Annotated in this window: 100 protein-coding genes (1 of these 100 cut by a window edge); 69 read left to right on the top strand and 31 right to left on the bottom strand. The window is 55.4% G+C overall.

The features are described 5' to 3' along the window. Window positions 1-2,554: the 3' portion of an outer membrane beta-barrel family protein gene (locus LX66_RS20055; RefSeq protein ID WP_145716868.1), read on the top strand. The gene continues 269 nt to the left of window position 1, outside the view; 2,554 of the gene's 2,823 nt are visible here — the last part of the coding sequence; its start codon lies beyond the left edge, outside the window; its stop codon occupies window positions 2,552-2,554. Window positions 2,555-2,581: 27 nt separating this feature from the next. On the opposite strand, the gene LX66_RS20050 is transcribed toward LX66_RS20055, so the two are convergent. Beyond that, window positions 2,582-3,379 (bottom strand): GLPGLI family protein, encoded by a 798-nt coding sequence (locus LX66_RS20050; RefSeq protein ID WP_145716866.1) that lies wholly within the window; start codon window positions 3,377-3,379, stop codon window positions 2,582-2,584. A gap of 158 nt (window positions 3,380-3,537) precedes the next feature. On the opposite strand from LX66_RS20050, the gene LX66_RS20045 reads away from it, so the two are divergent. Further along, window positions 3,538-5,025 (top strand): sensor histidine kinase, encoded by a 1,488-nt coding sequence (locus LX66_RS20045; protein WP_145716864.1) that lies wholly within the window; start codon window positions 3,538-3,540, stop codon window positions 5,023-5,025. 23 nt (window positions 5,026-5,048) lie between these two features. Continuing rightward, entirely contained in the window at window positions 5,049-5,735 is a 687-nt protein-coding gene (locus LX66_RS20040; protein WP_145716862.1) for a response regulator transcription factor, read from the top strand. Here the strand turns inward: LX66_RS20040 and LX66_RS20035 are convergent. Continuing rightward, complete coding sequence (locus LX66_RS20035; RefSeq protein ID WP_145716860.1) at window positions 5,701-6,099, bottom strand: winged helix-turn-helix transcriptional regulator; 399 nt, start codon at window positions 6,097-6,099, stop codon at window positions 5,701-5,703. The two genes, LX66_RS20040 and LX66_RS20035, sit on opposite strands and share 35 nt — an antisense overlap. A 114-nt stretch (window positions 6,100-6,213) precedes the next feature. Between LX66_RS20035 and LX66_RS20030 the strand changes: the two genes are divergently transcribed. Then, window positions 6,214-6,813 (top strand): FMN-dependent NADH-azoreductase, encoded by a 600-nt coding sequence (locus tag LX66_RS20030; protein WP_145716858.1) that lies wholly within the window; start codon window positions 6,214-6,216, stop codon window positions 6,811-6,813. Window positions 6,814-6,927: 114 nt separating this feature from the next. After that, window positions 6,928-7,632, top strand: a complete 705-nt coding sequence (locus tag LX66_RS20025) for a hypothetical protein (RefSeq protein ID WP_145716857.1) — start codon at window positions 6,928-6,930, stop codon at window positions 7,630-7,632. Between the two features lie 23 nt (window positions 7,633-7,655). Here the strand turns inward: LX66_RS20025 and LX66_RS20020 are convergent, their stop codons facing one another. Both LX66_RS20020 and LX66_RS20015 read right to left on the bottom strand, forming a co-directional pair. Further along, window positions 7,656-8,396 carry a glycosyltransferase gene (locus LX66_RS20020; RefSeq protein ID WP_145716855.1) on the bottom strand — a complete coding sequence of 247 codons (741 nt, stop codon included), beginning with the start codon at window positions 8,394-8,396 and terminating at the stop codon, window positions 7,656-7,658. A gap of 190 nt (window positions 8,397-8,586) precedes the next feature. Then, a complete protein-coding gene (locus LX66_RS20015; protein WP_145716853.1) occupies window positions 8,587-9,864 on the bottom strand; it encodes a M57 family metalloprotease in 1,278 nt (425 codons plus the stop codon). A 202-nt stretch (window positions 9,865-10,066) separates the two neighbouring features. Between LX66_RS20015 and LX66_RS20010 the strand changes: the two genes are divergently transcribed. From LX66_RS20010 to LX66_RS19995, 4 genes are read left to right on the top strand one after another with little or no spacing between them, the layout of a single operon-like run. Then, complete coding sequence (locus LX66_RS20010) at window positions 10,067-10,891, top strand: DUF5672 family protein (protein WP_262713217.1); 825 nt, start codon at window positions 10,067-10,069, stop codon at window positions 10,889-10,891. An 11-nt stretch (window positions 10,892-10,902) separates the two neighbouring features. Next, window positions 10,903-11,856 carry a nucleotide-diphospho-sugar transferase gene (locus tag LX66_RS20005; protein ID WP_145716849.1) on the top strand — a complete coding sequence of 318 codons (954 nt, stop codon included), beginning with the start codon at window positions 10,903-10,905 and terminating at the stop codon, window positions 11,854-11,856. Window positions 11,857-11,861: 5 nt separating this feature from the next. Further along, window positions 11,862-12,857 (top strand): glycosyltransferase, encoded by a 996-nt coding sequence (locus tag LX66_RS20000; RefSeq protein ID WP_158642688.1) that lies wholly within the window; start codon window positions 11,862-11,864, stop codon window positions 12,855-12,857. 3 nt (window positions 12,858-12,860) lie between these two features. After that, the gene (locus tag LX66_RS19995; RefSeq protein ID WP_145716845.1) at window positions 12,861-13,850 is read left to right on the top strand and encodes a glycosyltransferase; all 990 of its coding nucleotides are present in this window, start codon (window positions 12,861-12,863) and stop codon (window positions 13,848-13,850) included. A 15-nt stretch (window positions 13,851-13,865) separates the two neighbouring features. On the opposite strand, the gene LX66_RS19990 is transcribed toward LX66_RS19995, so the two are convergent. Further along, complete coding sequence (locus tag LX66_RS19990; protein ID WP_145716843.1) at window positions 13,866-14,648, bottom strand: nuclear transport factor 2 family protein; 783 nt, start codon at window positions 14,646-14,648, stop codon at window positions 13,866-13,868. A 79-nt stretch (window positions 14,649-14,727) separates the two neighbouring features. After that, a complete protein-coding gene (locus tag LX66_RS19985; RefSeq protein ID WP_145716841.1) occupies window positions 14,728-15,801 on the bottom strand; it encodes a hypothetical protein in 1,074 nt (357 codons plus the stop codon). A gap of 141 nt (window positions 15,802-15,942) precedes the next feature. On the opposite strand from LX66_RS19985, the gene LX66_RS19980 reads away from it, so the two are divergent. Further along, a complete protein-coding gene (locus LX66_RS19980) occupies window positions 15,943-17,238 on the top strand; it encodes a hypothetical protein (RefSeq protein WP_145716840.1) in 1,296 nt (431 codons plus the stop codon). On the opposite strand, the gene LX66_RS19975 is transcribed toward LX66_RS19980, so the two are convergent. Together LX66_RS19975 and LX66_RS19970 are read right to left on the bottom strand one after the other, a co-directional pair. Continuing rightward, window positions 17,239-18,435 carry an MFS transporter gene (locus LX66_RS19975; RefSeq protein WP_145716838.1) on the bottom strand — a complete coding sequence of 399 codons (1,197 nt, stop codon included), beginning with the start codon at window positions 18,433-18,435 and terminating at the stop codon, window positions 17,239-17,241. Between the two features lie 83 nt (window positions 18,436-18,518). Then, a complete protein-coding gene (locus LX66_RS19970) occupies window positions 18,519-19,463 on the bottom strand; it encodes a helix-turn-helix domain-containing protein (protein ID WP_145716836.1) in 945 nt (314 codons plus the stop codon). A 160-nt stretch (window positions 19,464-19,623) separates the two neighbouring features. Here LX66_RS19970 and LX66_RS19965 point away from each other — a divergent pair, with 160 nt between their 5' ends. Then, the gene (locus tag LX66_RS19965) at window positions 19,624-20,712 is read left to right on the top strand and encodes an aldo/keto reductase (RefSeq protein WP_145716834.1); all 1,089 of its coding nucleotides are present in this window, start codon (window positions 19,624-19,626) and stop codon (window positions 20,710-20,712) included. Here the strand turns inward: LX66_RS19965 and LX66_RS19960 are convergent. Continuing rightward, window positions 20,709-21,341, bottom strand: a complete 633-nt coding sequence (locus LX66_RS19960; RefSeq protein ID WP_145716832.1) for a MarR family winged helix-turn-helix transcriptional regulator — start codon at window positions 21,339-21,341, stop codon at window positions 20,709-20,711. The two genes, LX66_RS19965 and LX66_RS19960, sit on opposite strands and share 4 nt — an antisense overlap. 125 nt (window positions 21,342-21,466) lie before the next feature. On the opposite strand from LX66_RS19960, the gene LX66_RS19955 reads away from it, so the two are divergent. Beyond that, window positions 21,467-21,946 carry a DUF2269 family protein gene (locus tag LX66_RS19955; protein ID WP_145716830.1) on the top strand — a complete coding sequence of 160 codons (480 nt, stop codon included), beginning with the start codon at window positions 21,467-21,469 and terminating at the stop codon, window positions 21,944-21,946. Between the two features lie 14 nt (window positions 21,947-21,960). After that, window positions 21,961-22,335 carry a DoxX family protein gene (locus LX66_RS19950; RefSeq protein ID WP_145716829.1) on the top strand — a complete coding sequence of 125 codons (375 nt, stop codon included), beginning with the start codon at window positions 21,961-21,963 and terminating at the stop codon, window positions 22,333-22,335. A 14-nt stretch (window positions 22,336-22,349) separates the two neighbouring features. On the opposite strand, the gene LX66_RS19945 is transcribed toward LX66_RS19950, so the two are convergent. The 3 genes from LX66_RS19945 to LX66_RS19935 all read right to left on the bottom strand — a co-directional run bounded on the left by LX66_RS19945 (window position 22,350) and on the right by LX66_RS19935 (window position 24,611). After that, window positions 22,350-23,138, bottom strand: coding sequence for a hypothetical protein (locus tag LX66_RS19945; protein WP_145716827.1), 789 nt, complete (start codon window positions 23,136-23,138; stop codon window positions 22,350-22,352). A 145-nt stretch (window positions 23,139-23,283) separates the two neighbouring features. Then, window positions 23,284-23,922 carry a chloramphenicol acetyltransferase gene (locus LX66_RS19940; RefSeq protein WP_145716825.1) on the bottom strand — a complete coding sequence of 213 codons (639 nt, stop codon included), beginning with the start codon at window positions 23,920-23,922 and terminating at the stop codon, window positions 23,284-23,286. Next, complete coding sequence (locus tag LX66_RS19935) at window positions 23,919-24,611, bottom strand: HAD family hydrolase (protein WP_145716822.1); 693 nt, start codon at window positions 24,609-24,611, stop codon at window positions 23,919-23,921. Before LX66_RS19935 ends, LX66_RS19940 begins: the two co-directional genes overlap by 4 nt. A gap of 112 nt (window positions 24,612-24,723) precedes the next feature. Here LX66_RS19935 and LX66_RS19930 point away from each other — a divergent pair, with 112 nt between their 5' ends. The 16 genes from LX66_RS19930 (at window position 24,724) to LX66_RS19855 (ending at window position 40,938) form a co-directional block, all read left to right on the top strand. After that, entirely contained in the window at window positions 24,724-25,332 is a 609-nt protein-coding gene (locus LX66_RS19930; protein ID WP_211366405.1) for a Crp/Fnr family transcriptional regulator, read from the top strand. Between the two features lie 364 nt (window positions 25,333-25,696). Then, window positions 25,697-26,887 carry a hypothetical protein gene (locus tag LX66_RS19925; RefSeq protein WP_145716819.1) on the top strand — a complete coding sequence of 397 codons (1,191 nt, stop codon included), beginning with the start codon at window positions 25,697-25,699 and terminating at the stop codon, window positions 26,885-26,887. A gap of 38 nt (window positions 26,888-26,925) precedes the next feature. After that, window positions 26,926-28,149: a hypothetical protein gene (locus LX66_RS19920; protein WP_145716817.1), complete on the top strand. Its 1,224-nt coding sequence runs from the start codon at window positions 26,926-26,928 to the stop codon at window positions 28,147-28,149. A gap of 67 nt (window positions 28,150-28,216) precedes the next feature. Next, on the top strand, window positions 28,217-28,975 hold the full coding sequence (locus LX66_RS19915) for a hypothetical protein (RefSeq protein WP_145716815.1): 759 nt from the start codon (window positions 28,217-28,219) through the stop codon (window positions 28,973-28,975). Next, window positions 28,941-29,858 (top strand): zinc-dependent alcohol dehydrogenase family protein, encoded by a 918-nt coding sequence (locus tag LX66_RS19910; protein WP_145716813.1) that lies wholly within the window; start codon window positions 28,941-28,943, stop codon window positions 29,856-29,858. Before LX66_RS19915 ends, LX66_RS19910 begins: the two co-directional genes overlap by 35 nt. Before the next feature lie 100 nt (window positions 29,859-29,958). Then, entirely contained in the window at window positions 29,959-30,162 is a 204-nt protein-coding gene (locus LX66_RS19905; protein WP_244620466.1) for a hypothetical protein, read from the top strand. A gap of 62 nt (window positions 30,163-30,224) precedes the next feature. Beyond that, entirely contained in the window at window positions 30,225-30,914 is a 690-nt protein-coding gene (locus LX66_RS19900; protein ID WP_145716811.1) for a DUF1295 domain-containing protein, read from the top strand. A gap of 105 nt (window positions 30,915-31,019) precedes the next feature. Beyond that, a complete protein-coding gene (locus LX66_RS19895) occupies window positions 31,020-31,430 on the top strand; it encodes a hypothetical protein (RefSeq protein ID WP_145716809.1) in 411 nt (136 codons plus the stop codon). Between the two features lie 238 nt (window positions 31,431-31,668). Beyond that, entirely contained in the window at window positions 31,669-32,301 is a 633-nt protein-coding gene (locus LX66_RS19890; protein ID WP_145716807.1) for an isochorismatase family protein, read from the top strand. Further along, on the top strand, window positions 32,276-33,691 hold the full coding sequence (locus LX66_RS19885) for an alginate export family protein (protein ID WP_244620465.1): 1,416 nt from the start codon (window positions 32,276-32,278) through the stop codon (window positions 33,689-33,691). The genes LX66_RS19890 and LX66_RS19885 overlap by 26 nt, the downstream gene beginning before the upstream one ends. A 54-nt stretch (window positions 33,692-33,745) precedes the next feature. Then, window positions 33,746-35,632, top strand: coding sequence for an amidohydrolase (locus LX66_RS19880; protein WP_244620464.1), 1,887 nt, complete (start codon window positions 33,746-33,748; stop codon window positions 35,630-35,632). A 10-nt stretch (window positions 35,633-35,642) separates the two neighbouring features. Further along, complete coding sequence (locus tag LX66_RS19875; RefSeq protein WP_145716804.1) at window positions 35,643-36,074, top strand: DoxX family protein; 432 nt, start codon at window positions 35,643-35,645, stop codon at window positions 36,072-36,074. A 4-nt stretch (window positions 36,075-36,078) separates the two neighbouring features. Next, window positions 36,079-36,555, top strand: a complete 477-nt coding sequence (locus LX66_RS19870; protein ID WP_244620463.1) for a Dps family protein — start codon at window positions 36,079-36,081, stop codon at window positions 36,553-36,555. 47 nt (window positions 36,556-36,602) lie between these two features. Beyond that, a complete protein-coding gene (locus LX66_RS19865; RefSeq protein ID WP_145716802.1) occupies window positions 36,603-37,313 on the top strand; it encodes a YoaK family protein in 711 nt (236 codons plus the stop codon). Further along, a complete protein-coding gene (locus LX66_RS19860) occupies window positions 37,297-39,570 on the top strand; it encodes a tetratricopeptide repeat-containing sensor histidine kinase (protein WP_145716800.1) in 2,274 nt (757 codons plus the stop codon). Before LX66_RS19865 ends, LX66_RS19860 begins: the two co-directional genes overlap by 17 nt. Then, window positions 39,571-40,938, top strand: a complete 1,368-nt coding sequence (locus LX66_RS19855; protein ID WP_145716798.1) for a sigma-54-dependent transcriptional regulator — start codon at window positions 39,571-39,573, stop codon at window positions 40,936-40,938. Window positions 40,939-40,954: 16 nt separating this feature from the next. On the opposite strand, the gene LX66_RS19850 is transcribed toward LX66_RS19855, so the two are convergent. Continuing rightward, complete coding sequence (locus LX66_RS19850) at window positions 40,955-42,604, bottom strand: sigma-54-dependent Fis family transcriptional regulator (RefSeq protein WP_145716796.1); 1,650 nt, start codon at window positions 42,602-42,604, stop codon at window positions 40,955-40,957. A 228-nt stretch (window positions 42,605-42,832) separates the two neighbouring features. On the opposite strand from LX66_RS19850, the gene LX66_RS19845 reads away from it, so the two are divergent. Both LX66_RS19845 and LX66_RS19840 read left to right on the top strand, forming a co-directional pair. Beyond that, complete coding sequence (locus LX66_RS19845; RefSeq protein WP_145716794.1) at window positions 42,833-43,825, top strand: alpha/beta hydrolase; 993 nt, start codon at window positions 42,833-42,835, stop codon at window positions 43,823-43,825. A 269-nt stretch (window positions 43,826-44,094) separates the two neighbouring features. Then, window positions 44,095-47,193: a carbohydrate-binding protein gene (locus LX66_RS19840; RefSeq protein ID WP_145716792.1), complete on the top strand. Its 3,099-nt coding sequence runs from the start codon at window positions 44,095-44,097 to the stop codon at window positions 47,191-47,193. A gap of 84 nt (window positions 47,194-47,277) precedes the next feature. Here LX66_RS19840 and LX66_RS19835 read toward each other — a convergent pair whose 3' ends face one another. Further along, window positions 47,278-47,703, bottom strand: a complete 426-nt coding sequence (locus LX66_RS19835) for an OsmC family protein (RefSeq protein ID WP_145716790.1) — start codon at window positions 47,701-47,703, stop codon at window positions 47,278-47,280. A gap of 184 nt (window positions 47,704-47,887) precedes the next feature. On the opposite strand from LX66_RS19835, the gene LX66_RS19830 reads away from it, so the two are divergent. Next, window positions 47,888-48,400, top strand: a complete 513-nt coding sequence (locus LX66_RS19830; RefSeq protein ID WP_145716788.1) for a hypothetical protein — start codon at window positions 47,888-47,890, stop codon at window positions 48,398-48,400. 105 nt (window positions 48,401-48,505) lie between these two features. Here the strand turns inward: LX66_RS19830 and LX66_RS19825 are convergent, their stop codons facing one another. After that, window positions 48,506-49,507, bottom strand: a complete 1,002-nt coding sequence (locus tag LX66_RS19825) for an MBL fold metallo-hydrolase (RefSeq protein WP_145716786.1) — start codon at window positions 49,505-49,507, stop codon at window positions 48,506-48,508. Window positions 49,508-49,678: 171 nt separating this feature from the next. On the opposite strand from LX66_RS19825, the gene LX66_RS19820 reads away from it, so the two are divergent. Together LX66_RS19820 and LX66_RS19815 are read left to right on the top strand one after the other, a co-directional pair. Continuing rightward, window positions 49,679-50,326 (top strand): START domain-containing protein, encoded by a 648-nt coding sequence (locus LX66_RS19820; RefSeq protein WP_145716784.1) that lies wholly within the window; start codon window positions 49,679-49,681, stop codon window positions 50,324-50,326. A gap of 196 nt (window positions 50,327-50,522) precedes the next feature. Next, window positions 50,523-51,305 carry a phytanoyl-CoA dioxygenase family protein gene (locus tag LX66_RS19815; protein ID WP_145716782.1) on the top strand — a complete coding sequence of 261 codons (783 nt, stop codon included), beginning with the start codon at window positions 50,523-50,525 and terminating at the stop codon, window positions 51,303-51,305. A 16-nt stretch (window positions 51,306-51,321) separates the two neighbouring features. On the opposite strand, the gene LX66_RS19810 is transcribed toward LX66_RS19815, so the two are convergent. Further along, window positions 51,322-51,825, bottom strand: a complete 504-nt coding sequence (locus LX66_RS19810; RefSeq protein WP_145716780.1) for an anthrone oxygenase family protein — start codon at window positions 51,823-51,825, stop codon at window positions 51,322-51,324. 35 nt (window positions 51,826-51,860) lie between these two features. Next, window positions 51,861-52,679, bottom strand: a complete 819-nt coding sequence (locus LX66_RS19805) for a helix-turn-helix domain-containing protein (RefSeq protein WP_145716778.1) — start codon at window positions 52,677-52,679, stop codon at window positions 51,861-51,863. A gap of 136 nt (window positions 52,680-52,815) precedes the next feature. Between LX66_RS19805 and LX66_RS19800 the strand changes: the two genes are divergently transcribed. The 15 genes from LX66_RS19800 to LX66_RS19730 all read left to right on the top strand — a co-directional run bounded on the left by LX66_RS19800 (window position 52,816) and on the right by LX66_RS19730 (window position 72,227). Continuing rightward, the gene (locus tag LX66_RS19800) at window positions 52,816-53,697 is read left to right on the top strand and encodes a glycosyltransferase family protein (RefSeq protein ID WP_145716776.1); all 882 of its coding nucleotides are present in this window, start codon (window positions 52,816-52,818) and stop codon (window positions 53,695-53,697) included. A 103-nt stretch (window positions 53,698-53,800) separates the two neighbouring features. Then, complete coding sequence (locus tag LX66_RS19795; protein ID WP_145716775.1) at window positions 53,801-56,146, top strand: TonB-dependent receptor; 2,346 nt, start codon at window positions 53,801-53,803, stop codon at window positions 56,144-56,146. Between the two features lie 291 nt (window positions 56,147-56,437). After that, the gene (locus LX66_RS19790) at window positions 56,438-57,589 is read left to right on the top strand and encodes a Fe(II)-2OG oxygenase family protein (RefSeq protein WP_145716773.1); all 1,152 of its coding nucleotides are present in this window, start codon (window positions 56,438-56,440) and stop codon (window positions 57,587-57,589) included. 20 nt (window positions 57,590-57,609) lie between these two features. Next, window positions 57,610-59,145: a pyridoxal phosphate-dependent decarboxylase family protein gene (locus LX66_RS19785; RefSeq protein WP_145716771.1), complete on the top strand. Its 1,536-nt coding sequence runs from the start codon at window positions 57,610-57,612 to the stop codon at window positions 59,143-59,145. A 5-nt stretch (window positions 59,146-59,150) separates the two neighbouring features. Then, complete coding sequence (locus LX66_RS19780; RefSeq protein WP_145716769.1) at window positions 59,151-61,004, top strand: IucA/IucC family protein; 1,854 nt, start codon at window positions 59,151-59,153, stop codon at window positions 61,002-61,004. Further along, the gene (locus LX66_RS19775; protein WP_145716767.1) at window positions 60,991-62,820 is read left to right on the top strand and encodes an IucA/IucC family protein; all 1,830 of its coding nucleotides are present in this window, start codon (window positions 60,991-60,993) and stop codon (window positions 62,818-62,820) included. The genes LX66_RS19780 and LX66_RS19775 overlap by 14 nt, the downstream gene beginning before the upstream one ends. A gap of 8 nt (window positions 62,821-62,828) precedes the next feature. After that, window positions 62,829-63,656 (top strand): creatininase family protein, encoded by an 828-nt coding sequence (locus LX66_RS19770; protein ID WP_145716765.1) that lies wholly within the window; start codon window positions 62,829-62,831, stop codon window positions 63,654-63,656. Beyond that, complete coding sequence (locus LX66_RS19765) at window positions 63,653-65,089, top strand: GNAT family N-acetyltransferase (RefSeq protein ID WP_145716763.1); 1,437 nt, start codon at window positions 63,653-63,655, stop codon at window positions 65,087-65,089. The genes LX66_RS19770 and LX66_RS19765 overlap by 4 nt, the downstream gene beginning before the upstream one ends. A 2-nt stretch (window positions 65,090-65,091) precedes the next feature. Next, entirely contained in the window at window positions 65,092-66,429 is a 1,338-nt protein-coding gene (locus tag LX66_RS19760) for a lysine N(6)-hydroxylase/L-ornithine N(5)-oxygenase family protein (RefSeq protein WP_145716761.1), read from the top strand. Between the two features lie 56 nt (window positions 66,430-66,485). Then, window positions 66,486-67,880, top strand: a complete 1,395-nt coding sequence (locus LX66_RS19755; RefSeq protein ID WP_145716759.1) for an MATE family efflux transporter — start codon at window positions 66,486-66,488, stop codon at window positions 67,878-67,880. A gap of 18 nt (window positions 67,881-67,898) precedes the next feature. Further along, entirely contained in the window at window positions 67,899-68,141 is a 243-nt protein-coding gene (locus LX66_RS19750) for an acyl carrier protein (RefSeq protein ID WP_145716757.1), read from the top strand. A gap of 5 nt (window positions 68,142-68,146) precedes the next feature. Further along, entirely contained in the window at window positions 68,147-69,514 is a 1,368-nt protein-coding gene (locus LX66_RS19745; RefSeq protein ID WP_145716755.1) for an AMP-binding protein, read from the top strand. A 172-nt stretch (window positions 69,515-69,686) separates the two neighbouring features. Then, entirely contained in the window at window positions 69,687-70,769 is a 1,083-nt protein-coding gene (locus LX66_RS19740) for a DUF2652 domain-containing protein (RefSeq protein ID WP_145716753.1), read from the top strand. A 36-nt stretch (window positions 70,770-70,805) separates the two neighbouring features. Then, entirely contained in the window at window positions 70,806-71,576 is a 771-nt protein-coding gene (gene xth / locus LX66_RS19735; protein ID WP_145716752.1) for an exodeoxyribonuclease III, read from the top strand. 30 nt (window positions 71,577-71,606) lie between these two features. Then, on the top strand, window positions 71,607-72,227 hold the full coding sequence (locus LX66_RS19730; protein ID WP_211366399.1) for a DUF421 domain-containing protein: 621 nt from the start codon (window positions 71,607-71,609) through the stop codon (window positions 72,225-72,227). Window positions 72,228-72,232: 5 nt separating this feature from the next. Here LX66_RS19730 and LX66_RS19725 read toward each other — a convergent pair whose 3' ends face one another. From LX66_RS19725 to LX66_RS19710, 4 genes are all read right to left on the bottom strand, one after another. Next, window positions 72,233-73,228: an MlaD family protein gene (locus LX66_RS19725; RefSeq protein WP_145716750.1), complete on the bottom strand. Its 996-nt coding sequence runs from the start codon at window positions 73,226-73,228 to the stop codon at window positions 72,233-72,235. Window positions 73,229-73,231: 3 nt separating this feature from the next. Continuing rightward, entirely contained in the window at window positions 73,232-74,005 is a 774-nt protein-coding gene (locus LX66_RS19720; RefSeq protein ID WP_145716748.1) for an ABC transporter ATP-binding protein, read from the bottom strand. Continuing rightward, the gene (locus LX66_RS19715; protein WP_145716746.1) at window positions 74,002-74,793 is read right to left on the bottom strand and encodes an MlaE family ABC transporter permease; all 792 of its coding nucleotides are present in this window, start codon (window positions 74,791-74,793) and stop codon (window positions 74,002-74,004) included. The genes LX66_RS19720 and LX66_RS19715 overlap by 4 nt, the downstream gene beginning before the upstream one ends. A gap of 142 nt (window positions 74,794-74,935) precedes the next feature. Then, window positions 74,936-75,451 carry a DinB family protein gene (locus LX66_RS19710; protein ID WP_145716744.1) on the bottom strand — a complete coding sequence of 172 codons (516 nt, stop codon included), beginning with the start codon at window positions 75,449-75,451 and terminating at the stop codon, window positions 74,936-74,938. 157 nt (window positions 75,452-75,608) lie between these two features. On the opposite strand from LX66_RS19710, the gene LX66_RS19705 reads away from it, so the two are divergent. The 4 genes from LX66_RS19705 (at window position 75,609) to LX66_RS19690 (ending at window position 79,178) form a co-directional block, all read left to right on the top strand. After that, window positions 75,609-76,802, top strand: a complete 1,194-nt coding sequence (locus LX66_RS19705; RefSeq protein WP_145716742.1) for a glycosyltransferase family 87 protein — start codon at window positions 75,609-75,611, stop codon at window positions 76,800-76,802. A gap of 218 nt (window positions 76,803-77,020) precedes the next feature. Further along, entirely contained in the window at window positions 77,021-77,728 is a 708-nt protein-coding gene (locus LX66_RS19700) for a pectate lyase (RefSeq protein WP_211366395.1), read from the top strand. Window positions 77,729-78,135: 407 nt separating this feature from the next. Continuing rightward, on the top strand, window positions 78,136-78,573 hold the full coding sequence (locus LX66_RS19695; protein ID WP_145716740.1) for a MauE/DoxX family redox-associated membrane protein: 438 nt from the start codon (window positions 78,136-78,138) through the stop codon (window positions 78,571-78,573). A gap of 149 nt (window positions 78,574-78,722) precedes the next feature. Beyond that, entirely contained in the window at window positions 78,723-79,178 is a 456-nt protein-coding gene (locus LX66_RS19690) for a YhcH/YjgK/YiaL family protein (RefSeq protein ID WP_145716738.1), read from the top strand. Here the strand turns inward: LX66_RS19690 and LX66_RS19685 are convergent. Together LX66_RS19685 and LX66_RS19680 are read right to left on the bottom strand one after the other, a co-directional pair. Next, window positions 79,165-79,521, bottom strand: coding sequence for a hypothetical protein (locus tag LX66_RS19685; RefSeq protein ID WP_145716736.1), 357 nt, complete (start codon window positions 79,519-79,521; stop codon window positions 79,165-79,167). The two genes, LX66_RS19690 and LX66_RS19685, sit on opposite strands and share 14 nt — an antisense overlap. Further along, a complete protein-coding gene (locus LX66_RS19680) occupies window positions 79,491-80,309 on the bottom strand; it encodes a DUF899 domain-containing protein (protein ID WP_145716734.1) in 819 nt (272 codons plus the stop codon). The genes LX66_RS19685 and LX66_RS19680 overlap by 31 nt, the downstream gene beginning before the upstream one ends. 394 nt (window positions 80,310-80,703) lie before the next feature. On the opposite strand from LX66_RS19680, the gene LX66_RS19675 reads away from it, so the two are divergent. The 13 genes from LX66_RS19675 (at window position 80,704) to LX66_RS19615 (ending at window position 102,381) form a co-directional block, all read left to right on the top strand. Beyond that, entirely contained in the window at window positions 80,704-81,270 is a 567-nt protein-coding gene (locus LX66_RS19675) for a phage tail protein (protein ID WP_244620462.1), read from the top strand. 45 nt (window positions 81,271-81,315) lie between these two features. After that, a complete protein-coding gene (locus LX66_RS19670) occupies window positions 81,316-82,479 on the top strand; it encodes an ABC transporter substrate-binding protein (protein WP_145716730.1) in 1,164 nt (387 codons plus the stop codon). 14 nt (window positions 82,480-82,493) lie between these two features. Next, the gene (locus tag LX66_RS19665; RefSeq protein ID WP_145716728.1) at window positions 82,494-89,318 is read left to right on the top strand and encodes an Ig-like domain-containing protein; all 6,825 of its coding nucleotides are present in this window, start codon (window positions 82,494-82,496) and stop codon (window positions 89,316-89,318) included. 19 nt (window positions 89,319-89,337) lie between these two features. Further along, the gene (locus LX66_RS19660; protein ID WP_145716726.1) at window positions 89,338-90,267 is read left to right on the top strand and encodes a PorP/SprF family type IX secretion system membrane protein; all 930 of its coding nucleotides are present in this window, start codon (window positions 89,338-89,340) and stop codon (window positions 90,265-90,267) included. A 51-nt stretch (window positions 90,268-90,318) separates the two neighbouring features. After that, window positions 90,319-91,101, top strand: coding sequence for a helix-turn-helix transcriptional regulator (locus LX66_RS19655; protein ID WP_145716724.1), 783 nt, complete (start codon window positions 90,319-90,321; stop codon window positions 91,099-91,101). 77 nt (window positions 91,102-91,178) lie between these two features. Then, window positions 91,179-92,150: a S41 family peptidase gene (locus LX66_RS19650; RefSeq protein ID WP_158642687.1), complete on the top strand. Its 972-nt coding sequence runs from the start codon at window positions 91,179-91,181 to the stop codon at window positions 92,148-92,150. A gap of 67 nt (window positions 92,151-92,217) precedes the next feature. Beyond that, window positions 92,218-93,279 carry an AraC family transcriptional regulator gene (locus LX66_RS19645; RefSeq protein WP_158642686.1) on the top strand — a complete coding sequence of 354 codons (1,062 nt, stop codon included), beginning with the start codon at window positions 92,218-92,220 and terminating at the stop codon, window positions 93,277-93,279. 74 nt (window positions 93,280-93,353) lie between these two features. After that, the gene (locus LX66_RS19640; protein WP_145716717.1) at window positions 93,354-94,802 is read left to right on the top strand and encodes a serine hydrolase domain-containing protein; all 1,449 of its coding nucleotides are present in this window, start codon (window positions 93,354-93,356) and stop codon (window positions 94,800-94,802) included. A gap of 89 nt (window positions 94,803-94,891) precedes the next feature. Next, the gene (locus LX66_RS19635) at window positions 94,892-95,473 is read left to right on the top strand and encodes an RNA polymerase sigma factor (RefSeq protein ID WP_158642685.1); all 582 of its coding nucleotides are present in this window, start codon (window positions 94,892-94,894) and stop codon (window positions 95,471-95,473) included. 81 nt (window positions 95,474-95,554) lie between these two features. After that, window positions 95,555-96,520 carry a FecR family protein gene (locus tag LX66_RS19630; protein WP_145716712.1) on the top strand — a complete coding sequence of 322 codons (966 nt, stop codon included), beginning with the start codon at window positions 95,555-95,557 and terminating at the stop codon, window positions 96,518-96,520. A gap of 171 nt (window positions 96,521-96,691) precedes the next feature. Then, a complete protein-coding gene (locus LX66_RS19625) occupies window positions 96,692-99,943 on the top strand; it encodes a TonB-dependent receptor (RefSeq protein ID WP_145716710.1) in 3,252 nt (1,083 codons plus the stop codon). A 21-nt stretch (window positions 99,944-99,964) separates the two neighbouring features. Continuing rightward, complete coding sequence (locus tag LX66_RS19620; protein ID WP_145716708.1) at window positions 99,965-101,500, top strand: RagB/SusD family nutrient uptake outer membrane protein; 1,536 nt, start codon at window positions 99,965-99,967, stop codon at window positions 101,498-101,500. 20 nt (window positions 101,501-101,520) lie between these two features. Further along, window positions 101,521-102,381, top strand: coding sequence for a glycerophosphodiester phosphodiesterase family protein (locus LX66_RS19615; protein WP_145716706.1), 861 nt, complete (start codon window positions 101,521-101,523; stop codon window positions 102,379-102,381). A gap of 1 nt (window position 102,382) precedes the next feature. On the opposite strand, the gene LX66_RS19610 is transcribed toward LX66_RS19615, so the two are convergent. Continuing rightward, complete coding sequence (locus tag LX66_RS19610; RefSeq protein WP_145716704.1) at window positions 102,383-104,110, bottom strand: GMC oxidoreductase; 1,728 nt, start codon at window positions 104,108-104,110, stop codon at window positions 102,383-102,385. 286 nt (window positions 104,111-104,396) lie between these two features. After that, complete coding sequence (locus LX66_RS19605; RefSeq protein WP_145716702.1) at window positions 104,397-105,467, bottom strand: CapA family protein; 1,071 nt, start codon at window positions 105,465-105,467, stop codon at window positions 104,397-104,399. Window positions 105,468-105,700: 233 nt separating this feature from the next. Here LX66_RS19605 and LX66_RS19600 point away from each other — a divergent pair, with 233 nt between their 5' ends. Beyond that, window positions 105,701-106,849: a putative sensor domain DACNV-containing protein gene (locus tag LX66_RS19600; protein ID WP_211366391.1), complete on the top strand. Its 1,149-nt coding sequence runs from the start codon at window positions 105,701-105,703 to the stop codon at window positions 106,847-106,849. Window positions 106,850-106,905: 56 nt separating this feature from the next. Continuing rightward, window positions 106,906-107,661 (top strand): SDR family NAD(P)-dependent oxidoreductase, encoded by a 756-nt coding sequence (locus LX66_RS19595; protein WP_211366388.1) that lies wholly within the window; start codon window positions 106,906-106,908, stop codon window positions 107,659-107,661. On the opposite strand, the gene LX66_RS19590 is transcribed toward LX66_RS19595, so the two are convergent. The 5 genes from LX66_RS19590 to LX66_RS19570 all read right to left on the bottom strand — a co-directional run bounded on the left by LX66_RS19590 (window position 107,633) and on the right by LX66_RS19570 (window position 112,703). Next, window positions 107,633-108,661, bottom strand: coding sequence for a beta-ketoacyl-ACP synthase III (locus tag LX66_RS19590; protein WP_145716700.1), 1,029 nt, complete (start codon window positions 108,659-108,661; stop codon window positions 107,633-107,635). The genes LX66_RS19595 and LX66_RS19590 overlap by 29 nt on opposite strands. A 25-nt stretch (window positions 108,662-108,686) precedes the next feature. After that, on the bottom strand, window positions 108,687-109,676 hold the full coding sequence (locus tag LX66_RS19585) for a beta-ketoacyl-ACP synthase III (protein ID WP_145716698.1): 990 nt from the start codon (window positions 109,674-109,676) through the stop codon (window positions 108,687-108,689). A 46-nt stretch (window positions 109,677-109,722) separates the two neighbouring features. Beyond that, a complete protein-coding gene (locus LX66_RS19580; RefSeq protein ID WP_145716696.1) occupies window positions 109,723-110,589 on the bottom strand; it encodes a hypothetical protein in 867 nt (288 codons plus the stop codon). Between the two features lie 64 nt (window positions 110,590-110,653). Beyond that, window positions 110,654-112,102 carry an acyl-CoA dehydrogenase family protein gene (locus LX66_RS19575; protein ID WP_145716694.1) on the bottom strand — a complete coding sequence of 483 codons (1,449 nt, stop codon included), beginning with the start codon at window positions 112,100-112,102 and terminating at the stop codon, window positions 110,654-110,656. Between the two features lie 64 nt (window positions 112,103-112,166). Further along, entirely contained in the window at window positions 112,167-112,703 is a 537-nt protein-coding gene (locus LX66_RS19570; protein ID WP_145716692.1) for a DinB family protein, read from the bottom strand. Between the two features lie 87 nt (window positions 112,704-112,790). On the opposite strand from LX66_RS19570, the gene LX66_RS19565 reads away from it, so the two are divergent. Next, the gene (locus tag LX66_RS19565; RefSeq protein WP_145716690.1) at window positions 112,791-113,627 is read left to right on the top strand and encodes a CvfB family protein; all 837 of its coding nucleotides are present in this window, start codon (window positions 112,791-112,793) and stop codon (window positions 113,625-113,627) included. Window positions 113,628-113,714: 87 nt separating this feature from the next. On the opposite strand, the gene LX66_RS19560 is transcribed toward LX66_RS19565, so the two are convergent. After that, complete coding sequence (locus LX66_RS19560) at window positions 113,715-114,989, bottom strand: DEAD/DEAH box helicase (protein WP_145716688.1); 1,275 nt, start codon at window positions 114,987-114,989, stop codon at window positions 113,715-113,717. Between the last annotated feature and the right edge of the window lie 354 nt (window positions 114,990-115,343).

Raw genomic sequence — 115,343 nt, 5'->3', positions numbered from 1 at the left:
CGTTACCATCAGCGCAGCGCAGCCGCATGTCAACCTGGACAGGATCCTGTTGTATGACCTGAGCCGGACCCTGGGCGAAGTAGTCGTGACCGGCGAAGCGCCGCCCGTCACGCTGCTGGGCGATACCGTCCAGTACAATGCCGGCTCGTTCAGGACCCCGCCCAATGCCAGCGTGGAGCAACTGCTGAAAAAGCTGCCCGGCGTGCAGGTGGAGAAAGATGGCACTGTAAAAGCGCAGGGACAGGAGGTAAAACGCGTGCTGGTGGATGGCAAGGAATTTTTCGGTACAGATCCCAAAGTGGCCACCAAGAACCTGCCAGCAGACGCCATAGACAAGGTGCAGGTATACGAACGCCTGAGCGATGCCGCCCAACTGACCGGCTTTGACGATGGCAACAGCGAAAAGACCATCAACCTCAAGCTCAAGGAAGACAAGAAGAAAGGCATGTTCGGAAAGGCCATGGCCGGCGCCGGTACGGATGACCGCTATGAGGGACGTTTTAACCTCAATTCCTTCAAAGGCGCCCGGCAGTTTTCCGCCATCGGCCTGGCCAATAATACCAATGCCGAAGGCTTTTCCTTTATGGACCTGATGAGCTTCAGCGGGGAGATGAACCGCATGCGGCAGGGCGGGGGCGGCAACGCCAGCTTTGCCATGAATGCGAACGATCCCATGGCGGCCCTGCTGGGCAACAACAGCAGCAACGGGATCAGGACCGTTTGGGCCGGTGGCGTTAACTACAATAACATCATCGGTAAAAAGACCGATTTCAGCGGCAGCTACTTTTACAATCACTATAATCCTTACCTGGAAAGCACCATCCAACGGGAATATTTTCTGCCCGATTCATCCTATTTCTATAAACAGCAGTCCACCAGCGATAATATCAATGACGGCCACCGCCTGAATCTTACCGCGGATATTCAACTGGACTCCTTTCACTCCATTAAGATCACTTCTTCCGCCGGCTACCAGGAAACGCGTAAGAACGAGTACAGGAACTACCAGACGCTTTCCGGCGATCTGCAGCCGGCCAATGAAGGCTTCAGCGATAACCAGTCCTCCGGCAGCGGCCGCAATTTCCGGAACGATCTGCTGTTCCGCAAGAAGTTCCCGCGACAAGGCCGCACCCTCTCGCTGAGCCTGCAAACCAGCTTCAATAGCACCGAAAGTGAAGGCAGCCTCTTGTCTGTCAATCATTTTTACAACCGGGGCGCTTCCCTGCCGGAATATGATTCCATCCACCAGCGGAACTCCACCTCCGGCAGTCTTAACAGCTACAATGCCCGCGCCGTATATACGGAGCCGTTATTCAAACATTCCCTGCTGGAATTCAGCGTGAGCCGCAGCAATACCAGCAGCAGCTCCGACAAGATCACGTACGACTATAACTGGCAGAACGGCAAGTTTGACCAGTTGAACGAGCAGTTGACCAATAATTTCGAGAATACCTATGCGTATACCAATGCCGGGCTGCGCCTGCGCTCCCAGTATAAAAAGCTCAGCCTCGCGGCGGGGCTGAACTGGCAGCAGGCCGCCCTGGAAGGCAAGGTGATTGCCGGCACGCAGGACTCCGTGATCCGCGAAACCTTCACCAACCTGCTGCCAACCTTCCGCTTCAAATATGATTTTTCCCGGTACCGCCATCTCAACATCAACTACGCCGCTATTACCACCCAGCCGGAAATAGCGCAGTTGCAGCCGGTGCCCGATATCAGCGATCCGCTCAATATCCGGGAAGGCAACCCGGACCTGCAGCCGGAGCTCACACATGCGGTGCAGTTGAGCTATGTTGCCGTGGACCCTTTCCGCAACAAGCACCTGTTCGCCTTTTTCAATCTCCGTCAAACGCAGAACAAGATCGTGGACTATGATATCGTAGACAGCCTGGGTGTGAAACGTACCCGCCCGGTAAACGTGGACGGCATCTACAGCATTACCGGCAATATCCATTGGGGCCTGCCGCTGCGCCCCCTGAACGGCTCAGTGAACTTCAGCAGCAATATGGGGTACAGTAAAACCAAACAGTTCATCAATACGGTGGCCAATACCATCCGCACTTTTACCCTGGGCCCTGCCGTACGCTTTGACCTCAGCCCTTCGGACAAGCTGGACCTCTCGCTGGGCGCGGGCCTGAATTATAACAGCAGCACCTATTCCCTGCAGGCCGCCTATAATACCCGCTATTTTTCCCAGCAGTATGATGCGGATATCAATTGGCAGTTGCCCGCTAACTTTTATTTCAGCACCAGCTTTTCCTACACCGTCAATAACCAGCGGGCGGAAGGCTTTGATGCCGCAGTTCCTTTATGGACGGCCTCCTGCAGCCGCCAGTTCCTGCGCTTTAACAGGGGAGAGCTGAAGCTCAGCGTATTTGATATCCTGGACAGGAACCTGGGCATCAGCCGTACCAGCAACCAGAATTATGTAGAGGATAGCCGGGTGAACAACCTGCAGCGTTTCTTCCAGTTGAGCTTTACCTACAGCCTGAGCAAAACGGGACTGCCGGCAGGTGGGGAGGAAAAGGGAGGCGGGATAAGGATCATGCGATAAAAAAGGGGCGAAAAGCCCCTTTTTCCTTTATCCTCCAATCCGGATGGTATTACCCCTTCCGCCTTTGCGCTGCATTTCCTTCATCAGCTTTTCCCGTTCTTCTGCAAATTCGGCTGCCGTTATTTTCTTTCCTTTGGAGGGCGCCTTGATATCCGACAGGTCCACTGCTTCCGTTATTTCCACCGCCCGGTACACAACCCGGCTGTCGCTGATATCCATGCCCAGTATCATGCCCGGCAGTTGTCCCTGGTATTCGGGGCCTGCGGGTACCGGTATGGCAGGGGTAAACCAGGCAACGATCTGCGAGGTGTCTGCTATCTCCCGGGTTTTCAGTTCACCGTTCTCCATGGTGGTTTCATTACGTTTGCCGATGCGCCGGGCCACCGCCTGCTGGCAGGGGTAGTTGAGAATGGTCATGGTTTCCCCGGTCAGTTTCCATTGCAGCTTTTGAATGCTGTCTGTAACAATATAGTTTTTCGTGCCCAGCTCGCGCTGCTCTGTCATGCGCCCTGCTGAAAAGTCCAGGTAGGTAATGTCATTCGCGCCGGCCACCATGATATTCACGCGCATGCCGCCGCGCTCTTCCCCGGCAAATGCTTCCGGCCTTTCATCCGCTACGGCGCGGCGCAGGGAGCGGTTGTTGCCGAACAGCACTTCCAACTGGTCCGTGCGGGAGCGGGGCAGCATTGGTTGTTCCGCGCCGCCGCCCATCATGTGCATCCGCATCTGTACCGTGCGCTCATATAATACCCTGCCTTGCTTTTGCTGGGCGCTGGCGGTAAACAGTACCAGGCCCATGCCAAACGTAAAGATGATCTTCTTCATGTGATGTGTTTTAGGGAGATAAAGCTATTTCCTTCGCCCCGGAAGGCAGGTTAACGTGGCTTGATTTAATGTTAATTTAGGTTAATACCTGTGCCGCAGCGGCCGGGAAATGCCAGATTTGCGCTAGTATTGCCCTTACAAACCAAACCTTCAGCCTGGTGCGATATAAACTTTCCATACGGGTCACTGTTTTCCTGATCATGTTCACCATCCTGGTCATTACCCTGTTCCAGGCATACTGGCTGCGCAAGAACTACCGGGAGGAAAAAAGACTGTTCAGCGTGCGCGCCGGCATGCTGTTCCGGGAAACGGTGTTCCGCCTGGAAGCCGCCAAGCTGAAAATGGATTCCAACATCAATATACGCGTGCATGAACGGGAGGGGCTGATCAGCATCTCCAATGTGCTGCAGGAAAGGCTGCAGGACTCTGCTCCCGCTATGCGGCCGGCGCGCGCCATGGTAGTGGCTTTTGATGATGCCCGCAGGCCTGGCAGGGACTCCTTCAATGTGGGGTTCCAGGTAACCCGCCGGCGCGCGCGCGAGGAAAGGGTGTTCAATTTTCTGGCAGGGGTGGATTCCCTGCGGGATACCATCACGGTAAAGGAGCTCTCCGGCCGCTACCGGCAGGCGCTGTTGCGGGAGGGTATCAACGTGCCTTTCAGCATACTGGCTACGCCGCTGGATACCAGCGCCCGGGCAGGTCAGCCGCCCTTCCCCGGCGCGTTCCCCGACAACCTGGAGGACTACATGGTAACCGTCGGGTTTACCAGGCCGGTCAGCTACCAGGTGCGGTTTGAGAACAATACCTGGTACCTGTTGCGGCGCATCAGCCAGCCGATCATGGTATCGGTGCTGCTGCTGGGTGTAACTGTTGTATCCTTTCTTTCGTTGTACAGGAACCTCCGGCAGCAGCGGAAGCTGGCGCAGCTCAAGAACGATTTTATCAGCAACATGACGCATGAGCTGAAAACGCCTATCGCCACGGTTACGGTAGCCATTGAAGCCCTGCGGAGCTTTGATGCGCTGGAAGACCCGCAGCGCACCAATGAGTACCTGGATATCTCCGCCAACGAGATGCAGCGGCTGGGGCTGCTGGTAGACAAGGTGCTGAAGCTGTCCATGTTCGAGAACCGGGAGATCGCCCTGAACAAGGAGCGTTTTGACCTGCGGGCCCTGGCCAGGAGCGTAATGGTATCCATGAAGCTGCAGTTTGAAAAGCAACATGCCACCACTACGCTGAAAGCAACCGGCAGCAATTTTATGGTTACAGCCGACAAGCTGCATATGACCAGCGTGCTGTATAACCTGCTGGACAACGCCCTCAAATACAGCAATAAGGACCCGGATATCCTGATCCATATCATTGATCACAAGCAATACCTGGAATTGCGTGTAACCGATAACGGTATAGGCATTGCCAAAGAATACGCGCAGCGTGTGTTCGAGAAATTTTTCCGGGTGCCCAGCGGCAACCGGCATAACATCAAAGGCTATGGCCTGGGCCTCAGTTATGTGTCGCATATTGTGCAGCGCCATATGGGCCGGATCGAAGTGGAGAGCGAGCCGGGTAAGGGCAGCACTTTTTCCGTAAAGCTGCCCTTTGCGGAAACCCCGGCCTTTGCCGCAGCAGCGGCTGCCGGAACGTAAAGGTTTAATAAAATATAGCAAGAATGAGCATTACAGTCCTCTATGTAGAAGACGAGCTATCACTGGGAAAGATCGTAAAGGAAAGCCTGCAGCGCAGGGGCTTTAACGTGATCATGGAGAGTGACGGCGCCCGGGCGCTGCAGCTCTTCAAAGAGACGCAGCCGGCCGTTTGCGTGCTGGACGTGATGTTGCCGAATAAGGACGGCTTCGAGATCGCAGAGGAGATACGCGCTCTTGACCGGGAGGTGCCCATTTTATTCCTGACCGCCAAAACCCAGACGGCCGACCTGGTAAAAGGGTTCACCCTGGGAGGCAATGACTATATCCGCAAGCCGTTCAGCATGGAGGAGCTGATCGTGCGTATTGACAATGTGCTGCGCAGAACAACGCAACGGCCCGCCGGCCCGCCGCTGGACCATGTCAGGATCGGTAAGTTCCGGTTTTATACAAAGAAGCAGGTACTGGCCAATGACCGGGAGGAACAAAAGCTTTCGTACCGGGAAAGCGAGCTGCTCCGGCTGCTGTACGAGCACCGCGATGGCATCATTGACCGTAAGAACATACTGGACCTGCTCTGGGGCCATGACTCCTTTTTCAACAGCCGCAACCTCGATGTATATATTACGCGCCTGCGGGTACGCCTGAAAGAAGATGAGAACCTGCAGATACTGACCATCAAGGGTGTAGGCTATCGCTTTGTGCTGGGCTGAGCTCCCGGCTTTTTTCCATCAGATATTCCCGGTGCTGCAGGCCCCAGTCCCCCAGCGATTTGGTAACCTGCTTCAGCGTGTCGCTGTAGGGCGTTAAAGCATAGGTGACGGTGGCCGGCGATGTATCGTACTCCCTGCGTTCTATAAATCCATTCAGTTCCAATTCCTTCAGCTCTTTGGACAGCACCCTGGGAGTCACATCCTCCAGCGCGCGCTGCAGCTCCTTAAAACGTAATGGTCCCTCAGACAATGCCACCACGATAGGTAGTTTCCATTTGCCGCTCACCGCATAAAGGGCGTCCCTGACGGCGGCAATGCGCTTCAGGCAGTTCTCTTTGGATAGACGTGTTTGCTCGTTTGTCATATTCCGCAATTTAGCTGCTATCCCGCAGGATACCGGTATCCTGCAGGATAGCAGGGTGATCTGCATGGCAAAGTTAGAGAACTTTGCGCCAACAAAAAGATAAACACATAAACCATGAAGAAGATACTGAATGTGATATCCAGTCCCAGGGGAGGGGAGTCCTACAGCATTAAGCTGGCAGACGCGTTGATCGAAAAGCTGCAGGCTGCTTACCCCGGCAGCACCGTACAGGTAAAGGACCTGACCAAAAAGGCGTTTCCCCACCTGGAGGAGGCGCAGATCGCGGCTTTCTTTACGCCGGAGGAGCATCTTACCCCGGAAAGCAAAGCCGCTATCCGGCATTCTGATGAAGCCATTGCCGAAATAATGGATGCGGACATCCTGGTGATCGGCGCACCCATGTACAATTTCAACATCCCGTCTACCCTGAAGGCCTGGCTGGACCATATTGCGCGCAGGGGCGTTACCTTTTCCTACAGCGAGCAGGGGCCGGAAGGACTGGTTAAGAACAAGAAAGCCTACATCGTTATTGCCAGCGGCGGCATCTATTCCGAAGGCATAATGCAGTCGTATGATTTTATAGTGCCTTACCTGAAGGGTATCCTGGGCTTTATCGGCATTACGGATGTAACGGTGCTGCGTGTGGAAGGCGTGGGGCTGCCCAATGTAAAGGATACGGCGTTGGAGAAGGCGGTGAGCAATATAGTGCTGTAACCGTACCGGAAGTAAAAAGAAAAAGCTGGTTGATGCGGATGCTCCCGCATTGACCAGCTTTTTGCTTTTCATAACTGACAGTAAATCAGTATATTTAAGAATAAAACCCGTTAAATGGCCATGTTATTGAACCGGCGAAAAAAGCAGGCTGCTGTTTTTAAGATATTCTCGTTTTATAACAGTAAGGTAAACAGGAAGGTGCCACGTTACCAGCGGAAGGTGTTCAGGAAATTCGGCTTTCATGTGTATCATGTGAAGGATGAAAATTTTAGTCACGGCGATTTTCTGAATCACATATGCCGCAATGTGAAAGACACGCGCTACCTCATCTTCTTTGACATTGACTGCGTGCCGGTAAGCAGGAAGTGGTTCAGCGCCCTGATGGAGGATCTGCAGCAACCCGATACCATTGTGGGCGCGGCACAGACAGCTAACCACCTGCGCGACGGGAAGAACCTGTATGTAGGACCTTTCTTCCTGGCCATCTCCACCGATTACCTGGCCCGGCTCAACTACCCTGATATGACCATGACGGAGGATATGGACGCGGCGCAAAACCTCACGGAGACCATTCGCCGGGAGGGCGGCCAGGTGCGGTTCTGGTGGCCCACGCAGGTGGAAGAGGAAAAATGGGACCTCTATCACCCCGAACATAAAAGATTTGGATTGGGTACCACGTACAATGGTATGGTGTACCACGCTTTCCTCTCGCGGTTTGACCTGGCGGACCGCTTCCTGGTCAGGTGCCGGGCGCTCATGAACTACCGGTATTTCCTGGGTATTCGTTTTCAATGGCCATTTGATAAGCGTGCTTCATGAGCGGCTCCTGAGAATGGGAATGTTTACCAGTCCGGCTCTCCCGCCAGCCTCTTCTTTAGCCGTTTGTACGAGAACCGGGCATACACCCACCAGCCCAGGTATTTTTTGACAAGCGCCGGTTTCTCTGCCTTGAAGGCCAGGTCCCTGGTCCTGGAGGAATATCCGTTCATGTTATAAAGGACGATATCCAGCGGGAGGTACTGCTTTCTGAACCTTGCGTCACCCCATAGCTGTATGTTCAGGGCGTAATCGGCAAATACCTTGTAACGCAGGTTATATGCATGATCCCGGAAAACGGCGGCCGGGTATAGTATAGCCTGATGATTAACACAGTACTTGGCAATGCGGTAGCAGTTGAACCTCCCACCGAGCAGGATGTAGTCAGGCTTCCCGCCGCCATAATACCATGGCTGGCTGTTGGCATAGTAAATAGTGGATGCGTCCTTCAGGCGATTGACCATCTTTTCGAAGCCGGGTAACAGCCGGTCGTCCGCACCTAAAAAGTGCACCCATTTTCCGCGGGCCATGCGGGCTCCTTTATTGAGCGCATCATAGATACCTTTGTCGCCTTCACTGATCCACCTGAGGTTGGGCCATTGCAGTTGTTGTAAAAAAGCCAGTGTGCCGTCAGTGCTGCCACCGTCGATGACTATCACCTCGAGTGATGCTATTTGCAGTTGCCGGATGGAGTCGAGACAGGCCGGCAGGTGCGCTCCCGGGTTATAGGTTGCGATTATGACAGACACCTTCGGGGTATCACTCATGCTCGGACAGATTTTTACTATATAACAAAATGCATCAGGAAAAGTTTGGCAGCCTGATCAGTGGTGTGTGATTGGATCTCGGCGGACGGAACGGACAGCGGGGCCAAAATAAGAAAGGGGGGCAAAGCCCCCCAAATATTTAAAGCCAGGACGGGAAAGAAAATTTAGCGGACAACCGGTTAAACAGCGCCTACTGGGCCGGCAGGCCATACCATGCTATACCTTCCTGTGTCCAGCCGGCATAATCCAGATGAATGCGTGGGTTGGATGTGAAGAGTGTAGATGATTCAGAGACGTTGTAGTACCGGTAAATGGGTATCGTTCCCGAAGTATTGGAAGAATAAACATAAAATGCGGGTCCTGCTCCTACCCGCTGCCAGCCCGGGAATGACAGAATATTAGGATCATTGGGATTAGAAGAAAAAGTATGATCTCCAACACTGTTATTTACATATTCATATATGGGAGTAGTTCCTGACGCCGGGTGTATAAAAGCCCGGAAGCTGAAACCAATATATGTCCAGCCTGAATAAAAAAGCTGGTAATTCGCATTTGTGGTTAACGCTCTGTCCTGCCTGGACCCGCTAAAGAATTCATAAATCGGTTGTGCCCTTGGTACATGGCTGGTGTTATATAGGTAAGCCAGGGCCAATACATCATTGGGGAGAAAAGACCTGCTTTGTCCGGTGGAAGAACATGCTAACATGAATGACTGTGCCTCTGCACCTGTTGGTGTGCCAGGTATATGGATAGCGCCCACCACGCTGGGACCTTCATTCGCATAGTCACCTCCGCAGCTATAGGATCTATCCATATAATCGGTATGCCTGAAACCAATGGCATGGCCCAGCTCATGCTGAATAACAGATGCCGTCCATGCAACATTTGCTGTTGACGTAAAATGGTAGGTGTTCAGGTTTATAAATGCGGCAGGATTTCCGGTGGAGGATGGAAACCCTGAGGCCACATCTGTACGTGAGCTTCCTGAATAGCCAAGCAGGCCGCTTACCTCATAAAAGCCCCTGAGCGTAATATCTGCTGTGCCGCTCACGCGGGTAAAAGTCAGGTCCAGCCGCAGGTTGTTATAGCGCATAATGGCTTCATCCAGGGCCTGTACAATATTAGCGGTCATGTTGGAAGCTGCGATAGTGATAGTACGTGGAAACCCCGTTACCAGGTTGGTAGTCCGGTACTGTTCGGTTTTTGCAACATTCAGGACGGGGCTTTTATCAAAATTCTTCTCCAGGTCCGCTTTGGCAATAAATATATCATGCTCTACAAGATACCCCTCGCCATAGGGTACAATTGATGATGTATCAAAGCCCATTTCCTTTATCTGGGCTGCTACGGACGTGGGAACAGGTTCGACTGGCTCTTCTTGCGGAGTCGACTCCTTTTTACAGGAAAACATAGAAAAGATCACGAGGCCTGTAATCCACGCGATTTTCATGAGGGGATTTTTGATCATGTGTGTTCGGTTTTACTTGGGTTAAACTAATCAGGGTTTTATTACTAATACTAAAATTGAGTTAACAGTAACTTCTATGAAGCGGTAAATTTAATAAAGAAAATCGATTCCTGTATTAAAATTTTATCACGACCGGATTTTCGCTTTTATACATTTTTACTTTATTTTTATTGATCTGAATTGAATAACCTCATCGGGCTTTATGTCGGCTGTTCATAAATTATGTGTGGTTATACCCGTTTACAAACCTACCTTATCCGCAGAAGAAAGCACCTCGCTGTGGGCCTGTTACCGCCATCTGAAAAGCTATGATTGTTTCCTTGTTTATCCGGAAGGCTTGTGCCCTGCTCCGTATACAGCCATTCATCCCGGGCTTATTTTAAAGCCTGTGCCGCCATGCTGGCTTGCTTCTATGCAAAGCTATAACAGGATGAAGGTGGATGAGCAGTTCTATGCCCTGTTCAAAGCTTATGAGTTCCTGATGACGTATGAACTGGACGCCTATATATTCAGCGCTGACATAGCGGGGCACAATGGATTTGCATATGATTTTATCGGTGCGCCCGTTTTTGAAGGATATATGGCCGCCGGGCCAGACGCCCCCTTCCTGGAAGCGCTTAATTCCGGGTTCTCTATACGGCGTGTTCAATCGTGCATATGGGTGCTGGAACGGTTAAGGAAATACAAGGTTCGCTGGAAACGATACAAGCTGCTCCTGGCAGCTATGCCTTTCCTGGAAAAGATCATAAAGAACGGCTGGCGGCAGGTGGCCTTTAACGACCACCTCCGGGGATATTTTACCAACGGTTATTTTAATGAGGATATGATCCTGACACAGGTGGTTCCGGCGCTCTTTCCGGTCTTTAAAGTGGCGCCACCCGAAGTGGCGGCAGCGTTTAGCTTTGAGGTGAACCCTGAACGGTTGTATAGGCTGAACCGGAACCGGCTACCCCTGGGCTGCCATGCATGGACTAAATTTTCTGCCTTCTGGCAGGAGCATATCAAACTAATCGACCATCCGCTATAAAAGCTGCGAATATGGCCCATTACACAGTACAGTCACCCGTTCTGCTGCTTGCATTTAACAGGCCGGACACCGCTTTACGCGTGTTTGAGCGGGTCAGGGAAGCCAGGCCCGGAAGACTGTACATAGCGGCAGATGGGCCTCGCCCCGGAGTGGAAAAGGATATAGCATTATGCCGGGAAACAAGAAGCATATACGACCAGGTAGACTGGGATTGTACGGTACACAAACTTTTCCCCGAGGAAAACAGGGGATGCAGGATAGCTGTGTCAGAAGCAATTACCTGGTTCTTCAGACAGGAGGAAGAAGGAATTATCCTTGAGGACGATTGTTTGCCGGTGAATGATTTTTTCTATTTCTGCGACGCCATGCTGGAACGGTACCGCTACGATACGCGCATGATGAATATAACCGGTACCAACCTGCAATTTGATCGTAAATGGGGACAGGCCAGCTACTACTTCTCACAGTATAGCCATATCTGGGGATGGGCCAGTTGGAGGCGGGCATGGGCATTATATGACGTAAACCTGTCTGGTTATCAACTGGCAGAGGCGGGCAGGCGCCTGAAGAATATTTTTACCGACGATTTCCTGGTGGAAGGCTGGATAGATATTTTCAAACGCCTGAAAGCAGGAGAAATTGATTCCTGGGATTATCAGTTCAACCTTATTACCTTTTTCCAGAACGGGCTATGTATCACGCCCAATGTAAATCTTATCAGCAACCTGGGATTCAGACCGGATGCCACGCATACCTACAACGTGCCGGATGATCATGCTAACCTGCCTGCAGGAAATCTTGAAAAGCCACTTGCGCATCCCCAATACTTTACACCTGAGAAAGCCGCCGATTATTTTTTCCTGGACAGGGATTTTGGGTTAACGGAAAAATGGCGGAATTTTAAAAAGGATCAATTGCCAAGAAGACGGTTTAAAAGATGGTTGCGCAATCTTTTTAAATCATGAGCCATATGGATTACTCGTTGGTAGTATGCGCCTATAACCCGGATGAAAGACTGCTAAAACGCTGCCTGGCGGCAATACAGCGGCTGGATAAGTCTGGTATGTCCACAGAGGTGATCCTGGTAGACAATAATAGCGAGGTTCCGCTGAAAAGCCGGCCTTATATACAGGAATATATGGAGCAGATAACGGGGATGCAACTCCTTATGGTGGCGGAACAAGGAGTAAGCTATGCCCGCATCGCAGCCATTGAAGCCGCCAAAGGAAAGTATATTGTTTATTTTGATCATGATAATGAACCAGAAGGGGATTATTTGCAGGAACTGAGAACGTTGCACGAGCAGCACCCGGAGGTAGCGGCCTGGGGCCCCGGCAAGGTGACGGTGGATTTTATCGACGGGATACGCAACGATATCAGGCAATTTGCATCAGGCGCTTTTCAGCAGAGGAACGACCAGGAAATAGCCTTTGCCAGTACGCCGGACTGGCAATCCTGCTATCCGTTTGGTACCGGTCTTTGCACGGAGGCGTTCCTGCTGAAAAAATATGTGCAACTGGCACAAAAGGGACATCTTTCACTTCCGGGCAGAAAGGGCAACAAGCTCAGCAGCGGGGAGGACACACAGATGGTATTGCTGTGTATCAGGGAAGGTTATGCAGCAGGCGTGTCCCCGTCCCTGCGGCTTACGCATATCATACCGGGAAGCCGTGCCAATGTCTCCTACCTGAAGCGCCTTATATATGGCACGTTCCTGTGTTATGGCGCTTCCTGGCTGCAGGTATTCCCGGAAAGGAAAACATACCTGCAGCATACAATAATGCCACGGCTGGAATTTTCCGGGCGTTCGTTGAAGAAACTGGTTAAAGCTAAATGGAGCCGCGACCCGCATAAGCTATTCAACCTGGTTGAATTTATTGCAACCAATGCAGGTACTTATGCAGCGCTGAATAAACCCGTTCCGGTATTGATAAAAGGGATTATTAAGTACCTTAAAGTTGTCTGAAGAATGCATCCAGCAACGAATGACAAAGGCGTTACAGTAATTATCTGCTGTTATAACAGCGCGGCCCGCTTACCATTGACATTGGCGCGTCTGAATGAACAGGTTGTTCCTGGCGATTTCTATTGGGAGATCATATTGGTGAATAACGCTTCCAGGGACGGGACGGTGGCTTGCGCGGAAGAGATATGGAGCCGGCGGCAGCCGGCAAATGCCATGTGCAGCATAGTGGACGAGCCTGAGCCAGGCCAGATGTATGCCCGGAAAAGGGGCGCAAGAGAAGCGAAATTTAACTGTTTGGTCTTTTGTGATGATGATAACCTGCTGGATAAAAATTATGTCTACTTATCCTGGCAGGTGATGACGAGGAATAAAATGATCGGTGCGGCAGGAGGGCAAAATTTCCCGGTAACAAATGTTGGCGCATATCCCGAATGGTTTGAGGAATATAAAGATAAATATGCCGTGGGAGTGCCCGCAGAGGAGTCGGGTGATGTCAGCCACAGAGGCTTTGTGCTGGGTGCAGGTCTTGTTACCCGGAAATCACTCTTCCTGCAGGTGTTTGATAACCGCTATCCCTCGCTTCTAAACGGAAGGAACGGCGAAAAGTTAACAACAGGGGATGATTTTGAATACTGTAAGCGGTTGTTGCTTTGGGGCTATACTTTATATTATGAAAAAGGATTAAAGCTGGATCATTTCATTCCCGCGGAAAGACTGACCATTGACTACAGGAACAAACTGATGGAAGGGATTATTGCGTCTCAAAAGGTGCTGCGTGAATATGACACCGCTTTAAGGTTATATCGCAAAAATAAACATAAAAGCAGGTGGCGGCTGCTTTTGTTAACGCCATTCAGAATACGTCTTGCACAACTGGGCTTGTCTAAAAGAGACATAGTAGATGAACAATTGGTGCTTTTTTATTTATCACCTTTCCACACGAAGGCAGACCCGGTCAGGACTTCTATAAAGCGGTTTTTAAATCGTAAATAGCCTGAGGAGGGCCCCTTATCGCTCCGCCACCAGCTCCTCCGCGATCTCGCCGCGTTCCCGCACGATCAGCCTGGTAACTGCCTGGCCGGTTTTAACAAATTCAAATGTGAGATCGCGCTCTTTTGAAAAGAAGAATCCTTCCTTTGCTGCATACAGTTTAAATGGATGGCCCCCGGCCAGCATGGTCAGTGATCCGTTATCCACCTGTATCTGCACGGTACCGCTTTGAGCGCCTTTGTAGGTACCGGCATAGGTTTGTAGCATGGTGTCTGGTAATGTCACCACCTGTCTTTTGTTAATATACGGGGCGGGACCATGATCATAGCTCAGCACCCGCGCCATTTTCCAGGCGCCGTTTTGCAGCAGCCACAGGTGAGTGAATGCCGCCTTCCCGTCCAGCCGTTCGGCCTTTCCTTTTTCCAGCACATAGAATACGTGTTCGCCACTGAGTATAGCGCCGTATACCGCATCATTTTTCATCAGCGGGAATACCTGTACGCTGCCTGTAACCGCCTCCCTTCTTAACCGGAAACTGCCGTCGCTATTACACATCCCTTTCTTTGTGGCGGCCAGTAGCGCAGGCAACCCGAAAGTGGCCCCACCCTTGTCATGATAGAATTCCACATCTTCTGTGAAGTAATCCGCCATCTTTTCCAGGTTGCAGGTATTGTAAGCCTGCCAGAAAAGGCTGTCCAGGTGCAGGATAGTGGTGGAGAGCTGCGGCCCGTTTTCCTGGGCGGAAAGGGGTGTGCACAGGCAGGAGAGTACCAGTAGCAGCAGAACCGCGATTTTTTGCATGGGGAAAGGGATTGATGAAGTGCCAATATAGAAGAAAATATTGAAACCAGGCCGCTGTCAACGGCCTGGCGGCAGCCGCTTATTCCAGCTTCGCCTTGATGCCCCATCCCCCGAAATTTTCTGAAACGGCTATCCACAGCTCATTGCGGCCTTTTTGCAGGTCCAGGTATACTGCGTCAAAATAACCTACGGTGCCCAGGAAGCGGTAATCCCTGGACATGAAATTATCCGCCCCTGCATACAACAGCCGGCCGTTGAGGTATACGCGTGCCCGGTCGGAAAAACCGAAGCTCAGCTTTTTAATGCCTGCCTGCTCCGCGTAGAGCACCTTGCGGGCAAACACGGTATTGCCGCTTTCCGAAACAACTGCCACCTGTGAAAGATCCGCCAGGCCGGTGGCATCAGCGGGCAGCTCCTGCCATTGCAGTGCGGCGGTGTCGGCAACGCCCAGCCAGTGATGGTCGTTCACCTGCTTTTCAGGGAAGGGGGTAGACACCTGCCAGGAACGAATGGCGCCGGCGGGCAGGGGCGGCGCGGGTGCGGGCTTGTTCTTCAGCGGCACCTTACCGGTTTTCGTATAGGCGAAATTGCTATACCAGGCGTTGGCCGGCCAGGGGTTGGACAGCGCGATCATACCGCTGGTCACCTCCCTTTTGAGCGGGTACACGGATAACACCGGCGTGTCTGCATGATCAAAATATATTTCCGCCTGCCTGCCGGATACCAGCATTTTAATATGCAGCCAGCGGTCAAAGGGCAGGGTCACCGCCCCGTTGAAGCCCGGGCCGTAATACAGTTGCCAGCCGGCCTGGCGGTTGTTGACCGGCGTATATTGCTGGGCATCCGGGTTGCCGGACTGGTGCGGGCGCAGGTAGTATTCCTCGAAATTGCGCTCGTCCTGCATGCGGAAATCAATGCCGGGGAAATAGCGGTCTTTTTCCAGGGCGATGTCAAATTCAATGATCCCGTCCTGGAAATCCGCGTCTTCCAGCAGGGCGGAGGCCTCTTTCAGGCGGAGGGCGGGTTGTCCCAGGTGGGTTTCCTGTACCGCTTCCTTCCCGGAAATTTTCCAGCGGGAAGAGCTGAATGGTACAGTGGTTTGTGCGGCGGCGGAAGCAGAGGCCAGTAAAAGGATAAACAAAGTGCGGTACATACAGAACCGGGTTTAGATGGTGAAAAATATTATTTTAGAAGTGCGAACGGACCGAAGGTATTATTTGCCCCAAAGGAGGGCTGTTCAAGGGGCATGCAAGCCTGTTCAATTTCATTCACGCATGTAAAGAGCTGATTTTCAATGATGGATACCAATGATCTCCTGCGTCGCTGTTGTGCGCTGATCGAGCAGCAGTTGGGCTGGGGCGGCAGTGATGACTGGCAGCAGCAGGATTTTGAGGCCTTAAGTGACCGCATTGCGGCGGAAACCGGGGTTGTGCTGAGCGTAAGCACGTTGAAAAGGGTGTGGGGAAAAGTGAAGTACGGCAACCTGCCTTCCACTACCACCCTTAATACGCTGGCGCGCTTTGCCGGCTACGCGCAATGGCGGGATTTCCGGCAGCAGCAGGCGGCATCCCTGAATGCTGCGGGCAAACAGCCACCGGCAACAACCACTCCCGCCATACCCGGTAAAACCGCCGGCCCCAGGTGGAGACGGGCCTGGTACATCGCGGCGGCCCTGCTGGTATTGCTGTTAACGGCGGGCTGGGCCTACCTGCGCACCACGAAGGATGCCGCTGCTGTAGACGCCCGCCGCTTCCGGTTCTCCAGCGAGCCGCTGGCCGGCGGCATTCCCAATTCCGTGGTCTTTCATTATGATGCCGCAGCCGCCGGCAGTGATTCCGTGTTCATCCAACAGTCCTGGGACCCGCGGCGCCGGTTCCGCGTGCCGGCTAACGGTCATACCTATACGTCCATGTATTATTATCCCGGCTTCTTCCGGGCCAGGTTGATAGTAGGGGACCGTATCGTGAAGGAGCATGACCTGCTCATTCCCTCCAACGGCTGGCTGACCGCGGTAGAGCAGGAGCCGGTGCCCGTGTATTTTTCCCGCGGGGAAACCATCCATGACGGTATGCTGTACCTGCCCCCGGCCCTCATGGAAAGCAGGAACATCCGGCTGCAGCCGCAAACGCCGGTTACCCGCTATCATCATATCGGCGACTTCAAAGGCCTGATGAATGACAACTTTATTTTTGAAACGGAGCTAAGAAGCGCCTACAGCCAGGGATCAGCCGTGTGCCAGCGGGTGACCCTGGTGCTCCACTGCGCCGGCAGCGCCTTTATGATCCCCCTGGGGATTCCCGGATGCGTGGCGGAGATGGGCCTGTTCGTGGCCGGTACGGAAGTTACCGCCAGGCATGCAGATCTCTCCGGCTTTGGCTGTAACATGAATGAATGGGTACAGTTACGCTGCGAGGCCCGCAACAAGCAGGTACAGATCTGGGTGAACGGCAAGAAAGCCTGGAGCGGCGCCTTTACCGCCAATGCCAGCAGGATCGTGGGCATCAGCTACCGCTTTGAAGGCACCGGCGCCGTAAACGCCGTGAAATTCGCACGGCTTGACGGCAGCACCGTGCTGGAGGATACCTTCTGATCAATGTTCCTGCTTCCACCTGGTAAACACGATCAGCAGCAAAGTGGCTGCCGCCAGCACCCCGTACCCCAGCCCCAGTAATGCCTGGCTGTCAACCTGCAGGGAGCCCACCAGGAAATAGCTGAAAATCGAGGTGAATATGCCGAAGCCGCCGCCGGTAAGCCCGCCGGACTTCCCGGCATGCTGCGGGAACAACATCAGGCAATAGGAAAAAAGATTGTTGAAAATAAAGCCCCCCAGTAAATGCAGCACCACTACATAAGCCAGCAACGTATACAGGTTGCTGTGATATAGTGTGAACAAGGCAATGCCGGCAGCGGCGATCAACTGGAGCAGGGCGGCCACCCGCAGCTTCTTTGCAAAGGGTCGCGTGATCAATGCCTTTGACAGCAGTCCGCCGCAGAGCACGGCTACGCCCGACAGCAGCGCGCAGTTGCCCGTTACCGTAGCGGGATAGTGCAGCAGGGTCTCTATCAGGAAGGGGCTGGCCATGTTGTACAGGAGCAGCATGGCATAGGCAAGGGCCAGCACCAGCAAACCGGCTATAAAATCGCGGGCCGTCAGCATGGAGCCGTAGATGCGGGCAATGGACGACAGGTGAAAAGGGTGGTAGCTTACCAGCGATTCCCGGTTGAACACCAGCTCCAGCACGAACATCACCATGGCAAAGATCCCCAGGAAATGAAAATTCGCCTGCCAGCCGGAATGCACCTGTAGAAATCCTCCCAGGAAAGGCGCCACAATGGGCGCAGTAGCCCAGATAATGGAAAAGAGGCTGGTATAATGCTTCAGTTGCGTGCCGGAAAAAGTATCCACAAAGTACGCCCGCTTGCCTACCACGATGGTGGCCACCGCCAGGCCCTGCAGGATGCGCATGGCGTAGATCAGGGTGATGTGGTGGGCGGTGGCGATGATAAAGCTGGATACGCCGAAACCGAACAAAGCAACAAGCCCGGGTATATAACGGCCATAGCTGTCCAGCAGGCTGCCGATGAACAACTGGCAGACGCCGTAGCTGATAATGAAGATGGGCAGCGTGAGCTGTATGGCCGCCGGCGTTACGCCCAGGTGAGCGGCCATATCGGGCAGCGAGGGAATATAAACATCCATTGCCAGTCCCGACAGGGGGAGCAGCGCAAATGCAAGTATAACACGAAGCGTTTGACCGGATGCCGGTGCTTTTCTGACTAATTCCATGGCGAAGAACAATTTTGTCGCCGCAAAGTTAGCCTGCCTGTCTTTGCAGCCGCATACCCGGAACAAAGGAATGCTTATACAAATCAAAGATATGCCCCTGCCGCCGTTTTATGCTGCAGCCGGAAGCCAACCGGTGTGACGCCGCTGCGCTGGCGGAAGAACTTGGTGAAATGCGAAGGGTATTCGAACCCCAGGCTGTAGGCAATTTCGGCGGCATCCCAGGAGGTATGCAGCAGGAGCTTCCGCGCTTCGTCCATCATCCGGTCCTGTATCACCTCCCGCGTGGTTTTGCCGGTGTTTTTCTTCACCATGGCATTCAGGTGGTTCACATGCACGTTCAGCAGCGTAGCGTATTGCGAGGGCGTTTTGAGGCGGAACGGGTTTTCCGGCGAGTCTACCGGGAACTGGCGCTCCAGCAGCTCCAGGAAGCTGGTCACCAGGCGGTCTGCGCCCGGCACGGCCCTCCGGGTGAAAGCCTGCGATATCCGCACCCCTTCGTGGATGAGCAGCAGCAGGATGTGCCGGATCATGTCGGACCTGTAGGGATAATCGCCAGCCAGCAGTTCTTCCATCCGGGTAAAGTACCAGGTGAAGCGGTCCACGTCCTTGTCGTCCAGCAATACCAGGGAAGGCGCTTCCGGGTTGAAGAGGGAGCTGCCGTATTTCAGCTCCGGCGGCAGGCTGCCGGGGATGAACGCGTTGTTGAACAGGCATACATACCCATCCTGCTTGTCTGTCAACGATTCCCAGGAAGCGGGTATGCCGGGGTTGGAGTAGATGATACAGGGCTGGTCAACGGGCGTTTCGCTGCCGTTCTCCCGGTAGATGCCCCTGATCCGCCTGCCCGCCTGCAGGTGCAGGCATATCTTGTAATAGTCCCGCCGGTTGTACGGCGTAACCCTGGTGGCGCAGAGCCTGCGTTTTACATTGAAATGGCTTACATGATCTCCCTGCTCCAGCTCGCCGGGCATCTCCTGCCGCGTGCGCTCATAAAACTGCCGGAGGGTTTCGGTATGCACGGTTGTCATATGCTGCGCTTATACAATTCAAAGGATAAAGGTACAATAGCCGGTGGATTAAACCATGCGTTCCTTTTCTTTGATTTTTGACAGTAATCCTTTCTTTCCTGTTATCAGGCAGCCCCGTTTCCAGCCGACCTTTGTTCCCGGAACTTAAAAACTAACCACCATGCAATTAACAGATTACAGGACACTTGGCAGGTCCGGCCTGCGCGTAAGCCCACTCGCGCTGGGCGCCATGACCTTTGGCGAAGACTGGGGCTGGGGCTCCACCCCGGCGGAAGCAGCGGCTATTATGTCGAAGTACATGGAGCAGGGCGGCAATATTATTGATACGGCCAACATCTACACCAAAGGGCATTCCGAGAAGATCATCGGCGACTATCTCAAGTCAACGGGCATACGAAGAGACCAACTGGTCATTTCCACCAAGTTCTTTTGCAACCTGCACCCCGGCGATCCCAATGCCGGTGGGGGCGGCCGGAAGAACATCATACAGTCACTGGAAAATTCCCTGCGGCGGCTGCAAACGGATTACATAGACCTTTACTGGCTGCATGCTTACGATCCGCATACGCCTATTGAGGAAACCATGGCGGCCCTGCACGACCTGGTGTCGGCCGGTAAGGTACGCTACATCGCCGTGTCCGATGTGCCGGCCTGGAAAGTAGCGCAGGCGCAACTGGTAGCGCAGTTTCGCGGCTGGCCGGCATTTGTGGCGCTGCAGTTGGAATATTCCCTGCTGGAAAGAACGGTGGAAGGAGAGATGATACCTATGGCGCAGGAACTGGGTCTGGGCGTCATGCCCTGGTCGCCTTTGAAAGGAGGGGTGCTGAGCGGCAAATATACCCGCGGGAATAAGGACGAAGCGCAAAGCGGCCGGAGCGCTTCCGGGCTGATCAACGGGCTGTCTGAAAGCACATACCAGGTAATAGACCGGTTGCAGGAGCTGGCGAAGGAAAAGGAAACAACGCCTGCCGGCGTAGCACTGGCCTGGGTGATCAGCAGGGCAGGGGTAACCTCCACCATCATCGGCGCGCGCACCATGCAGCAACTGGAGCAGAACCTGGCTGCATTGTCCGTATCGCTCACCCCGGGAGAGATCGCCTCGCTGGATGCGCTGTGTGTACCGGTGCTGGGCTTCCCGGCCACTTTTGCGCAAACGGCGTTGAATATGTCGCAGGCCGGCGCCACGGTGAATGGCATTTCGTCCCTGACGCCGCCGTTGATGCCGCAAAACAGCAATGAGGTATATTAGCGGCCCACCACTTCTTTATACACTTCGCTGAATTTTTTGCCCCGGTGCTTTTGCCACAGCGCCGAGAATTTTACTTCGATATTTTTAAGGAGCTGTATGCACAGCTCCTTATCATTTTCTGACAGTTCGTGCATCATCATGCCGGCCACTTTCCGGATCTTCGCATAGCAGGTCTCGATCTCCTTTTCGCCTTTGGCCGTTATTTCCAGTCTTTTGGAGCGTTTGTCCTCCAGGTCGTCGTATTCTTTGACCAGGCCCCTTTTTATTAACCGCGCCAGCATATCCGTACCGCTGGACAGCTCAAACAGGTTGGCATAGATCACCTCTGTTTTCTTGGGGTTCTTTTCCTGTTTGATGGTGAAGAGCATGCCGAATTCCTCGATCTGGTTGAGGTTCGTTTCCTTCAGGGCCATGTTGGCGTAGGACATGTTCAGCTTGGAAATGCGGCCGATGATCTTCATCAGCAGCCCATCCGCAAAGGGCGGCACTACACCGCCCACCAGGGGGCCTTGTTGCTTTTTCTCTTCCTGCCGGGCCAGGTAGTGCCGGCAAAAATCCTCGATGCTCCCGTCCGGGTGCTTTTGCTCAAATTGTCCCCATTCCACCACCAGTGCAACCGTCTTATTCATAATCAGTTGTTTCGGTTTTGATGTAAAACTACAAAAAAATACTTCGAAAACTTGGTAAATACTTCGTAATCGTCTTATTTTGTGTTGTAATATTTCGTTACCGAAATTAAATAAATGCTACAGTTATGACAACGATCTCACTCTATCACACGGCGCTCACCCTGCATATTGTGGCCCTGACCCTGATGGCAGGTACTACCCTGGCGGATTTCATTATGATCCGCCAGTTTTGGGCGCAGTATTCCGGCAGCCGGCAAAAAGGGCAGGCGGTGTATGAAGCCCTGTCCAGGTTCCGGGTATTTACCGGTATCGGTATGCTGCTGCTGATCATTTCAGGCGTATCCATGATGGCGCTTACCAGGGGCGCATATGGCGAGCAAACCTGGTTCCGGGTAAAGTTCGCCCTGGTGCTGGTTATCATCATCAGCGAACTGGCGGTCAGAAGGCGGCAGGGCGCCCTGCTGCAAAAGCGCCTGGGGCAGGAGGCGGACCTGGCCGGGCTGCCGGGTATCGGGAAAATTAAAACCAACATCGGCTGGTTTCACGCAATACAGATCGCCCTGTTCGTGACCATCTTTACTTTAAGCGTCTTCAAATTCAACTAAAAACACAACTCACCATGGAAAAGAACAGAAAGATCACGATCGGCATTACTATATTCCTGAGCGCCTTTATGTTGTTCACCGCGTTTTATTCCCTTTCGATGAAAGAAGCTTTCCGGGCGTTGGGTTTTCCCGATTATTTCAGGATAGAGCTGAACGTGCTGAAGATGATCGGCGCAGTGCTGCTGCTGTTCCCGCAAACGCCGGCCCGGGTACGGCAATGGGTATACGCCGGATTTGGTATTGTGCTGATCTCCGCTTCCACTGCGCACTTCTGCAGCGGCGATCCTTTTTACAGGGGGCTGTTCCCGCTGATAGACCTGGGCATTTACAGTACCTGCGTGTACCTGCTGTACCGGTTGAACAAGGGGCAGCAGAATAATTATGCGTAGGGTGTGCAATTACATCAGCCCACGGCCAGTATGCCTGCGGCGCCGGCACGCCTGGCCGGCCGGGTGAAGGCATCCGTTACAGGCATACCCATTTCAATGCCTGCGCATAGTACCAGGGTATCATCCGCTCCGGCCGGGGTGGAAAGCTGCAGTTCCAGGTTGGCGCCATCAAAGGGCTGTGCTGCCGCCTGCCAGGCTGTATGCTGTATGGCAAAGCCGGGTTGCCCGGGTGGCGGCTCCCGGTAGCCGTTACCGTTATATATCATATCGCCGGCCAGTCCCAGGGAGATAACAAAGCGGTACAAGGGATATGTCCAGGGCAATACCAGGTGCAGGCCCGGTATGAGTGCCGGTATTTCTACCTGCGCGGATGGCGTTGCCCGGTCCATGGCGTATGCCAGCGGGTACCGCAGTACGCTGTCAAACGGGTGCCGCTGGTTCAGTTTAAAGCCGGGCAGCAGGTGCCGGTGCTTTGAGAGGTATATGTTCCGTTGCCCCCGCTCGCTGTGCAGGTCCTGCTGCTGGATATTCCCACACAGCGCTATCAGCCAGGGCGTAAAGTTATAGTCTGCCAGGTGCTTAACCGGCGTCAGGGCCCGCCGTATAACTTTTGCCGCTTTGGCGCGGCCGGAAAATTCCATGTTATGCTCCCTGGTACGTTGGAAGGAGGGGTCTTGTTGAATGCGGGCTTTGGAAGCGCCGCCCTTCCTGCGCAAAATGATCTTGTCTGATCCCTTCATGCGGTAGGCGGATAAGGGGCCAACACTGCCGGTGAAATGAATGCCGTCGTCGAGAATTGCCATAAGATGGTTTTGGTGGTTGAGGTTAATGAATATCAGGAGGTAATTTACTGAAAATCATGAGTGAACGGTTACATAACTTAGAGATAATCTATATTATATTGGTATAGCTTATCTATAGCTCATATATAGGTCACATATAGGTTATCTATAGGTTATCCCGGCCCGCATCCATCCGCTCCTGGAAAGCCTGCACGAACTGCGCTACGTGGTAGCCATCCATAAGTGCATGATGCACATGTACGGATAGGGGCATGATCTTTCTACCGTGCTGCTCCTTTATTTTACCGAAGGATATTTTGGGGCAGCTATCCGGGAAGGAAAAGCTCCGGGCATGGGAAAGGCCGGTAAAGCTGAGCCAGGGCAGGGAAGAGTAATGGATCACGTTTTCGCCGGATACGGCGGGCACCAGGCCGGTGCTTTGGCGCACCCGTTCCATTTCCACGCGCGCGCCGGCCTCAAAAGTGCGGTAGTCCGCATGGTAATCCATATAGGAGAAGCCGAAGGTATTATCCGGGCGGTTGATGGTGGGAGAAGCGTTCACCTGGTCATAGATCCATACCTGGCCGTCGTGGATGCGGTAACGGAATGGCGGGGTATTATTGGCCGCTACCAGCGAGCCATGCAGGTAGTACAGGAAAAAGGAGGTATCCATGGCCTTGGCGTGTTGGTAGGCCATGGTACAGTCAATGTCCACACACACACCGAAGAACGGCTCTTCGAAGCGGCTGAAGAAATGAAAGTGATCCTTCCTTGACCAGGTGTGCATATCTAATAATTGCTTCATAACAAATGCGGCAATATTTCGGCAATGGTACTGATCTCGTAAAAGCGCTCATGTTCTACCTTATGGTCCACGTGCTCATGCTGCCAGGTGGTGTGATAGGGGATATGCACCGCATGTCCGCCGATGGCCAGCACGGGCAGCACATCGGAGCGCAGGGAATTGCCCAGCATGAGGAATTCTTCCGGCTGGCAGTCCAGGTGGCGGATCAGCTTGCGGAAATCCTTCTCCTGTTTGTCGCTCATGATCTCTATGTGGTGGAAATAGTGCGCCAGCCCTGACTTTTGCAGCTTGCGTTCCTGGTCCAGCAGGTCGCCTTTGGTGGCCACTACCAGGCGGTATTTGCCTTTGAGGGCCTCCAGCACGGTTTCCACGCCGTCCAGCAGCACGATAGGCTTCTGCAGCAGCTCCTGCCCGCACTGGATGGCTTTGTGCAGCAGTTCGGGAGGGGCGGTATTGTTAGTGACCCGCAGGATGGTCTCTATCATGCACAGCATGAAAGCCTTTACACCGTACCCGTACAGGGGCAGGTTGGCCAGCTCTGTTTTATACAGCTCCTGTGATACGCTGTGCCGGGGCAGGTAGTCTTCCAGCAGGCCGCAGAACTGCTGTTCTATTTCCTGGAAATAAGGTTCGTTGACCCAAAGGGTGTCGTCCGCGTCAAACGCGATCACTTTTACATGGCGAAGCATTTCAGTTTGTATATTTGACTGGCTGCGAAATTAAGGACAGCCTTTAAAATAAAACGGGACATTTGTCCCAAAGGTAACTATGCTGCGTACAAACGAACAACTTTTGTCCCATATGGAACGCCTGCTGGCCGGGGAGCAGGCCGGCGGTATTACCCTGGCCTCTTTTCCGCCCGGTGAGCGTTTTATCCGGCAGGGGGAAACGTCCCGGTATGTATATGTGATCCGCGACGGCATTACCAAATGCTATATCCGGGAAGATAACGGCAAGGATTATATTTTCGAGTTCCTGGGCAAGGGGGAGATCACGGGGGAACTGGAAGTGATCCGCAAAACGGTATGCCTTTGCAATATAGAAACCATTACGGCTGTAACGGCTTATGCCATCCCTACCGGTGAATTTGCGCTGCTGATGCGGGCGGATGCGGAGCTGAACGGCCTGCTGCTGGAGGAGCTGGCTACCCGTATCCAGCAAACCTGCGTACGCGCGTCCTACCAGCAGCTTTATCCCGTAGAATACGGCTTGCTGCGGCTGCTGAAGCTGCAGTCGGAAGCGAAGGTGCGCTTTTCCAAGAAAAATATGGCGGATTACCTGGCCATTACGGTACGGAGCTTTAACCGCACCATCCGGCAATTACGGGAGAAGAACGTGGTGAGCATGGAAGGGCTGCACCTGGATATGAGCCCGCAGGAATTGGAGGAGTTGCTGAGGAGGTGGGAGTGAGAGGGTGAAAAATTTTGCCCGGGTTTTTGAAAAATATTTTTACTTTTATCTCAACGCTATACCATGAAAGTTAAGTTGTTGCCCATAAAGAGATAACCCTGACTTTCCGTAGCTATTCCTGTCATACCTGTTACCAGTAGTATATGTGAATGTCCCTTTTGTGCCGTGAACTGTGTACTGTCATGACCCTGTAAACAAAGTACAATGCCCTGCCGTGGAAATTATTTGCCGACCCGCCGATGCCGGCCCAGTAGCCTGGGATGGCTGCCGGGCAACGGCGCATGTATTGTCCTTGCCCGGCCACTTCCGGGGGAATCGTTGCTATGATAAAATTTTCTGAGAATAGTTTAAAGCACTTTTTTATATGAAGAAGGTACATGTTTTTCTGATGGCCCTGGCAGTGAGCCTGGCTGCCGGTATGAGTCCTGTTCTTGCGCAGACCGGTGATTGGATACAAGTTGGGATTACGCAGGGGAGCGCGTCTCCCTATGACTTCTACTTCTATAAATTGCTGCAGGTAAATGCCAATACCCATCGTTACGCCACTATCATTGATGTGAGCGTGCAGGGAGACGCCAACTATTACAGTGCGCAGGGAACCTATCGGATCAGGGTGGATAAATATGAAAACACTACCGACAGGTTTGACGGATTGGAAATACAGTGTATCTCGGGCAATTGCGCTGCTGCTATCTTTTATATCTACAACAATGCATTGTGGGTCCGCTCTAATGCCAAATGGGGACATATCTACTACCGGACATTTGCCGCTTTTACCAGCAGCAGTCCCCTGAATGCTACACCTTTTGGTCAAACCACTACGGCCCCCACCGGGTATGCAACGACCGCAGTCAATGGCTCCATAAAATGTGATTTTGACAATAACCAGTATTATCACCTGCCCTCCCAGGATGTAAACGGAAACGCATTTTTTTATAAAAATGTCGGATTGGCGATGAATTCAGCTATAGGCATGGGATTTAATGACACTTTTACCTATGACAGTAAAACTCATCCTCATTATGGCCTGCAATGGACTATGGATAGCTGGAATGCATCGCCCAGTCTCTGGCTGAGCGCCTATGGAGGGCTCAAGTTTTTCACTGCCGGCACGCCTAAAATGGTGATAGCGCAAAATGGCAATGTAGGGATCGGCACTACGGCCCCAGGCGCCTACAAGCTGGCGGTAGAAGGCACCATTGGCGCCCGCAAGGTAAAAGTAACACAAGCTGCCTGGGCGGATTTTGTATTTGATCCCCGGTACCGGCTTCGCTCTTTGCCGGAGCTGGAAGCCTATATTCTAGCCCATCAGCATTTGCCGGATGTACCGGCGGAAAAAGAGGTGCTCAGCGATGGCCTGGACCTGGGAGACATGAATAAAAGGCTGCTCCAGAAGATCGAGGAGCTTACCTTATACCTGATAGAAGAACATAAAGAGAAGGAGGCGCAACTGGAAATGATCCGGTCCCTGAAAAAGGAAGTGGAAGAATTGAGGACGGAGGTGCGGCAGGAGCGGGAAGCAGACCGCCATGCGCCATTGCTCCAGGCGCCATGAGGCTGTTTATTCATTTTAATAAAATAAAATCCTGATAGATGAAAAAGATGTATAGTGTTCTTTCACTGGTTTGCCTGGTACAGTTGATCGTGGTTCTTGAGGGGAATGCCCAAAGCTCCCGCACGTATCACACTAACAAAGCAATATCCGGGCAGACGGAAGAGACACAGGGTGTCAATTATTTATTGCTGCATAAGGCATATGCGGGCACTTTAATGACCGATCATTACCTAATGGGAAAGATATCAGCCATCAGGGGGGCTGTCTGTTGCTGGAACCGCAAGTGGACGGTGGAAGTAAATACCGCCAGTGCCTATAACACTGACCGGGGAAGCATTATCACGTATAATGAACCGGCATCGCTGGTGAAGCTTACTTATAATGGCGAAAGGTACCTGGCAGTTTCTATAAACAATACTTCCAGCCTGAATTCCTTCTCCTTTACGGGGTACGCGCAGGGAGAAAGCCTGCTGCTGGTATATGACGACAATGTCAGCGATGTGGAAGCTTTTACCAATTACGACCCGGTGACCATACAAGGGAATGTGGGGATAGGTATTCCCGGCACTGCTGCAAGATTGCATGTTACCGCTCCCCAGGGCGCTACCCTGGCGAAGTTTACACAATCCGATATCGTGCATACGGATGCTTACCTGAGCGTAGATAATTCAACCACCGTTACCGGGCATTTCATTCCTGCTTTAAGGGGACGTAGTAAGGCGCCCGGCAGACCCTTTGGCATATCGCTGGTTGGCGAGGCGGATGATATTGTACCGCCGGGCGATGAGCTTTATGGCGGCGCGGTTATAATAGACGGCAGAAGTAAAAATGGAACCCCGCTGGTGAACAATAATGTGCTGATGGTAAACAGTTATGGCAAAAACCTGGTGGCGGTGAAGGCAAATGGGAGTATGGGGATAGGTGTTACAGACACAAAGGGGTATAAGCTGGCGGTAGCGGGGAGTATGATCGCGGAAAAGGTAAAAGTGAAGCTGCAGGGCAACTGGCCGGATTATGTGTTTGCGGAGGGATACGAGCTGCTTCCCATCCATGAACTGGCGTCTTACGTGCAATCTAATCAGCACTTACCGGATGTTCCTTCCGCAAAGGAAGTGGAAAAAGAGGGCCTCGATGTGGGAGAAATGAATAAGCAGCTACTGAAGAAGATCGAGGAGCTGACATTGTATGTAATACAGTTGAAACAGGAGAGTGAAGCCCAGCAGCAGATGATCAATGAGCTAAAGCAAATTATCAAAAAGTGAGGCGGCTGTGTGTAAATCAAATGCCGCTGATCTGATGAAGTATTAAGTATACAAAAGTGAACAATATATGAATAAGTTTGTCATAGCCTTAATGATTTCTGTTGCAACAACAGGCAGCATTCATGCCCAGGTAAGCGCGCCTCCTCCGGATCTGATAAGAGTAGGTACGGTTGCCCCGGAAGTGGCAAGCCTGGGAAAATTTGGCAATATACCTGTGAGCCCTTGTACGGGGATACCGGGTATCAGTATCCCGGTTTATAACATTAGTGTCGGGAAAATTACCTTGCCCATTTCACTGGATTATCATGCGGCGGGCATACGGGTAGATGAAACGGCTAGTTGTGTAGGTCTGGGATGGTCACTGAATGCCAATGGAATGATATACCGGACAATGGTCGGCAGGCCGGATGAAGAATCGGGGACCGGCTACATTGCCTCTCCGGATGCACATTCAGTGGTAATGTCAAAGGGAACATATGCTACCTATCTTTTTAAAATACATAAGGGATTGGCTGATGCAGAACCGGATATTTTCCAATATAATTTCAATGGACAAAGCGGTAAGTTCATTTTTAAACATGATGGATCCGTAATGGAGATACCGGCGTCTAACAATAAAATTGTTTATTCCGGTGGAAATTTTACCATTACCAATGACAATGGCGATGTCTATATTTTTGACGAAAAACAGTTGAGCCAGTCATCTGAGGTGACGACGCCTATATATACCAGTCATTGGCGGCTGACAAAAATAGTAGCAGCCAACACGACGGATACCATTTACTTTTCGTATGAATCCGGGTGCAGCAGCACTGGAGTTTCATGACCTGATCGTGGTGGAGAACAGGATATCCTTTGGCATTCCCCTTCCGCACATCCCTGTATCCGAAGGAGTGGGCGTTGTCGAAAGCGTGGGTAGTAAGGTGACCCGCTGGAAAAAAGGCGACCGGGTAATGATCCCGTTCATTAGCCGCTGGGAGGCCGGGCGTAATACGCCTTATCATGATCAGTGGAGAACGGGCTTTTCACGGCCCGGGCTTTTGGCGGAGTATACCGTACAGCCGGAAAATACGCTGGTCCGTACGCCGGGCAATCTTAGCGATGCGGCAGCAGCCCCCTTGCCGGTCGGCGGGCTCACGGTCTGGGCATGCCTGGTGGAACAGGCTGATATCCGGGCCGGACAGACGATCCTGGTGCAAGGGAGCGGCGGCGTATCCCTCTTCGCTCTGCAGATCGCTAAAATGTTCGGGTTAAAAGTGATCGCCACTACCGGCAGCCTGGAAAAAGCGCAGCGCCTGAGAGACCTTGGCGCGGACGAAGTGATCAATTACAGGGAGCTGCCGGAATGGAGCGGCGAAGTAAAACGCCTGAACGGTGGGACTGGGGTGGATGTAACGCTGGATGTAGCGGGAACGGACACGATTGAGCAAAGCATCCTGTCAGTAAAACAGCACGGCTTTTTGGGGCTGATCGGCCTGATGACGGGTACCCGGCTGAGCATAGACCTGATACCGCTTATTACGAACTATGTGCGGCTGCAGGCCTGTTCGGTAGGCCATGCGCAGGAACTGAACGATCTTGCCAACGCTGTTGAAAGGAATAACATCAGCCCGGTTATAGACAGTGTGTTTCCCATGGAGCAGGTGCAGGACGCCTTTTACAGGTTTAAATCGGGCAAGGCGTTTGGCAAGGTGGTGCTTACCTGGTGAGGGCTATGCTTTCCCCTTTCGTCTACACATTTCCCCCTGAAGTCTATTGCGCCCGTTTCCTTTTCCTCCTGTTGATAGCTTTGTACAAAAGCAAATGCATATGTACCTGAAAGCATCAACAGAAAGAAAGATCATCCGCTGGCTGCACATCCTGCTGAGCATTCCTATCCTGGGGTTTATTTATGGCCCCGTGTCCACCATGCCTGCCGCCGCCAATGCCGTGCGGTTTGTGTTCCTGCCGGTGGTGGTGCTCAGCGGGTTCTGGATGTGGAAGCGCCACTGGTTCCGGAAAAGGCGGAGATAGCAGGATATGGCATAATTGTGCCAGGATAAGACCTCCGGCATAAATATTGCGCGATAACGCCTATGGATATATACGCGCAAAAGGGCAAAAGCATTCCCCGGAAAACAATCGTTATTATCCTGGAGCTGCTGCTGATCTGGCTATCCTGTTGGATCATGTTCCAGCGCGGTGGCGATGTGATAGCCGGCTGGCTGGGCATTGCCAACAGCAGCGGCGCCACGGCCAGGAGAACCATCCTCTTCATCTTTTCCATCATTGTTTTCCTGCGCATGAGCTTCATGATGCTGGTGCTGCTGAAACGCAGGATGCCCTGGGCGGAGGTTATCAGCGTGCCGGTCGCTTTTGCAGTTTATTATGTAGGGTTTCCATTGCTGGCATTACCGGTGGATAGGCCCATTGACGGGGTCGATTACCTGGGTATCTTCATTTTTGCTGCGGGCTCTTTTATCAATACCTGCAGCGAGCTGCAAAGGCACTTCTGGAAAAAAGCCCCTGCGCACAAGGGCCGGTTGTACACGGAGGGACTGTTCAGGTATTCCATGCATATCAATTATTTCGGCGACCTGCTCTGGGTAAGCGGCTATGCCATACTGACCCGGAACTGGTATGCGGCCCTGATACCGGCGTTGCTGGCCGTCCTTTTCATTTTCTTCAATATTCCCCTACTGGATGCGCACCTGCGTTCAAAGTACAAGGCGGATTTCGATGCCTATGCAGGACGCACCCGGAAGTTCATTCCTTTCATCTACTGAACGGGCGCGCCTGGCAGTTCAGCGGGTATTTTGACAGCTTCACCGGTTGGCGCCGGATTTTGTTGCCTGCTGCGGGTCAAATTGCAGTACCAAAAATACCGTACAATGAAAAAGATCATGCAACCCGGTTTTTTTATGCTGTTCCTGGCAGCCGCCCTGGGCATAGCCGGCACCGCTGCCGCCCAGGCAGACACTACTGCCAAACAGGTTGTCCAGGCCAACAAGGCCAATCGTGAGGCTAAACGGCAAAGCAACCTGTCCGCCACCCAGGCTGCGCACGCGGAAGTAAAGGCCAACCGCAGCGCCACTTACCAGGAAAATAAAGCCAATGTGCAATCTGCCACTGCCGACGGCGCAGTTACAAAGGAGGAAGCGCAAAGCGTGCGTACCGCCAATCAGACCAACCGTAGTGAACGGAGAACGCAGAACGCGCAAGTGAAGCAGTCCCGCCACCAGTCCAACCAGGCAAACAGGAGAAGTACTTATCAGGCTAATAAAGCGAACAGAAGGCAGTAACGGGAACCATGACCGATGGTCATTGAAAAGACGCCCGGCGAGGTTGTGCAGCACCGGCTCACAGCTTCGCCGGGCGTCGCATTTACTGTATGCTGTTTGCAAAATCATGAACGGCTTCATAAAATTACGATATATCGTAACGGCTAATTTGGAGGCTTCAGTATAACTATATTATAATCAGTATGTTGCAAGGTGGCATTCTTATTGACTATTCTACGGCCTAACAAATTAATGATTCATGAAACCATCACCCAACTTATTGTCTCCCGACAACCATGCATTGGTACTAATTGACTTTGAAGGCCAGATGGGCTTTGCCACCAAAAGCATTCCCCTGAGCGAATTGAGGACCAATACCGCCATCATTGCAGGCGCATCAAAGATCTTCAATGTTCCTACCGTTGTCACTACTGTAGCGGAACAAACTTTTTCAGGCCCGGTATTTCCGGAGGTAGAGGTTTTTTACCCGCAGGCCACTTCCGGTTATATTGATCGCACGACTATGAACACCTGGGAAGATGAAGCCGCTTATAAAGCCATTGCCGGTAAAGGCAAAAAGAAACTGGTGATGGCCGGGCTCTGGACCGGCGTTTGTATTGTGGGACCGGCACTGTCTGCGCTGGAGGAAGGGTATACCGTGTATGTGATCACCGATGCCTGCGGCGATGTGAGCACGGAGGCGCATGAGCGCGCAGTACAGCGTATGGTGCATGCCGGCGTTATACCCATGACCTCCATCCAGTACCTGCTGGAGCTGCAGCGCGATTGGGCGCGGCAGGAAACCTATGCTGCGGTCACAGACCTGATGAAGCAGTATGGAGGCGCCTATGGCATCGGTATTCATTATGCGCACAACATGCTGCAGCACTAGGATGCGGGTGCTGTTCTCCAGGACCGGCAGGCGCATTGCTGCTATGCTGACTGTTTGCCTGGCCTGTAACCAGGCAAACAGTCAAAGCTTCGGGCTGATGCGGTTTGACGAGCATTATGAGCAATACCGGGATTCCACACGGACTTTTTATAACGGTATCAAGTATACGCCGCTGAACAGCAGGAAGACAGTATACGTGACCGCAGGCGGTGAGCTCCGGTGGGAGTATGTGGATTTTCGTAACGAGGACTGGGGGCGGCTGGGCCTTGGGCACAACAGCTTCTTGCTGCAACGATACAATCTCCACGCCGATCTCCACGCCGGGCCGCACTTCCGGCTCTTTGTACAGGTGAGGAGCGCCTGGGAGAACGGCCGTAAGAACGGGCCGCGCCCTATCGATGAAGACAAGCTGAATATCCAGAACCTTTTCGTAGATGCAGTGATCCTGCATAAGCCACACCGGACGCTGACCGCCCGGTTGGGGAAGCAGGAGCTGAACTATGGCAGCGGGAGGCTGATCTCTGTCCAGGAGGCGCCCAACCTCCGGCTGGCCTTTACCGGCGCCAAATTGATGTATGCTACACCGAACCTTGCCATAGACGGATTCCTGATGATGGCCGACTCGGTAAGAACGGGAGCATTCGACAACAAGCCTACCCGGGAGCTGAACTTCTGGGGCGTCTATACGAAGATCATCATCCCCCGGTTTCCCAACATCGACCTGTATTACCTGGGTTTCCGCAGGGACGGGTCTGAGTTTGAAGAGGGGCGCGAAAAGGAACGGCGTCATTCGCTGGGGGCCAGGATATGGCGGCACGGTGGCGGGTTTATCTATAACCTGGAATCCGTGATCCAGTTCGGCACATTCGGCGCGGGCCGCATCCGTGCCTGGACCGCCTCCGCCGACCTCGGTTACCACTTCCGGCACGCCTGGGGACAGCCTTCCATCAACCTCCGGAACGACTACATCTCAGGGGACCGGCAGCAGGGTGACGGGCATCTGCAAACGTTCAACCCGCTGTATCCCAAAGGGGGATATTTCGGGTTCAGCCCGCAGATAGGCCCGGTGAACCTGATAGACATCCATCCCTATGCAAACGTCCATATCGGTAAACAATTGCTGGCGCAGGCAGATGTGGTGATGAACTGGCGGTATTCCCTGCAGGACGGCGTATACCGGCCAAGTGGGGGCTTCAATTTCGGCGGGGCCGCTTCACGGGAAAGGTATATCGGTACGGCCTATCTGGCCAGCCTGGTGTATACTCCCAACCGGTTTGCATCACTTAACTGCGGCATCCAGTATTTCCGGGTGGGCGCTTTTGTAAAGGACCTGGTTGCTGCGCCGGAGAATGGCGTTTTTGTGAATGCCCGGCTGACCTTCAAATTTTAATAACCGTAAATAATGCAAGCCATGATTATGACAAGCATCATGACACAAGCAGATATGATCTTATTTAACGGCAGGATCCATACAGTGGACCCGCAAAACCCGTCGGCTACCGCGGTGGCTGTCAGGGACGGGAAATTCATTGCCGTAGGGGACGATGCGACCGTATTGAACCAGTACCGGTCGGAAACTACGCAGGTCATTGACCTGAAAGGCAAACGCACTATCCCGGGCCTGATCGATTCCCATATACACCTGATTCGCGGCGGGTTGAATTATAACCTGGAGCTGCGCTGGGACGGCGTGCCTTCACTGGCGGACGCCCTCCGCATGCTGAAGGACCAGGTGGCCGTTACGCCGTCGCCACAATGGGTGCGGGTGGTAGGCGGATGGACGGAGCACCAGTTTGCAGAAAAGCGCATGCCCACGCTCGATGAGATCAATGCGATCGCGCCGGACACGCCCGTTTTCATTATGCACCTGTATGACCGTGCTTTGTTGAACCGGGCTGCCATCCGCGCGGTGGGCTTTACCAGGGATACGCCGGCCCCCCCTGGTGGCCACATTGAAAAGGATGCCAGGGGCGAGCCGACCGGCCTGATACTGGCCAGTCCCAATGCCCTGATCTTGTATTCCACGCTGGCCAAGGGGCCTAAGCTGCCTTATGAACAGCAGGTGAACTCTACCCGTCATTTCATGACGGAACTGAACCGCTTCGGCATTACCAGCGTGATAGATGCCGGCGGCGGCTTCCAGAATTACCCGGACGATTACGAGGTTATCAACGAGCTGCATGAAAAGGAGCAACTGACCGTCAGGATTGCCTATAATCTCTTTACCCAGCGTCCGAAGCAGGAGCTGGAGGATTTCCGGCACTGGACGCAGTCAGTGAAGCTGTACCAGGGCTCGGATATGTACCGTCACAACGGCGCCGGTGAAATGCTGGTGTTCTCCGCCGCCGACTTCGAGGATTTCGTACAGCCACGACCGGAGCTCCCGGATGTAATGGAGGAAGAACTGGATCGGGTGGTGCGCCTGCTGGTAGCACAACGCTGGCCTTTCCGCCTGCACGCTACCTATAATGAAAGCATCAGCCGCTTCCTGGATGTTTTTGAAAAAGTGAACCGCGACATTCCTTTTGACGGGCTGCCCTGGATGTTTGACCACGCGGAAACGATTGACGAGCGCAATATAGACCGGGTGAAAGCCCTGGGCGGCGGGATCGCCATTCAAAGCCGCATGGCTTTCCAGGGTGAATATTTCACCGATCGCTATGGTGCTGCAACTGCGGCGCATACGCCGCCTGTAAAGCGAATGCTGCAGGCCGGTGTGCAGGTGGGAGCGGGTACAGACGCTACCCGTGTAAGCAGCTACAATCCCTGGGTGGCCCTTTACTGGCTGTCCGCAGGTAGAACTGTAGGCGGGCTGCAGCTTTACGGGGATGAGCAGCGGCTGAGCCGGGAAACGGCCCTGGAGCTGTATACCCGGGGCAGCGCCTGGTTCTCCAACGAACAGCAAAAGAAGGGCGCCATCAAAGCCGGTCAGTTGGCAGACCTGGCTGTACTGGATGCAGACTATTTCAGCGTGGAAGAGGATGGTGTCAAATCCATTGAATCGGTGCTGACCATGGTAGGCGGTAAGATCGTATACGCGAAAGATGAGTTTGCGGGTTATGCGCCGCCACCCATCCCTATCCTGCCCGACTGGTCGCCGGTAAGCCGGAACGGGGGATACTATGCTGCCGCAAGACCCGGCCGGCAGCGGCCGGCGGAGCGAAGTAACTTCGGCGGTGACGCAGCCGCAATTTCGGCCGCTGTCCATTGCTGCAGCGGCAGTTGTAATGTACATGGGCATGATCATGACCGCGCCCGGCGCAGTGCAGTGCCGGTCAACAACTACAGCGCTTTCTGGGGCGTATTGGGATGTTCTTGTTTCGCTTTTTAAAAATTCAGGTATGATCGAACTCATAAAACCACTCTTTTATTCGGACCTCGGTAGCGACCTGGCTAATGCAGCCCTGTTAGGTTTCCGGGTGCTGCTGGCTATTGAGCTGTTCCGCGTACATGGCATGAAGAAGTTCCGGGTGGAGAACGGGCAGCGGGAGCATGTGCCCAACCCGCTGCACCTGCCGGATAAGCTGAACGGGTGGATGGCCACCTTTGCGGATACCGTAGTGCCCTTCCTGGTCATACTGGGCGCAGGCACCCGGCTGGCCGTCATCCCTACCATCGGCGTAACGGCGGTTGGCTATTTCGTGGTGCACCGGCGTGACAGCCTGGAGGTGCGCGATGTTCCGTATATGTACACTATCGCGCTGCTCCTGCTCCTGTTCCTGGGAGCGGGCCGGTTTTCATTGGACACTATTTTCTATCATCTTTTAAACTAAATACATGATGCAGGTAAGGATTGGCATTAAACAGGAGTACCTGGCGGCAGTAGCACATTCGCTGGCAAAGATACTGGCGGATGAATTTGTTCTTTATACCAAAACCAGGAAAGCGCACTGGTGCGTGACCGGACCGGATTTTCACAGCAAACACCTGTTCTTCGAGGACCAGTACAAACAGTTGGAAGAGATCGTGGACGAGGTGGCGGAACGTATCCGCGCGCTGGGGCATTTTCCCCCCGCCACGTTGAAGGAATACCTGGCTCTCACACACCTCACGGAGCAATCGAGGGAAAAGAATAACTCGGCCGGCCATATCAGGGAATTGCTGGCGGATCACGAGAGCATCCTGGTGCATTTGCGGGAAAACATCAACGACTATGTAACGGCCTTTCATGATGCCGGCAGCAGCGACTATATCACCGGGCTGATGGAAACCCACGAAAAGATGGCGTGGATGTTAAGGGCGCACCTGGAGTAGTATGCAAAGGGGCGCCTGTTTTTATTACTTATTAAACAACCGAAGCGATGATAGCACAACGGCACAATATCAACCGTATTACTTTTTTGCTGGCCTGGGTGGCCGGGTTTTGTGACACCGCTACATTCGTTGCCGGCGATTCTATTTTCTCGGCGCATGTTACCGGTAACTTTATCGTGTTTGCCGCGCAGATCGTTGCCGGTGCGGACGGCGGTGAGTCCTGGATAAAGTTGCTCACTTTCCCGGTATTTGTAGTGGCGGTGATGACGGGCGGCTGGCTGGCGGAAAAGACGCCGCGTAATTATAAAATATTGCTGGCGGAAGGGATTATCTTGGTGGTTTGTGGCGTAGTTGCTATTTTACTGCCCTTCCTGGAAGGGATGGAGGAGACAATATCTGTTTACCTGATCGTCATGACTACAGTATTCGGCATGGGATTACAAAATGCTTTTGGAAAATTATTCGCGAAGGAAACGCATGGGCCCACTACCATGATGACCGGTAATGTGACCCAGGCCTCGCTGGACCTGGGGAGCCTGGTCCGCAAGGGGAATACCGGTGAAGTGCCGGCCCTGGCGAGTTTCAGGAAGCAATCCATTACTATTGGCGGCTTCCTGGCGGGTTGTGTAACGGGCGCCATATTGGCCAGGTGGCTGGGGTTGAGCGCGATCATTATACCAGGTGTGGCCATCGTGATCTGCTACCTGCAGGGGGAGACGGCTATATTTAAATCTGCCGGGGATGCAGCGGAAACGTAATATCATAACAGGGATGGCGGGGGGATGGCCGCTGGCATTGCTGTTGGCGATGTCCAGCCATCTTTTTGCACAATCCGCGCAGATAAAGATCAACCAGTTGATCCGGGAGAAAGGGGAAGACACGGCGGCGGTAAGGGCGCTGATGCAGTTGGGTGAGGCTTACCTGGACAGGCCGGAATCGCTGGAGGCGGATATGATGGCGGCATTTGCGGTCGCTGCCCGGATGGAATCGCTGAGCGGGCAATTGCATTACCAGAGAGGCCTGGGGCTCAGTCGGCTGCTGCAAGCCAAGGCCTTCCGGGAGTCCGGCCATGCGGACCGCGGGAGGCAAGCCAGCGGGGAGGCCGTACAGTTGCTGACCGCGCACGGAACGCCTGCAGAACGGGCACAGGCCATCCTGGAACTGGGAGGCACCTATTCCATTGAACCGCCCGATATCTCCCGGAAAATACAGTTGTACGAGCAGGGCGCCGACATTTATATGCGCGCAGGCAATGAACTGACTGCCGCTCAGCTTAAGGAGTTTATCGGCGACCTGTTGCAGGTGAACCAGCAATACGACCGCTCGCTGCAGGTGCTGCAGGAATGCCTGGCTATTTACCGGAAAACGGGCTACGAGCGTTTGCACGGCGTCTATTCCATTATGGCGGAGGCCTATCATGGAAAAAACAATTTCGTGGAATCGCTCCGGTACAACCTGCTGGCAGTGGAAACCGGCGAAAAGCTGGAGGAGAAAGGTCCGCTGATGGCCACCATCTATAACCGCGTGGGGCTGAACTATTACAGCGTAAAATATTTTGACCAGGCTATCGATTATTTCAATAAAGGGCTGGCGCAGGCGCGGGCAGGTAACGACAGCGCTTCCGCCAAAACACTTTTACTGAATATTGCCGATGCCCTGCGCAATAAGGGCGCATACCGGGCCAGCCTCGATTCGCTGGCAAGGGCCGCGGACTACGGGCATTCCGACAGGAAGGACGAAAGGGCGCAGATCGAGGTAGCTCACCTGAAGAATTATGTAGAGCTGCATGCTCCCGGCAAAGCAAAGGTCTATTACGGGCATTTGCTGCAGCTCTACCGGGAGCCGGGGGGCAGTGCTACCACCAACCAGTACTTGCGCATGGCCATTGCCTATTACCTGCAGTCCACCGGGGCGTTTGCAGAAACGGTTCCTTTCCTGGCAGCGTTTGAGAAGCAAAAGGAGAAAACGCATTTATCCCTCGTGAAAAGGGCGGAGGGCGAGTACCTTGCCTACCGGACCGATTCGGCGCTGGGCGACCTGAATGCCGCAATCAGGCACCTGCTGCTGTACAAAAAGTTGTCCGATTCACTGACCAGCACTAACCAGGCCAGGCAACTGGGCCTGCTGCGGCTGCAGTTTGAAACCGAGCGAAAAGACCAGGACATCAGGCTGCTGACACAGAAAAGCCAGCTCCAGGAGGCTTCTCTGCAAAAGGAAAAAGTATACCGCAACGTATTTATTGCCGGGGTGTGCATGCTGCTTATATTCCTGGCGATGCTGTACAACCGGTACCGGCTGAAACAGCAGGTCACGGCCCGGATGGAGCTGCAGCAGCGCGAGATCAATTCCCGGAATGAAGCGCTGAAGAAGCTGGTAGACGAGAAGGAGTGGCTGCTCAAGGAGATCCACCACCGGGTGAAGAACAACCTGCAGATAGTTATCAGCCTGCTGAACACCCAATCCGAATACCTGGATAATACGGACGCCATCATGGCCCTGCGGAACAGCCAGCGCCGCATGTACGCCATGTCGCTGATCCACCAAAGGCTATACCAGGCCGAAACGCTGGGCGAAATTGACATGAACTGGTATATCGATGAACTGATACGCTATATGAAGGAGTGCTTTGATACAGGCGGCAGGATCACATTTGAGGTGGACTATGATAAAATATCCCTGGATGTGGTGCAGGCAGTGCCCCTGGGCCTGGTGTTGAACGAAGCAGTGAGTAATTCCATCAAATATGCATTTCCCGGAAACAGGAAAGGGAAGATCAGGATCCGGTTTAAAAGAGTGGATGATTACCATTGCAGCCTTGCTATATCTGACAACGGGGTGGGCTTCGGCGACCATGCAGCCCCGGAGGGGACCGCATCGCTTGGCATGAGCCTGATGAGAGGGTTGGCAGACCAGTTGGGCGCGGATTATGAAATGGAAAGCAGCAATGCCGGCGTAGCCGTCACTATCCGCTTTCAAAGCCGGTCGTTCAGCGGTGAAGCACTAAATTATAATTAAATGAGCGGGAAGGAAAAGATACTGATCGTAGAGGATGAGTTCATCGTAGCCAACGATCTGCGGATCATGCTGGCGAAAGGCGGGTATAGCGTTTGCGGCATCGCCGCCTCGGCAGAACAGGCCCGGGCGCTCATCGCGCAGAAGCAACCGGACTGGGTATTGCTGGACATTATGCTGAAAACCGCTACCACTGGTATTGAACTGGCCAGGGAGCTGCTGCATGCCAGGATACCCTTCCTGTATATTTCCGCCAATACCAACCAGCGTACCCTGGAAGCGGCCAGGGCTACGCAGCCATACGGCTTCCTGGTGAAGCCTTTCCGGGAGCGCGACCTGTTCGTAATGCTCGATATCGCCCGGTACCGTTACGGTGTGGAGACCGGCATGATCCGGCCGGAGGTATTTGAAGAGCCCGCGGCGAACGGCATTGACCCGGATATTGTGGGCGAAAGCACGCCCATTGAGGACGCCATCCGGAAAGTGCGGGTGGTGGCGCCTACAGCCACCTCGGTGCTGTTGCTGGGCGAAAGCGGCACCGGTAAGGAGCGTTTTGCGCACGCTGTTCACAGGCTTTCCGCCAGGAGAAACAAGCCTTTTGTTACGGTGAACTGCGCAGCATTGCCGGTATCATTGCTGGAGTCGGAATTATTTGGCCACGAGCGCGGCGCCTTTACGGGGGCCAACCAGCGGAGGATCGGGAAGTTTGAGCTGGCGCATGGCGGCACCCTGTTCCTGGACGAGATCGGCGAGCTGCCGCTGGAAGCGCAGGTGAAACTATTGCGTGTGCTGCAGGAAAAGGAGATTGAAAGGCTGGGCGGGGACCGGCCCATCAGTGTGGATGTGCGCGTGATCGCCGCCACCAACCGGAACCTGGAACAGGAGGTAGCAGAGCAGCGGTTCCGGCTGGACCTGTATTACCGGCTGAACGTTTTCCCGGTGGAACTGCCTCCCCTGCGCGAGCGTAAAGAGGATATCGGCATACTGGCGAACTATTTCTTAAGGAAGTTTGAAACCTCCCTGGGCAGGAAGGGCCTGAAGATGAGCAGCGGGGCGCTCCGGCTGCTGGAGCAATACGACTGGCCCGGCAACATACGGGAGCTGGAGCACATGATCGAGCGGCAGATATTGCTGACGCCGGGCGACGAGATCACGGAGATCGCATTGCCTGCTACGGGAAACCAGCCGGACACGGTGGGCGGGCCGCTCCTCACCCTGGAGGAAATGGAGCGTATGCATATTATGAAGGCGCTGAAAACCAGTAATGGCCGGGTGTCAGGGAAAGGCGGCGCTGCCGAGCTGCTGGATATTCCCGCACAGACACTGTACTCGAAAATGAAAAAGCTGGGCATCCGTTCCGGTTACCAATAGGCGTTCCGGTTACACGTCACAGTACGCCGGTTTCCTGCCCGTCTATAAAATGTTCCTTCTTTATTCCCAGTTTCTGCATTTTGGAGATCAGCGTGGTGGCTGGCAACTGCAGCTTGAGGGCGGCGCCATTGGGGCCCGATATTCTGCCGCCGGATAGTTTCACCACCTTGAGGATGTAATCCCGTTCTACATCCGCCAGCGGGCGGACCTGCAGGTCCTTCATATTGGCGGTATGCAGCAGGTGGCTTCTTTCGGGAAGCTGGATATCCCGGATGGTAGTAGTATTGGTGAGCAGCACGGCGCGCTCTACGAGGTGCTCCAGCTCGCGGACGTTGCCGGGCCAGGAATAACCCATGAGTTTTTCAAGCGCCTTATGGGATATATTGTTTATTTTTTTTCCTGACTGCCTGGCAAAGCGTTCAATGAAATAGGAGACCAGCGCCGGTATGTCCTCTTTCCGCTTGCGCAAAGGTGGGAGATGGATAGGAAACACGTTGAGCCGGTAATAGAGATCGCTGCGGAACCGGTTGGCCGCTACTTCTGTCTCCAGTTGCTTGTTGGTGGCAGCGATGATGCGCACGTTCACTTTAATAGTGGTTTTCCCGCCTACCCGTTCAATCTCTTTTTCCTGCAGGGCGCGTAATAATTTCGACTGCAGCTCCTGGGGCAGCTCACCGATCTCGTCCAGGAAAATGGTGCTGTTGTTGGCGAGTTCAAACTTGCCGATGCGCCGGTCCAGCGCGCCGGTGAAGCTACCTTTCTCATGGCCGAACAGTTCGCTTTCTATCAGGCTGGCAGGTATCGCAGCGCAGTTGACCTTGATCATCAGCTTCTCCCTGCGGGGCGATGCTTCGTGGATGGCCCTGGCCACCAGCTCTTTGCCTGTGCCCGTTTCGCCGAGCAGCAGTACGGTAGCGCCGGAAGGGGCTACCTGTGAAACCAGGCGATATACCTTTTGTATCTCCTTCGACTCGCCTACCAGGTTGGAGAACCCACCGCCGGATCTTTGTTCTTCCAGCAGGTAGTGGTTCTCTTCTTCCAGTTGCTGTTTGTACCTTTCTATCTCTTCCATCTGCTGTTCGATCTGCTCGTTGGCCAGTACGTTGCACATACCGGTGCCCAGCAGGTCTGCGATGCCTGTCAGTAACCCCGACTGGCCCGTGTGAAAGGAGCTGGCCTTTTCGCCGTACAGGTACAGTACGCCTTTGTGCTCGTTGCGGTTTGCTATTTTTACTACCATCAGCGACCGGATGCCCATTTTATGCCAGTGCGGAATGTACGAGGGTTTATGCTTGCGGGCCATCAGGTCTGCCATACGGAAGATGAGGGGGCCGGGAGCCGCAAGGGCGGCATCAAAGATGCCATCGTTCACCGGGTGTTCCTTATGCAGGACGGGACTGATCTTTTTGCCCGCCTGTTGGCGGCTATACAGGAAAGGGGAGTGGGTCTGTTCCTCCTCGTGCAAAAGACAGAGCGTGTAGTATACGCCGTTGAAGAGGCCCAGTATATCTTCATTGATGATATTCCAGAGATCGTTGCGGTTCCGGGCGGTGGCAATGCGGGCGGCCACACAAAGCAGGATGGCCTGCTCATTTTCCTTCTGCCGTAACTGCGCCAGTACTTCCTTTGAACCGGTGGCGCGCGCTGATGATCCGTTTTTAGGCATTCCCGAAATTACGAAACAACGTAAATATTTACACCCGATCTACGAAATAACATAAAGCCGTCCTCCTTTCAGCAAACCGTAAATTTCTTAAAGCCCTTAATAATTTTACGATATAACGTAACACAGCAGCGGCGGCGTTTTGTGTAAGTTGTTGTTAATCATGTTATTGTGAGTAGGCATGCGCTTTGGTTAAGTAGGGCTACTTTATTAAACCTAAACAAAAGTTTTATGACTACAAGAACAACGCCCCCGGTACCGGCGCCCGTAGCCGGGGACCCGGCTATTTCTGCTGCAACAAAAGCATTCCTGGAAGCGCTGAATGCGCCCGGCGGCCCCGGGCTGGAAACCCTTACGCCGGCGCAGGCCCGCCAGGTGCTGGTAGATGTGCAGGCCGGGGTGGAAGTGGACTACTCCGGTATCGAGGAAAGTGAAAAGACCATTGAGCAGGACGGCTACCAGGTGAAGCTGAACATTGTAAGGCCCGCGGGCGCTACCGGGGCATTACCGGTATTTATCTTTATTCATGGCGGCGGCTGGGTGCTGGGAGACTATCCCACGCACAGGAGAATGGTGCGCGACCTGGTGGTGCTGTCGGGTGCCGCCGGGGTGTTCGTGAATTACACCCCTTCACCTGAAGCCCGTTACCCGCAGGCAATAAACGAGATCTATGCCGCCACCAAATGGGTAGCGGCCAACGGGCCGGAGATCAATGTGGACGGCAAAAAGCTGGCCATTGCAGGCAACAGTGTGGGCGGTAACATGACGGCTGTGACCACGCTGAAGGCGAAGGAGCAAAACGGGCCGGAGATCCGCCTGCAGATACTGTTCTGGCCGATCGTGGATGCGCGCTTCGATACGGAAAGCTACCAGCTTTACGGGAAGGACCGTTTCCTGACCGTTCCGCTGATGAAGTGGATGTACGACCAGTATACCACTGATCCTGCCGAGAGGGCGCAGATCTATGCTTCCCCGCTTAATGCCACGATAGAGCAATTGAAAGGGTTGCCGCCTGCGCTGATACAGGTGGCCGATGCCGATATTCTGCGTGATGAAGGAGAAGCCTATGGCCGCAAGCTGGATGAGGCCGGAGTACCTGTAACGACTATACGCTATAATGGCATGATCCATGATTTCGGGTTGCTGAACGCGCTGGCTGGTCTTCCCCAGACGAAGTCCCTGTTCCTGCACGCCGCAGCGGAACTGAAAAAATATCTTTTCTGATCGTTTACAGGTGCATTGAGGAAACCCCATAGGGGCAATCTTGTACTTTTCAAAGGGGTGTAAAGGGCACCGGAGCGGGCGCCCTTTACGCTGCCCTTTTATTTTATGGCATGCGCCCCGCTGTTGCAAAAGCTAATCCGGACAAAATAAAGGCGGCTCATCAATACCCGGCAATACTTATCTTTGCCGCCGGAACCTATTGCCTTTGAAAACCATAAAACCCTTAGTCCGATAACTGCAACCTTACTACGTCATTCAAAACTACCCATATGATGAAAAACCTACCCGTACCTATCCGGCTTTTAGCTGCCGGCTTACAGCAATTATGCTTTGCAACGCTGCTGTTGCTGGCCATCCCTCCGGGGGAGGCCTACAGCCAGCTCCCCGCCGGGTTTATCCAGCGGAAACTGACCGGCGACGTGATCAACGAAGCCACCTCCATGGCGCATGCGCCCGACGGCCGCATTTTCATGGCGGAACGCTCCGGCCATGTAAAGGTGTTCCTGAACGGTACCGTGGCCACGGTGCATACCGTAAGCACCACCACCGCCGCAGAACAGGGCCTGCTGGGCATCGCCCTGCACCCGCAGTTTGCGGCTAACGGCAAATGCTACATTTTTTACACCAACCCGGACATGACACGGCACTACCTGGACCTGGTCGTGATCAATGCCGCCAGCCAGGTGACTTCCGTTACCCGCGTGATGGAGTTTGACCCCATCATCAACGGCTTCCATAACGGCGGTGCGCTGCAGTTCAGGGACGGTTTCCTGTACATTGCGATCGGGGAGAGCAATGCTTCGGCAGAATCGCCCAAGCCGGACACCTACCGGGGAAAGATCCTGCGGCTGACGGAAGACGGGCAGCCCGCGCCCGGCAATCCCTATTACAACGAGCCCGGCGCATCCCGGCAAAAGCGCAGCATCTGGGCCAAGGGCATGCGCAATCCCTGGAAGATGAGCCTGGACCCGGTATCGCAAAAACTATTCGTGATCGATGTGGGTGGTAACTACGAGGAGATCAATGACGTGAGCAACCCGGACCCCGCCCGCAATTACAATTACGGTTGGGACCAGCGCGGGCGTTCCGGCCCGGAGCAGGCGGACACCACCATTCCGGCTGTTTTCTATTACCCGCACAGCGGCTGGGGATGCGCCATTACATCCGGTGTTTTCTTTACCCCCCCATCCACTAACTACCCGCCGCAGTACCGGAACCGGTTCTACTTTTCCGACTGGTGCTCCCCCTGGCTCAGGAGCGTGGACGCTACTAACCCCGGCGCAGGATGGGAGGAATTTGCTTCCGGCGGTTTCGGCTCCGTGCTGGGCACCAGCGTGGGCGCGGACGGCAATATCTACTACATCCGCTACAACAGCACCGGCAGCCTGTGGCGCATAGAATACGATAATAACCAGGCTCCCCTGGTAGTGAACCAGCCGGTCAGCGATACGGTGGTGGAAAGAGACCCGGCATCCTTTTTCGTGGAGGCTTCCGGGGCTACGCCGCTCAGCTACCGCTGGCAAAAGAACGGCGCAGATATACCCGGCGCTACCGCTGCCGCCTATACGATTGCGCAGGCGGCCATGGCTGATGCCGGCAGCTACCGCTGCATTGTGAGCAACGCAGTGGGCAGCGATACCAGTACGGCCGCCACCCTAACGGTTACTCCCTTTAATGCCCGTCCTGAACCGCATATACTCACGCCGTCTGCCACGCTGACCTGGGATGCCCTGGATACCGTGAGCTTCTCCGGCACCGCTACGGATGCAGAGGATGGCGTGCTGCCGGCATCCGCCTACCACTGGGAAGTGCGTTTTTTCCATAAGGACGATCCCACCAGCGAACACTGGCATCCCGGACCGGTCATCCCGGCCGGTATGACGGCGGGTACTTTCATAGCGGATAACGGCGGCGAGTCCTCGCCCAATATCTGGTTCCGTATACTCCTCACCGTTACCGACTCCGACGGGCGCACCGGTATAGATTCCGTGGACATCCAGCCCAACAAGGTGGTCCTGACGGCCGCGGCCAGTGTGCCGGGACTGCAACTGGTGCTGGGCACGCAGGGCACGGCGCCTTTCTCCAAAACCTTCGTGGTGAATACTCCTTTCACCCTGCAGGCTATCAGCCCGCAGGTGCTCCGTGATACTTCCTATGTATTCGCATCCTGGGAGCATGGCGGGGCGGAACTGCAATCCCTGCGCGCGCCGGCCGTGAATACCACTTACCTGGCGCAGTACCAGGCCAGCGCTTCCCTGCAGCAGCCTTATTCCGGTACGCCGGCAGCGCTGCCGGGTAAAATAGAGGCGGAGGATTTTGATACCGGCGGCGAAGGCATCGCCTACCATGATGCCAGCATAGGCAATGCCGGCAACCAGTACCGCACTGCTGCGGATGTGGACATTGAGGGCTGCTCCGAAGGCGGCTTCAACATTGGTTACGTAGCAGCCGGCGAGTGGCTGGAATATACGGTGAACGTAACTACCCCCGGCGTATATACGCTGGCCGCACGGGTGGCCACGCCTTACGACGGCAAAAGCTTCCACGTGGAGCTGGATGGGCAGGATATTACCGGCCCGGTGGCGGTGCCGCTTACCGGCGGTTTCCAGGCCTGGCAAACCGTGTACGTAACCACCCCGGCCCTTGCGGCAGGCGTGAAGGTGCTGCGCCTGGTGATGGAGGCGGCAGATTTTAATGTGAACTACCTGGCCTTTACCAATGGCACCGGCGGCACTACAGCCAATATACCCGGCCGCCTGGAGGCGGAGGCCTATGATGAAATGAACGGCATCGGAACGGAGGCCACCGCCGATGAGGGCGGCGGGCAGAATATAGGATGGGTGGCTGCCGGCGACTGGATGGACTATCACGTGAACGTAAGCACGGCCGGCGCCTATACAGTGGCCTTCCGCGTAGCCAGCGCCCCCGGCGGCGGACAACTGGAGCTGCGCAGCGGTACCGCCACCCTGGCATCGGTGAATATTGACGCTACCGGCGGCTGGCAGTCCTGGACAACGGTAACGGCTACTGTAAGCCTGCCGGCAGGTGAGCAGACCCTGCGTATTTATGCGGCAACCGGGGACTGGAACCTGAACTGGTTTGAGTTTACCCTGCCGGCAAACAACGGCAAGCTGCCGGAAGCCGGCGCCGCGCTGGTATACCCTAACCCCGCCAATAATATGCTGACGCTGCGCGGAATGACACAGAACGGGGTGGTAAATGTGATCAGCCTGTCTACCGGCCGCGCCGCCAGGTGGCAGGTCACTAACGGCACGCTGGACATCAGCGCATTAACGCCGGGCACCTATATTGTTGAGTTTTATGATGAAGCCGGTAAGCCCGTGCGGAAGAAGTTCGTCAAGCTGTAACCTTGCGTATTGCATATAAACAAAGCGGATGTCTCAATGTAATGAGACATCCGCTTTGCTTATGGATATAATGCGTTTTACCGCTTACTGGTAAGTTACTTCCAGGCTGATCGGCGTGGCGGCCAGTGCCTTGGAGATCGGGCAGTTTTCCTTGGCGCCGTTGGCGATAGTCTTAAACTGTTCTTCGGAAACGCCTTCAATCACAGACGCTTTCAGTTGCAGGGTGATACCGGCAATTTTCGGACCGGCAGCGGTGTCCAGCTCTACAGTAGCCTTTGTTTCCAGGTCGCCGGCAGTAAAGCCTGCCTGCGCCAATGCAGCGCTGAGGGCCATGGTGAAACACCCGGCATGGGAGGCGCCCAGCAGCTCTTCCGGGTTGGTGCCTACACCGTCTGCAAAGCGGGTGTTAAAGGAATATTGCGTTTGGTTCAGTACGGTGCTTTGTGTTGAGATCTCTCCCTGGCCTCCTTTAAGATCACCCTTCCAGTGGGCAGTGGCTGTTCTTTTCATTGCATTGGTTTTTATAATGTGAGAAATGGTATTTCGCTGTAAAATAGGGCATTTTTATGAACAATGATTTGGGGCAGTGTTAAATCGCTGTTGTATATATCATGGGAATTGTTGTACAAACCATTTGCCCGGGCGGGATATTCACGCTGCAATGATTACTATTGCCTGTCAAAACCATCATACCATGAACCTCCCTTTATCCACCCTTGGCATTTTTCACACAGTCGTTTCCGTTATTGCGCTGGTATTTGCCGCCATCTCCCTGGTGCGGGAGGGCGTGATCAACCCGCGCAGCAGAACGGGGCGGTACTACATGATCATTACGGTGATCGCCTGCGTTTCCGCTTTCGGGCTGTCCAGGGCCGGCGGCTTCAACCCCGGTCATGCGCTGGCATTGCTGATCCTGTTGCTGTTTGGCGTAGCGCTGCTGGCAGTACGTACACAGTTGTTCGGGCGCGCCTCCGCCTATGTGGAAGTATTTTGCATGTCTGCCACGCTGTTCTTTTCCCTGGTGCCGGGTATCAATGAAACTTTTTTGCGCCTGCCGCTTCGTAACCCGCTGTCTACGGACATTGATTCACCGGCTACGCAAAGGGCGCTGATGGTGCTGTTTGTGCTGTTCCTGGCCGGGGTGGGCTGGCAGTTGCTGAAAGTACGGGCAGCGGTACGGCAGCGGGCCGGCGGCATTATCCACTAAGCGCGCAACTTATTCCGACCGCAGGGACCTGGCCGGGTTGGCCAGCGCGGCCCGTATACCCTGGTAGCTCGCCGTCACTGCCTGTCCGCTTCCGGGCGAATGAAATTAAAACTCCCACCACTGTTGCTGCGGGTAGGAGTGGCCCAGCACCACCGGCTCCCCGATCAGCGGCGTGGTCACGGTAATGCCTGAACCACTGGCGGCGCTTGTCAGCCGCCGGATGGGCTCATTCCAGGGATGGTTGGCCAGTGCGAATTTGCCCCAATGCACGGGCAGCAGAGCTTTGGCCTGCAGGTCTTCGGCGGCCTGCAGCGTTTGTTCCGGGAACATGTGAATATAAGGCCAGGAAGCATTGTACTGCCCGCATTCCAGGATGGCGAGGTCAAAGGGGCCATATTTTTCGCCGATATCCCTGAAATGGGTATCGTAGCCGGAGTCGCCCCCGATAAAGATCGTATAGCCCGGCATTTGCAGCACATAGGATGCCCACAGCGAGGTGGCGCGCCGCAGGCCCCTGCCGGAGAAATGCCGTGCAGGCGTGGCCGTAAGCTGCATGTCCGGTGGCAATTGCACCGTTTCCCACCAGTCCATTTCCGTAATGCGCAGGTCCGTGGCGGCCGGGCTGCCAATATCCCTGCCCACGCCCAAAGGCACGTAACATGCGCCGGTGTGGGGCTGCAGGGCAGCGATGGTTTTCTTGTCCAGGTGATCGTAGTGGTTATGGGACAGTAGCAGATAGTCCAGCGGCGGCATATCCGTAACGCCATAGGTACCGGTGCCGGCAAAAGCCTTGATCATGCCGGGCAGGGGGGAGGCATGCCCGCTGAATACCGGGTCTACCAGGATGTTGGTGTCCCTGTAATGCAGCAGGTAAGAGGAATGGCCGAACCATACGATGACCGGCGCATCTCCCGGCAGCGCCCGCAGGTCGGTTTGCACGGAAGGAAGGGCATGGGAGGGCGTAATGCTGGAAGGCCGGCGGATATAATCAAACAGCAGCTTGCTGAAGGATACGCCTTCGGCCATTACCGGGGTGGCCGATAAATTCAGGAATTTATTACGCTGGTAGTGGGCGGAATCGCTGAGCGACCTCCATTTTTTCTTCATTATCATTAAAAATAGCTATTATCTGTAATTTAGAGGACGAATCAACAGACCGGAATATTGGATCAACAAGGTTATTTTTTTTATGAAACCGAGCATGACAACTTCGTTTCTCACACAGAGACATGTTAATGCGAGGTTCCATCTGACCGATGAAAAGACGGATATTAACAGATGAAAAAGCATGTAACCCTCTTTTGCCTGCTTGTGCTGGGATACACCTGGTGCAGGGGACAGGAAACCTGGAAGCTGAAGACGAACCGGGAAGGTATCGAGATCTACACAAAACAGTCCCGGCTAAATCCCGACCTGAAGGCCATCCGCGTGCGCTGCGTGCTGCCCGCTACGCTCTCCCAACTGGTAGCTATTGTGTTGGATGTGAACACCGGCGCGGAATGGGTATACAGCACCCGCTCCAGCGTATTGCTGAAGCAGGTGTCGCCGGCGGAGCTGTATTACTATTCGGAAGTGGAGCTGCCCTGGCCCTGCAGTAACCGCGATTTCATTGCCCACCTTACGGCCCGGCAGGACCCGCATACCAGAGTAGTGACCATTGACGGCCCTACGGTAGCAGGCTATGTGCCGGAGAAAAAGAACATTGTACGGGTAAACCGTTCTTTTGGTAAATGGGAGATCACGCCGCTTGGCCCGCAAAGCGTGCGCATAGATTATGTACTGGAAACCGATCCCGGCGGCTCCCTGCCGGCCTGGCTGGTAAACCTCTTTGTGACCAAGGGCCCGCTGGAAACGTTTAAAAAGTTAAAGCTGCAGGTACAGAAGCCCGCCTACCGCGGGGTGCGGCTGCCTTTCATCAGCGATTAGCCATGCCCGTACCAGTCCGCATAAGTTTTGATGGAACAGGTATTTGTAAAATGCGAAAGGTAATATAACTTTGCGTCCATGAGAATGGCACCAACACTTTAAGATACCTCCTTTATACTGCTCACACAGCGCCTTGTTGCAGGGCGCCGCCTATGTATTTCTTCACATAATACCATTCTTATTCAATCCTGTGATCATGGAGGAAGTTTTAAACCAACAACAGATCGCCCGATTTATCCATGAGGGCTTTGTACGTATAGACAATGCATTTCCCGCGGCGCTTGCGGCTGCTGCGCGCGATATTCTCTGGCAGGACCTGCCTGCAGACCCGGATGATCCGGCCACCTGGACCCAACCGGTGATCCGGCTGGGCATGTACACGCAGCCGCCCTTTGTAGCAGCCGCCAACACCCCCGTGCTGCACCGGGCCTTCGATCAACTGGCAGGGCCCGGCAAATGGATGCCCTGTAAAGCCATGGGTACTTTCCCGGTCCGTTTTCCCTCGCCGGATGATCCCGGTGATGCCGGCTGGCATGTAGATGTCAGCTTTGCCGGCGCAGATGCTCACAATTACCTGGAGTGGCGGGTGAACCGGTATTCAAAGGGCCGGGCATTGCTGATGCTGTTCCTGTTTTCCGATGTAGGGGAGCAGGACGCGCCTACCAGGATACGGCCGGGCTCTCACCTGGAGGTAGCCCGGGAACTAAGCGCGGAAGGAGAAGGGGGGCTTTCTCTCGGGGAGCTGGCCGCCAGGCTGGCGGAGCGCCCTGAAGGGAAGGTGACCCTGGCTACCGGTAAGGCAGGTACGGTGTACCTGTGCCATCCTTTCCTGGTGCATGCCGCCCAGCCGCATCATGGCAGGGAGCCGCGGTTCCTGGCGCAGCCGCCCCTGTTCTGGAAGGAAGGCCCCGGAGCCGGCGGTATAGATAATGAGGATACGCCCGTAGCGGCGGCGATACGCCTGGGATTGAACGGGTAGCAGCGCCATGGCACTGCTACGCCTGTTCTTCCGGGAGCAGGCAGGCGATGATGACCATTATTACGGACAAGGTGCCGGCGATGGCCCTTACCAGGTTCAGCCGGTTCCAGGGGCCTTCAAAACGGGCCCGCTGCGCGGCGATCTCCTGTGTGGAGGCGGAGGAGAGGTGGAAGGCGTCCAGCGCTTCGTTCAGGGGCACATTGCCCACTACCGTAACACCGAATACGCCGATCACGTACAGCAGGCTGGCGGCCAGCAGGCACCAGAAGCGGCCGGAAGCGGGAGCGGAGTATTGCAGGTAGGTGCTGAGCGGCAGCAACAGCAGCGTGCCGAAGAAACAGGTGAAAAAAGCGAAGTTCTGGATAGCCCGGTTCATGGCTTGCATGGAGGCGATGTACACCGTGTCCGGCACTTTGGCCAGGCCGATGGTCACGGAGCAGGACCAGGCATAGAAGAGGCCCGCCATCAGGGCGGTGGAAGTGGCTGCCAGTATCAGCAGGATGTTAGCAAGTTTAAGCATAACCGCAACAGTTTGTTTTCAGGAGGCAAGTTAGATCAGCGGCGTACTTCCGCCAGGTTCTCCACTACTTCGCTGGACCATTTCTGGTACTGGTTGGGAGAAAAGCCGGCAAATTCCTTAAATGCGCGGATGTAATGGGAATGGTCTGCATAGTCCAGCTCAAAGGCAATGTCCGAAAGCTTGTCAAAGCGGTTGTGCCGTAACTGCGCCAGGGAGGCCTGGAACTGGCAGATGCGGGCGAACAGCTTGGGCGGGATGCCTACCCATTGCTTGAACCTTCTTTCAAAGCTCCTTTCCGTGAGGAACAACTGTTCGCGCAGCTCCTTTACGGATACATGGCCCTTTGACTGTACGATCTGCGATACGGCATAGCGCATCGGCTCGTCTACCGGTATGTTGTGGGCCTGTACCTGGGTGACCAGGTAGGACGACAGCGCCCTGATGCGCTCCTGGATGGAAAGCGTGTTCAGCAACTGGTCGGAAAGGCTGATCACCTGGCTGGCGTTCAGGCTGTGCAGGTCCAGGCAATCGTCGGTGAGCTCATTGGCGTTGAGGCCGAAAACGGATTTCAGCGCATTGGGATAAAAATAAATACCGATGGTGCAGAGCTTCCCCGTTGCATACATATTCCGGGGTTTGGTGGTTTGCCCGTACAGGAACATACCCGGCAGGCGGTTGCGGTCTTCGTAGCAGAGCGTCCCGCAGTCGGTTTGCTGGAAGATCAGCCCGGGGCTGCCGTCCGCAATGGCCCGGAGGTTCCTGGGCAGACCGTCATCGCCATCATTTTCCAGCACCCAGAAATACCGGACATAATCCTGCAGGAAAGCGGGTGGCGGTATCTGTTTGTATTGCATAGCGGTGAACGGATTCGGGTGATCTATAAATGTACAACTTTCAGGCAAGGCGCGGTACAAATATAAAATTTTTATATTTTCACGCCCGTGCAGACCTGGCAGGTCGCAAAAACCTGCCAGGTTTAAAATAATATTGATGAAAGTAACCGGGTTTACCTTTGTACGCAACGCCATTAAACTGGACTATCCTGTAGTGGAGTCCATCTCCTCCATCCTGCCGCTGTGTGATGAAGTGATCGTGTGCGTGGGCAATTCAACAGACGATACGCTGCAACTGATCGAATCGATCGGGTCGCCCAAGATCCGTATCCTGCATTCCGTATGGGACGACTCCCTGAAGGAAGGGGGGCGGGTGCTGGCCGTGGAGACCAATAAAGCGCTGGACGAGGTGAGCGCAGACACTACCTGGGCTTTTTACATACAGGCCGATGAAGTAGTGCACGAGGACGACTACCCGGCTATCCGTGCGGCCATGGAACAGTACAAGGATGATACCCGGGTGGAGGGGCTGCTGTTCAAATACATCCACTTTTATGGCGGCTACGATTACGTGGGCGACTCCCGTATCTGGTATAACCACGAGATCCGCATTGTGCGCAACCAGCCAGGCCTGCGCTCCTATAAGGATGCCCAGGGTTTCCGGCTTCATGACCGCAAGCTGCAGGTGAAGCCGGTGCAGGCGCACATCTATCATTATGGCTGGGTAAAAGATCCCCTCGAGGCCGGCCTGAAGAAGTGGCAGAATACCGTGCAGCTATATCACGGGCATGACACTGAAAAAATAAGGCCGATCCTGGAAAGCCGGCATTTCGACTACTCCGGCATCGATTCCCTCCGGCGCTTTACCGGCCGGCACCCGGCATTCATGCAGGATCGCGTGGCCAGGCAGCACTGGCAGTTTGAATGGGATATCAGCAGGAAGAACTTCAAGAGCTTCCGCCGCCGGCTGCTGCACTGGATCGAGGAAAAAACCGGCAGGCGGCTGTTTGATTACAGGAATTACAGGTTGCTGAAGTAGGCCTTCTGCTTACGAACTTTCCCTTTTGCGTAAAAACTTTTCCCGATTTAGTAAATGTATCAGGTATTTATATTACACATTTGCCAAAATTTTTATAAATACCATGAGGCAAATTGTACCACTTTTACTTTTACTGTTACCCGTTCTGGGTTTTGCAAATGAAGAAGAGACCGACTACGGGACCATTAAGGGAAAAGTAACCACCAGCGACGACAGACCGGCACCATCCGTTAGCATTGTTTTAAAAGGCACCGGCAAGAACGCCATTACAGCCGAAGATGGCACTTTCACCATCAGCAGGGTACCTACCGGCAACTATGAGCTGGAAGTTTCGCTGGTGGGATATGAGAAGCTCGTACAACCGGTAACGGTGAAAAAGAACCAGACCGCTACCGTATCGCTGCAACTGCAGGTGTCCAATACCCAGTTGCAGGAGATCATTATTACCAGCGGCCAGAACAAGTTTGCCGACAAGGAAACGGAACAGGTGGCCCGCCTGCCTTTAAAGAACCTGGAAAACCCGCAGGTGTACCAGGTGGTAGGCAAGGCGCTGATGCAGGAGCAGGTGATCATTGAGCGTACAGACCTGTACCGCAATATTCCCGGCGCTGTGCCCAACTCACTGGCGGGCGGCTCCCAGGGTATGAGCCTGCGGGGCTTTGCCACTACCGTGGGCATGCGCAACGGCATGATGACCAGCGCTGTGGTGCCGCTGAACCCGGCCATCCTGGAAAGGGTGGAAGTGATCAAAGGCCCTTCCGGCACTTTATTTGGCGCCAACCGTAACGTGACCTTCGGCGGTGTATATAATTATATTACCAAAAAGCCGTACCAGGGCTTTGGCGGGGAAGTGAGCTTTACCGGCGGCAGCTTCCGCTTTTCCAGGATAGCGGCGGATATCAATACGCCTATCAACAAGGACAATACCGCCCTGTTCCGCCTCAACGTGGCCGGGCAAACGGAAACCTCCTTCCAGGACCAGGGATATGCGAAGAACTATACCTTTGCGCCCAGCTTCATCTACCAGGTGAACGACCGCCTGAAATTTACCATAGACGCGGACATTACCCGCAGTGCATATACCACCACCTCCTTCGCCATCGGCTCCCTGGCCAATGTAACGGCCCGCAGCTTCAAGGACCTGCCCCTGGGCTACAAGCAGTCACTGATCAATAACAGCGTGGATGTGAGCAACGGGATCAACAACCTGCAGGCGCAGATGGAGTACAAGTTCTCCGAGAAATGGAAATCACAGACCAATTTCCTGTTCTCTGAAGGCTTCTACAAACATTTCTACTGGACCACCCTGAGCCTGCTCACGGACTCCACCGTTCGCCGCTCCGTGCGGAACCAGACGCCGGAAACCTTCGGCAATATCCAGTTCCAGCAGAACTTCATCGGCGACTTCAACCTGGGATCATTGCGTAACCGCGTGGTAATAGGGCTGGACTACAATTATAACTATTATGATCTCTACCGTGCCTCCGTTACCTACGATGAGGTCAACCTCAACCAGCCCATACCGGATATGAACGTTGAAAAATTAAACGAGCTGTCATATGAAAAAGGCTTCAGCACCACCACCAACAAGTCCTACAGCTACGGCGCCTATGTTTCCGATGTGCTGAACATTACGCCGGCGTTGATGGCCATGCTGAGCCTGCGCGCGGACTATTTTACTACAGACGGCTCCTATAGCCCTGCTACGGGTAAATATACCGGCGGCTATAACCAGACCTCCCTGTCTCCCAAGTTCGGCCTGGTATACCAGGTGCTGCCGGAAAAATTATCCGTTTTTGGTAACTACATGAACGGCTTTGTAAACCTGGCGCCCGTAACGCAGCCGGACAACACCGTGCTGGAGCTGAAGCCGCAGCGCGGCGACCAGTGGGAAGCCGGCGTAAAGCTGGACCTGGTGGATAATAAGCTGAGCGGCTCCCTGAGCTATTATGATATTGCGGTGACCAACTCCACCCGGCCTGAAGTGGTGGATGGAGAAACCTTCACCCGTCAGGACGGCACCCAGCACAGCAAGGGCTACGAAGCAGAGCTGATCGCCAACCCCGTTCCGGGACTGAATATCGTAGCCGGCTACGGGCATAACGAAAACAAGTATGAAAAAGCATCCGCCGCGCTGGAAGGCAAGTATATCACCGCCAGCCCCAAAGATGTGGTGAACCTCTGGATCAGCTACTACATTACCCGTGGCAAAGTAAGAGGCCTGGGCTTTGGCGCCGGTGGCAACTATGTGGCCGATTCCTGGTTTGAGGCGACCAATACTTTTGTGCTGCCTTCCTACACCCTGCTGAACGTAGCCATCTTCTACGACCAGCCCAAATTCAGGCTGTCTGTAAAAGGCAATAACCTGCTGAACGAGGAATACTGGAACAGCAACGGTACGCCGCAGAAAAAGCTGAACTTCCTCGGAAGCGTGGCATTTAAATTCTAAGTTGCGTAAAGATGAACATATAGTTAAGATTAAAGACAGGCCCGGGTTTTAGCCCGGGCTTTTTTTGTCCGGAATAGTAATGTCCATTTGAAATTCCCTATCTCGTAAATTGTTTTCCGCATTTGATTAAGCCCTTGCTTTGCGAATGATGCAAATTTGTAACGAACAATATGTACATCGTTCCCTGAAGTAAAAGACTTTAGTAAGTAACCATTCACAGAACCATATTTTTTAATACCGGAAATTCTCTATGTCAAACGAACCCTAGTATTCACTTTTAAAACAATTGGAATGAAGACCCAGATAGAGCAGATTGCTCCCCTTCGCCCTGTGGGCGAAGAGCGCCCCGCTGCGCCCCAGGTTGCGCCCGCTCCGCCCATGAAGCCGCTGGTGGTGGAGATAACGCCTGAAGAGCGGCAGGCCATTACCACTATCAGTAAAACCTTGAAACAACGGTACCGGCACTACGAAGATCCCGAGTTCATTGCCATGCTCCACCTGAATGCTTACACACTGCTGCCGGAGCGCATTGCAAAGCTGCTGAGCCGTTTTGGCACTGATTTTTCCGCCACACAATACGGCGCGGTGGTGCTGCGCGGACTGCTGGAGGTATCGCAGGAAGCGCTGGGCCCCACACCGCCCAGTTGGCAGGAAACGGATTACGGCAAGCTGGTGGATTACGGATTTATTTCTGCCCTGCTGCATGGCGCCGTGCCTTCCAAGCCCGTGGAGTATTACGCGCAGCGCAAAGGCGGTGGCCTGCTGCACGCCATTATCCCCGACGAGCGCATGGTGTACACGCAAACCGGTTCCGGCTCCGGCACGGACCTCATGGTGCATACCGAGGACGCCTTTTTGCACAATGCGGCGGATTTCCTGAGCTTCCTGTACCTGCGCAATGAAGAGCGCGTACCGTCCATGCTGTATTCCATCCGTTCGCACGGCCGGCCGGAAGGTTTCATGAAGGAGCTGTTCCGCCCCATTTATAAATGCCCCAAGGATGCCAACTACGGCGAGGAGGAGGCCATTGGCGAAGCGCCCTGCACTTCCATCCTCTACGGCAGCGAGGCGGCCCCCTTTATGCGCTTCGACGCTGCAGAGCAGATCTATAATGAGCGCGCAGACCAGTCGCCGGAAGCGATGGAACACCTGCAACGTTTCTGGGAAGCCGCCAGGGGCCTGATCTACCAGGAATTTATTCCTGAATCGGGCGATATGATCTTTGTGAACAACCACCTCTGCGCGCATGGCCGCAGCGCCTTTATGGCCGGCTTCCGGGAGGAGAACGGCCGCCTGGTGAAATGCGAGCGCAGGCTGATGCTCCGCATGATGAGCAAGACCAGCCTGCTCAGCATCCGCTCCGTAACGCACCCGGACAACCCCTACCTCGTAATGGAAGAGCACTACGGTAAGGTGTTCAAAGCCGAATTTATGATCAACTAACTTTAAAAGCTATACGATTTATGAACAGCACCGCATATGCCGACCTGCAACAGCCGTTGCAGGATGTTTTGACGCACCCGCAAACCGCCTGCGGGGATATCTTTCACCAGGGCGCCGTCCCGGAATACACCCAAGCCATGGCCGGCGCTACCAACCTGGTGGTGAAATTCCTGCAGCGCAACCGCAAGCCTTTCAGCGGCGTGGCCTCCACAGACCTGAAGGCCGCTTTTGCCGCGCTGGATTTTGATACCCCGCTGCCGGATATGGAAAGCCTGCTGCAGGAAGTGGATGAGCTGTATGTGCAGCATGCCACCGCCTTTCACCTGCCGGCTTACATCGCCCACCTGAACTGCCCGGTAGTGATACCGGCTGTAGCGGCGGAAGTGCTGATCGCCGCCATCAATTCCTCCCAGGATACCTGGGACCAGAGCGCCGGCGGCACGCTGATGGAGCAAAAGCTGATCAACTGGACGGCCCGTGAAATCGGCTTCAGCCCGGCGGCAGACGGCGTGTTCACTGCCGGCGGCTCGCAGAGCAACCTCATGGGCCTGTTGCTGGCGCGCGACTATTATGCAGCCGAGTATGCCGGGCATAACATCAAGCAGGCGGGTCTGCCCGCAGATGCCGGCCGCTACCGCATCTTCCTGTCGGAAATGGCGCATTTCAGTAATCAGAAGAATGCCGCCCTGCTGGGCCTGGGAGAGCAGGCGCTGGTAAAGATCAAAACGGATAGCCGTTTCCGTATGGACGCGGCGGAGTTGGAAGCCGCCATTGAAAGAGAGCTGCGGGCAGGTAATATTCCCATCGCCGTAGTGGCTACCGCCGGCACTACCGATTTCGGGAACGTGGACCCCCTGGCGGACATTGCCCGCCTGGCCGCAAAGTACGGGCTGTGGTACCACATTGATGCGGCCTACGGCTGCGGCCTGCTGCTCACGGACAAATACCGCCACCTGCTGAACGGGATGGAACAGGCGCATTCCGTTACGGTCGATTACCATAAATCCTTTTTCCAGCCCATCAGCGGCAGCGCCTTTATTGTAAGGGATAAAAAGTTCCTGCAGTTGCTGCGCATGCATGTGGACTACCTGAACCCGAAGGATGAGGATTATGACGACCTGAACCAGATCAACAAGACCGTTACGCAAAGCACCCGCCGCTTTGACGCGCTGAAGCTGTGGTGCACGCTGCGCCTCATGGGCAGGCAGAAGTTGGGGGCGTATACGGAAACGATCATTGAGACCGCCGAAAAGGCGGCGGAGATGATCTCGCTGGACCCTGCGCTGGAACTGCTGAGCGATTCGGATATGGGCGTGCTGCTGTTCCGCTATGCGCCGGATCACCTGCCGCCTGCTGACCTGTGCGAGATCAACCGCGCGATAAAAAAGGCGCTGTTCAACAGCGGGGAAGTGCTGGTAGCGAGCACCAGGGTGAACGGCTCGTTCTACCTGAAGTTCACCATCCTGAACCCGCTCACTACTCCCGGCGACATCCGCCGCATCCTTGACATTATCAAACAACAGGGCGCTGCCTGCACCGCCGCGCCTGTAAAATAATCATTATGCCATCCACACCTGTTAAGATATCGCCCGAAGCGGCCGTGGCCCACCTGCAGCCGCAAACATGGGCCAGGGTAAACCGCCTGCATATACGAAAGATCATCGCGGAATTTGCCCACGAGCTGCTCATTACGCCCCGGCTGGAATACAGCCGCGGCGACTGGGGCCATTACCTCCTGGAGCCGGAAGGCGGGCGCGTGCAATACCGCTTCAAAGCCCGGCTGCTGGCCCTGGACCATTGGTACATAGATACGGCATCCATTGAAAAGACCGCAGACGGGCAGGCGGAGGAGCTGGACTCCGTGCGCTTTATCATGGAATTCAGCGGGCAACTGGAATTTGATCCCCTGCTGCTGCCCACTTACCTGGAAGAAGTGATCAGCACCCTGTACGGCAGCGCTTACATGCACACTTACAATACTGCCAGCGCGGAAGCGCTCACACAGGCCGGCTACCAGGAAGTGGAGCAGGCCATGATGGCCGGGCATCCCTGCTTTGTAGCCAATAACGGCCGCATTGGCTATGATGCGGACGATTACCGCCGCTACGCCCCTGAAGCCGCGCAACCCTTTGCCGTGGTCTGGCTGGCCGGCCGTAAAGACCGCACGGTGTTTACCGGCATCGCGCCACTGGATTATGAACAGGTGATGGCGCAGGAGCTGGACCCGGATACCCTGGACGCCTTCCATGCCACACTGCGGGAGCAGGGGCTGGCCCCGGAGGATTACCTGTATATGCCCGTGCATCCCTGGCAGTGGTATAACAAGCTGGCCAGCGCTTTTGCACCGGATATTGCAGCCCGGCACCTCGTATGCCTGGGATACGGGAAGGACGCCTACCTGCCCCAGCAATCCGTTCGTACCCTCTTTAACGTGAGCCGCCCGGAGCGCTGCTATGTAAAGTCCGCCCTCTCCATCCTGAACATGGGCTTTATGCGCGGCCTGTCGCCCCAGTACATGCGCAGCACGCCGCCCATCAACGAATGGCTGAGCCAACTGCTGGAAGGAGACGCCTGGCTGCAGGAGCGGGGCTTTACCATGCTGCGCGAAATAGCCACCATCGGCTATACGAACCATTATTTTGAGCAGGCCGTAAAAACGGAAAGCGCCTATAAGAAAATGTTGTCCATGCTGTGGCGGGAAAGCCCGGTGGCCAAACTGCAGCCCGGGCAGCGGCTCATGACCATGGCCGCCCTGCTGCACATTGATGCGGAGGGGAACGCCCTGCTGCCCGCGCTGATCCGTTCTTCCGGGCTGGACACCACGGCCTGGCTGCAGCAATACCTGCGCTGCTACCTCAGCCCGCTGCTGCACTGCTTCTATCAATATGACCTGCGCTTTATGCCCCATGGCGAGAACGTGATACTGGTGCTGGAGAACAATGTACCGGTAAAGGCCATCATGAAGGACATTGCAGAGGAAATAGCCATCGTGAACGGCGAAGCAGACCTGCCCGAAGCCGTGAAACGCATCATCATACCCGTGCCGGAAGAACGGAAGATCCTCTCCATCTTCACCCAGATATTCGACTGCTTCTTCCGCTTTCTATCGCATATCCTGGTGGAGCATGACCAGTACCCCGAAGCCCGTTTCTGGGAGCTGGCGGCAGCCTGCATACAGGAGTACCAGGAGGCGCACCCGGAGCTGGAGGACAAGTTCCGCCGCTGCGACCTGTTTGCGGAGGAGATTGTAAAGACCTGCCTGAACCGCCTGCAGATCCGCAACAACCAGCGCATGATAGAACCGAACAATCCTTTTAAAAGCCAGCAGTATGCCGGCACTTTCAGGAACCCGCTGGCAGCGTTTAAACCAAAGCGCAAGGCCATCACCAAATCATTCACCGATGCAAACATTTAACCCGGTATCCCCGCAGGAAGCCGTGGCGCACCTGCAGCCCGCCGTATGGGCCAGGGTGAACCGCCTGCACCTCCGCAAAATACTCGCGGAGTTTGCCCATGAGCAGATCATACAGCCGGCGCTGCAGGAAACGGCAGACGGCTGGGGCCATTATGTGCTGGCCGCCGGCACGGCGGATACCAGCTATCATTTCCGCGCGCGCATCCTGCACCTGCACCACTGGTACATTGATGCCGGCTCCATTGAAAAGCGGGCGCAGGGCCGCCCCGCGCCCCTGGACTCCCTGGCTTTCATTACGGAATTCAGTGACCAGTTGGGCATTGCCCCGGAGCTGCTGCCCCAGTACATGGAAGAAGTGTGCAGCACGCTGTATGGCAGCGCTTATATACAGGCGCAGGAAGGGCCTTCCGCCGCTTACCTGGCGCAGGCCGGCTACCAGGAAATAGAGCATGCCATGACGGGGCATCCCCGCTTTATTGCCAACAATGGCCGTATAGGCTTTGACGCTACAGACTACCGCGCTTTTGCGCCGGAAGCAGCCACACCTTTGCAACTGGCCTGGCTGGCCGGGCACCGCAGTTGTACGGAATTTACCTGCGCAGATACGCTGACCTGCAATGCCGTAATGGAGCAGGAGCTGGGCGCCGCCACGGTAGCGGCTTTCCGGCAGCTACTACAGGAAAAGGGACTGGACCCGGCAGCGTATTTTTTTATGCCCGTGCATCCCTGGCAGTGGTACAACAAGCTGGCCGGCATCTTTGCGCCGGATATTGCAGCAGGCCGCCTGGTGTTCCTGGGCTATGGAGCAGACGCTTACCTGCCGCAGCAATCCATCCGCACTTTTTTTAATACAGACAACCCGCAGAAATTCTATGTGAAAACAGCGCTGTCCATCCTGAACATGGGCTACATGCGCGGCCTTTCACCCTATTTCATGCGCACCACGCCGGTGATCAACGAATGGGTGCACGGGCTGGTGGAACAGGATGCCTACCTGCAGTCCACCGGTTTTTGCACCCTGCGGGAAATAGCCACCACGGCCTACACGCACCAGCACTTTGAGACGGCGGTGAAAACGGACAGCCCTTATAAAAAAATGCTGGCCGCGCTCTGGCGGGAAAGCCCGCTGTCCAGGGTACAGCCGGGACAGCGCCTCATGACCATGGCGGCCCTGCTGCATGTGGACACGGAAGGCAAAGCCCTGCTGCCGGAGCTGGTCCGCCTGTCCGGCTTAAGCACGGATGAATGGCTGGCGCGCTATTTCCACTGCTACCTAAGCCCGCTGCTGCACTGCTTTTACCAGTATGACATGGTGTTCATGCCGCATGGCGAGAACCTGATACTGGTGCTGGACAACTATGCGCCGGTAAGGGCCATTATGAAGGACATAGGGGAGGAGGTATCTGTGCTGAACCCGGATACAGACATGCCGGAAGCGGCCCGCAGGCTGCTGGCCAATGTAACGGAGGAGGCGCGTACGCGGCCCCTGTTCACCCAGGTGTTTGACGGCATCTTCCGCTTCATCGCCGCCATCCTGGAGGAACAGGAAGGTTATCCCGAAGCGCGCTTCTGGGAACTGGTGGCCGCCTGCATACACCGCTACCGGCAGGAGCATCCGCAACTGGCGGAAAAGATGGAGCGCTACGACCTGTTTGCGCCCACCATCAGCACCGATGCGCTGAACCGTCTGCAGATCAGCAATAACAAACAGCTCCGGGACCGCTCCAATCCTTTTGCAGTGCCGTCCGTGGGCATATTACAGAATCCCGTTGCCGCGTACAGGAGCAGGATAGCGCCTGCCCACGTGGAAGCATAAACGTTTTTATGAGCAGGTATCTTTTCATCATCACATTCCTGTGCTGCGGCCTGCGCGGTCTGGCGCAGCAGGCGCCGCCCACGGTGTTCCTGGAGGAAATGACCTCACAGGAGCTACAGGCCCGCATCCGGGCCGGCGCGGAAACGGTGCTGGTGTTCAGCGGCGGCACCGAGGCGTCCGGTCCGCACCTGGCGCTGGGCAAGCACAACTACCGGGTACGGCAGTACGCTGCGCAGCTAGCGGACAGCCTGGGCGCACTGGTAGCGCCGGTGCTGCCCTTTGCGCCCAACAGCCCGGTGCTGCAGCGCTTTCCCGGCACCATCACCCTGAGTGACGAGACTTTTTATGCCGTGAACGAAGAAGTGGCCCGCAGCCTGGCGGCAGCCGGCTTCCGCCACATCGTGCTGCTGAGCGATCACTACAACAGCCAGCAGCCCTTACAGCGGCTGGCAGCGCGGCTGGATAGCGCCCTGCAGGGCAGCGGCGTGCGCGTGCTCTTTTGCAGCGATGGCTATGCCAGGGCCAGGAAGCAGATAGAAAGCCGGCTGGCCGCAGAAAAGCAGGTGCCCGGCGGGCATGGCGGCCTCTGGGATACGGCGGAAACCATGGCCGCAGCGCCGGATGCGGTACGCCCCGCTTTGTTTGCCGCCGGCGATACCACCCACGGCGGTAACGGCCCGCTGAACGCCGCCGGCGTATCCGGCGATCCGCGCGCCGCCACCGCGGCGCTAGGCAGGGAATTTGGCGCATTGCGCGTGCAACTGGCCCTGGCCGAGATCCGTGCCTGGCAGGCGCAGGCCGCCCGGCAACAGGCATTTAAACCAGGTAACAGATGATCACAACTACTTATTCAAACAACCAGCAGACCGCCACCTTTACAGCGCTGCTGCAGCACTACTGCCGCGAGTTCGGCAACTGGAGCCTGTACGAAGGCGTACCGCGTTACGATACCGCGCTGGCGGCGTGGATGATCAGCAGCGGGCATTCCCGGCTGCTGCGTATTGACTGCGCCGCCATCGGGCTGGAGCTATGGGCGCCCCTGCACTGTTTTTCGGAAAGCGGTTTTCATACTTTCCGCTTCCCGGCCGCCGTGAGGGAACTGTCTACGGATGAAATAACGGAGATCGATGCACGCCGTTTCGCGGACATCATCGCGCAATATGCCGCTGCGGAGCTACCTGCAGCAGACCCGGTTGCCATCCGGCAGCACCTGCTGCAGGGTGGGGCCGGCGCGGAGCCCGTGGAGGCGGCATTGCCCGGCATTGCCCAACGCGTGCGCACGGAAGCAGGCGATACCCCGGCCGCCGTGGAGGCCTGGTTTGCGCAATACCTGCAGCAAAGCGTGCAGGCTCTGACCGCGGGAGCGCAAACGGAAAGCGCCGGCCACTGGCTGCTGCAGCACCTGTTGCCCGTAGTGGGCGCGCTGGGCCGTGCAGGCATGGCGGAAGAAACGGCGCTGTTCCGGCAGGCCTATGCCGTACTGGAAGCAACGGATGCGGCGCATTTACCAGGGCCGGTACAGGAGCTGCTGCACAGCAACCGGCTTCGTATTCCCAGCCGGCTGCTGCCGCCCGGGCCGGGTGGGCCGGTATACCGGGCGTATCCCAACCCGCTGCACCTGCGCTGGTTTTCCAAAGCGCTCATTCACCCGGCGGGAAAAGAGGTGGTATATCGCCGCTATTTCCCTAAAGAAGCGGTGGAGGTCAGCATCCGCCCCTTTGACATAGACCGCGACCTGGAAATGGTGCATGAATGGTTTCACCGCGAACATGCCCGGAAGATATGGAAAATGGACTGGTCGCTCCGGGAGCTGGAAACCTACTACCGCACCATGCTGCCCGGCAGGGCGGCGCACAGCTACATTGGCCAGGTAAACGGCACGCCCACCTATAATTTTGAAGTGTATTGGGTGGTGCGGGATATGCTCTGCGATTACTACCCCGCGCTGCCCACGGATTATGGCACGCACCAGTTCATTGCGCCGGTGGACCCGAAGCAGAAATTTGCTTCCCCTTCCACCCGCAGCATGCTGGACTTTGTATTTGCGCAGCCCCAGGTGGGCAAGATGGTGGGCGAAGGCTCCGTGGAGTCCCTGGCTGCCATGATGAACAAGGCCCATGTAGGTTTCCGCGTGGAAAAGGTGATCGCCCTGCCGCATAAAAAAGCCAACCTCAATTTCTGCTACCGGGAATGGTACTGGGCCAGGTTCCCGGAAAGCCGCGAGGTACACGACCAGCTTACAACCGCTCAAAACCTAAAACAAGATTAAAAATGAACCATAACAAACAAGTATATCACCTGATCGGCATCGGCATCGGCCCCTTTAACCTGGGCCTGGCCGCCTTGCTGCAGCCCGTAAGCACCGTAAAGGCCGTCTTCTTTGACCAGGCCGACGGGTTTGACTGGCACCCCGGCCTGATGCTGGGCAACGCTACCCTGCAAACACCTTTTATGGGTACCGACCTGGTGACCATGGCGGACCCTACCAGCCGCTTCAGCTTCCTCAACTTCCTGAAGCAGACCGGGCGCCTGTATCCCTTCTTTATCCGCGAAAGCTTTTACATGCTGCGCCGCGAGTACAACGTGTACTGCCAGTGGGCCGTGCAGCAACTGGACAGTTGCCGCTTTGCGCACAAGGTAACGGCGGTGGCCTACCGGGATGGCCTGTACGAAGTAACGGTGCTGGACCGCCGTACCCGGCAAACCGCCGTCTACTACGCGGAAAGGCTGGTGCTGGGCACCGGTACGCAGCCGCACATACCCGGCTTTATTGACAAGGCCGCGCTGCCGGGCGTGTTCCACACTTCCGAGTACCTGCCCAACAAGGCGGACATCCTGGAAAGGGGCGCCCTCACCATTATCGGCTCCGGGCAAAGTGCGGCAGAAGTATGCCATGACCTGCTGCCGGAAACCCGGCAGGGCTTCCGCCTGCACTGGTTTACCCGCTCCGACCGGTTCTTTCCCATGGAGTACTCCAAGCTCACGCTGGAGCTGACCTCGCCGGAGTACGTGGATTATTTTTACAACATGCCGCCGGAGCGCCGCCGGAAAATACTGTCCGCGCAGAACGCCCTTTTCAAAGGCATCAACTACGACCTGATCAACGATATTTTCGATACCCTGTATGAAATGAGCGTCGGCGGCCAGCCGGTGAATGTGCAGATGCGCGCCAACTGCGAGCTGAAGGCCATCCGCCCGGATGCGCTGCATGGCCTGTCCCTGGACTTTACGCAGGTACAGCAGCAGCAGGACTTCGCGCACCAGTCGCCTGCCGTGATGCTGGCCACGGGCTACAAGTATAACGAGCCGGCCTTCCTGTCCGGCCTGGAGGACCGCATCCGCCGCCATGCGGACGGGCAGTTGGACGTGCACCGCAATTATACCATTGACATCAACGCGGGCGAGATCTTTGTGCAGAACGCGGAGCTGCACACCCACGGCTTTGTGACGCCGGACCTGGGCATGGGCGCCTACCGCAATTCCTGGATCATTAACGCCGTAGCAGGCAGGGAGGTGTATAAGATTGAAAAGCGTATCGCGTATCAAACGTTTGAATGTGCAGATGTGCAGATGTGCGAATATGCAAGTGAAGGGAATGGATCAATGTAAGCAACCGCACCAACATCTGCACATCTGCATATCTGCACATCCGCACATTTTAACACATGAAAACTGTAAACACTTTTTTTACTTTATTCAGAAGCGCCATTGCCGGTACGGAAAAGGACTTTACTTCCGGCAGCGTGAACAGGGCCACCTTCCTGCTGTCCGTGCCTTCCATGCTGGAGCTGTCCATGGAAGCGCTGTTCGTGGTGGTGGACCTGTTATTTGTGAGCAGCCTGGGCGAAAGGGCCATTACCATTGTAGGCATTGTCAATTCCGTGATCATTATTTTCCATTCCATTGCCATGGGGCTGAGCATTGCCGCTACGGCCATCATCGCCAGGCGGGTAGGGGAGCAGCGTCCGCGGGAGGCCGGGCAGGCGGCCGTACAGGCCATTTACCTGGGCCTTAGCATTGCCGTATTGTTCAGCGTATTGTCCGTGTTGTTCAACCGGAACATCCTGCAACTGGCCGGCGCCGATGCGGCGCTCGTAACGGAGGGACATCTCTTTTCCCGCATCATGTTCGGCAGCATTGTGCTGATGATCCTGCGGGTGCTGATGAACGGCGTGTTCCGCGGTGCGGGCAACGCTGCCATGGCCATGCGCACGCTGCTGCTGTCCAATGCCATTAACGCGGTGCTGTGCGCCGTGCTGATCTTCGGCCTGGGACCAGTACCGGCCCTGGGCTTAACCGGTGCGGCCATTGCCACGGGCGTGGCCAACCTGGCGGGCGTGAGCTACCAGTGCTGGTATTTCAGTAAAATGGAAAGCCGGATCAGCATCGGCAGGGCGCAGTTCCTGCCTGCCTGGGCGGTGATCAAAAGGCTGTTCAGGCTGGCGGCTTCCGGTACGGTGCAATACCTGGTGCCTTCCTCCAGCCGTTTCCTGATGATCATCATTGTATCCAGGCTCGGGGAAAGCGCGCTGGCCGGCTATATCGTGGCCAACCGCATCATCATGTTCACCGTGCTGCCGGCCTGGGGTATCGCCAATGCGGCCGGCGTGCTCACCGGGCAGAACCTGGGCGCCGGGCAACCGGAAAGGGCGGAGCAATCCGTCTGGAAAACAGGCGCGTTCAACATGTGTTTCCTCGGCTCCATTGCGCTGGTGCTGCTCTGCTTCGGGGAAAGCGTGGTGCACCTGTTCACCCGCGAGATGGCGGTGGCGCAAAACGCTACGCTGTACCTGCGGTACATGGCCATTGCCTATTTCTTTTTCGGCTACACCATGGTCATTTCCCGCTCGCTGAATGCGGCCGGCGCCGTGCACGTGGTCACCCTGCTGTACGTGCTGATGTTCTACATCACGCAACTGCCGCTGGCCTGGCTGCTGGGCATCCGCGCCAACTGGGGGCCGCAGGGCATCTTTATCGCCATTCTTTTATCGGAGCTGGTGCTGGCTACAGCCTGCGTCATCGTGTTCAGAAGAGGGGCCTGGAAGAAAGTAAAAGTATAATCCTAAAAACATTCCAACATGCATACTACCCAACAATTACAGGAAATTATGGCCGCCGCCTTGTCCGTGCCGGTCAGCAGCATTACCGATGAACTGGAGTACCAGGGCATCCCCGAATGGGACTCTGTTTCGCATATCTACCTCATCACGGAACTGGAGGCGGCCTATAACATCAGCATCGATACGGAAGATGTGCTGGAGATGAGCAGCGTACCCAAAGTGAAAGCAGTATTGAAAAAACACAACATCGCCATTAACTGACGCTTATGCAATTGTATGAAAGGATAGCAGCCAATCCCCGGCTGGTGTATACCGATGCGTCCACGGGGCAGTCCTTCCGCGCAGCGGACCGGCGCGGCTCCCTGGGCCTGGAGGACGCCCGGGGCCTGGCCCTGCTGTATATCGATAATACCCTTACTGCGGTAGAAGTGCTGCTCAACTTCCTGGACAGCCGCTTTACCATCGCCCTGCTCAGCCCGGCGCTGCATGTGGAATACAAGCAGCAACTGGAAGCTATTTACCGGCCCTCTTACATCTATGACCCATCCCGGCCTGCGGTAGCCGGGTATGCTGCAGTGCAGGCCAATGAGCGGGTGCGCCTGTTTAAAGATACTAACGCGGCCGCTTATACGATCCACCCGGATACCCGTTTGCTGCTCAGCACTTCCGGCACTACCGGGTCGCCCAAATTCGTGAAGCTGTCCGAAGAGAACCTGGTGCAGAACGCATTATCTATCCTGGCTTACCTGCCGGTGAGCGGAACGGATGTAACGCCGCTAAACCTGCCCCTGTACTACTCCTACGGCCTGTCGGTATTCACTACCAATTCCATGGCCGGCGGGCAGGTGGTGTGCACCAGCCGGGATGTATTGCAGCCCGCCTTTTGGGAGGACCTGCAGCGCTATGGCTTTACTTCGCTGGCGGGCGTGCCCTATGTATATGAAATGTTCTACCGTATCGGCTTCTGCAAAAAGGAATATCCCTCCCTGCGCTACCTCACCCAGGCCGGGGGCAAGCTGAACGCTGTGCTGGCAAAAGCTTTCGGAGAATATGCCGCTGCGCATGGAAAGGATTTCTTCATCATGTACGGGCAAACGGAGGCTACCGCCCGCATGGCCTACCTCCCGCCGGCCGACCTGCTGCGTAAAACAGGCTCCATCGGCATACCCATACCAAATGGCCGTTTTGATATTGATCCCGCCACGCAGGAGCTGTTGTATACCGGTCCCAATGTAGGCGGCGGCTATGCGGCCTGTGCAGCAGACCTGGCTTTTTTTGACGGAGGCCAGGTGCTGCGCACCGGTGATATGGCCCGGCAGGATGAGGACGGGTATTACTATATAACGGGCAGGCTTAAACGTTTCGTAAAGCTTTTCGGCACACGGGTGAACCTGGATGAAGTGGAACAAATACTGAAACAGGCTTTTGGCGGGCAGACCTTTGCCTGTACGGGCGTGGAGGACAAGCACCTGCTGGTGCTGCTCCGGGAAGACACGCCGGACAGCGCGGCGGTGAAACAACTGCTCAGCGAAAAACTGGGCCTGCATCCCCGCGCTTTTATGGTAAAACAGGTGGACGATTTCATTTTTACTCCTAACGGCAAAATGGACTACCAGGATATGATGAAAATGTAAAATCCCAAATTCCAAATCCCAAATTCCAAACCGGGAATACGAATGCTTCAATTAAAAGTAAACCGCTTTTAATTGAAGCACCTCTTTCATGTTTGGAATTTGGGATTTGGAATTTGGGATTTCCTTCTTTGGGATTTGGAATTTCACAGAAGTTGTAACTTTAAAAGAAAAAATGGATCATAAAGGGCTGCTCTTTATCCCCGATATAAGCGGTTTTACCAGGTTTGTCAATGAAATAGAGATTGAGCATAGCCGCTTTATCATCCAACAGTTGCTGGAAATACTCATTAACGCCAATGAATCCGGGCTGGAGATATCCGAAGTGGAAGGGGACGCCATCCTCTTTTACAAATTCGGCGAGCCCATGGAACTGGAAGCCCTGTACAAACAGGTGGAGAAAATGTTCTGCGCCTTCCACCAGCACCTGATCTCCTACAACCACCGCCGTATCTGCCAGTGTAAAGCCTGTGTGTCCGCCGTGGACCTTACTTTGAAGGTGATCACCCACTACGGCGAGTTTACCACCTACAACGTAAAGCAGTTCAACAAGCTGATAGGCAAAGACGTGATAGTAGCCCATCAATTGCTGAAGAACGATATTGAGCAGCATGAGTACTGGCTGGTAACAGACCGCCTGCTGCAGCAGGAGCCGCCTGCCGGCCTGGCCCGGTGGATGCAGTGGAACAGCAGCGCCAAGCAAACGGAGAATGGGGATATCCCCTTCCACTATACGCAACTGAGCCGCCTCAAAGAGGAAATACCGCCGGAAATGCCCGCCGGCATGGAGCTGGAGGAGAAGGTGAAAATGGTGTCCGTGTCAAGGGATTACAACGTGGACATTAAAACGCTCGTATACACCGTGGTGCATTTCGAGTTCCGGCACCAGTGGCAGGTGGGGGTAAAAGCAGTGGACGAGGTGGAGCATTTCCTCCCCGGGGTGGGCAGCCGCCACCGCCATGTGCTGGACAACGGGCAGGAGGTGATGATGTATACCAGCAGTTTTGCGTACAACCCGGAAGAAAAGATACTGTTCAGCGAAACGGATGAAAAAAGAAAATCTTCCATGTATTACACCGTAGAAAAAAGCGGCGACCATACTACCCGCCTCACCATGGATTTCTACCTGCAGAAAAACCCGGTGCGCCAGTTCCTGTTCGGCTTTACGGAGAAAAAGAAGATGGAAGCCGCCCTGCGGCAGTCGCTGGAGCGGCTGGACGGCGTGGTAAAGGAAATGGTGCTGCCGCTGGAGTTCTGATGAAGCAGGATGTTTGAAGTAAGAAAAAGGATCTTGATGAAAATCGCCACCTATAATGTAAACGGGGTCAATGGCCGCCTGCCCGTGCTGCTGCGCTGGCTGGAGGAGTCCAAACCCGATGTAGTATGCCTGCAGGAGCTGAAAGCCCCGCAGGAAAAATTCCCGCTGCAGGCCATACAGGACGCCGGCTATCACGCCATCTGGCATGGCCAGAAAAGCTGGAACGGCGTAGCCATCCTGTCGCGCCATGAAATGCCGCAGGAGGTGTGCCGCGCCCTTCCCGGCGACCCGGAAGACGAGCATAGCCGTTATATTGAAGCTACGGTAAACGGGCTGGTGATCGGCTGCCTGTACCTGCCCAACGGCAACCCGGCGCCCGGTCCCAAGTTCGATTACAAGCTGCGCTGGTTTGAGCGGCTCACGCAGCATGCAGCTACGCTGCTGGCATCGGGGCAGCCGGTGATACTGACCGGTGATTATAACGTGATGCCTACGGAGCGGGATGTATACAAACCGGAGCGCTGGGTAGACGATGCCCTGTTCAGGCCGGAAACCCGGGAGGCCTTTCACAGGCTGTTGGGGCAGGGCTGGACGGACGCTATCCGCAAGCTGTACCCGGAGGAAACGATCTACACCTTCTGGGATTATTTCCGCAATGCCTTTGGCCGCAACGCCGGGCTGCGCATTGACCATTTCCTGCTAAGCCCGGCTCTAAGCCAGCGCCTTAACTGGGCGGGCGTGGACAAAGATGTGCGTGGATGGGAAAAGAGCAGCGACCATGCCCCCGTATGGATCACGCTGGCTTAAAAATTGAACTGGTTTTGGAAAACAGTGGATATGCTGAACAAAATACTCGTTGTTGCACTGCTGCTTTCCATAAGCCTGGCCACCCGCAGTTTTACGCCGGTTGAAAAGAAGGCCCCCATCATGCTGGCAGCCACCCCGGACACAGGCAAAGGACCCTTTGCCTATCCTGACTTCCAAAAAATGTTTGTACCCGATACGCCGTTACTGGAGATCATCATCCGGGGTTCCATTACTTACCTGGCCATCTTTTTCCTGCTGCGCCTGGTGCTGAAAAGGGAGGCCGGCTCGCTGGCCATGAGCGACCTGCTGGTAGTGGTGCTGCTGGCGGATGCCGCACAAAACAGCATGGCCGGGGAGTATCATTCCATCACAGACGGTATCCTGCTGGTAGCGGTGATCATTCTCTGGAGCCATTTCCTTGATTTCCTGGGCTATTACTTCCCGTTCATCCAACGGCTGGTGCACCCGGCGCCCTTGCCGCTGGTCAGGAATGGGGAGGTGCTGAGGGCTAATCTCCGGAAAGAGCTGATCACCATGGAGGAATTAAAGAGCCTGCTGCGCGAGCAGGGCGTCAGCTCCCTGGCGGAGGTGAAGGAGGCCTATATGGAGACGAACGGACATATCAGCGTTATCAGCAAGAACAAGAAGTAGCGGCGTTACTGCTCCTGCTCCTTGCGCTGCTGTTTCTCCAGGCGGCGGAAGTAGCCACGGAATAAAAAGTTATGCTTGAGGGCTTCCATGTTCTGATCCAGCTTGTAGGTGCTGCTTTCCAGGTTTTGGATAGTGGCCTTCAGGTTGCGGGCGGTAGCGGTATCATGGAGGATCACGCCGGCGGCGGACTGGCTGCTGTTCAACTGCCGGTTAATGCCGGCGCTGGCTTCCTGCAGGCTGCCTACGGCCTCATTGGCGCGCTCCATGGCTTCCTCCAGGCCTGTGGCCGTGCTGCGCAGCTTACTGAAAACAAGGGTATCTGTCACCAGTTCATTGGCCAGGGTGCCCTCCGTGCGCAGCCGTGCGGTGTAACCGGCCAGGCTGTTGGTGAGGCGCTGCGCATTGGCGGCGCTGCGCTGTAAGTTGGCCAGGGTGCCGGCCAGTTGATCATACACGGCGGTATCGGTAAGCAGCTTGCCCAGGGTGCCCTGTCCCTCGCGGATGTTGGCGGTAATATCTTTCAGGTTGGCGGTAATGTCCACCAGGTTCTTGTTGTTCACCTGCAGCGTATTCATGATCTCGTCGCTGCTGATGCTGATCTCTGCGGCCAGCACGTCGCCGTCCTCGATGGGCGCCGCCTGGTCGGTGCCGCCGCCCAGGGAAATGATCTTGTTGCCCACCAGCCCGTCGGAGCTTACGCGTGCGCGCACGTCCTTGTGTATGAAGCGGCGGTAGGACTTATCGATATGCATCTCCACTTCTATCTTGCGGTGGTCCAGGAAACGGATACTCTTGATGGTGCCCACTTTTACGCCGGCATACCATACATTGTTGCCTTTGGAGAGGCCTCCCACATCCCGGAAGATGGTCTTCACCTCTACCGCCTGCATAAAAGCTTTCTTCTGTCCGCCCAGCACCAGCACGGCCACGGCAAAAATGATCAACCCCAGGAAAATGAATATGCCTACCGTAACGGACCTTCTTGTAGTTGTACTTTCCATAGCTTATTGAATAAAGTTATAATCATAAAACTCCCGGATCAGCTCATCCCCGTCACTGAATACTTCATTGAAATTGCCCTGCCGTATAAAGCGGCCTTCCTTCATTACGGCAATGTTGTCGCCCGTGGCCTTGGCGCAGGTCAGGTCGTGCGTAATGATGATGGAGCTGGTCTTGAACCGGCCCTGCACCTCGTTGATCAGGTTGTTGATCTCGGTACAGGTGATCGGGTCCAGGCCGGCGGTAGGCTCATCATACAGCATGATCTCCGGCCGCAGGATCAGCGTGCGGGCGATGCCGATGCGCTTGCGCTGCCCGCCGGACAGCTCCGCCGGCATCTGGTTCTTGGTATGCGCCAGGCCCACGGCTTCCAGCACAAGGTCTATGCGCCGGTCGCGCTCTGCCCGGGTCATGCCCGGCTCGTTCCTTTTCAGGGGGAAGGCCAGGTTCTCGCATACGGTCATACTGTCGTACAGCGCGCCATGCTGGAAGCAGAAGCCCAGCTTCAGGCGCAGGTCGCGCAGGCCGGCAGTATCCAGTTGGTCCACATCCTGTCCCAGCACGCGCACGGTGCCGCTGTCGGGCTTCAGCAGTCCGGCAATGATCTTTATCAGCACGGACTTGCCGGTGCCGGAGCGGCCCAGCACCACGATGTTCTCGCCCCGGTGCAGGTCCAGGTGCACGCCCTGCAGCACATGGTTATCGCCGAAGGACTTGTACAGGTCCTGGATATGGATCACAGTCTCATGCCAGTCGATATCGTGTGTGAACGGTTTCATCGTATTGCATTTACCAGTTGAACAATGAGCACCTCTTCAATAAATATCAGGAACATGGATATTACCACGGACACATTGGCCGCCTTGCCCACGCCCTGCGTGCCCTGGGTGGCATGAAAGCCCTGGTAGCAGCTCACCACGCCAATGGTAAAGCCATACACCAGGGCTTTTACCAGGGAAGCGCCCAGGTCCAGGAAAGAAATATTGGTAAAAGCGTTCTGGATAAAGGTCTGCACGCTGGTCTGCTCGTTGAGGTGCACGTCCAGGAAAGCGCCGGCCAGGCCGATGATACCGGTATAGCACATCAGCAGGGGCAGGCATATGGTAGTGGCCATAATGCGGGTCACCACCAGGTATTTGAAAGGATTGATGGCGGATACCTCCATGGCGTCTATCTGCTCGGTCACTTTCATGGAGGCCAGTTCCGCCCCGATGCTGGAGCCCACCTTGCCGGCGCAGATCAGGGCCGTCACCAGGGGGGCCAGGGCCCGGATAATGGCAATGGAAATGAGGGAGGGCAGCCAGGAAGTGGCCCCGAACTCCGCCAGGGAGGGACGGGACTGCTTGGTAAACACCAGGCCGGTAATGAAGCCGGTAAGGCTGATGAGCATCAGGGATTTATTGCCTACATAAAAGCACTGGCGGATAAATTCCCGGAGCTCAAACGGCGGGAGAAAAACTTCCTTGAAAAAACGGCTGATAAACCGGAATATCTCGTGCACATCACTAAAAAACCTGTCGACGCCTTTTGAAATAACTGGTTTTCCTGGTTGTTCGGCTGATCCCATCGGCGAGTTTTTGGAATGAATATCAAATGTATAGATATTCTGTGATCAAACCGCATTCCAGCAGGGAAAGCCGGCAGGCTTAGCATGCCGGCTGTGTAGATATGCACGCCGGGCTGTACAAATTGTGGAAGATTGTCGCAGATCAGGCGTATACTTTGCCCATGATGGCCTTATAGATGCGCTTCAACTGCTGGATGTGCCGCTGGATATGCACCAGGTAGAAGATGGCCCATTCCTCGCCGGTCAGCTCGCCCATGGTGGGCAGCGCAAAGCCGGTGCAGGTAGCGGACATGTCCCGGGACTCCACCGCTGCGCGCACGCGGGCAATGGTATGCTGCAGCGCGCTTACCAGGGCTTCCTTATGGTAGGTGACATCTTCCGGCAGCACAAAATCGGGGGACTGCAGCCGGGTCTCGAAATCCAGGAAGATCATTTTGAGCTCTTCCACCTTTTCATCCGGCTGTCTTTCCGTGGGCCTTACCGGGCCATACAGCAGTTCTTCAGGGGAGCCTTTCTGCAAATGCCGGCCTACCTGCCCGGCTGTCCAGCTACCGGCAAATGGTACGGTGTTCAGTTGTTCCTGGGAAAAGGAGGAGAGCAGCTCCAGCAGGGTGGAGCAGGTGTGGTCAAATTCCTGGAGGAAGGTTTGTTTGTTCATGTTATTCAGGTTTTAGATGACAGGTAATACAATGCAAACTTACAGGCAATTAAAGGATTGGAACAGGTGCTGAAACGACAATCTGGGGGGGCGGGTACGACATATATTGCAATTTTTTGCAGATCATCCCTATTTTAGCGCATTATTTTAAAGGCTCATGGAAAAAAGCACCGGCATTTTACCGAAGAAACGTTTTACCCTCACCTGGCTGGGTGAAAAGGAGTGGCTGGCCCTGTTACTATGGTTTGGGCTGTCCATCATAGTGGCTGTTAAGGAAATGGCCGAACATAACATCAACAACTATATTATTTTCAAGCACGTATACCTGCACCTGCGGCAGTTGAAGCCTTTGTACATTGCTTACCCGGAGTATTTTGACGTGAACATGTACGGGCCGGTGTTCAGCGTGATCATTGCGCCCTTTGCCCTGCTGCCCGATTTTGCAGGGGCCATGCTGTGGGTGATCGCCAATGCGGCTTTCCTGTATTTTGCCATCCGCCAGTTGCCGCTTAGCCGGCTGCAGCAGAACCTGGTGCTGATATTCGCCAGCCATGAGCTGATGTCGGCCAGCAGTTATTTCCAGTTCAATCCCAGCGTAGCGGCCTGTATCATCCTTAGCTTTGCGCTGATACAGAAGGGGAAGGATTTCTGGGCGGCCTTTTTTATTGTGATCGCTACGCTGACAAAGCTGTACGGAGTGGTGGGACTGGCCTTTTTCTTTTTCAGCAATCACCGCTGGCGGCTGATCGGCAGCCTGCTGTTCTGGGCGGCCGTGCTGTTTGCATTGCCCATGCTGCTTTCCACCCCGCAGTATATTGTACAGACCTACCGGGAGTGGGGGCAGGCGCTGGTAGCCAAGAACCAGAAGAACTACCAGTTTGAGCAGGGCATTGTGCTGCAGAATATTTCCGTGATGGGCTTTATCCAGCGGGTGTTCCATCTCAGGTACCTGAATAACCTGTGGGTGCTGGTGCCCGCCGTTTTCCTGTTCCTGTCGCACTACCTGCGGCTGGCATGGAAGGATAACCGTAATTACCAATTGTACCTGCTGTGCTCCACGCTGCTGTTTACGGTGATATTCAGCACCAGTTCGGAATCGCCCACGTATATCATTGCTTTCCCGGCAGCCTGTATCTGGTACGTGCTGCAGTATCCCACCAGATGGAATAACGCCTTCTTTATTTTCCTGCTCATTGGCTGCAGCTTTTCCCATTCCGACCTGGTAACCGCCTGGGTGAAGCGGAATATTGTGGTGCCCTACGCCTTCAAGGTATTCCCCTGCCTGGTGCTGTGGCTGGTGATCGTGTACCAGGTGCTGGGCAAACAGTTCCTGCGGCTGAAACAAGCCTGACAGGCGGCAAAACCTGCAGGGTGTTGGTTACGCGATCGTTCCCGGGATCGATTGCGTAAATAAATTGTTCCGGAGTATTGGAAATATAGCCGTAAGGGTTTAACGTTGCTTTCCGAACGATGAATTGAAAGCCCTTTAGCCCATTCCATTAGATCAACCCGGCATTCACACCCTTTTTTGTTATTCTTTATTCCGTAACCCAAATCATTTGACCCGTTATGAAAACAGTTCAATTTTCTGCTATGATGATAGCAGCCACCCTGCTGATGGCTGCCTGTAAACAGGAACAAGCAGTGAGCCCGCAGCCGGCGCCTCCTGCAGCCGCTTCCCTCGCTATTGACGGCCCTTCGGCTGCCGCCAACATTCCCATTACCAGCACCATCGTGGTGCCTGCCGGCCAGGTGTACGACGGCGGCGGCAACACCATTATCGCGTCCGGTATGGGCGATGGTAGCCAGGATGAAGGCCAGAAACCCATATTCAGGCTGGAGAACGGCGCTACCCTGCGTAATGTAAAAATTGGCGCGCCGGGCTGCGACGGCGTGCATACCTACGGCAACGCCACCCTGGAAAATGTACAGTGGCTGGACGTAGGCGAGGACGCGCTGACCATGAAGGCGCAGGGCAACGTAACGCTCACCAACTGCGTGGCCAAACTGGCCTACGACAAGGTGGTGCAGGTGAATGCCAATGGCAACCTTACGCTGAACAATTTCCAGGTGGATAATTTCGGCAAGGTGGTGCGCACCAACGGCAGCAGCCAGTCCACCAATGTGATCACCATTAACGGCGGTACCTTCAGGAACGGCACCAACATCGTGCGCACGGAGAGCGTTAACGTGCGGGTGCGCTACCGCAACATCAGTACTTCCAATGTTTCCAAGCTCTGGCAGGTGCCCAATGCTTCCCAGGTAAGCACCTACTGATCCACATCACAGGCCCTGTCCCCCGGAGCCGGGTGGGGGACAGGGTATCCTGACCACAATCATCCTTTTATCCTACCGCCATCATTTATTTGCGATCCGGGCCATCCTACCTTTACATCATCATCAGGGGACAATAACAAAACAAGAGAACAACTCAAATAACTGAAAGGCATTGCATAAATAAACCGAGTACACGAAAAAAGGTCTGTCCGGATCCCGTTACCTCCATGAATCATTCCATTAGCGTGTAAGTTCCATGATCAATTAACAGGGCGGGGCTCTTTAAAAAGAGTGTTCATTCCAGTATTGCCAACTTTAGCCAGCAGGTGAGGAGCCTGTTCCCTGGAACAGCTCCCGCCACCTCGCTGCCTTAACAGGTAGTTTTATAGCTTAAATTCCTTTACCGTATGAAAAAAGTTGCTGTCACGGTTATTACGTTACTGCTGGTGATCCTGTTCACCCACGCAGGGCTGATCAAGTTGCTGGACCACCGGGTTTTCCTGGAAGAGTTGCGCAGCTATCCTTTACTGGCGCCCTTTGCGGGGCCAATTGCCCGGGGGCTGCCCACAGCGGAGCTGATACTGGCCACGCTGCTGATGTGGCCGCGCACCCGCTTCCTGGGGCTATCGCTGGCATTGCTGTTGATGGCCGTGTTTGCCGGTTATATCATTTTCCTGCTGAACGGTGCTTACCAAGTGCCCTGTACCTGTGAAACATTATTGGGGTTTACCACCTGGACGGCCCAGCTTAAGTTTAACCTGGTGTTCCTGCTGGTGGCGCTGTCAGGGTTCCTGCTGCAGTTGATCATGCGGGAAGAGGAGCGGGTGATGCACCTTGCCAGGTAACGATATTTTTACTTATACATTCGATATGCTTATATGTGGACGATGAATGCTTAGCGTAAGGCCGGGCCCGCGTTTCGCCGTGGGCCCGTTTTTTTTAGGAAACGTTTTACGTTTTCTTGATTATCTTTCTGCGGAACCATTTATTTACCATGATACTGGATATCTTAGAGAATGCCTGTCTGTACTACGGCCTCGGCCCTAAATTCATCAAAGCATTTGAATACCTCGCACAAACTGACCTGGCCGCGCTGGAAAAAGGGAAGTATGCCATTGACGGCGACGACATCTTTGCCATCATCAATGAATACGAGACCGTAGACGCGGCGCAGGAACAAATGGAATCGCACAAAAAATATATTGATGTGCAGTACATCGTGCACGGCGAAGAGCTGATCGGGCACGATATCCTGCAGCAGCAGTCGCCCTCCAGGGCCTACGACGAGCAGGCCGATTACATGCTGTTTGCCGAGAAGCCGGCCTTCTTCTCCCGGCTGGAGCAAAATCATTTTGCCATTTTCTTTCCTTCGGACCTGCACATGCCGAATATCCGTATTGACGCCCCTGCCCTGGTGAAAAAAGTGGTGATCAAGATCAGCGTGCAGTAAAGAACGCCGCTATTTTTTTCCGCAGCGGCCATACCCGTTTCAGCAGGAGGTAAGCCAGGGATGCGGTGCACAGCACAATAAGCAGGATGCGCAGGAAACGTGCAGCCGGCAGGGATAGTCCTATGCCGGTGCCCAGCGCTACCCAGGCTGCCAGGCACATGGGGCATTTGGGCAGCAGCACCAGTATGGCTCCAGGCGTTATCCAGCGGATAAAGCGGATGCCGCGCCGTATGATACCGGGCTGTGGCGGCGGAGAGGCGGAGCGGTTGGCTGCGGAGCAGTGAGATCCGGCCCCGCAGCAGCCATGCGGGGTCATGAGTCGCCGCCCTCCCCGTGGCAGCAACTGCCTGTCGCTTTGGGCGGCTGGTAGGCAGCCGCAGGGTCTACCGTATATTGCTGGTCATAACGGTCATGATGCCGCACCCAGGACATGGTAAAATTCAACTGGTCTTCGTCCCGTCCTTTGGGCGCCAGGTCCATGTAGTTATAGGTACCTACCAGCATGTCGCAGCCGCGTCCATAAGTGGAGTAGGTGTGGAACACTTCCCCCTGGCCGTTTTTATAGAATACGCTGAGACCGTGCAGGTCTTCCGCTATGAACTCCGCCGGGCCGTAGTTATAGTACACCTGTCCTTTGGCTTTATCTTCTTCCCGGAAAGATACCTGGTAGTCATAATTGAAGTCGCTGCCATAGCTGGACACCCATTTTACCTGCCAGCCCATGCGCTTTTTGAAGGCCTCGATCTGGCCCAGCGGTGCGCGGGATACCAGCAGCAGGGTGATGTCGCGGTTGGCCAGGTGCACCAGGGTACCGTCTATATGGTCTGTAAGAAAGGAGCAACTGGGGCAGCCTTCTTCCCAGCCCGGGCCGAACATAAAGTGGTATACCATGAGCTGGCTGCGACCGTCAAACAGGTCGGCCAGGGTTTCGGTACCGCGGGGGCCTTCGAAGCGGTAGGTTTTTTCTACCCGTTCCCAGGGCAGCTCCAGGCGCTCGCGGTTCAGCTCATCACGCAGGCGGGTAAACGCTTTCTCTTTTTCCAGGAGCCGGCGCCGGGCGCTCGCCCATTCTTCAGCAGACACAACCGTATGTTGTTGCCGGTCCGTAGCGGCAGGAATGGTAGTATGCATGATCACAGGTTTTTGTTGATACCAACAAATTTCAGCAAGAAAAACCGGTTTAATGGGGGGCGGGTCCGTCATAATAAGGGGGTTTTTTAGACAGGACGTTTATCGTATGAGGGAAATATTGTTTTTTAAAAAAAAGAAGATATATATTTGTCCAACATTCCACAATTTTAGCCCTATTGTTGAAAAGCTTGAATGCCCCTTTTGTCCGTATTGTTTAGGAACCTGTTTTTGGAAAAATAACCATGGATATCCGGCAGCGTGTGCTGTACCCTGTTTTGTAATCTGAACTTCCAGGAGCTCATTAGCGGGAATTACCGTCTGGTTAAACCTTTACTTAATAAATATTGTTTATTCCTTAATTATTTAAACTATGGAGCCTTACATTGCAATGATTATGATCTTTGGGGGCAACTTTGCCATCCGGGGCTGGGCTTTTTGCCAGGGACAGATCGTTTCTATTTCACAGAACACCGCGTTATTTTCCCTGCTGGGTACCACCTATGGCGGTAACGGGCAAACTACCTTTGCGTTACCGGACCTGAGAGGCCGTGCACCTATTGGCATCGGACAGGGGCCTGGTCTGTCCAACTACGTACTGGGACAGATAGGTGGCACGGAGAACACCACGCTGCTGATCAACAACATGCCGGCGCATACCCACACGGCAGATGCCAGCGGCCTGACCACGGCGCCTGCTGCCACCACTGACAACGGTACTACCAACACGCCGGGTCCCGGGGTGGTTCCGGCTACGCTGCCCACCGTAGGAAGCGGCCCCGGTGCTGTACAAATCAATGGCTATGCTGCACTGGGCACTGCCACTACGCTGGGCGGCAGCAAGGTAAACGGCGATGTGACTATCGGCCTGACCGGCGGTACCCAGCCTTTCAGCATTATGAACCCCTACATAGCTATGAACTACCAGATAGCTATGGATGGCATTTTCCCTTCCAGGAACTGATCATAAGGAACAACATTTAATACTGTTACTATCAAGATAGCGTACATGAGCCCATCTTTTACCGTTGGATTTCTGACTCCTTACTCCGGTATTTACCCGTATTATGCACAGCACCTGTTCACCGGCTGGCTGCTGGGCATGGGGCTGGACCCTGCGCGGCAAAATACCGTGCAGTTTATACAGGAATACACGGAGATGGGCGGTATGAGCGCTTCTGAGGCCGCTGCCCGTAAGCTGCTCTTTTTTAACCGCGTGGATATCCTGTCCGGCCTGATCAGCTACAAGGCTGTACCGGGTTTGATACCGCTGGTTGAAAAAGAGCGGCGGCCGGCTTTCTTTTTTGATATGGGAGAATATGTGCCCCATTTTCCATACCTCAGCCCCGATGTATTCTATGCCTCGCACCAGTTATGGCAGTCGCAGTATGCGCTGGGCCGCTGGGCGGAAAGCACCTTTGGCAGCGGCGGGCATATGATCATGCCCATATATGAAGCCGGCTATCACCTGAACAGCACCTTCCAGCAGGGTGCAGCCTCGGCCGGGGCGCAGGAGCTGAAGCTCACGGTGCTGCCCTTTGATGAAAAAGATCCTTACAGGATGGAATTGGGCAACTTCTTCACGGAGCTGGCAAAGGAGCCTCCTACATATGTACATGCCATTTTCTGTGGCAGCATGGGCGCACGGTTTTTCCGGCAATGGATCGCCAGCGGCTTTCATAAAAAGATACCGTTGCTGGTGCATGAGACCATGGCCTATGATGATATCCTGGACGACATTAAGCATGTGGGCCTGGAAATATATACTTCCCAGTTATGGATGCGGGAAGATGAGAACAAGATCAACCAATTGTTTGTAAAGACATTTGAAAGCGTAGCGCAGCAGCCGGCCAATATCTACGCCCTGATGGGTTATGAGGCCGGCATGATATGGAGAGAGGTGCTGCCGCATGCACAAAAAAAAGACTGGGATACAGTGAAACAGCAGTTGCGCACCGGGGTGATCAACGGTCCACGCGGAGAGAAGAACTTTTACCCCGCTTCCGGCTTTGCGCTGCCCAATCCCAGTATTATCAAGGTTACCACTTCCAACAATAAAATACACAAAATTATTCTCGACCAGGGAAAAGGTATGCGCTTCGATGCTAAGGAACTGGAGGTAATACATAATGAAAGCACATCTGGTTGGCAAAACCCCTTTCTCTGCATTTAACACCCTTGCATGAAATGAGATTTACATTTGCACAGGTCTTAAAGATCTTTATATGCTTCCTGGGCGTGCTGTTTACAGCAAATGCCGCCCTGGCCCAATACAATTCTACCAATGTGGACGTCGGTAAGAATTTTGCCGGCATGGCCAAAGACGCTGCGGGTAATATTTACGTGACCCGTTACAATTCCGCAAATAATAATTATGAAGTGGTAAGGTATGCCGGCGGCGTCGGGCCGGGAACCGTTATTTATGAGGGATTGGCCTTCGGCGTAGAATACCCCTGGAGCGTAGCTGTAAACTCCCTGGGCGATGTGTTTATTACTAACCCTGAACCTTCCAACGCCTGGGAGATCGTAAAGCTAACCAATTCAGGCGGCGGCTATACCAAAAGCGTTGTCTGCACGGGCCGTTATTTTACCGCCGTGGCGGTAGATGCCAGCGATAACCTGCTTAGCATGGAATATGACGGCGGTAGCGGTAATTATCGGTTGATGAGATACGATGCTGCTAACATCACGGATTCCGCGCATGGAGGCACTCCTTTGTATTCCGGCTTAGCGCTTTCCTTCAACAATACCTACCCCTGGGGCATTGTAACCGATGTGCAGGGAAATATTTATTTGCTGGATGCTTTTCGCGGGGTCAATAACAACCAAAGCAAGGTTATAAAGCTGACTGCTGCCTCCGGTTATTCTCCAACTGACCTTATTACCGGCAATAATATAAGCTCCCTCGCCATTGATGCCAATGGTAACCTGTATACTACACAGGCTACCGCCACCGCCAATGTTTCACATATTGTAAAGTATACGGCGCCAATAGCGGCCGGCACTACTACCGGAACAGTATTGTTTAGCGGCTTAGCCTATGATGATAATGCTTTTGGGCCATTTTATCCCTGGGGGCTGGTGGTTACCAGTAATGGAACCATTTTTGCCAATGATGGTATTTCAGCTTCGCCTGCAAACGGCCGTTTGTTAAAATTAACGCCCCCCGACATTTCCGTTATCAACGTGGTACGGGCAAGTACCAATCCTACCAATGCTGCTACCGTGCAGTACACCGTCACCTTCAGTGGCGATGCGTTTAATGTAACCCCTTCTGCATTTACGGTATCCTATCCAAGCGACATCACTGGCACGAGTGTGACCAGCGTTACTCCTGTTAACAGTACTACTTATACCGTTACTGTTAACACCGGTAGCGGTGATGGCACCATCCGCCTGGATGTAAACGGCAGTGGCATGGGTAATACCCTGACCAACGCTCCTTTTCAAGGCGGTGAAGTGTACACCATTGATAAAACTCCACCTACCGGCACTCTAGTGATCAATAATGATAACGTTTATACTAACGCTGCCACAGTAAACTTGACCCTGACCGCCGATGGTACTGCCCCGGCATACGAGATGCGTTTTTCCAACGAGAACAGTAACTGGACTACTACTTTCGCGCCGTTTACTACAAGCAGCTCCTGGACACTAGCTACCGGTGATGGCCTCAAAACCGTGTACATGCAGCTCCGTGACGCGGCCGGCAACGTGACCACGGTATCAGATGACATCACCCTGGATCAGACAGCGCCGGAAACTACCATTAATTCCGGTCCGTCGCTCATTACCACGAGCACTACTGCCACTTTCCAGTTTAGCTCCAACGAAACCGCTTCCTTTGAGGCCAGCCTGGACGGAGGCGCCTATGGGCCGGTTACCCCTCCGCTTACCTATACCGGTTTAGCGGCAGGCGCTCATACCTTCAGCGTAAGGGCCGTGGATCAGGCGGGTAATCTGGATGGCACGCCTGCTACCCATAACTGGACCATCGACAATATTGCCCCCACGGTAACATCCGTGAATGTACCCGCCGACGCCTACTACCACGAAGGCGATGTGCTGGACTTTACCGTGAACTTGGATGAAAATGTAACTGTGTCCGGCACGCCTTACCTGGAGCTGACCATCGGTGGTACTATCGTGCAGGCCGACTACGTGACAGGTTCCGGCACCAGTGCACTATTGTTCCGCTACACCGTGCAGGCCGGAGAGCAGGACCTGGATGGTATTACCCTCGGCAGCAGCATAGTGCTGAACGGCGGCACCCTCACAGATGCTGCCGGCAATAACGCCAACCTGGCCCTGAACAGCGTAGGGGCTACCACCGGTGTACGGGTATACGCTATCAAGGCCAGCGTCACCCTGTCTACCACCGCCGTTTCGCCGGTGAACCTGCCCTTTACCGTGACCATCGTATTCTCCGAAGCAGTAACCGGCTTTGCCACGGGAGATATATCCGTTACGAACGCCGTGACAAGCGGGCTGAGTACCGCGGATAATGTTACCTACACTGTACACGTAACGCCATCTGCAGATGGCACTGTGACTATACAGGTGCCGGCAGATGTAACCCTGAATACAGGTCAGAACGGCAATACCGCTTCCAATACCCTCAGCCTGGACTATGATGGCACGGCTCCGGCCGTGATATCCGTAAATGTACCGGCCAACGGCACCTATAGCAGCGGGGATGCGCTCACCTTTACTGTAAACTACAGCGAAAATGTAACGCTAAGCGGCGGTACGCCTTCGATCCCGCTTACCATTGGTACGGCTACCGTGCAGGCCGCCTATACCGGCGGCACCGGCAGCAATGCGCTCACCTTCAGTTATACCATACAGGATGGAGACCTGGATGCAAACGGCATCAGCCTGGGTACTGCCATTGCATTGAACGGCGCTACCCTGCAGGACGCTGCTGCTAACAACGCTTCCCTCACCCTGGCTGGTGTAGGCAATACCAGCGCGGTGCTGGTAGATGCGGTGGCCCCGGTGGTGAATAGTGTGAATGTACCTGCCAATGGTTATTATAAAGAAGGAGATATACTGTCCTTCACTGTGCAGATGAGCGAGAACGTAACCGTGAACACCGGCGGCGGCACGCCTTACCTGGAGCTGACCATCGGCGCGGCTGCCGTGCAGGCAGCCTATGTGAGCGGCTCGGGCACCAGTACGCTGGCCTTCAGCTATACGGTGCAGGCCGGGCAGCAGGACCTGGACGGCATTGCGCTTGGTAGCAGCATCATATTGAACGGTGGCACCATACAGGATGCCGCCGGTAATGATGCCGTGCTTACGTTGAACAGTGTGCCCGCCACCAGCGGCATATTTGTTTATTCGGTAACGCCCGGCGTCACCTTGTCCACCACGGCCGTTTCGCCGGTGAACCAGGCATTTACGGTTAGCGTGGTATTTACAGAAGCGGTGACCGGCTTTACCCTGGCGGAGATCACGACTACCAATGCCACCCTCAGCAACCTGCAAACCTCGGATAATACCACCTATACCGTGCTGCTAACACCATCTGCAGATGGCACTGTAAGTGTGCAGGTGCCGGCAGGTGTAGCCCAGAACATAGGCAATAATGATAATACCGCTTCCAATACCCTCAGCCTGGACTACGACGGCACGGCCCCGGCAGTAACATCTGTAAATGTGCCGGCCAACGGCACTTACAGCAGCGGGGATGCGCTCACCTTTACCGTAAACTACAGCGAAAATGTAACGCTAAGCGGCGGTACGCCTTCGATCCCGCTTACCATTGGTACGGCTACCGTGCAGGCCGCCTATATCGGCGGCACCGGTAGCAATGCGCTCACCTTCAGCTATACCATACAGGATGGCGATCTCGATGCAAACGGCATCAGCCTGGGTACTGCCATTGCATTGAACGGCGCTACCCTGCAGGACGCTGCTGCTAACAACGCTTCCCTCACCCTGGCTGGTGTAGGCAATACCAGCGCCGTGTTGGTAGATGCGGTGGCCCCGGTGGTGAATAGTGTGAATGTGCCTGCCAATGGCTATTATAAAGAAGGGGATGTGCTATCCTTCACCGTGCAGATGAGCGAGAATGTGACCGTGAACACCGGCGCCGGTACGCCTTACCTGGAGCTGACCATCGGCGCGGCTGCCGTGCAGGCCGCCTATGTGAGCGGCTCGGGCACCAGTGCACTGGTCTTCAGCTATACGGTGCAGCCGGGGGAACAGGACCTGGACGGCATTGCGCTTGGTAACAGCATCATATTGAACGGCGGCACTATACAGGATGCCGCCGGTAATGATGCCGTGCTTACGTTGAACAGTGTACCTGCCACCAGCGGCATATTTGTTTATTCGGTAACGCCCGGCGTCACCTTGTCCACCACGGCCGTTTCGCCGGTGAACCAGGCGTTTACGGTCAGCGTGGTATTTACAGAAGCGGTGACCGGCTTTACCCTGGCGGATATTACGGCTACCAATGCCACCCTCAGCAACCTGCAGACCTCCGATAATATTACCTATACGGCATTGGTAACGCCTTCGGCAGACGGCGCGGTAAGCCTGAACGTGCCTGCCGGCGTTGCTCAGAATATCGGGAATATCGGCAACACCGCTTCCAATACCCTCAGCCTTGATTATGATGGCTCCGCACCGGCTATTACGGCGGTAGCCGTACCGGCCAACGGTATTTATCACAACGGTGATGTGCTGGCCTTTACAGTCAGCTACAGCGAGAACGTGACCGTCACCGGCGCTCCTTACCTGGATCTTACCATTGGCAGCACGGCACGGCAGGCCGCTTATACCGGCGGCTCGGGCACCAGCGCCCTTACTTTCAGCTATACTGTGCAGAATGGCGACCTGGATATGGATGGCATTAGCCTGGGCGGCAACCTGGTGCTGAATGGCGGCGTTATACAGGACGCGGCGGCCAACAACGCCCTGCCGGCACTGAACAGTGTGGGCAGCACCAGCGATGTATGGGTGAATACCATCATCCCCACCGTTACCTTGTCCGGTACCCCGATGCCCAATGCGCCGTTCACCCTCACCGCGACCTTCAGTGAAGCGGTGACCGGCTTCGCCCTGGCAGACTTCGCCGTCACCAACGCGACGTTGAGCAACCTGCAAACCTCCGATAATATTACCTATACGGTGCTGGTAACGCCCACGGCAGATGGCGCGGTCAGCATCAGCATACCGGCCAACGTGGCCCAGAATGCGGGCGCCAACGGCAACCAGGCTTCTAACGTGATCTCCTATACGTATGACGCCACCGCGCCGGCCATTACTTCGGTAGATGTGCCCGCCAACGGTTATCATGGGACAGGAGAAATGCTGGACTTCACGGTGCATTTCAGTGAGAACGTTACGGTGAGCGGCACGCCGGGCATCAGCATCACCATTGGCGCTGCCGTGGTGGAAGCCGCTTACACCGGTGGCACCGGTACCAATGCGCTTACTTTCCGCTACACCGTACAGGATGGCGATATGGATATGGACGGCATCAGTGTAGGCGGCAGCCTGGCCCTGAACGGCGGCACCCTGCAGGACGGGGCGGGCAACAATGCTGCACTCGCATTGAACAACACGGGCAACACCAGCGGGGTGTTCGTGAATACGCAACGGCCCACCGTTACGCTGACCGCTGCTGCTACCGGCCGCGTAAACACGCCGGTAACGGTAACGCTGGTATTCAGCGAAGCGGTCACCGGCCTGGCGCTTGCAGATATTAACCTGACCAACGGCGCAGCCGGCAATCTCCAAACCACGGATAACATTACCTACACGGCAGACATTACGCCCGCCGCCGATGGCGCCGTAGATGTCAGCCTGCCGGCCGACGCAGCAGAAAATATTGGCGGCAACGGCAACGACGCTTCCAATACCGTTTCCTTCACCTACGACGCCACCGCACCGCTGATCACGGCAGGACAAAGCTTCACCGTGAGCCAGTATGCACCCGTAGGCACTGTGGTAGGCCAGGTAGCGGCCACCGAAACGGCCGGTACCCTGCAGGACTGGACCATTGCTACAGACGGTTCCGGCGGTGCTTTTGAAATAGATGGCGCCGGCGCCCTTACCGTAAAGGATGCCACCATACTCAGCGCCCTGGGGGGCACTACCGTTACGCTGGATATTACGGTGAGTGACGGGCTGAACACCAGCATCGCTACACCGGTCACCATACAGGTGGGCCTCGTGAACCAGGCCCCGGCGCTGGATCCCATTACGGATGTAAGCATCTGCGCAGATACGGAAACGCATACCCTGCAACTGACCGGCGCTTCCGCTACGGAACCGGGACAAACCTACACCATTACCGCTGCGGCCAGCCAGGATGTATTTGACCTGCTGAGCGTGAATGCGTCCGATGTGCTGAGCTACCGCCTGAAAGCCGGCGCTGCGGCGGGTAGTATCACCGTTACCGTTACCATCAAAGACGATGGTGGTACGGCCAACGGCGGGGTGGACAGCCTGCGCCGCAGCTTTACCCTAACGGTGAACAGCCTGCCGGCGGTGACCATCACCAGCGACAAAGGCACCACCGTATCCAAAGGGGAGACCGTGATGCTGACCGCTACCGGCGGCGCTACCTACCAGTGGGCGGATGCGGACGGTATTATCGGCGGGCAGCAAAGCGCCGTGCTGGAGATCAGGCCAAAGGCCAACACCACTTACGAAGTAACGGCTACCAGTGCAGCAAGCTGTACCGGCGCCGGCAGCATTAACATTGCCGTGGTAGACGACTTCAAAGTGGATGCTACCAATATCCTGACGCCGAATGGCGACGGCCGCAACGACCGCTGGGTGATCCGCAACATAGACAGCTACCCGGATAATGAGCTGAAGATATTTGACCGCGCCGGCCGCCTGGTATACCAGCGCAGGAATTACAGCAACGACTGGGACGGCACCCTGAACGGCAGCCCGCTGGCGGAAGGCACGTATTACTATATACTGACCATCAACGGCGGTGCAGCTACTACCAAAGGTTATATCACGATTGTAAGGGACCGTCAATGATCTTCTAAATTTGCACACCATGAACCAGCTTAAACTGAATCGTACATATATGCGCTTTATTTGCTGCCTGTTGCTCGCAGCAGGATGCATCAGCCAGGGCATGGCCCAGGGCCTCAGCGATGCGCCGGCATTACTGGAGCCCTCCGGCACCCAGTGGTTCCAGAACCAGTACCTGGCCAATCCCGCCATGGCCGGTATAGACACGGGCCTGCACCTGAACGCCGCCTACCGCCGCCAGTGGAGCGGTGTGGAAGGCGCTCCGAGAACAGCGTTCTTCACAGCCGATGGCCTGGTAGGGAAAAGGGTAGGGGCCGGCCTCCATATTTTTAATGACCAGGCCGGGTTAATAGACCGCACGCGGGTGGCGCTTTCCTATGCATACCACCTGCCGCTGGGCAACCGCGGGCAGCAGTTGCACTTCGGCCTTTCGCTGGCGCTGAACGTGCAGCGGCTGGATTATTCGCATGTGGATGGGGATATTACGGACCCCTCGCTGGCGGGGTTTAACCGCCGCGACAACTATTTTGAAGCGGAATACGGTATGGCCTATACGGACGGCCGCTGGACCCTGCAGGGCGCGCTCCCAAACATCCGCACGCTGTTCACCGGCGACGATAAAGGCGTGAATGGCGGCGGCATCTTCTTTACCGCAGCATCCTACCGCTTTACGCTGCCCGGCGCTATCAGCCGTATAGAGCCTAAAGTGGCTTACCGCGGCGTAAAAGGGTATGACAATATACTGGATGCCGGCCTGCAGGTAGGTTTCCTGGACAATGTGGCCAGCGTAATGGGCATGTACCATACTTCCAAAAGCGTGACCGCCGGCCTGGGCGTAAACATTGCAAAGACCGTGCTCATACAGGCCCTGTACACCACGCAGACCGGGGGCATCAAAACCTATGTGGACGGCGCTTACGAGGTGGGCGCCACCGTGAACCTGTTCCGCTGACAGCCCGGAACAGCGGCGTATGGAATTTTCCCGCTGTTGCATCTTAGGGATATGATGCTCAGATTGGGGACAACGAACTACCTGGGAGCCAATATCCGCAACTTTTATGCGGATGGCGTGGCCGTCAGCGAAACCATCTACCGCGAAAAGGTATTTGAAGGCTGGCACTGCCATGAGAACAACCACATTACCTTTGTTGTAAAAGGCGGCACCCTGGACCAGCGCAGGTACCGGGAGCAGGCCGCCACGCCGGGGCAGGTGCTGTTGTACCACAGCGGGGAGCCGCACCGCAACCGGCATACCCGCCATCCTTCCAAGAACATCAACCTGGAAATAACAGATGCTTTCCTGGCCCGGCAGGGGCTGCAGTTCCCGGCCGTTGTAACCGCCGCCCTGCCGCTGCTGGTATTAAGGATCTACCAGGAAAGCCGGATCAATGACAGCAGCAGCCTGCCTGCCATGCAAGCCCTGCTGCTGCAGGCTTTCAGCAATCAGCAGGCGTCCGCGGCGCCCAGGGGCACGCCGCCCTGGATAGCGCAACTGGAGGAACTGCTGCACGACTGCTGGGACCAGACCCTCTCCCTGCAGCAGATTGCGCAGGCCCTCTACGTGCACCCCGTTACCATCTCCAAATACTTTCCCCGCTACTTTTCCTGTACCCTGGGCGACTACATGCGCAGGATAAAAACAGCGCGTGCCCTGTCCCTCATCCAGCAAACGGGCATGCCGCTCACCGCCATTGCACATACCTGCGGCTTTGCAGACCAGAGCCATTTCAACCGTACCTTTAAAGCCATGACCGGCATGCTGCCCGGCGCATACCGCGCATTATAAACCGGCTAATCCCGTTCTATTCCGTCAACAGTAACCGACGCATCTTTGTGGTACAAAAAAATTCAGGTATGTATAACATGAAACCGCTACTGGTATTACTGGCCATCACGCTCATCGCCAACGCTGCCCCGGCGCAGCAGCAGCCCGTACCCGCAAAGGAGATGGAAACGGCCCTCACCACCATCGCTGCTTTGGTGAAGGATCATTATGTATTTAAGGAAAAAGGGGCGCAGACTGCGCAGCACCTGCTGAGCCAATACCGGCAGGGCGCTTTCCGCAGCGCCGGTAACTGGGAGGCCTTTGACTCCATTGCTACGGCCCTGCTGCGCAATTTCGCGCATGACGGTCATTTGTACGTGCGTTACGGGCCGGGTATTGTAAAGGAGCTGCGTGCGCCCGCCGATACCGCGCAGCAGGGGGAGGATGTGTTCCACTACGGGCCTGACGCGGAAAAAAATAACTTCGGTTTTCACGCCCTGGAAATACTGGAAGGGAACACCGGTTATATCCATTTGTCCGAGATTAATATATCCGCCAAAAGCCTCCCGGTGCTCTATGCCGCCATGCAGTTCGTGGCTCATACGCAGGCACTCGTCATTGACCTGCGGGACAACGGCGGCGGTGGCAGCGAGGTGGGCGCCGTGCTGGAAAGTTATTTCCTGCCCAAAGATGTTCCCCTGCTGGAGGTGCAGGGCCGCAACGGTCCGCTGGAAACGGTAAAGACCGTGCCCTGGCTGCTGCAGGAAAAGTACCGGCAGCCCCTGTATATCCTGGTCAATAAGGGAACGGCTTCCGCGGCAGAAGCCCTGGCGTTTACCCTGCAGGCGCACAAACGGGCCGTGATCATCGGGCAGCCCTCTGCCGGCGGCGCGCATATGAACACCTGGTACCCGGTGAATGCATCCATCTATGTATCCATATCCACCGCAGCGCCGGTGTTGCCGGGCACCACCACTTCCTGGGAGCAGCGGGGCGTGCAGCCGGATCATGTAACGGCGCCGGGTGCGGAATTGACCACCGCCCGGCAATTGATCCATAAGCAACCGTAGCACGCTTATTATCATTACATTTGAACAAACAACCCTGCCGGCGCAAAGCAGGGTAATCATGACGGCCATGACCTTTGGGAATAATTTACTTTTTTTCTTCAGCGCGCTGGGGGCATTTAATGGTCTCATCGCCGGCACATACTTCCTTTGCTTCACCGCGAAGCGAACCTTGTCCAACTATTTCCTGGGCGGCCTGTTGATGGCGCTGAGCATCCGTATTGGAAAGTCCGTCGCCTATTTTTTTGACCATGATCTGCCAAGAACGGTCCTGCAGCTTGGCCTGACGGCCTGCCTGTTCATCGGCCCCTTTTTATATTGCTTTGTGAAAACGGAAATACAGCAGGTCCGGAAACTGCCGGTATCGTGGCGTGTGCAGCTATTAGCCTGGTCCGCGGTGATGCTGGTAACCGGTTTGGTTTTTCCCTATGCGCACTTCCCCCGCCTTTGGACGCATTACATGATCCCGGCGATCTATCTGCAATGGGGTATTTACATTGCCCTCACAGCAGCTTCGGTCCAGTCGCTTTTTAAAAAGATCAGGGGCGGGGAAAAGCTGAAGCCCTTCGAAAAGTGGATACTGACGATCTGCGCAACGATTTTTTTGCTGTTTACTGCCTATGTGTGGGCCTATGCAAACATCACCAAAGGCAGCTATATTATAGGACCGTTGTACTTTTCCCTGGTAACCTATCTTGTTATATTCATACTGCTGCACCGGAAAAAAGCAAATGACCTGTCTTCTTTTGCCGCTCAGAAATATGGCGACAGGAAGCTGGATGAGGAGGATGCCCAACGGATCATTGCTCAATTGCATAAGGTCATGAGCGGGCAGGCGCTTTTCCGGAACCCCCGGTTAAAGGTAGGCGACCTGGCCCGCGAGGTCAACATACCCGGCCACCAGTTGTCCAGGATACTGAATGACAGCCTGCAGAAAAACTTCACCCTTTTTGTGAATGAATACCGGGTTGCCGCGGCTTGTAAGATGCTGTCGTCCGGGACAAATTTCACGATAGCCGCCGTCGGCGAGGAAGTGGGCTTTAACTCAAAGTCCACTTTCTTTGCCGCCTTCAAAAAGATTAAAGGCCTGACCCCCAATGAATATATGCGGGAAATTACTCCGGATTTATAAATCCGTACTAATGTCTGGAGGTTTTAATGCCCCGGGAATACAGGAAACCGGATCTTTGGCGAAACACTTTTTAAATGAGAGAAATAGCCCTGTTACTGAGCCTGTTATCCGCCTGTTTTCCCGCATTTTGCCAGGATGCTCCCGCCGATGTGGAGGCAGGGAGGAAGATCGATTCCCTGTTTGCCGCTTACAATTCGCAGACCCCCGGTGCTGCCGTAGCCATTGTGAAGGACGGCAAAGTCGTTTTCCGGAAAGGATATGGAATGGCCGACCTGGACCACGATATACCGGTCACGCCACAGACGGTCTTTAATATTGCCTCGGTATCAAAACAATTTACCGCCTTTGCCGTATACCTCCTGGCCGGTGAAGGCAGGATCTCCCTTGAGGATGATATCCGGAAATACATCACCGAACTGCCGGATTACGGTAGCGTGATCCGGGTGAAGCATTTGCTGGGCCATACCAGCGGTTTAAGGGACCAGGCCGCCATCGGGTCCTTAGCCGGGAACCGGCAGGGTGATGTCTCAACGACCGGGCAGGTTTTGCAATTAATGGCAAGGCAGCGGAATTTGAATTTCACGCCGGGTACTGCCTTCGGATACTGCAACACCGGCTATACCCTGCTCGCGGAGATCATACACCGCGTAACCGGCCAATCGTTTGCGGCCTACACGGAAGAGAAAATTTTCAGGCCGCTCGGGATGGCCAGCACGCAGTTTTGTGACAACTACGGGAAAGTGGTAAAGCATAAAGCCGCATCCTACGAGCTGATAAACGGAGCTTATTACCACCAGCCATTGAACGTTTCCAATCCCGGGCCTTCCAATCTCCTGACGACCGTGGATGATCTGGTTAAATGGGTATTGAATTTCGAGCACCCGGTAGTGGGAACGCCGGCGTTGATAAAAGCGTTCAACGAAGCGTCCTGCCTGGACAATGGCCGGAAAGTGGTATTGCGGATACCCGGGGACGGCGATACGATCTTTCATGCGAAAGGACAAAACCTATGGAAGTACAAAGGGGTGGATGTGATCTCGCACGGAGGACATGCAGCGGCTTTCCGGACTTTTATGGGGCGTTTCCCCGGTGAGCGTCTTGCCATTATTGCGCTCAGTAACGATGAGCACAATGAAAGGCTGAACGCCCGCTGGCAGATGGCCGGCTTTTATATAAAAGATAAACTGAAAGAGGAAACGCCGTCTGCCGCCGCACCCGGCCCGTCAACCAGTACACCTGCCGTATCATATCCCTCCAACCTGGAGGAATTTGCAGGCGGGTATTACAGCGAAGAGCTTGGCACCAGCTATACGTTCGTCGTGCGCGGGAATGTACTCGTCATGACGCACCTGAGGCTGGAAGATATTGTATTGAAGCGGGTAGGCGACCATAAATTTTCCGGCGCCGGCCCGGAAACCTTTGCATTTGAAATGGAGTTTCTGGAGAATGAAAAACACGTTGTGACCGGCTTCGCGATCTCGAATTTCGGGGTAAAGCAATTGAAGTTCATAAAAGTGAAGTAACCATTATTTAATATAAAATATCCATACCCGCCTGTTAATTTTGGCCGTATCCGGGCAGCCGTTGTGCTGCCTGGATGGGGCGGCCAGATATGTACCAGTCTTTATATCCCGGACAGTTAAGCGAGCTACACGATGAAGCGCTGCTGGAGCATTTCCGGCAGGGGCATGTTCCTGCATTTGAAGAACTGTACAAACGTTTCTGGGCAGCCCTGTACCTGCATGCCTACCGCCTGCTGGAACATGAGCAGGATGCGCAGGATGTGGTGCAGGAAGTATTTACCGCCATCTGGACAAAAGCCGGCGATATAGAGCTGACAGGCTCCCTGGCGGCGTACCTCTACGTAGCAGTGCGCAACCGGGTGCTGAACCTGGTGGCCCGCAAGCGTACTTACCGGCAGCACCTCGACTCCCTGCAACAGTTCATGGCGGAAACCGACCATTCTTTATTACAGCATTTGTCGGAAAAGGAAATGGCCGCACAGATAGAGCTGGAGATCAGCCGCCTGCCGCCCCGCATGCGCGAAGTATTTGAGCTGAGCCGCAAAACAGCGCTGTCCCACCGTGAAATAGCCAGCCGCCTGCAGCTTTCCCAGGAAACGGTGAAAAAGCAGATCAGCAATGCCATCCGCACCCTGCGGCAGAAGGTATCCCATTACCTTTTCCTGTTCTGATGGTCGTCACTTAACATTAAGGTAACACACCTGCCTACCCCTCCCGCCTTTTACAATTGTCATTTAAGTAAGTAAGCAATCATGAGCACGCAACCAACAAAAGCACTGCTTGAAAAGTATGTGGCCGGGAAATGCACACCGGGGGAACGGCTGCTGGTGGAAGCCTGGTACCGGCAGGAGCAGGAGCGCCGCAGCAGCCAGGCCCTGCCGGAGCTGCAGCACACGGAGCAGGCCATCTGGGAAAAGATACAGCATACTGTCAGGCAGCCGGCAAAACGTGTACCCGTTTCCCGTTATACGGCCCTGAAAGTTGCCGCCTGCCTGCTGCTGTTGCTGGGAGCGGGTTACCTGCTGCAACGCCTGTGGCCTGCAACGCCCCGGTGGCTGGAAGTGGCCGCACAGGGCCGCCCGCTGCAGTTGCAGTTGGACGACGGCTCTGTTATATGGCTGAATGCGGGCGGGCGCCTGCGCTACCCCGCCAGGTTCAGCGGGCGGAGCAGGCTGGTAGAGCTGCTGGGCGGGGAGGCTTGCCTGGACGTACGGCAGGACCCCGCGCACCCCTTCCTGGTAAAATGCGGCGGCACCCGCACCCGCGTGCTGGGCACGGTATTCAATATACGTACTTATGAAGGGCCGGGCATGTTGCAGGTAACGGTACAGGAGGGCAAGGTGGCCGTGAGCTGTGACGGGGGACTGGAAAAGCTGGCCGGCCGTGAAATGGTATTGCAGCCCGGTGAACGGCTTACCCTTTACACCCGGCAGCAGCAGTGGCATAAGGAACGGGCAGACGCCGCCGCCATGAACGGGTGGACCGCCGGCCGCCTGCTGTTCAGCAACGAACGGCTGGACCTCATAGCCTGGCAACTGGAGCAACGCTACCGCGTACGTATATCCTTTGCAGATACTACCCTGGCCGGTTACCGCATCACCGCCGGCTTTGCAGCCGCCGATCCGCTGGAGGAAGTGCTGGATGCCCTGAGCCTGGCCAATAACCTGCACTATGCCATACAGGACGATAGCGTGATCTTCAGTAAACCATCACCTTAAAAATAAATGCCTATGTAAGCAGGAAGTCACTACACCGCACAAAAAAACCGGTAAGGCAGTACCTCACCGGCCATTCCCCGGAAAGACCGACCCGCAACGCCAATCACTGATCGATCTTCCGGCTGGGATGCTATAACGATTTGATTCAATCATTAAAACCCGTACAAAGGTATGAAAATTTGTACCAGTAACACATTGCTTATACTGCTGCTGCTATCTGCACGGCTTTTATACGGCGCTACCGGCGCACAACTGCCGGGGGAGAAGATAGACGCCGTTTTCCGCGACAAGTCATTGAAGGAGGCTTTCTCCATTATCCAGCAACAGAGCGGATACCTGTTCATTTATAATGAAAAGGCTGTAGCGCCCTACAAGGCCGTCAGCCTTAATGCCCGCCAGCGTACCATCGAATGGGTGGTGGACGAGCTGCTGCGCAACACCCGCCTGGCCAGCAAAGTACAGAACGGGAAAGTGATCATCCTGGAAAAGGAAACGGCGGCCGTGCCCCGCACCCTGGCGGCGCCGGCATTGAAGATCAGGGGCCGGGTAACGGACGCCAAAGGCATGGCCCTGCCCGGCGTGACCGTATTGGTAAAAGGTAGCAACCGTGGCGCCATCACAGACGGCGCCGGCATTTTCTTCCTGGAAGCGGCAGCAGGTGAAGTGCTGGTTTGCTCCATGTCCGGCTACCTGGCGCAGTCCATCGCCGTAAGCGGAGAGGAGATGAACATTGTGCTGCAGGAAGACATCAAGGGCCTGGAAGAAGTAGTGGTGGTAGGCTATGGCACGCAGAAGAAGCGGGATGTGACCGGCGCGCTGGCCTCCGTATCCGGTAAGGAGATCGCGGAACAGCCCGTGACCAATGCCATACAGGCCCTGAAGGGCAGGGTGGCAGGCGTGGATGTATACAACAGCGGCAATGAGCCTGGCGCCTCCGCCAGCATACTCATACGCGGGCAGCGCTCCATCACCGCCGGCAACGCCCCCCTGGTGGTACTGGACGGCATTCCCGTAATGGACGCCAGCTTCAACGAGATCAACCCGAACGATATTGCTTCCATAGAAGTACTGAAGGACGCTTCTTCCTCCGCTATCTACGGTTCCCGCGGCGCCAACGGCGTGCTGCTGATCACTACCAAACGCGGCAAAACAGGAAAGACCAACATCAGCTACGATGCCTATTACGGCGTTACCTCCATTACCCGCACGCTGGACCTGATGGATGGACCGCAGTTTGCGCAGTTGCGCCGGGAAGCCGCCAGAACCGCGGACCCCAACAATGAATACCCGCCGGATGCCACGCTGTTTGACGATATTGCCCTGCAATCCCTGGCCACCGGCCGCTCCACGGACTGGCAGGACCTCGTGTACCACCAGGGGGCCAAACAGAACCACCAGCTTTCCATTACCGGCGGAAAGGAGAAAACGCAGTTCGCCATCTCCCTCAACTATTTCCGGGAAAAAGGCATTATCGACAAAACGGATTATACCCGCGGGGCCCTGCGCATTAACCTGGACCACCAGGTGAACGACCGTATCCGCCTCGGCGTATCCACCTTTGCCAGCAGGTCTGTGCAGAACGTAACGGACAATACCGTGTTTGACAACATCCTGCGCCTGAACCCGCTGGGCGTGCCTTACGACAGCGCGGGCAACCTGCTGTTCCGCCCTACCAACGATGAAGGGCAGCGCGTAAATCCTTTGATGATCATCAGGAACACCACGGACCAGCGCTACAAGACCAGGGTATTTGCCAGCGTGTATGGGGAGTGGAACATTACCAAAGATTTGAGCTACCGCCTGAACGTAGGGCCGGAAATGGAAGTGGCACGCGAGGGCATCTTCAGGGGCAGCCTGACGGATGCCAACCAGGGCGGTAATGCCACGGCCAGCCTTACGGACCAGGAGGTATTCTCCATTACGCTGGAGAACATCCTGAAATACGATCACCGCTTCGGCAGGGACCATCATATCGGCGTTACCCTGCTGCAAAGCTCCCAGCAGCAGGTGGGCAACAGCTCCGGCATCAGCGCCAACAAGCTGCCCTCCGAAGCGCAGAGCTATCACAACCTGCAAACGGCCGGCGAAGTAACAGGCATCAGCAGCGACTACCGCAAATGGCTGCTGCTATCGTACATGGCCCGCGTGCATTACGATCTCCGGGACCGGTACCTGTTTACCGTTACCGCCCGGGCAGATGGGTCTTCCGTTTTTGCCCCGGGGCATAAATGGGGCTATTTCCCTTCTGCCGCAGCCGCCTGGCGTATAGATGGCGAGCCCTTCATGCAGCAGCTACGCGCGGTGAATGCACTGAAGCTCCGCGTGAGCTACGGCAGCACCGGCAATAACGGCATCCAGCCCTATGGCACTTTCAGCACCCTGCAGAAGGGAGCCTATGCCTTTGGCAGCACCGGCAACATCGGCTTCCTGCCCGCTACCATCGCCAATCCTAACCTGGAATGGGAGATCACCCGGGAACTGAACGTCGGGATTGACTTCGGCCTGTACAATAATCGTATAACCGGCTCCGTAGACCACTACATCGCCAACACAAAGAACCTGCTGCTCACGCGGAGCATACCCGGCAGCACCGGCTACACGGAAGTGCTGGAGAACATCGGCGCCACCCGTAACAAAGGCTGGGAGCTGAGCCTCTCTACCGTGAACATTGCCAGCCCCGGTGGTTTCCGCTGGCAAACGGACCTGAACATCGGCATTAATAAGAACGCCATTGTGCAATTGTATGGCGATGGTACGGACGATGTAGGCAACAGTTGGTTCATTGGCCGGCCCATCGGCGTGTTCTATTACTATCGGAAAACCGGCATCTGGCAGGCCTCCGAAAGGGAAGCGGCCGAAGCTTACGGCTTTGAGCCCGGCATGATCAAAATTGAGGATGTGAACAACGATAAGCAATACAGCGACCAGGACCGGGTGATACTGGGCAACAGGCTGCCTTCCTGGACAGGCGGCATCACCAACCGCTTTTTTTACCGGGGGCTGGAGCTGGGCATTGTGATCAATACCCGCCAGAACTACATGTTGTACTCCATGTGGTACGAGAACAACAACCGCCTGGCCGGCCGCTACAATAACCTGGATGTGGACTACTGGACACCGGAAAATCCTACCAACGATAATCCGCGCCCGGACAAGAACCAGGAGAATGTGTACCTGGGCGAGACCCTGGCATTCAGGGACGCCAGCTTTGTGCGGGTGAAGAACCTGTCGCTCACCTATACCTTGCCGCAGGCCTGGCTGCAGCATGCCGGTATCAGGAACCTGCGCATCAGCGCCAGCGCGGAGAATCCTTTCACCTTCACTTCCTACAAGGGCCAGGACCCGGAATTTGAAACAGACGGCACCCGCGCCATGTACCCGACCGTGAAGATGTACGCCATCGGGCTGAACGCCGCTTTTTAAAAACGATAAAATGACCAGACAATGCAAAGGTATCAACTTTTTATAACAGTGCTCTGCGGCTGCATGGCATTGGCTTCCTGTAGCCTCGAAGAAAAGGACCTGTACAAACCCGTGCCGGAATCCATTTACAGCGATGCCGCCGGTATCGGCAATGGCGTAACCGGCGTGTACAGCAAGCTGCGCGAGCTCTACGGCTCACAGAAAGGTTTTACCCTCACCACCATGGGCACAGATATTTTCCAGCACGGAAAGGACGGCGGCTACAAGTTCATGGACGATTATTCCACCGCCCTCAATGCGTCCAACGGTTACCTGCAAGACCTCTGGAACGACTGCTATGAAGGCATCAACGCCGCCAATACCATCCTCGACCGGATCGATGCAGTAGAGATGGAGGAAGCTGCCCGTAACCGCTATAAAGCGGAGACCCGCTTTTTACGCGCGCACTATTATTACTGGCTCACCCTGCAATTTGGCGACGTGGTGTATACAGACCATGAGACCAAAGGCGTGATCACGGATGCGGGCAGAACGCCCAAAGCAGACATCTGGAAAAAGATGCAGGAGGATACGCAGTTTGCCGTGGATCACCTGGACTGGACCGCGCCGGACTACGGGCGGGTAACCAAAGGAGCGGCCCTGCATCAGCTAGCCCGCATCAACCTGCTGCTGAAGGACTACGAAGGAGCGGCTACCGCCGCCCGCCGGGTGATCGATGAAGGGCCTTACCAGTTGCTGGACCGCTATGCGGATGTTTTTGATTACAATAACCAGCAGAACGCAGAGATCGTGTTTGCGGTGCAGTATATCAACAATGCGCTGTTTAACGGCAGCGGCAACCAGGGGCATGCATTCTTTACACCCGCCTATGACCAGTTTGCCGGCCTGAAAAGGGATGCTGCGCAGGGCGGGCGGCCTTATACGCGCTTCCGGCCCACAGCGTTTTTCAGGAACCTGTTTGACAGTAATGACAGCCGCTTTGATGTGACCTTCCGCATCTGCTGGTTCTACAATAACAGCGCTACATTGCCGGCAGGCAGGCAACTGGGTGATACAGTGATATGGGAGACCAGCCCGGGCGTGATGTCCACAATTGCACCCAATACAGATAACATGCACTGGGGCGTAAAGAAACACGACGACGCTACCCGTGCCAGCGTGCAGGACCTGGCGGGCTTCCGCGACTTCTTCGTGTTCCGCCTTTCGGAAACCTACCTGCTGGCGGCAGAAGCGCTGCTGCTGGCCGGGCGCCCGGACGACGCCGTGCCTTACTTTAACGCGGTAAGGGCCAGGGCTGCCAAACCCGGCACCACGCTGCCGCTGATCACGGCAGGGGAGCTGAATATGGATACTATGCTGGATGAGCGTGCCCGGGAGCTGGGCGGAGAAGAGCTGCGCTGGATGGACCTGGCACGCACCGGCAAACTGGTGGAGCGCGTAAAGCTGCACAACCCCAACGCGGCGAACATAAAAGCCTATCACGTGCTGCGCCCTATTCCACAGGCCCAGCGCGATCTTTCCACCGTGCCCTTCCCGCAGAATGAAGGATATTTTTAACCGGCATAAAACAGCTACAGATGAAACAAGCACTTATCGTCATATTTCTGCTCTGCTGCAGCCGCCTGCTGCAGGCGCAATCTGCCACCGCGCTCGACAGTATACTGGAAGATTTTTACCGCCACCCGCATCGCGTGCTGGTGGCGGCCCACCGGGCGGCGCACCAGCATTACCCGGAGAATTCACTGGCCGCCATCCGCGAGGCCATCCGCCTGGGCGTGGATATCGTGGAGCTGGATGTGCGGGAAACAAAGGACAGCGTGCTGGTGATCATGCACGACAAAACCATTACCCGCACCACCGGGCAGCCCGGCGCCGTAAAGGATTATACCTACCGGGAGCTGCAGCAGTTCCCGCTACTGCACAATGGCCAGCCTACCCAGGAAAGGATCCCTACGTTTGAGCAGGCCCTGCAGGCCGTGAAGGGCCGCGTAATGCTGGACATAGATTTCAAGGAAGGCTCCGTGGAGGCGGCAAAAAAGACCTGCGCCCTGGTGGCCGCCACGCACACCACACGGCAGGTGCTGTTCTTCCTGTATGCGGCTAAATATGCGTCCCTGTTGCACCAGGTGGACCCGGATATGCCCATCATGCCGCGGGCGCATAGCGCAGCCGAAACGGACACTATTATGCAGCAGGGAAAGTATGCGGCCATCCACATTGACGATTCTTTCTATTCAGACACCCTGGTACAACGGGTACGCGCCCACGGAGAACGGGTGTGGATCAATGCGCTGGGCAGATACGACAGGATGGAAATGCAGGAAAAGGGCGCCGGCTTCGATGCCCTGCGCGCGCAGTTTCCTTATGCCAACGTGATCCAGACCGACCTGCCCGGGGAACTGGTGGCTTACCTGAAACAGGAAGGCCTGCACCGTTAGTTTACAGGTTGCATTTTTTCAGCTCATCCACGGCATGGTCCGCTGCCCGGGCTGTTAACGCCATGTACAGCAGGGAAGGGCTCTGGTTGCCGGTGCTGGTCATGCAGGCGCCGTCTGTCACGAACACGTTGCGGCAGTGGTGCAGTTGGTTCCATTCATTGAGCAGGGAACTTGCCGGGTCCCGGCCCATCCGGCAGCCGCCCATTTCATGGATGTCCAGCCCCGGCGCCTGGTGATTGTCATACGGCTGGATATGGGTGCAGCCGGCTTTGGCCAGCATGTCTGTGCTTTGCGTAAGAAAGTCTTTGATCATTTTTTCGTCGTTATCGTCATAGTCCACGGACATTACCAGCAGCGGTATGCCCCACCGGTCTTGCTGATCGGGGCTCAGGCGTACGTGGTTGCTGATCTTGGGAATGGTTTCGCCCTGCATGTACATATATACTTCCCAGCCGCCCGGTTCGGTAAGGGCGGCTTTGTATGCGGCGCCTACCGGTGCGGAGGCCCGGCGCTCGTCCAGGCGGCGGCGGTATGCGCCCATGAACGTGGTGAACCCGCCCACGTAGTCGGTATCCTGCCGGTGCAGGTTGCGGTAATTGGCAATGATCGGTTCGGTAGGGTTGCGGCCGCTGTAATACCGGTCCTCCGGGCCTGCTATCTCTGCATGCACGGAAGCGCGGTAGTTATGAAAGGCCACGTATTTGCCCAGCAGGCCGTTGTCGTTGCCCAGGCCATTGGGAAAACGGTCCGAAATAGAGTTGAGCAGCACCAGGTTGCTGTTCAGCGCAGAGGCATTGACAAAAATAACACGGGCAAAATAATCCGTGGCCTGGTGCGTGTTGGCGTCTATCACCCTTACGCCTGTAGCCTTTCCCTGCTGCTCATCGTAAATGATGGAATGCACCACGGAAAAAGGGCGCACCGTGAGGTGGCCGGTTTGCTGCGCCCAGGGCAGGGTAGCGGACACGGAGCTGAAGTAGCCGCCATAAGGGCATCCGCGCATGCACAGGTTCCTGGCCTGGCATTGGGCGCGGCCCTGCTGCAGATGCACCGGCTGCGGATCCGTGAGGTGCGCCCAGCGGGCATGCACCAGGTAGCGGTCCGGGTAGTGTTCTTGTATCTTTTGCTGTATCAGGCTTTCCACGCAGTTCAGGTCAAAAGGAGGGAGGAACTCGCCGTCCGGCATGGCGTCAATGCCGTCGCGGGTGCCGCATACCCCGATAAATTTTTCCACGTGCGCATACCACGGCGCTACCGTATCATAGTCAATGGGCCAGGCAATACCGTAGCCGTAGCGGACCGGCGCCGTAAATTCAAAAGGGCTCCAGCGCTGGCATGCCCGGCCCCAGGTCAGGGACTTGCCGCCTACCTGGTAGCCGCGTATCCAGTCAAAAGGCTTTTCCTGGATATAGGGATGGTCCTGGTCCCGGATAAAGAAATGCGCGGTGTCTTCCGCAAAACCTGCCGCTTTGCTGATCAGCGGGTTTTCCTGCAGGAAGTCCTTCGTCATCCGGCCCCGGTGTTTGAATTCCCAGGGCGCTTTGGTAGCGGTGGGATAATCCTTTACATGGGTCACATTGCGGCCCCTTTCCAGCACCAGTGTTTTCAGGCCGTGATCGCACAATTCCTTGGCGGCCCAGCCCCCGCTGATGCCGGAGCCTATCACGATCGCGTCAAAAGTGTTGGATGCAGTGCCTTTGGCATTGATGTTAAAAGCATGAATGGACATGACGTGGAATATTTTATGAAAAACAAAGTCCGTGTAAAATATAAATTTTTACACGGACTTCTGTTGTAAGATGGTAGCCGCCACTATTCTACCCAGTATACCAGCGGTACGGTGATAAAGCCGTCGGGGCGCCCTCCCAGTTGCCGTCCGTCCGCACCAACGTAATGCGCACGTCATAGGTAGCGGCGATTCGGTCGGATAAAGGCTGCCCGCTGATAACGGGCAAGGCAGCAGCATAGCTCCGGGCAACCAGGAAAAGGGCCAGGAAACTGGAAACAAGGGGGGCTCAATGCAACCCCGCCGCCAGGCCAAAATCTTCCTGCGACAAGGCCCTGATAAGCTTCATGGCCTGCAGCGTGGTGTCAGGTTTGGGAATGCCTTCCCCATGCTGCAGGAAGGACAGCACCTTGTGCTCCACCAGCACGCCCTGCCGCGTGATCTTCACCTGCAGCAGCGGGGCCAGGTTATAGGGATGCTTCAGGTTGAAGAGGCTGTAGGTGGCAAAGTTGCCCAGGCTGTAGGCAATGAGCTTTTCCCTGTACAGCTCCATGCCCCGCACCACGTGCGGTCCGGAGCCGATCACCATGTCGGCGCCGGCATCCACGCAAAGATGGGCAAAGCGCATCACATCGCCCCGGTCCTGGCCGTAGAAGTACTCCCGCTTTTTCGGTATATGCGTGCGCGTAGTGCCTTCTGCGCCCCCGTGGAAGAATACCAGCAGCACGTCGCAGAGCGGGCGCAGCTCTGTAATATAGGCCTGCACCAGTGAATCGTTGTTCAGGTCCAGGCAGTTGTTGTGCGGCGCAAAGGACACAAAGCCGATGCGCGTATTGCGTACGGTCAGCGTATCCACCGGGTGCTGCTGCACGCCGCTGGTGCGGATCTCCTGCTGCTCCAGGAAAGCCAGCGTATGCTGTATCCCGTCCGGCCCAAAGTCATAGGAATGGTTGTTGGAAAGGTTGAGGTACTCAAACCCCGCCTCTTTGTACCACCGGGCGTATTTGGGCGGCGTGCAGAAGGCGTAGCATTGTGTAACGCCGCATTTTTTATACACGGCCGCGCTGTCGGATATCACACTCTCCAGATTGCCTATACGAAGATCCGTTTCCCGCAAAAAGGGAATGGCATGCTGCAGGATATTGCCTTCCTGCTCCGGTGGCAGCAGGTGAGGGGAAGGATAGCTGGACCCTATCATCATATCGCCTACAATGGAGATGCTGATAGTGTCATTGTACGGTAATTGCTGTGGTTGTTCCATGGCGGTATGGCCGGTAAAAAGGCAGGGCAGTGCCACCAATCCGATCACATTGAAGGTAAACAACCGGGTGCTTTGCGTGCTACGAGTGGTTTTTGGCATAGGTGTGATTAAAAAATAATTTCCGGCGGTTAACGGGTGTAAACATATATAAAATATTTTTCATTTACATGAAGCCTGTGTTAAAATTTTCAACAGGCGGGGCTATACATTCTTAATTGCCTGATAACGAAGGCCTCATACCACCGGCCTCCGGGGGCTGGCGCCGAAATATGCGTGAAAAGGTTAACTTGCGGCAGGATACAACAAGTGATATTGGTATTAATAACTTATGTATGGAATTGATTCATGAAACGACTTACCAGGCAGCCGCCAAGGTATCCGATGTGATAGAAACGCATTTCCTGAAACACCTGGCCGCCGCAAAGGAGAACGGTGAAGAAGACCTGGCCTGCCTGCCCGACGCAAAGATAGTAGAGAAGATCATAGACGTGGCCTTCTGGGCCAGCCTGCGCAAAGAAGAAGGAACATCCACCAAAATATCCCTGGCTTTCCTGAAGCCCTCCCAGGCCGGCAAGCCCCTGTTGTTTGAAAGGCGCCTGCCGCTGAACTCGAAAGTGCTCAGCAAGCTGGCCCCCGGTGTGGAGCGTGCAGGCGTGCACGTGGGTATCTGGCACGACGACGGCGAGCTGTATATATGGGGCACTACCATCAAACTGCCCAATTATTGTTTTGTGCTGGACGTATCGGAGCCGGCCCTGCTGGTGGTAAAGCAGCGCCGCATCATCGGCCTGGGCAAGTTCACCAACGTGGCGGTGCTGCGCGGCGACCAGGTAAAGGTGGTGGACGAGAACACCGGGCTGCTGCCCGACAGTCCCGCCATTCTTACCTCCCTGCTGGGCCTCAGCTCTTCCGCGCTGTGGAGCGACCCGGTGAATGTGCTTATTCAGATCGCCGTGGGCATGCGCGCCCACGGGCGGGGCGGTATTTTACTGGTCACCCCCTCCGCGCACGAGAACTGGAGGGCCTCCATCATCCATCCCCTGCAGTATGCCGTTCATCCTGCCTTTACCGGCGTTACGGACCTCGTGCAGCGCGACTGCGGCAAGGCCAGCGATATCTACTGGCAGAACGCGTTAAAGCGGGAAGTGGAAAATATTACCGGCCTCACGGCCGTAGACGGCGCTACGGTGATCAACGACCGGCATTCGCTGCTGACCTTTGGCGCCAAAATAGCCCGGGCCGACTATTCCACGCCCGTGGAGCAGATGCAGTTCATGGAGCCGGTGATAGGCGGCAGCCCTATCCTCATCCATCCTTCCAGCATCGGCGGCACCCGGCACCTGTCCGCCGCCCAGTTTGTGCACGACCAGCATGATGCGCTGGCGCTGGTAGCTTCACAGGACGGCTATTTTACCGTGTTCTCCTGGTCGGAGCAGGCGCAGGTGGTGCAGGCCCACCGGATCGATGTGTTGTTGCTGTAATACTGATGCCTGCTTACAGTAGCGCCTGCTATTTTTGTGCAAACCTTATTGATCCCATGGAAACACTGTTAAAGAACAAGGTAGCGCTGGTAACAGGAGGCACTTCCGGCATCGGCAGAAGCATCGCCATCGCCTATGCGCAGGCCGGCGCTAAAGTAGTGGTGAACGGCACCAACGACGAAAGGGGAGCAGCCGTAGTGGCGGAGATCACCGAAGCAGGCGGAGAAGCGCTGTACGTCAAAGCGGATGTAGGTAGCGCCAGGGACTGCGAAATGCTGGTCCATGCCACCCTCGCCGCTTTTTCCCGCCTGGACATTGCCTGTAACAACGCGGGCATTTTTCATACGCCCGTGCCCGTGGTTGATTTTGACGAACAGCTCTGGCAGCGCGTGATCAACACCAACCTGAACGGTACCTTCTACTGCATGCGCTACCAGTTGCCCGCTATGCTGGCGCAGGGCAGCGGCGTCATTATCAATATGTCTTCCGTAGCCGGGCAGATCTGCTTTCCCGGCATCAGCGCCTACGCCGCCACCAAGCATGGCATTATCGGTCTTACCAAAACGGCCGCGCTGGAGTATGCGGACAGAGGCATCCGCATCAATGCCGTAGGCCCTGCCATTATCGATACGCCGATGGTAGAAAATAATTTCACGCCGGAGCAACTGGACCTGCTGCTGACCAGGCACCCGGGCGGCCGCTTTGGCAGGGCGGAAGAAGTGGCGGAGCTGGTGTTGTGGCTTAGTTCCGCCCGGGCTTCTTTTGTGAACGGCAGCTATTACGCTATTGATGGCGGCTACCTGGCGCAGTAACGGCGTCGCCGTCGTATGCCCAGCGGATATAGCTGCTGCCCCACATAAAGCCTGCTCCGAAAGTAGCCAGCACCAGCTTGTCGTTCTTCCTGAGCTGGTGCTCATAATCCCACATGCAGAGCGGGATGGTGCCTGCGGTGGTATTGCCGTAACGGTCCACGTTCAGCATCACCTTTTCCGTGGCAATGCCCAGTTGCCGGGATACGGCGTCCACAATGCGTTTGTTGGCCTGGTGCGGCACCAGCCAGGATATATCCTGCACGGTTAACCCGTTCCGGTCCATCAGCTCCCGCGCCACCTTCTCCAGGGAGTGCACGGCCTGCTTGTAAATGGGGCCGCCGTTCATGTACACGTAATGCGCGCGCTCGCCCACGGTAGCTGCATTGGCCGGCAGGGCGGAGCCGCCGGCCTTGATGTACAGGTATCGCGCGCCGCTGCCATCCGTTTGCAGGATGCTGTCCAGCACCCCGTATCCTTCGTGGTTAGGCTCCAGCAGTACGCCGCCGCCCCCGTCCCCGAAAATGCTGCAGGTGGTCTTGTCCGTATAGTCGATCACCGCGCTCATTTTATCCGCGCCTATCACCATTACATTCCGGTAACGGCCGCTTTCAATAAAGCGGGCGCCGATGTCCATGGCGTAGAGGAAGCCGGCACAGGCGGCATTTACGTCTATGCCCCAGGCATTGCGCGCCCCTATTTTGTCCGTCACGATGTTGGCCGTACAGGGCATGGGCATGTCCGGCGTAATGGTGGCCACTATCAGGGCCTCGATGGCATCCGGGGAGATGCCGCGCTTGCGGCATATTTCCAGTGCTACAGGTACGCATATATCGGAAGTGGCCTTGCCTTCGCCTTTGAGTATCCTTCTTTCCCGGATACCGGAGCGGGACACGATCCATTCGTCCGATACCTGCGCCATTTCCTCCAGCTCCCGGTTGGTGAGGAGGTCTTCCGGCACATAGCCGCCCACCGCGGTAATGGCCGCTGTTATTTTATCCATAAAAAGAGATTTGGTTGAAAGATCATCACAGGCCCCAGGTAATATAGCTGGCGCCCCAGATAAACCCGGCGCCGATAGCCACCAGCACCAGCTTGTCGCCTTTTTTTAGCTGCTGCCGGTAGTCCCACAGGCACAGGGGCACGGTGCCGGCGGAGGTGTTGCCATAGCGGTGGATGTTCATCATCACCTTCTCCTGCGGGATGCCCAGCTCCCGGGCCACCATTTCCAGGATGCGTTTGTTGGCCTGGTGCGGCACCAGCCAGTCAATGTCCGTTATTTGCAGTTGGTTGCGGGCCATCAGGTCCTGTACGGCCCTGATCATGCCGGGTATGGCATATTTCAGCACGGTCTTGCCGTTCATCTGCACGTAATGCTCCCGCCTGTCTACCGTAGCGCTGGTAGCCGGGCGTGCGGAGCCGCCGGCCTTGATGTGCAGGCCGTCTATGTCGCTTACGTCGCTGCGCAGCAGCACGTCCTTTACGCCATAACCGTTGCCGGCGGGCTCCAGCAGCACGCCGCCCGCGCCATCGCCAAACAGCACGCAGGTGGTGCGGTCCGTGTAGTCCACCACCGCGCTCATTTTGTCGCCGCTGATCACCATCACGTTTTTATAACGGCCGCTTTCAATAAAGCTGGCGCCAATGTCCAGCGCGCACAGGAAGCCGGAGCAGGCGGCGTTGATGTCCAGCCCCCAGGCATTGCGCGCGCCGATCTTGTTCATGACGATGAGCGAGGTGGATGGCGTGATCCGGTCCGGCGTGGCGGTGGACAGTATCAGCACTTCAATTTCATCCGGCCGGATGCCGCGCCGCTCGCATATTTCCAGGGCTACAGGCGTGCACAGGTCGGAAGTGCCTTTGTCCATGCCCTTCAATATGCGCCTTTCCTTAATGCCAAAACGGGCGGTGATCCATTCGTCGGAAGTATCTACCATTTGTTCCAGCTCATGGTTGGTGAGGATATACTCAGGCACATATCCTCCCACTGCCGTAATAGCAGCCGTGATAGGTTTCATAGTCAGCAATATTTAAATGGTTAGTGGTTACACAGCGCTCATAACGTTAGCATAAAGGCATACTCTGTAAGTCGATGATATAGTGTCCGTAAATGATGGCGGCATCTGTCGCCTGTTCCAGGTTAACAATGAACTTATAGGACCGCCGGGAAGTGTGCAATACCTGCACGGCGCCGGCCAGGGCCGTTGCTACCGGCATCATCCGGGCGGTGAATATTTCCACGTTGTCAAATACCAGTTGGTCCGCGCTCACCGGCGCATACCGCTTCAGCCATTCCAGCATTCCGCCCAGCAGGCAGCGCATCACGAAGGAGGCGGGCACGCAGGGGTAGCCGGGAAAATGCCCCAGGCAATGCCGGTGGGTAAAAGGCGCTATATGGGTCCGGTACACGCAGGGATCGGCCGTATAACGGTTTTCCACCGCCGGCAGCACGGTGTCCTGCTCCATGCCCGGCGTTTCCACGCGCCGGTGCTGGGCAAACAGCCGCGCAAAATCCGCCGTGCTGAAAATATGGTAGCCCGTGGTCATGCAGTAAAGCTGCTGCCCGGCATCGTTGCTGATATGCGCGATGCCCTGTCCTTTCCGGCCGGACAGCCGGGTGCTGGTCACCGCCGCGTGCAGCGTACTGTTATTGTGTTCCGTGCCGTAGCGCACCAGCCGCAGGCGCTCCATCAGGATGTATCCTTTGGCTTCTTCCGCATGGAGCAGGGCCAGGTTCAGCGCACCCAGGGTGCCGGTTACCAGCATCAGGTCCGTGAAGTCCTGCAGGCGGTAATCGCCGGCCCTGCCCAGTTGTACGGAAAGGGTCTCGCCGTTGCGCGTGATTTCATGCTGCGGCAGTTGCAGGAATGGGGCTTGCTCCGCAAGATAACCGGCATAGGCGGCTGGGGTATGGAGGGCACCGGTGTCCATAATGGTTTGCTGTCCGTTTACAGGTACAAAATTAATATCCTGTGCTGCTACTGAAACGCATGTGCTATTTTTTTCCGCTGACCTCCACCATTACTGCTGTCGCAGCCAGTTCCGCTATGATACCTGCAATGCCGGCCACGCAGCATGCGATAGCGCTACGTGTATTGGCCTCCGTTAGTTCCATTTCCGCGCTGTACAGGGTAATGGCCGTTATGCCGAAAAGGCGCGCCAGCACCTTACCGTACAATACCATTTCCGCATGGCCCTCCGGCATTTTTTCCAGCGCGGGCGCATAGGCGGCAATATAGCGGGCGGAAGGGGCCGTATGGGGAAAGCTGCCCAGCATGGAAAAGAAGGTAAGATGCCCCTGTTCGCCGCAGGCGTCCAGGAAATGCCGGGTGATCAGCGGGTAGATCATGTCATTGGAGCCGCCCAGTATGGAAAAGCCCCGGGCGTCCTGCATGGCCTGGGCGGCAATATTGCTGGAAACATGATAGCGGTAGCCCTCGCCGCCGCACAGTTGCTGGTAGTGCAGGGCGGCGTCCAGCATCAGGTCCGATGCCAGCGTTTTTACGGCGCGCACCACGAAGATGTCCCGGATCTCGCTTTGCACGCAGTCCGTCTGGTGCAGCACATACAGGTACAGCGCCTGGCACACCTGGCTGGCGGCCGCCATGACGCCCAGGCGGTACTGCACGTAGCCGATGTCCATTACGGTGCCGCCGGCGGTGGGCCGGCTTTGCACATAGGCCAGGGCCTCCGCGTAGATCCTTTCCAGGAAGCCGCAGGCGATGGCGGCCCACTGGGACCAGGCCGCGCCGATCAGCTCCAGTAGCATGGTAAAGGACATATGGTCCACCGCCAGCCGGGCATGATCAGGAATAAAGACATTCATTTTGTTCATCCCGTAGTCGATCAGGCGGGTGCCTGCGGGGGAGTAGAGCTGCAGGGTGTCAAAGCCGCCATTGGCCCGCCGGTGGATAAAGCCGTTGAACTCGCCGGCCCGGTCGCCGGCTTCCCGGGCCATGATCAGCCACCAGTCGGCCGTTTTGCTGAAAGCCTGCCAGTGTTTGCGCCCGGTCACCCGGTACCCGCCCTCCACTTTTTCATAGAAGGCCTGCATCAGCGTAGGGTCCGATCCGGATACAGGGTCCGTAACGGCAAAGCCGCCCAGCGCGGCATGTTCATACAGGTCGTCCAGGAATTCCTGCCGGATCTGCGGGCTGCCGTGGTTCATCACGTTGCGGATGAACAGCAACCCGGTAATGTTGATATAAATAGCCAGGGATACATTGTAGTAGGCCGCCTTACGGATGATGTGGCAAACCTCTTCGTGGCTGCCCCTGCCGCCCAGGTGCTTCGGGATGATGGGTAACACCACGCCTGCTTCTACCAGTTTTTTCCAGTCGTACCGGGGCATATGCCCGGCAGGGTAGCGGTGGCAGTCAAAGGTGCGGAGCAGGGTTTCCAGTTGTTCCAGGAAACCGGTGGTGGTTAACGAAGGGTAGTTCATAGCGCGTAGTCTTATTTACAGGTAAAGCTAGCGCAGCTCCCTTGTAACCCGGCTGCAGGGTCCGCTATTTGACCCGCAGCAGGTAGAACATGTAATCCGTCATCGGCGCATCGTGCCAGCCCAGTTGGTGCCCGATGGTAATGAGCTGCCCGCGGTGGTAGCTGCTGTGGTTCATGGTATGCTGCACGATCTCGAACACGGGGCGCATCACTTCCCCTACAAAAGGAATGTCCACATAGCAGATCTCCTCCAGCTCCTCGTCGCCCAGCGACCGGATATAGCTGGTAAAGGCGGCGGATTGCTGCAGAATATCGGCATACACGTCCTCCACACTGCCCATGAAAACGGCGCCATAGGCAATTTCCGGCTCCCTGCCCTGCAGGGCGCCCAGCCAGAAGCTCTGTACCTGCCAGATATGGAACAGGGTCTGTTTGATGCCGGCAAAGCTGGAGGGCACGGCCTCGTCTGCCAGGTGGGCGGGCTTGGCCTGCAGCCAGTCCACCAGTTGCTGGTTGGCCCATTCGTTGTAAACAGCGTAATCGCGGGTCAATGAGGCCAGGGAGGCGGCAGGAGCGGCAGTGGTAATGGTAGCGTGTAACATAGAGTAGTGGTTTTGTGATACAAAGGAAAGACGGGGTAGTGACAGCCCTATGTCAGCAGGCTTTTTTTTTATCGTACATTTGCCGCTATGATAAAGATTGGCGCCTATAACAAGCTGAAAGTAAAGAAAGCCGCAGATTTCGGGGTGTTCCTGGACGGCGGCGACCAGGAGATCCTGTTGCCCAAAAGATACGTGCCGGCCGGCACATCACCGGGCGACGAACTGGAGGTGTTCCTTTATCATGATTCCGAGAACCGGCTGATCGCCACCACGGAAAAGCCCAAAGGCGTGGCGGGCGACATCCTCCTGCTGAAGGCGGTGGACGTGACGGACCAGGGTGCTTTCCTGGACTGGGGGCTGATGAAGGACCTTTTTGTGCCCAAATCCCAGCAGTTGTCCCGCATGCATAAAGGGCAGGAGTACCTGGTGCGGATCTATATCGATAACCTCAGCGGGCGCCTGGCCGCTACAGAAAAGATCGATCCCTATCTCAGTAATGAAACCCTTGCCGTAAAGGAAATGGACCCCGTGGAGCTGATCGTGTACCGGCGTACCGACATTGGTTACGTGGTGATCATCAACGGGCAGCATACCGGCCTGCTGCATTTCAATGACGTATTCCGGCCCCTCGATATCGGCGAGCGCCTACCCGGCTTTGTCAAAAACATCAAGGCCGGCAACAAGATAGATGTGGCTCCGGGGCAGGCCGGCTACAAAAGAGTGGAGGACGAAGGCGCCAAAATACTGCGCCTGCTGCGGGAGAACAACGGCTACCTGCCCTATCATGATAAATCCGACCCGGACGAGATCTACGCCTTTTTCGGCATGAGCAAAAAGACCTTCAAAATGGCTGCCGGGAGCCTGTACAAGCAGCAGTTGATCACTTTTACCAAGAGCGGGATACAGTTGATTAGCAATGAATAATTAAGAATTAATAATTAATAATCGTAAGGCCGGTGTTGCATTGAGACGCTCCTGTTACGAGAATTATTAATTCTTAATTTTTAATTATTACGGGGTGCCGGGTTGCTGCCTGGGCTTGGGTTTCGATTTGCGTTTGAACCGTTGTTTATCGCCGGGCTTATGGCCGCCGGGCCGCTTGCCATTCCTGCCTTCCGGGCGTTCGGAACGGGGAGGACGGGCGGCAGGCGGGGGGCCGAACTGTTCGGGCACCGTACCCCTGGGCACGGGACGGCCAAGGGTCTTTTCTATCCGGGAAAAGCGGCCCATTTCCTTACCGCTGACAAACGTATAGGCGGTACCGTCGGAGGCGGCGCGGGCCGTGCGGCCGATGCGGTGAATATAATCCTCCGCGTCTTTGGGCACATCGTAGTTGATCACCAGGTCGATATCCTCTATATCGATGCCGCGGCTCAGGATGTCCGTGGCCACCAGTATCTTCAGCTTCTTGTTCTTGAAGTCCAGCAGGGCCTGTTCCCTTTTGTCCTGCTCCAGGTCGGAGTGGATCATTTCTATGGAGAAGCGGGCCTGTTTCAGCGCCGCGTACAGTTGCTTTACATTCTGTTTGCTGGAGCAGAAAACGATCACGCTGTCAAACTGCTTCTGGGACAGCACATGTTTTACCAGGCCTATCTTCTGCTGTTCCTGGATCATGAATACCTCCTGCACGATCTTTTCCGGGGCCTTGTTGAGGGCCAGGGCGATGCCCACCGGGTTTTGCAGGATCTTCAGCGCCAGTTGCTTGATCTTGGGCGGCATGGTGGCGGAGAACATCAGGTTCTGCCTTTCTTTGGGCAGGTAAGAAATGATCTTGATGATATCGTCATGGAAGCCCATATCCAGCATGCGGTCCGCCTCGTCCAGCACCAGGTATTTCAGTTGCTTTACATTCACATAGCCCATGTTCAGGTGGGCGATCATGCGGCCCGGGGTGCAGATCACGATATCTACCCCGGCGGACAATGCTTTTTTCTCCGCGGCAAAGGATGCGCCGCCGGTGCCGCCATATACGGCGATGGAGCTGATGGAGGTGTAATAGGTAAGCCCTTCCAGCGTCTGCGATATCTGGATAGCCAGCTCGCGGGTGGGCACAATGACCATCGCGTTGATGCTGTGCTCATCGTTGGGAGACGTCAGCAGGTTGTGCAGTACGGGTAGCAGGAATGCGGCAGTTTTACCGGTGCCGGTTTGTGCGGATGCAATAATGTCCCTGCCTTCAATGATGGGGGGGATTACCTTTTCCTGTATAGGGGTAGCGGTTTCATAACCCATCGCATAAATACCGTCCAGCAGGTCGTCGTCAAAGCCAAATTCGTGAAAGTTCAATGTTCCTTATTCGTTTATGATGATTATTGTGATCAGTTAGTAGTTTATTAGCAGTATCTGAGGTTGCATTCATTCCGTCAGTGTAGTAACATACTATTAAAATCCAGTGAAGATAACGGAAATTTGCCGTTTAGCCAAATTTTAGCGGGCAAAATGACGGGGTTTGCCGGCCATTACCGGATTTTGGTCCGAAAGTCTACCCAAAATTGGTCCGAAAGTCTACCATGCATCCGGGATTTTCGGCGGAAATTTATAGTGTCCTATACAATGGATGAATTTTCCGGTCACACCGGGAAGGACTACCCGGTTGTGTCTGTTATTTTGAGGAGATGGAAATGTTCTGCCTGTTGAGGC

It is taken from the genome of Chitinophaga japonensis, from assembly GCF_007830125.1.
GTDB lineage: Bacteria > Bacteroidota > Bacteroidia > Chitinophagales > Chitinophagaceae > Chitinophaga > Chitinophaga japonensis.
Note: the sequence above shows the minus strand (reverse complement) of the source record. Positions and strands in the feature narration are given on the sequence as shown.

Coding starts and splice junctions, on each gene's coding strand:
- LX66_RS20050 (WP_145716866.1), bottom strand. CDS start 3,379: ATGAAGAAGATCATCTTTACGTTTGGCATGGGCCTGGTACTGTTTACC.
- LX66_RS20040 (WP_145716862.1), top strand. CDS start 5,049: ATGAGCATTACAGTCCTCTATGTAGAAGACGAGCTATCACTGGGAAAG.
- LX66_RS20035 (WP_145716860.1), bottom strand. CDS start 6,099: ATGACAAACGAGCAAACACGTCTATCCAAAGAGAACTGCCTGAAGCGC.
- LX66_RS20030 (WP_145716858.1), top strand. CDS start 6,214: ATGAAGAAGATACTGAATGTGATATCCAGTCCCAGGGGAGGGGAGTCC.
- LX66_RS20025 (WP_145716857.1), top strand. CDS start 6,928: ATGGCCATGTTATTGAACCGGCGAAAAAAGCAGGCTGCTGTTTTTAAG.
- LX66_RS20020 (WP_145716855.1), bottom strand. CDS start 8,396: ATGAGTGATACCCCGAAGGTGTCTGTCATAATCGCAACCTATAACCCG.
- LX66_RS20015 (WP_145716853.1), bottom strand. CDS start 9,864: ATGATCAAAAATCCCCTCATGAAAATCGCGTGGATTACAGGCCTCGTG.
- LX66_RS20010 (WP_262713217.1), top strand. CDS start 10,067: ATGTCGGCTGTTCATAAATTATGTGTGGTTATACCCGTTTACAAACCT.
- LX66_RS20005 (WP_145716849.1), top strand. CDS start 10,903: ATGGCCCATTACACAGTACAGTCACCCGTTCTGCTGCTTGCATTTAAC.
- LX66_RS20000 (WP_158642688.1), top strand. CDS start 11,862: ATGGATTACTCGTTGGTAGTATGCGCCTATAACCCGGATGAAAGACTG.
- LX66_RS19995 (WP_145716845.1), top strand. CDS start 12,861: ATGCATCCAGCAACGAATGACAAAGGCGTTACAGTAATTATCTGCTGT.
- LX66_RS19990 (WP_145716843.1), bottom strand. CDS start 14,648: ATGCAAAAAATCGCGGTTCTGCTGCTACTGGTACTCTCCTGCCTGTGC.
- LX66_RS19985 (WP_145716841.1), bottom strand. CDS start 15,801: ATGTACCGCACTTTGTTTATCCTTTTACTGGCCTCTGCTTCCGCCGCC.
- LX66_RS19980 (WP_145716840.1), top strand. CDS start 15,943: ATGATGGATACCAATGATCTCCTGCGTCGCTGTTGTGCGCTGATCGAG.
- LX66_RS19975 (WP_145716838.1), bottom strand. CDS start 18,435: ATGGAATTAGTCAGAAAAGCACCGGCATCCGGTCAAACGCTTCGTGTT.
- LX66_RS19970 (WP_145716836.1), bottom strand. CDS start 19,463: ATGACAACCGTGCATACCGAAACCCTCCGGCAGTTTTATGAGCGCACG.
- LX66_RS19965 (WP_145716834.1), top strand. CDS start 19,624: ATGCAATTAACAGATTACAGGACACTTGGCAGGTCCGGCCTGCGCGTA.
- LX66_RS19960 (WP_145716832.1), bottom strand. CDS start 21,341: ATGAATAAGACGGTTGCACTGGTGGTGGAATGGGGACAATTTGAGCAA.
- LX66_RS19955 (WP_145716830.1), top strand. CDS start 21,467: ATGACAACGATCTCACTCTATCACACGGCGCTCACCCTGCATATTGTG.
- LX66_RS19950 (WP_145716829.1), top strand. CDS start 21,961: ATGGAAAAGAACAGAAAGATCACGATCGGCATTACTATATTCCTGAGC.
- LX66_RS19945 (WP_145716827.1), bottom strand. CDS start 23,138: ATGGCAATTCTCGACGACGGCATTCATTTCACCGGCAGTGTTGGCCCC.
- LX66_RS19940 (WP_145716825.1), bottom strand. CDS start 23,922: ATGAAGCAATTATTAGATATGCACACCTGGTCAAGGAAGGATCACTTT.
- LX66_RS19935 (WP_145716822.1), bottom strand. CDS start 24,611: ATGCTTCGCCATGTAAAAGTGATCGCGTTTGACGCGGACGACACCCTT.
- LX66_RS19930 (WP_211366405.1), top strand. CDS start 24,724: ATGGAACGCCTGCTGGCCGGGGAGCAGGCCGGCGGTATTACCCTGGCC.
- LX66_RS19925 (WP_145716819.1), top strand. CDS start 25,697: ATGAAGAAGGTACATGTTTTTCTGATGGCCCTGGCAGTGAGCCTGGCT.
- LX66_RS19920 (WP_145716817.1), top strand. CDS start 26,926: ATGAAAAAGATGTATAGTGTTCTTTCACTGGTTTGCCTGGTACAGTTG.
- LX66_RS19915 (WP_145716815.1), top strand. CDS start 28,217: ATGAATAAGTTTGTCATAGCCTTAATGATTTCTGTTGCAACAACAGGC.
- LX66_RS19910 (WP_145716813.1), top strand. CDS start 28,941: ATGAATCCGGGTGCAGCAGCACTGGAGTTTCATGACCTGATCGTGGTG.
- LX66_RS19905 (WP_244620466.1), top strand. CDS start 29,959: ATGTACCTGAAAGCATCAACAGAAAGAAAGATCATCCGCTGGCTGCAC.
- LX66_RS19900 (WP_145716811.1), top strand. CDS start 30,225: ATGGATATATACGCGCAAAAGGGCAAAAGCATTCCCCGGAAAACAATC.
- LX66_RS19895 (WP_145716809.1), top strand. CDS start 31,020: ATGAAAAAGATCATGCAACCCGGTTTTTTTATGCTGTTCCTGGCAGCC.
- LX66_RS19890 (WP_145716807.1), top strand. CDS start 31,669: ATGAAACCATCACCCAACTTATTGTCTCCCGACAACCATGCATTGGTA.
- LX66_RS19885 (WP_244620465.1), top strand. CDS start 32,276: ATGCGCACAACATGCTGCAGCACTAGGATGCGGGTGCTGTTCTCCAGG.
- LX66_RS19880 (WP_244620464.1), top strand. CDS start 33,746: ATGATCTTATTTAACGGCAGGATCCATACAGTGGACCCGCAAAACCCG.
- LX66_RS19875 (WP_145716804.1), top strand. CDS start 35,643: ATGATCGAACTCATAAAACCACTCTTTTATTCGGACCTCGGTAGCGAC.
- LX66_RS19870 (WP_244620463.1), top strand. CDS start 36,079: ATGATGCAGGTAAGGATTGGCATTAAACAGGAGTACCTGGCGGCAGTA.
- LX66_RS19865 (WP_145716802.1), top strand. CDS start 36,603: ATGATAGCACAACGGCACAATATCAACCGTATTACTTTTTTGCTGGCC.
- LX66_RS19860 (WP_145716800.1), top strand. CDS start 37,297: ATGCAGCGGAAACGTAATATCATAACAGGGATGGCGGGGGGATGGCCG.
- LX66_RS19855 (WP_145716798.1), top strand. CDS start 39,571: ATGAGCGGGAAGGAAAAGATACTGATCGTAGAGGATGAGTTCATCGTA.
- LX66_RS19850 (WP_145716796.1), bottom strand. CDS start 42,604: ATGCCTAAAAACGGATCATCAGCGCGCGCCACCGGTTCAAAGGAAGTA.
- LX66_RS19845 (WP_145716794.1), top strand. CDS start 42,833: ATGACTACAAGAACAACGCCCCCGGTACCGGCGCCCGTAGCCGGGGAC.
- LX66_RS19840 (WP_145716792.1), top strand. CDS start 44,095: ATGATGAAAAACCTACCCGTACCTATCCGGCTTTTAGCTGCCGGCTTA.
- LX66_RS19835 (WP_145716790.1), bottom strand. CDS start 47,703: ATGAAAAGAACAGCCACTGCCCACTGGAAGGGTGATCTTAAAGGAGGC.
- LX66_RS19830 (WP_145716788.1), top strand. CDS start 47,888: ATGAACCTCCCTTTATCCACCCTTGGCATTTTTCACACAGTCGTTTCC.
- LX66_RS19825 (WP_145716786.1), bottom strand. CDS start 49,507: ATGAAGAAAAAATGGAGGTCGCTCAGCGATTCCGCCCACTACCAGCGT.
- LX66_RS19820 (WP_145716784.1), top strand. CDS start 49,679: ATGAAAAAGCATGTAACCCTCTTTTGCCTGCTTGTGCTGGGATACACC.
- LX66_RS19815 (WP_145716782.1), top strand. CDS start 50,523: ATGGAGGAAGTTTTAAACCAACAACAGATCGCCCGATTTATCCATGAG.
- LX66_RS19810 (WP_145716780.1), bottom strand. CDS start 51,825: ATGCTTAAACTTGCTAACATCCTGCTGATACTGGCAGCCACTTCCACC.
- LX66_RS19805 (WP_145716778.1), bottom strand. CDS start 52,679: ATGCAATACAAACAGATACCGCCACCCGCTTTCCTGCAGGATTATGTC.
- LX66_RS19800 (WP_145716776.1), top strand. CDS start 52,816: ATGAAAGTAACCGGGTTTACCTTTGTACGCAACGCCATTAAACTGGAC.
- LX66_RS19795 (WP_145716775.1), top strand. CDS start 53,801: ATGAGGCAAATTGTACCACTTTTACTTTTACTGTTACCCGTTCTGGGT.
- LX66_RS19790 (WP_145716773.1), top strand. CDS start 56,438: ATGAAGACCCAGATAGAGCAGATTGCTCCCCTTCGCCCTGTGGGCGAA.
- LX66_RS19785 (WP_145716771.1), top strand. CDS start 57,610: ATGAACAGCACCGCATATGCCGACCTGCAACAGCCGTTGCAGGATGTT.
- LX66_RS19780 (WP_145716769.1), top strand. CDS start 59,151: ATGCCATCCACACCTGTTAAGATATCGCCCGAAGCGGCCGTGGCCCAC.
- LX66_RS19775 (WP_145716767.1), top strand. CDS start 60,991: ATGCAAACATTTAACCCGGTATCCCCGCAGGAAGCCGTGGCGCACCTG.
- LX66_RS19770 (WP_145716765.1), top strand. CDS start 62,829: ATGAGCAGGTATCTTTTCATCATCACATTCCTGTGCTGCGGCCTGCGC.
- LX66_RS19765 (WP_145716763.1), top strand. CDS start 63,653: ATGATCACAACTACTTATTCAAACAACCAGCAGACCGCCACCTTTACA.
- LX66_RS19760 (WP_145716761.1), top strand. CDS start 65,092: ATGAACCATAACAAACAAGTATATCACCTGATCGGCATCGGCATCGGC.
- LX66_RS19755 (WP_145716759.1), top strand. CDS start 66,486: ATGAAAACTGTAAACACTTTTTTTACTTTATTCAGAAGCGCCATTGCC.
- LX66_RS19750 (WP_145716757.1), top strand. CDS start 67,899: ATGCATACTACCCAACAATTACAGGAAATTATGGCCGCCGCCTTGTCC.
- LX66_RS19745 (WP_145716755.1), top strand. CDS start 68,147: ATGCAATTGTATGAAAGGATAGCAGCCAATCCCCGGCTGGTGTATACC.
- LX66_RS19740 (WP_145716753.1), top strand. CDS start 69,687: ATGGATCATAAAGGGCTGCTCTTTATCCCCGATATAAGCGGTTTTACC.
- xth (WP_145716752.1), top strand. CDS start 70,806: ATGAAAATCGCCACCTATAATGTAAACGGGGTCAATGGCCGCCTGCCC.
- LX66_RS19730 (WP_211366399.1), top strand. CDS start 71,607: ATGCTGAACAAAATACTCGTTGTTGCACTGCTGCTTTCCATAAGCCTG.
- LX66_RS19725 (WP_145716750.1), bottom strand. CDS start 73,228: ATGGAAAGTACAACTACAAGAAGGTCCGTTACGGTAGGCATATTCATT.
- LX66_RS19720 (WP_145716748.1), bottom strand. CDS start 74,005: ATGAAACCGTTCACACACGATATCGACTGGCATGAGACTGTGATCCAT.
- LX66_RS19715 (WP_145716746.1), bottom strand. CDS start 74,793: ATGGGATCAGCCGAACAACCAGGAAAACCAGTTATTTCAAAAGGCGTC.
- LX66_RS19710 (WP_145716744.1), bottom strand. CDS start 75,451: ATGAACAAACAAACCTTCCTCCAGGAATTTGACCACACCTGCTCCACC.
- LX66_RS19705 (WP_145716742.1), top strand. CDS start 75,609: ATGGAAAAAAGCACCGGCATTTTACCGAAGAAACGTTTTACCCTCACC.
- LX66_RS19700 (WP_211366395.1), top strand. CDS start 77,021: ATGAAAACAGTTCAATTTTCTGCTATGATGATAGCAGCCACCCTGCTG.
- LX66_RS19695 (WP_145716740.1), top strand. CDS start 78,136: ATGAAAAAAGTTGCTGTCACGGTTATTACGTTACTGCTGGTGATCCTG.
- LX66_RS19690 (WP_145716738.1), top strand. CDS start 78,723: ATGATACTGGATATCTTAGAGAATGCCTGTCTGTACTACGGCCTCGGC.
- LX66_RS19680 (WP_145716734.1), bottom strand. CDS start 80,309: ATGCATACTACCATTCCTGCCGCTACGGACCGGCAACAACATACGGTT.
- LX66_RS19675 (WP_244620462.1), top strand. CDS start 80,704: ATGATCTTTGGGGGCAACTTTGCCATCCGGGGCTGGGCTTTTTGCCAG.
- LX66_RS19670 (WP_145716730.1), top strand. CDS start 81,316: ATGAGCCCATCTTTTACCGTTGGATTTCTGACTCCTTACTCCGGTATT.
- LX66_RS19665 (WP_145716728.1), top strand. CDS start 82,494: ATGAGATTTACATTTGCACAGGTCTTAAAGATCTTTATATGCTTCCTG.
- LX66_RS19660 (WP_145716726.1), top strand. CDS start 89,338: ATGAACCAGCTTAAACTGAATCGTACATATATGCGCTTTATTTGCTGC.
- LX66_RS19655 (WP_145716724.1), top strand. CDS start 90,319: ATGATGCTCAGATTGGGGACAACGAACTACCTGGGAGCCAATATCCGC.
- LX66_RS19650 (WP_158642687.1), top strand. CDS start 91,179: ATGAAACCGCTACTGGTATTACTGGCCATCACGCTCATCGCCAACGCT.
- LX66_RS19645 (WP_158642686.1), top strand. CDS start 92,218: ATGACCTTTGGGAATAATTTACTTTTTTTCTTCAGCGCGCTGGGGGCA.
- LX66_RS19640 (WP_145716717.1), top strand. CDS start 93,354: ATGAGAGAAATAGCCCTGTTACTGAGCCTGTTATCCGCCTGTTTTCCC.
- LX66_RS19635 (WP_158642685.1), top strand. CDS start 94,892: ATGTACCAGTCTTTATATCCCGGACAGTTAAGCGAGCTACACGATGAA.
- LX66_RS19630 (WP_145716712.1), top strand. CDS start 95,555: ATGAGCACGCAACCAACAAAAGCACTGCTTGAAAAGTATGTGGCCGGG.
- LX66_RS19625 (WP_145716710.1), top strand. CDS start 96,692: ATGAAAATTTGTACCAGTAACACATTGCTTATACTGCTGCTGCTATCT.
- LX66_RS19620 (WP_145716708.1), top strand. CDS start 99,965: ATGCAAAGGTATCAACTTTTTATAACAGTGCTCTGCGGCTGCATGGCA.
- LX66_RS19615 (WP_145716706.1), top strand. CDS start 101,521: ATGAAACAAGCACTTATCGTCATATTTCTGCTCTGCTGCAGCCGCCTG.
- LX66_RS19610 (WP_145716704.1), bottom strand. CDS start 104,110: ATGTCCATTCATGCTTTTAACATCAATGCCAAAGGCACTGCATCCAAC.
- LX66_RS19605 (WP_145716702.1), bottom strand. CDS start 105,467: ATGCCAAAAACCACTCGTAGCACGCAAAGCACCCGGTTGTTTACCTTC.
- LX66_RS19600 (WP_211366391.1), top strand. CDS start 105,701: ATGGAATTGATTCATGAAACGACTTACCAGGCAGCCGCCAAGGTATCC.
- LX66_RS19595 (WP_211366388.1), top strand. CDS start 106,906: ATGGAAACACTGTTAAAGAACAAGGTAGCGCTGGTAACAGGAGGCACT.
- LX66_RS19590 (WP_145716700.1), bottom strand. CDS start 108,661: ATGGATAAAATAACAGCGGCCATTACCGCGGTGGGCGGCTATGTGCCG.
- LX66_RS19585 (WP_145716698.1), bottom strand. CDS start 109,676: ATGAAACCTATCACGGCTGCTATTACGGCAGTGGGAGGATATGTGCCT.
- LX66_RS19580 (WP_145716696.1), bottom strand. CDS start 110,589: ATGGACACCGGTGCCCTCCATACCCCAGCCGCCTATGCCGGTTATCTT.
- LX66_RS19575 (WP_145716694.1), bottom strand. CDS start 112,102: ATGAACTACCCTTCGTTAACCACCACCGGTTTCCTGGAACAACTGGAA.
- LX66_RS19570 (WP_145716692.1), bottom strand. CDS start 112,703: ATGTTACACGCTACCATTACCACTGCCGCTCCTGCCGCCTCCCTGGCC.
- LX66_RS19565 (WP_145716690.1), top strand. CDS start 112,791: ATGATAAAGATTGGCGCCTATAACAAGCTGAAAGTAAAGAAAGCCGCA.